This is a genomic window from Streptomyces sp. HUAS MS02, from assembly GCF_055702265.1.
Genome location: NZ_CM146747.1, coordinates 5571057 through 5686399 on the forward strand (window position 1 = coordinate 5571057; position 115343 = coordinate 5686399).

The 115343-nt window shown below is 69.5% G+C and carries 96 protein-coding genes, 1 tRNA gene and 2 pseudogenes (1 of these 99 only partly in view); 51 read left to right on the forward strand and 48 right to left on the reverse strand.

The features are described from left to right. Positions 1–572 precede the first annotated feature (572 nt). Positions 573–1361: an SDR family oxidoreductase gene (locus tag ACZ9QC_RS24085; protein ID WP_472915017.1), complete on the reverse strand. Its 789-nt coding sequence runs from the start codon at positions 1359–1361 to the stop codon at positions 573–575. 80 nt (positions 1362–1441) lie between these two features. On the opposite strand from ACZ9QC_RS24085, the gene ACZ9QC_RS24090 reads away from it, so the two are divergent. Beyond that, entirely contained in the window at positions 1442–2281 is an 840-nt protein-coding gene (locus ACZ9QC_RS24090; protein WP_472915018.1) for a hypothetical protein, read from the forward strand. 165 nt (positions 2282–2446) lie between these two features. On the opposite strand, the gene ACZ9QC_RS24095 is transcribed toward ACZ9QC_RS24090, so the two are convergent. From ACZ9QC_RS24095 to ACZ9QC_RS24105, 3 genes are all read right to left on the reverse strand, one after another. Next, positions 2447–2638, reverse strand: coding sequence for a DUF397 domain-containing protein (locus ACZ9QC_RS24095; RefSeq protein WP_045556149.1), 192 nt, complete (start codon positions 2636–2638; stop codon positions 2447–2449). A 322-nt stretch (positions 2639–2960) separates the two neighbouring features. After that, on the reverse strand, positions 2961–3818 hold the full coding sequence (locus ACZ9QC_RS24100; RefSeq protein ID WP_184892816.1) for a helix-turn-helix domain-containing protein: 858 nt from the start codon (positions 3816–3818) through the stop codon (positions 2961–2963). Positions 3819–4307: 489 nt separating this feature from the next. Continuing rightward, positions 4308–5066: a GOLPH3/VPS74 family protein gene (locus ACZ9QC_RS24105; RefSeq protein ID WP_086803729.1), complete on the reverse strand. Its 759-nt coding sequence runs from the start codon at positions 5064–5066 to the stop codon at positions 4308–4310. Between the two features lie 288 nt (positions 5067–5354). Between ACZ9QC_RS24105 and ACZ9QC_RS24110 the strand changes: the two genes are divergently transcribed. Then, entirely contained in the window at positions 5355–8198 is a 2844-nt protein-coding gene (locus tag ACZ9QC_RS24110) for a D-alanyl-D-alanine carboxypeptidase (RefSeq protein WP_472915019.1), read from the forward strand. Between the two features lie 247 nt (positions 8199–8445). Here ACZ9QC_RS24110 and ACZ9QC_RS24115 read toward each other — a convergent pair whose 3' ends face one another. The 4 genes from ACZ9QC_RS24115 to ACZ9QC_RS24130 form a co-directional block, all read right to left on the reverse strand. Continuing rightward, positions 8446–10128, reverse strand: coding sequence for a hypothetical protein (locus tag ACZ9QC_RS24115; RefSeq protein ID WP_472915020.1), 1683 nt, complete (start codon positions 10126–10128; stop codon positions 8446–8448). A gap of 340 nt (positions 10129–10468) precedes the next feature. Then, complete coding sequence (locus ACZ9QC_RS24120; protein WP_316731736.1) at positions 10469–11335, reverse strand: MerR family transcriptional regulator; 867 nt, start codon at positions 11333–11335, stop codon at positions 10469–10471. A gap of 136 nt (positions 11336–11471) precedes the next feature. Then, positions 11472–11978, reverse strand: coding sequence for a glutathione peroxidase (locus ACZ9QC_RS24125; protein ID WP_472915021.1), 507 nt, complete (start codon positions 11976–11978; stop codon positions 11472–11474). Positions 11979–12022: 44 nt separating this feature from the next. After that, positions 12023–13072, reverse strand: coding sequence for a helix-turn-helix domain-containing protein (locus ACZ9QC_RS24130; protein ID WP_472915022.1), 1050 nt, complete (start codon positions 13070–13072; stop codon positions 12023–12025). Between the two features lie 135 nt (positions 13073–13207). On the opposite strand from ACZ9QC_RS24130, the gene ACZ9QC_RS24135 reads away from it, so the two are divergent. Next, positions 13208–14398: an MFS transporter gene (locus ACZ9QC_RS24135; protein WP_472915023.1), complete on the forward strand. Its 1191-nt coding sequence runs from the start codon at positions 13208–13210 to the stop codon at positions 14396–14398. Positions 14399–14471: 73 nt separating this feature from the next. Here ACZ9QC_RS24135 and ACZ9QC_RS24140 read toward each other — a convergent pair whose 3' ends face one another. From ACZ9QC_RS24140 to ACZ9QC_RS24150, 3 genes are all read right to left on the reverse strand, one after another. Then, positions 14472–15422: a hypothetical protein gene (locus ACZ9QC_RS24140; protein WP_472915024.1), complete on the reverse strand. Its 951-nt coding sequence runs from the start codon at positions 15420–15422 to the stop codon at positions 14472–14474. A 310-nt stretch (positions 15423–15732) separates the two neighbouring features. Beyond that, positions 15733–16602, reverse strand: coding sequence for an alpha/beta hydrolase family protein (locus tag ACZ9QC_RS24145; protein ID WP_472915025.1), 870 nt, complete (start codon positions 16600–16602; stop codon positions 15733–15735). Between the two features lie 287 nt (positions 16603–16889). Continuing rightward, entirely contained in the window at positions 16890–17183 is a 294-nt protein-coding gene (locus ACZ9QC_RS24150; protein ID WP_472915026.1) for a zinc-ribbon domain-containing protein, read from the reverse strand. Between the two features lie 257 nt (positions 17184–17440). Between ACZ9QC_RS24150 and ACZ9QC_RS24155 the strand changes: the two genes are divergently transcribed. Continuing rightward, positions 17441–18586, forward strand: coding sequence for a Clp protease N-terminal domain-containing protein (locus ACZ9QC_RS24155; protein ID WP_472915027.1), 1146 nt, complete (start codon positions 17441–17443; stop codon positions 18584–18586). A gap of 971 nt (positions 18587–19557) precedes the next feature. On the opposite strand, the gene ACZ9QC_RS24160 is transcribed toward ACZ9QC_RS24155, so the two are convergent. The 13 genes from ACZ9QC_RS24160 to ACZ9QC_RS24220 all read right to left on the reverse strand — a co-directional run bounded on the left by ACZ9QC_RS24160 (position 19558) and on the right by ACZ9QC_RS24220 (position 31994). Beyond that, complete coding sequence (locus ACZ9QC_RS24160) at positions 19558–22137, reverse strand: GH32 C-terminal domain-containing protein (protein ID WP_472915028.1); 2580 nt, start codon at positions 22135–22137, stop codon at positions 19558–19560. A 452-nt stretch (positions 22138–22589) separates the two neighbouring features. After that, positions 22590–23036: a hypothetical protein gene (locus tag ACZ9QC_RS24165; RefSeq protein WP_472915029.1), complete on the reverse strand. Its 447-nt coding sequence runs from the start codon at positions 23034–23036 to the stop codon at positions 22590–22592. Further along, positions 23033–23299, reverse strand: coding sequence for a hypothetical protein (locus tag ACZ9QC_RS24170; RefSeq protein ID WP_472915030.1), 267 nt, complete (start codon positions 23297–23299; stop codon positions 23033–23035). Before ACZ9QC_RS24170 ends, ACZ9QC_RS24165 begins: the two co-directional genes overlap by 4 nt. Before the next feature lie 74 nt (positions 23300–23373). Beyond that, a complete protein-coding gene (locus ACZ9QC_RS24175; protein ID WP_472915031.1) occupies positions 23374–24048 on the reverse strand; it encodes a CoA transferase subunit B in 675 nt (224 codons plus the stop codon). Next, positions 24045–24800, reverse strand: a complete 756-nt coding sequence (locus ACZ9QC_RS24180; protein ID WP_472915032.1) for a CoA transferase subunit A — start codon at positions 24798–24800, stop codon at positions 24045–24047. Before ACZ9QC_RS24180 ends, ACZ9QC_RS24175 begins: the two co-directional genes overlap by 4 nt. Before the next feature lie 14 nt (positions 24801–24814). Beyond that, the gene (locus ACZ9QC_RS24185) at positions 24815–24985 is read right to left on the reverse strand and encodes an SDR family oxidoreductase (RefSeq protein ID WP_472915033.1); all 171 of its coding nucleotides are present in this window, start codon (positions 24983–24985) and stop codon (positions 24815–24817) included. Beyond that, a complete protein-coding gene (locus ACZ9QC_RS24190; RefSeq protein WP_472915034.1) occupies positions 24982–25734 on the reverse strand; it encodes an SDR family NAD(P)-dependent oxidoreductase in 753 nt (250 codons plus the stop codon). The genes ACZ9QC_RS24185 and ACZ9QC_RS24190 overlap by 4 nt, the downstream gene beginning before the upstream one ends. Continuing rightward, positions 25731–26702 carry a fumarylacetoacetate hydrolase family protein gene (locus ACZ9QC_RS24195; protein ID WP_472915035.1) on the reverse strand — a complete coding sequence of 324 codons (972 nt, stop codon included), beginning with the start codon at positions 26700–26702 and terminating at the stop codon, positions 25731–25733. Before ACZ9QC_RS24195 ends, ACZ9QC_RS24190 begins: the two co-directional genes overlap by 4 nt. 109 nt (positions 26703–26811) lie before the next feature. After that, positions 26812–27750, reverse strand: coding sequence for a VOC family protein (locus ACZ9QC_RS24200; protein ID WP_472915036.1), 939 nt, complete (start codon positions 27748–27750; stop codon positions 26812–26814). A 25-nt stretch (positions 27751–27775) separates the two neighbouring features. After that, positions 27776–28852, reverse strand: a complete 1077-nt coding sequence (locus tag ACZ9QC_RS24205; RefSeq protein WP_472915037.1) for an amidohydrolase family protein — start codon at positions 28850–28852, stop codon at positions 27776–27778. After that, entirely contained in the window at positions 28849–29979 is a 1131-nt protein-coding gene (locus ACZ9QC_RS24210) for an FAD-dependent oxidoreductase (RefSeq protein ID WP_472915038.1), read from the reverse strand. The genes ACZ9QC_RS24205 and ACZ9QC_RS24210 overlap by 4 nt, the downstream gene beginning before the upstream one ends. Positions 29980–30003: 24 nt before the next feature. After that, positions 30004–30975: a cyclase family protein gene (locus ACZ9QC_RS24215; protein ID WP_472915039.1), complete on the reverse strand. Its 972-nt coding sequence runs from the start codon at positions 30973–30975 to the stop codon at positions 30004–30006. Then, positions 30972–31994, reverse strand: coding sequence for a fumarylacetoacetate hydrolase family protein (locus ACZ9QC_RS24220; protein ID WP_472915040.1), 1023 nt, complete (start codon positions 31992–31994; stop codon positions 30972–30974). The genes ACZ9QC_RS24215 and ACZ9QC_RS24220 overlap by 4 nt, the downstream gene beginning before the upstream one ends. 130 nt (positions 31995–32124) lie before the next feature. Here ACZ9QC_RS24220 and ACZ9QC_RS24225 point away from each other — a divergent pair, with 130 nt between their 5' ends. From ACZ9QC_RS24225 to ACZ9QC_RS24235, 3 genes are all read left to right on the forward strand, one after another. Continuing rightward, positions 32125–33066: a LysR family transcriptional regulator gene (locus tag ACZ9QC_RS24225; RefSeq protein WP_472915041.1), complete on the forward strand. Its 942-nt coding sequence runs from the start codon at positions 32125–32127 to the stop codon at positions 33064–33066. Positions 33067–33387: 321 nt separating this feature from the next. Next, on the forward strand, positions 33388–34665 hold the full coding sequence (locus ACZ9QC_RS24230) for an MFS transporter (RefSeq protein ID WP_472915042.1): 1278 nt from the start codon (positions 33388–33390) through the stop codon (positions 34663–34665). Between the two features lie 249 nt (positions 34666–34914). Further along, a complete protein-coding gene (locus ACZ9QC_RS24235) occupies positions 34915–38661 on the forward strand; it encodes a WD40 repeat domain-containing protein (RefSeq protein ID WP_472915043.1) in 3747 nt (1248 codons plus the stop codon). A gap of 53 nt (positions 38662–38714) precedes the next feature. On the opposite strand, the gene ACZ9QC_RS24240 is transcribed toward ACZ9QC_RS24235, so the two are convergent. The 5 genes from ACZ9QC_RS24240 to ACZ9QC_RS24260 form a co-directional block, all read right to left on the reverse strand. Then, the gene (locus ACZ9QC_RS24240) at positions 38715–39365 is read right to left on the reverse strand and encodes a hypothetical protein (RefSeq protein ID WP_472915044.1); all 651 of its coding nucleotides are present in this window, start codon (positions 39363–39365) and stop codon (positions 38715–38717) included. 72 nt (positions 39366–39437) lie between these two features. After that, positions 39438–39851: a hypothetical protein gene (locus ACZ9QC_RS24245; RefSeq protein ID WP_472915045.1), complete on the reverse strand. Its 414-nt coding sequence runs from the start codon at positions 39849–39851 to the stop codon at positions 39438–39440. A gap of 225 nt (positions 39852–40076) precedes the next feature. After that, positions 40077–41570 carry an alginate lyase family protein gene (locus ACZ9QC_RS24250; RefSeq protein ID WP_472915046.1) on the reverse strand — a complete coding sequence of 498 codons (1494 nt, stop codon included), beginning with the start codon at positions 41568–41570 and terminating at the stop codon, positions 40077–40079. Positions 41571–41836: 266 nt separating this feature from the next. Continuing rightward, a complete protein-coding gene (locus ACZ9QC_RS24255; protein ID WP_472915047.1) occupies positions 41837–43888 on the reverse strand; it encodes a family 43 glycosylhydrolase in 2052 nt (683 codons plus the stop codon). Between the two features lie 355 nt (positions 43889–44243). Next, positions 44244–45041: a FadR/GntR family transcriptional regulator gene (locus tag ACZ9QC_RS24260; RefSeq protein WP_472915048.1), complete on the reverse strand. Its 798-nt coding sequence runs from the start codon at positions 45039–45041 to the stop codon at positions 44244–44246. 393 nt (positions 45042–45434) lie between these two features. On the opposite strand from ACZ9QC_RS24260, the gene ACZ9QC_RS24265 reads away from it, so the two are divergent. The 11 genes and pseudogenes from ACZ9QC_RS24265 to ACZ9QC_RS24315 form a co-directional block, all read left to right on the forward strand. Next, entirely contained in the window at positions 45435–46799 is a 1365-nt protein-coding gene (locus tag ACZ9QC_RS24265; protein ID WP_472915049.1) for an ABC transporter substrate-binding protein, read from the forward strand. Beyond that, entirely contained in the window at positions 46796–47710 is a 915-nt protein-coding gene (locus ACZ9QC_RS24270) for a carbohydrate ABC transporter permease (protein ID WP_472915050.1), read from the forward strand. The genes ACZ9QC_RS24265 and ACZ9QC_RS24270 overlap by 4 nt, the downstream gene beginning before the upstream one ends. Beyond that, on the forward strand, positions 47700–48578 hold the full coding sequence (locus tag ACZ9QC_RS24275; RefSeq protein ID WP_472915051.1) for a carbohydrate ABC transporter permease: 879 nt from the start codon (positions 47700–47702) through the stop codon (positions 48576–48578). Before ACZ9QC_RS24270 ends, ACZ9QC_RS24275 begins: the two co-directional genes overlap by 11 nt. 104 nt (positions 48579–48682) lie before the next feature. Then, a complete protein-coding gene (locus tag ACZ9QC_RS24280; RefSeq protein WP_472915052.1) occupies positions 48683–50731 on the forward strand; it encodes a DUF8034 domain-containing protein in 2049 nt (682 codons plus the stop codon). Further along, positions 50728–51075, forward strand: a complete 348-nt coding sequence (locus ACZ9QC_RS24285) for an L-rhamnose mutarotase (RefSeq protein ID WP_472915053.1) — start codon at positions 50728–50730, stop codon at positions 51073–51075. Before ACZ9QC_RS24280 ends, ACZ9QC_RS24285 begins: the two co-directional genes overlap by 4 nt. A gap of 37 nt (positions 51076–51112) precedes the next feature. Further along, the gene (locus ACZ9QC_RS24290) at positions 51113–52000 is read left to right on the forward strand and encodes an amidohydrolase family protein (RefSeq protein WP_472915054.1); all 888 of its coding nucleotides are present in this window, start codon (positions 51113–51115) and stop codon (positions 51998–52000) included. A 37-nt stretch (positions 52001–52037) separates the two neighbouring features. Then, on the forward strand, positions 52038–53117 hold the full coding sequence (locus tag ACZ9QC_RS24295; RefSeq protein WP_472915055.1) for a zinc-dependent alcohol dehydrogenase: 1080 nt from the start codon (positions 52038–52040) through the stop codon (positions 53115–53117). Further along, complete coding sequence (locus ACZ9QC_RS24300; protein ID WP_472915056.1) at positions 53114–53875, forward strand: SDR family oxidoreductase; 762 nt, start codon at positions 53114–53116, stop codon at positions 53873–53875. The genes ACZ9QC_RS24295 and ACZ9QC_RS24300 overlap by 4 nt, the downstream gene beginning before the upstream one ends. Then, positions 53872–54933 carry an aldo/keto reductase gene (locus ACZ9QC_RS24305; protein ID WP_472915057.1) on the forward strand — a complete coding sequence of 354 codons (1062 nt, stop codon included), beginning with the start codon at positions 53872–53874 and terminating at the stop codon, positions 54931–54933. Before ACZ9QC_RS24300 ends, ACZ9QC_RS24305 begins: the two co-directional genes overlap by 4 nt. 188 nt (positions 54934–55121) lie before the next feature. Continuing rightward, the gene (locus ACZ9QC_RS24310) at positions 55122–58256 is read left to right on the forward strand and encodes an RICIN domain-containing protein (protein WP_472915058.1); all 3135 of its coding nucleotides are present in this window, start codon (positions 55122–55124) and stop codon (positions 58254–58256) included. 87 nt (positions 58257–58343) lie between these two features. Then, positions 58344–58427 (forward strand): annotated as a pseudogene (locus tag ACZ9QC_RS24315) (tyrosine-type recombinase/integrase); the annotation flags it as partial. Positions 58428–58466: 39 nt separating this feature from the next. On the opposite strand, the gene ACZ9QC_RS24320 reads toward ACZ9QC_RS24315, so the two are convergent. From ACZ9QC_RS24320 to ACZ9QC_RS24330, 3 genes are read right to left on the reverse strand one after another with little or no spacing between them, the layout of a single operon-like run. Continuing rightward, entirely contained in the window at positions 58467–59276 is an 810-nt protein-coding gene (locus ACZ9QC_RS24320; protein WP_472915059.1) for an amino acid ABC transporter ATP-binding protein, read from the reverse strand. A gap of 1 nt (position 59277) precedes the next feature. Continuing rightward, positions 59278–60117, reverse strand: a complete 840-nt coding sequence (locus ACZ9QC_RS24325) for an amino acid ABC transporter permease (protein WP_472915060.1) — start codon at positions 60115–60117, stop codon at positions 59278–59280. 2 nt (positions 60118–60119) lie between these two features. After that, positions 60120–61001: an ABC transporter substrate-binding protein gene (locus ACZ9QC_RS24330; protein ID WP_472915061.1), complete on the reverse strand. Its 882-nt coding sequence runs from the start codon at positions 60999–61001 to the stop codon at positions 60120–60122. A gap of 196 nt (positions 61002–61197) precedes the next feature. On the opposite strand from ACZ9QC_RS24330, the gene ACZ9QC_RS24335 reads away from it, so the two are divergent. The 4 genes from ACZ9QC_RS24335 (at position 61198) to ACZ9QC_RS24350 (ending at position 65803) form a co-directional block, all read left to right on the forward strand. After that, on the forward strand, positions 61198–62814 hold the full coding sequence (locus ACZ9QC_RS24335) for a gamma-glutamyltransferase family protein (RefSeq protein ID WP_472915062.1): 1617 nt from the start codon (positions 61198–61200) through the stop codon (positions 62812–62814). A 70-nt stretch (positions 62815–62884) separates the two neighbouring features. Next, complete coding sequence (locus ACZ9QC_RS24340; RefSeq protein WP_472915063.1) at positions 62885–63601, forward strand: TetR/AcrR family transcriptional regulator; 717 nt, start codon at positions 62885–62887, stop codon at positions 63599–63601. 284 nt (positions 63602–63885) lie between these two features. Then, positions 63886–65304: a DUF2252 domain-containing protein gene (locus ACZ9QC_RS24345; protein ID WP_472915064.1), complete on the forward strand. Its 1419-nt coding sequence runs from the start codon at positions 63886–63888 to the stop codon at positions 65302–65304. Positions 65305–65479: 175 nt separating this feature from the next. Further along, positions 65480–65803: a hypothetical protein gene (locus ACZ9QC_RS24350; protein WP_472915065.1), complete on the forward strand. Its 324-nt coding sequence runs from the start codon at positions 65480–65482 to the stop codon at positions 65801–65803. Positions 65804–65834: 31 nt separating this feature from the next. Here ACZ9QC_RS24350 and ACZ9QC_RS24355 read toward each other — a convergent pair whose 3' ends face one another. Continuing rightward, entirely contained in the window at positions 65835–68186 is a 2352-nt protein-coding gene (locus ACZ9QC_RS24355) for an arylsulfatase (RefSeq protein ID WP_472915066.1), read from the reverse strand. A 585-nt stretch (positions 68187–68771) separates the two neighbouring features. Here ACZ9QC_RS24355 and ACZ9QC_RS24360 point away from each other — a divergent pair. Beyond that, positions 68772–68948: a hypothetical protein gene (locus ACZ9QC_RS24360; protein ID WP_472915067.1), complete on the forward strand. Its 177-nt coding sequence runs from the start codon at positions 68772–68774 to the stop codon at positions 68946–68948. A gap of 5 nt (positions 68949–68953) precedes the next feature. Here the strand turns inward: ACZ9QC_RS24360 and ACZ9QC_RS24365 are convergent, their stop codons facing one another. The 4 genes from ACZ9QC_RS24365 to ACZ9QC_RS24380 form a co-directional block, all read right to left on the reverse strand. Next, complete coding sequence (locus ACZ9QC_RS24365; RefSeq protein ID WP_472915068.1) at positions 68954–69445, reverse strand: SRPBCC family protein; 492 nt, start codon at positions 69443–69445, stop codon at positions 68954–68956. Positions 69446–69891: 446 nt separating this feature from the next. Next, positions 69892–71211: a cation:proton antiporter gene (locus ACZ9QC_RS24370; protein ID WP_472915069.1), complete on the reverse strand. Its 1320-nt coding sequence runs from the start codon at positions 71209–71211 to the stop codon at positions 69892–69894. 262 nt (positions 71212–71473) lie between these two features. After that, complete coding sequence (locus ACZ9QC_RS24375; protein WP_472915070.1) at positions 71474–71821, reverse strand: carboxymuconolactone decarboxylase family protein; 348 nt, start codon at positions 71819–71821, stop codon at positions 71474–71476. 39 nt (positions 71822–71860) lie between these two features. Further along, the gene (locus tag ACZ9QC_RS24380; protein WP_472915071.1) at positions 71861–73264 is read right to left on the reverse strand and encodes a hypothetical protein; all 1404 of its coding nucleotides are present in this window, start codon (positions 73262–73264) and stop codon (positions 71861–71863) included. Between the two features lie 1020 nt (positions 73265–74284). On the opposite strand from ACZ9QC_RS24380, the gene ACZ9QC_RS24385 reads away from it, so the two are divergent. The 4 genes from ACZ9QC_RS24385 (at position 74285) to ACZ9QC_RS24400 (ending at position 75999) form a co-directional block, all read left to right on the forward strand. Beyond that, on the forward strand, positions 74285–74722 hold the full coding sequence (locus tag ACZ9QC_RS24385; RefSeq protein ID WP_472915072.1) for a DUF6325 family protein: 438 nt from the start codon (positions 74285–74287) through the stop codon (positions 74720–74722). Positions 74723–74764: 42 nt separating this feature from the next. Beyond that, a complete protein-coding gene (locus ACZ9QC_RS24390) occupies positions 74765–75073 on the forward strand; it encodes an SHOCT domain-containing protein (protein ID WP_472915073.1) in 309 nt (102 codons plus the stop codon). Between the two features lie 74 nt (positions 75074–75147). Next, positions 75148–75558 (forward strand): DUF7144 family membrane protein, encoded by a 411-nt coding sequence (locus ACZ9QC_RS24395; RefSeq protein WP_472915074.1) that lies wholly within the window; start codon positions 75148–75150, stop codon positions 75556–75558. A 45-nt stretch (positions 75559–75603) separates the two neighbouring features. Continuing rightward, the gene (locus ACZ9QC_RS24400) at positions 75604–75999 is read left to right on the forward strand and encodes an amphi-Trp domain-containing protein (protein ID WP_472915075.1); all 396 of its coding nucleotides are present in this window, start codon (positions 75604–75606) and stop codon (positions 75997–75999) included. Positions 76000–76191: 192 nt separating this feature from the next. On the opposite strand, the gene ACZ9QC_RS24405 is transcribed toward ACZ9QC_RS24400, so the two are convergent. Continuing rightward, positions 76192–78198: a glycosyl hydrolase gene (locus ACZ9QC_RS24405; protein ID WP_472915076.1), complete on the reverse strand. Its 2007-nt coding sequence runs from the start codon at positions 78196–78198 to the stop codon at positions 76192–76194. 962 nt (positions 78199–79160) lie between these two features. Here ACZ9QC_RS24405 and ACZ9QC_RS24410 point away from each other — a divergent pair. The 7 genes and pseudogenes from ACZ9QC_RS24410 to ACZ9QC_RS24440 all read left to right on the forward strand — a co-directional run bounded on the left by ACZ9QC_RS24410 (position 79161) and on the right by ACZ9QC_RS24440 (position 85109). Next, positions 79161–79439, forward strand: a complete 279-nt coding sequence (locus ACZ9QC_RS24410) for a hypothetical protein (protein ID WP_472921787.1) — start codon at positions 79161–79163, stop codon at positions 79437–79439. 89 nt (positions 79440–79528) lie between these two features. Further along, positions 79529–79990: pseudogene (locus ACZ9QC_RS24415) on the forward strand (hypothetical protein); the annotation flags it as partial. Between the two features lie 1075 nt (positions 79991–81065). Continuing rightward, a complete protein-coding gene (locus ACZ9QC_RS24420; protein ID WP_472915077.1) occupies positions 81066–81524 on the forward strand; it encodes an SRPBCC family protein in 459 nt (152 codons plus the stop codon). Positions 81525–81998: 474 nt separating this feature from the next. Next, positions 81999–82619, forward strand: coding sequence for a DUF2975 domain-containing protein (locus tag ACZ9QC_RS24425; protein WP_472915078.1), 621 nt, complete (start codon positions 81999–82001; stop codon positions 82617–82619). Then, the gene (locus tag ACZ9QC_RS24430) at positions 82619–82843 is read left to right on the forward strand and encodes a helix-turn-helix domain-containing protein (protein WP_472915079.1); all 225 of its coding nucleotides are present in this window, start codon (positions 82619–82621) and stop codon (positions 82841–82843) included. The genes ACZ9QC_RS24425 and ACZ9QC_RS24430 overlap by 1 nt, the downstream gene beginning before the upstream one ends. A gap of 218 nt (positions 82844–83061) precedes the next feature. Continuing rightward, positions 83062–83535 (forward strand): YxiG-like protein, encoded by a 474-nt coding sequence (locus ACZ9QC_RS24435; protein ID WP_472915080.1) that lies wholly within the window; start codon positions 83062–83064, stop codon positions 83533–83535. Between the two features lie 926 nt (positions 83536–84461). Further along, the gene (locus ACZ9QC_RS24440; protein ID WP_472915081.1) at positions 84462–85109 is read left to right on the forward strand and encodes a hypothetical protein; all 648 of its coding nucleotides are present in this window, start codon (positions 84462–84464) and stop codon (positions 85107–85109) included. Positions 85110–85692: 583 nt separating this feature from the next. On the opposite strand, the gene ACZ9QC_RS24445 is transcribed toward ACZ9QC_RS24440, so the two are convergent. Both ACZ9QC_RS24445 and ACZ9QC_RS24450 read right to left on the reverse strand, forming a co-directional pair. Next, positions 85693–89007, reverse strand: coding sequence for an ATP-binding protein (locus tag ACZ9QC_RS24445; RefSeq protein WP_472915082.1), 3315 nt, complete (start codon positions 89005–89007; stop codon positions 85693–85695). Between the two features lie 567 nt (positions 89008–89574). Beyond that, entirely contained in the window at positions 89575–91158 is a 1584-nt protein-coding gene (locus ACZ9QC_RS24450) for an ORC-CDC6 family AAA ATPase (protein ID WP_472915083.1), read from the reverse strand. Between the two features lie 576 nt (positions 91159–91734). Here ACZ9QC_RS24450 and ACZ9QC_RS24455 point away from each other — a divergent pair. Beyond that, complete coding sequence (locus tag ACZ9QC_RS24455) at positions 91735–93534, forward strand: IS481 family transposase (protein ID WP_472921788.1); 1800 nt, start codon at positions 91735–91737, stop codon at positions 93532–93534. A gap of 40 nt (positions 93535–93574) precedes the next feature. Here ACZ9QC_RS24455 and ACZ9QC_RS24460 read toward each other — a convergent pair whose 3' ends face one another. Genes ACZ9QC_RS24460 through ACZ9QC_RS24470 form a run of 3 tightly spaced genes read right to left on the reverse strand, consistent with a single transcriptional unit; the run spans position 93575 to position 94855 of the window. Then, entirely contained in the window at positions 93575–93979 is a 405-nt protein-coding gene (locus ACZ9QC_RS24460; protein ID WP_472915084.1) for a hypothetical protein, read from the reverse strand. Further along, a complete protein-coding gene (locus ACZ9QC_RS24465; protein ID WP_472915085.1) occupies positions 93973–94401 on the reverse strand; it encodes an ATP-binding protein in 429 nt (142 codons plus the stop codon). The genes ACZ9QC_RS24460 and ACZ9QC_RS24465 overlap by 7 nt, the downstream gene beginning before the upstream one ends. Positions 94402–94447: 46 nt before the next feature. Beyond that, positions 94448–94855, reverse strand: a complete 408-nt coding sequence (locus ACZ9QC_RS24470) for an NUDIX hydrolase (RefSeq protein WP_099963725.1) — start codon at positions 94853–94855, stop codon at positions 94448–94450. A 107-nt stretch (positions 94856–94962) separates the two neighbouring features. Between ACZ9QC_RS24470 and ACZ9QC_RS24475 the strand changes: the two genes are divergently transcribed. From ACZ9QC_RS24475 to ACZ9QC_RS24520, 10 genes are all read left to right on the forward strand, one after another. Further along, positions 94963–95751 carry a GntR family transcriptional regulator gene (locus ACZ9QC_RS24475; protein WP_364713187.1) on the forward strand — a complete coding sequence of 263 codons (789 nt, stop codon included), beginning with the start codon at positions 94963–94965 and terminating at the stop codon, positions 95749–95751. A 167-nt stretch (positions 95752–95918) separates the two neighbouring features. Beyond that, on the forward strand, positions 95919–96275 hold the full coding sequence (locus ACZ9QC_RS24480) for an SCO3933 family regulatory protein (protein ID WP_466310176.1): 357 nt from the start codon (positions 95919–95921) through the stop codon (positions 96273–96275). Further along, positions 96275–97651 carry an FtsK/SpoIIIE domain-containing protein gene (locus ACZ9QC_RS24485; RefSeq protein ID WP_472915086.1) on the forward strand — a complete coding sequence of 459 codons (1377 nt, stop codon included), beginning with the start codon at positions 96275–96277 and terminating at the stop codon, positions 97649–97651. The genes ACZ9QC_RS24480 and ACZ9QC_RS24485 overlap by 1 nt, the downstream gene beginning before the upstream one ends. 84 nt (positions 97652–97735) lie before the next feature. Further along, entirely contained in the window at positions 97736–98389 is a 654-nt protein-coding gene (locus ACZ9QC_RS24490) for a DUF2637 domain-containing protein (protein WP_472915087.1), read from the forward strand. Between the two features lie 11 nt (positions 98390–98400). Further along, positions 98401–98592: a mobile element transfer protein gene (locus tag ACZ9QC_RS24495; RefSeq protein WP_031059711.1), complete on the forward strand. Its 192-nt coding sequence runs from the start codon at positions 98401–98403 to the stop codon at positions 98590–98592. 24 nt (positions 98593–98616) lie between these two features. Continuing rightward, entirely contained in the window at positions 98617–98811 is a 195-nt protein-coding gene (locus tag ACZ9QC_RS24500) for a hypothetical protein (RefSeq protein ID WP_099963512.1), read from the forward strand. 24 nt (positions 98812–98835) lie between these two features. Further along, complete coding sequence (locus ACZ9QC_RS24505) at positions 98836–99081, forward strand: SpdD protein (RefSeq protein WP_472921789.1); 246 nt, start codon at positions 98836–98838, stop codon at positions 99079–99081. A gap of 155 nt (positions 99082–99236) precedes the next feature. Next, the gene (locus ACZ9QC_RS24510; protein WP_472921790.1) at positions 99237–100523 is read left to right on the forward strand and encodes a replication initiator; all 1287 of its coding nucleotides are present in this window, start codon (positions 99237–99239) and stop codon (positions 100521–100523) included. After that, positions 100516–100698: a helix-turn-helix domain-containing protein gene (locus ACZ9QC_RS24515; RefSeq protein WP_141594888.1), complete on the forward strand. Its 183-nt coding sequence runs from the start codon at positions 100516–100518 to the stop codon at positions 100696–100698. Before ACZ9QC_RS24510 ends, ACZ9QC_RS24515 begins: the two co-directional genes overlap by 8 nt. After that, positions 100698–101861 (forward strand): tyrosine-type recombinase/integrase, encoded by a 1164-nt coding sequence (locus tag ACZ9QC_RS24520; RefSeq protein ID WP_472915088.1) that lies wholly within the window; start codon positions 100698–100700, stop codon positions 101859–101861. Before ACZ9QC_RS24515 ends, ACZ9QC_RS24520 begins: the two co-directional genes overlap by 1 nt. A 55-nt stretch (positions 101862–101916) precedes the next feature. On the opposite strand, the gene ACZ9QC_RS24525 is transcribed toward ACZ9QC_RS24520, so the two are convergent. Then, positions 101917–101992 (reverse strand) — tRNA-Arg (locus tag ACZ9QC_RS24525). A 392-nt stretch (positions 101993–102384) separates the two neighbouring features. Here ACZ9QC_RS24525 and ACZ9QC_RS24530 point away from each other — a divergent pair. The 3 genes from ACZ9QC_RS24530 to ACZ9QC_RS24540 all read left to right on the forward strand — a co-directional run bounded on the left by ACZ9QC_RS24530 (position 102385) and on the right by ACZ9QC_RS24540 (position 106548). Continuing rightward, on the forward strand, positions 102385–102915 hold the full coding sequence (locus ACZ9QC_RS24530; RefSeq protein ID WP_472915089.1) for a SigE family RNA polymerase sigma factor: 531 nt from the start codon (positions 102385–102387) through the stop codon (positions 102913–102915). Beyond that, on the forward strand, positions 102912–103715 hold the full coding sequence (locus ACZ9QC_RS24535; RefSeq protein WP_472915090.1) for a hypothetical protein: 804 nt from the start codon (positions 102912–102914) through the stop codon (positions 103713–103715). Before ACZ9QC_RS24530 ends, ACZ9QC_RS24535 begins: the two co-directional genes overlap by 4 nt. Before the next feature lie 337 nt (positions 103716–104052). After that, on the forward strand, positions 104053–106548 hold the full coding sequence (locus tag ACZ9QC_RS24540) for a non-reducing end alpha-L-arabinofuranosidase family hydrolase (protein WP_472915091.1): 2496 nt from the start codon (positions 104053–104055) through the stop codon (positions 106546–106548). Positions 106549–106966: 418 nt separating this feature from the next. Here the strand turns inward: ACZ9QC_RS24540 and ACZ9QC_RS24545 are convergent, their stop codons facing one another. The 4 genes from ACZ9QC_RS24545 to ACZ9QC_RS24560 form a co-directional block, all read right to left on the reverse strand. After that, entirely contained in the window at positions 106967–109618 is a 2652-nt protein-coding gene (locus tag ACZ9QC_RS24545) for an RICIN domain-containing protein (RefSeq protein WP_472915092.1), read from the reverse strand. A 527-nt stretch (positions 109619–110145) separates the two neighbouring features. After that, complete coding sequence (locus tag ACZ9QC_RS24550) at positions 110146–110535, reverse strand: PASTA domain-containing protein (RefSeq protein ID WP_472915093.1); 390 nt, start codon at positions 110533–110535, stop codon at positions 110146–110148. 21 nt (positions 110536–110556) lie between these two features. Further along, entirely contained in the window at positions 110557–112008 is a 1452-nt protein-coding gene (locus ACZ9QC_RS24555; RefSeq protein ID WP_472921791.1) for a protein kinase domain-containing protein, read from the reverse strand. 512 nt (positions 112009–112520) lie between these two features. Continuing rightward, on the reverse strand, positions 112521–113174 hold the full coding sequence (locus tag ACZ9QC_RS24560; RefSeq protein ID WP_472915094.1) for a TetR/AcrR family transcriptional regulator: 654 nt from the start codon (positions 113172–113174) through the stop codon (positions 112521–112523). A 63-nt stretch (positions 113175–113237) separates the two neighbouring features. Between ACZ9QC_RS24560 and ACZ9QC_RS24565 the strand changes: the two genes are divergently transcribed. The 3 genes in view from ACZ9QC_RS24565 to ACZ9QC_RS24575 are tightly spaced (at most 1 nt apart) and all read left to right on the forward strand, a layout consistent with a single transcriptional unit that may run on beyond the window. Beyond that, on the forward strand, positions 113238–113918 hold the full coding sequence (locus tag ACZ9QC_RS24565; protein ID WP_472915095.1) for a class II aldolase/adducin family protein: 681 nt from the start codon (positions 113238–113240) through the stop codon (positions 113916–113918). Further along, positions 113915–114856 carry a carbohydrate kinase family protein gene (locus ACZ9QC_RS24570; protein WP_472915096.1) on the forward strand — a complete coding sequence of 314 codons (942 nt, stop codon included), beginning with the start codon at positions 113915–113917 and terminating at the stop codon, positions 114854–114856. Before ACZ9QC_RS24565 ends, ACZ9QC_RS24570 begins: the two co-directional genes overlap by 4 nt. 1 nt (position 114857) lies before the next feature. Further along, positions 114858–115343: the 5' end (the start) of an aldehyde dehydrogenase family protein gene (locus ACZ9QC_RS24575; protein ID WP_472915097.1), read on the forward strand. The gene runs 918 nt beyond the window's last position; only the first 486 of its 1404 coding nucleotides appear in the window; the start codon lies at positions 114858–114860; its stop codon lies beyond the right edge, outside the window.

Genomic DNA, 115343 nt, shown 5'->3' on the forward strand with positions numbered 1-115343 from the left:
CATGTGAACTCTGGGTTCGGTGGCATGCCCACGGCAAGGAAGTGGAAGGTCAAGAGGGAGTAAAGAAGTTCCGAGCGGTGACCTGAGTTTACGTATATGAACTCCGCGTGGCCGAAAAAGATCACCCGCCGAGCCCGCCGAGACCCCGCTGAAGCCGCACCGCCGAGGCCGGGGCGGACGCCCGGCCGACGCGACGCTCGGGAGGCGGCGAACGCGACGATCGACGTGCCCGCCGACACGCCGGCCACGCGTTCACTCACGGGCCGGCAAGAGATCCGTCCACGGTCCGGCCGAAGCTGCCGCCCGCGCGCCGACCAAGCAATCTGCCCACGCTCCGGCCGACACACCCGCCCCCGCGACGTCCGGCAAATCCCGCCGACGCGTCCCACCAAGGGCTCCGCCGACGCATCCCGCCAGGGTGCCCGCCGACGCGTCCCGCCAAGGCGCCCGCAGACGTACGCCGCCAAGGCGCCTGCGGGCGCGTCCGCCAAGGGGCCCGCCGACCTACGCCCCCAAGGTGCCCGCAGGCCCAACAGGGCGTACGCCCCCCAAGGCGCCCGAGGCGACACCCCTCAGCGCATCAGTTCGCCCGCGTTGACGAGTAGTGACTGGCCGGTGATCGCTCGGGCGCGGTCGGAGGCCAGGAAGGTCGCCGCGTCCGCCACGTCCCCGTCCGTGGCCAGTTCCGGCAGTGCCATCCGCTCGGTCAGGCGCCCCAGCACCTCCGCCTCGGACACGCCCTCACCGTGCGCCGTGAACCGTACGTACGCCTCCACGGGCGGCCCCCACATCCAGCCCGGCAGCACGGTGTTGACCCGGATCCGATGCGGCCCCAACTCCCGCGCCAGCGAGTACATCGCACTCGTCAGCGCGCCCTTGGACGCCGCGTACGCAGCCTGCCGCACCTGCGTGGGCGCGGCCACCGACGACTGCGTGCCGATGATGACGACCGAGCCGCCGCCCGCCGCCTTCAGGGCGGGCAGACAGGCCCGGGTCATTCGCAGGGTGCCCAGCAGGTTCACGTCGAGCACCGCCTGCCAGGTGGCGAAGTCGGCGTCCTCCAGGCCCCCGAAGTAGCTGTCCCAGGCCGCCACGTGCACCACCGCGTGCACGCCCCCGAACCGCTCCCGCGCCAGCTCGGCGAGCGCCGCGCACTGCGCCTCGTCGGTGATGTCGGTCGCCCGGTACGCCGTGTGCGCCCCGTCCGGGTCCACAACCGCCGCGGCCTTGGCGAGATTCGCCTCCGTGCGAGCCCCCAGCACGGCGTTCCCGCCGTCCCGTACGACCGCCGCGGCGACCCGCTGGCCCAGTCCGGGACCGACTCCCGAGACGACGACGGTCCTTCCCGCGAGCAGTGACATCGGAGACCTCCCGGCTCTGGCACATTATCTGACGGAGCGTCAGAGTATGGGCGACCGCAGGTGGACGGAAGGGAAAGCGCATGAGCGAGGACACCCGCAGCTCCACGTACGCCGAACTGGCCGCCGTAGGCCCCTACGGCGTGCGCCCCGGCCACGCCCTGATCACGATGGTCGAGCCGCACCCGGGCCACGAGTACGCGTACAACCGCTGGTACGAGGACGACCACTACTACGCGGGCGCGATGGCCATGCCCTGGATGTTCGCCGGACGCCGCTGGGTCGCCACCCGCGACCTCCAACTCCTGCGCGTCCCGGAGAAGTCGGCGATCGCCCAGCCGGTCACCGCCGGCTGCTACCTCTCCACGTACTGGATCACCGACGGCCGCTACGACGACCACATGCGCTGGACCGTCGCCATCAACAAACGGCTGAATCGCGACGCACGCGTCTACCAGGACCGTACGCACGTCTTCACCGCGTTCCAGGACCACGAGGTCACCGTCTACCGCGACGGGGCCGCCGGGCCGCGTGACGTCCACGCCCTGGACCACCCGTACGCCGGCCTCGTGCTCCAGGTGATCGACGCCGAAGGGCCCGAGGAGCGAGCGGAGTTGCTGGAGTGGCTGCGGTCCCGCCATCTCCCGAAGCGGCTCGCCGGATCGCCGGCCGCGATGGTCACGGTCTTCCGGCCCACCCCGCTGCCCCTCGACCGGATGTCGTACGTCAAGCAGGTCGAGGGCGTCGACACCCGCCTCACCCTTCTCTGGTTCCTGGAGGCCGACCCACGGGACTGCTGGGAGGAGTCCTTCGGCGGACTGGGGGAGGCGGTCGCCGAAGGCGGTCTGGGAAGGCTGGAGTTGCTGGCCCCGTTCATCCCCACGGTGCCGGGGACGGACAGGTACGTGGACCGGCTGCGCTAGAGGGCCGGGCGGCCCGGGACGCGGGGGACAGGCACTGCGTGCGGGTGCGGCGTGGGGGCAAGGCCGAGCCCCCTCGGCCAGGACGGCGGGCCGGTCGAGAGGGCTCTGTCGGTGGTGCTTGTGGAGTTGTCGTTCAGGCGCTCGAACGAGGGCCGGAACCGTATCTCAGGCCTTGACCGAGGAGACGAAGGTGTTCCACGCGTCGGCGGGGAACGCCAGGGTGGGGCCGTCGGTGACCTTGGAGTCCCGGACCGCCATGGCGGACAGGACGGGGGACTTGATCTCGACGCACGCGCCGTTCCCCTGGGAGTAGGAGGACTTGACCCACCTGTCCGTGGCGCCTTGCTGAATTGCCATTTCTGCTCCGGTGCTGGTTCGTCGCTGAGTTGCTGTCGCCGCGCCGCGAGTTCCCTGCGGAACCCGCGGTTCGGTTTGCGCCAAGACTGCTGAGCTCTTGGCGTGATCGACGCTACTCGTCAGCATCGGCAGACGAAGCGACTATTCACTCGTGCGGGTGGCATATTCCAATATGGTCTTCCATTGGGGCATGTGGAGGGTGTATCTTCCGGCGCTTCCTCGTTCAGGAGTTTCCCAGAGCGTCTGGAATCGCTCTGAGGTCGCTCTGAGATCGCTCTGAGGGTCGCTCTGGTGGTCGAGAGGCGCGCCGCTGTCCGGGGGGTCAGCGCGCGTATTCCTTCGCGACGTTCTCGATGAACTGCCGTGACTGCTCCACGTTCAGCGCCTGCGCCCGGAGGTGCTCGTACATCACGGTGTACTTCTGCACGTCGTGCGGCTTCTCCAGGTAGAGGTCGCTGGTCACCCCTTCGATGTACACCACGCTCGAATCGGCCGCGTCGACGAACTCCAGGATGGCGTACTGGCCGTTGATGCCCGGATGGGCCCCGACCTCGAACGGCAGCACCTGCACCGTGACATGGGGGACCTGGGACAACTCGATGAGGTGCTCCAGCTGTTCGCGCATCACCGACCGGGAGCCCACCACCCGGCGCAGGGCCGCCTCGTCCAGCACCGTCCACAGCCGCAGCGGGTTGGTGTCGGTGGTGACACGGTCCTGGCGCCGTATGCGCACCTCGACGCGCTTCTCGATCTCGGTCGCCGACGTCTCGGGCAGCGCGCCCCTGATGATGGCCTCGGCGTACGGGCGGCTCTGCAGCAGTCCGGGGACGACCTGGGGGTCGTACACCCGCAGCGACTCCGCGTCGGTCTCCAGGCCGATGTAGACGCTGTACGGTACGTCCCCGAAGGCGTGCCACCAGCCCTGCTGGCGGGAGTCCTTGGCCATCTGCATCAGGGAGTCGACGACTCTCTGGTCCTCGACCTCGTAGACCCCGCAGAGGTCGCGTACGTCGCGCTGGCTGATGGAGCGGCGGCCGTTCTCCAGGCGGCTGATCTTCGACTGGGAGACCAGCAGCCGCTCGGCGACCTCTTCGGCGGTCATGCCCTTGAGCTCGCGGAGCCGACGCAGCTCCTGGCCCAACCGGCGTCGCCTGACGGTGGGATTGACATTGGACGCCACGGGACGTGCACCTCCGGCTGCGGGCCTCTACTTTGCGTATCTGCTGCTGAGCAGATTGCCACCAAGGTGCTGAGTACCGCTGGAAAACAGCGGATATGCGCTGTGCGCGCGCCGTTTGCGCCGGTGTTTTCCCGCCGTGGAGGGATCTCCGCCGGACGTCTGTCGGATCTCCCGGTGGCGGCACGCGAGTCGGGCACGAGGGTGCGACGCGAGACTGGGCGCGGACATGCGGTCGCGCGGAGCGTGTGCGGCCGTATGTGCGGTCGCACACGCCCCGCGCGAACCGGCGGCTCCCGAACGGGTTCTGGGGTCCTGCGAGCGGTCCGGTGCCGGCGATGCAAGTGTTGCGGGTGGTGCAAGTGCTGCGGGTGGTGCGTAGTGCGTGGTGCGTGCGTGGGGCACGTGGTGCGGTGGGAGACCGGGACCCGCGGCTCTGGGGTCCTGCTCCCACACGCACCTCGGTGCCTCAGCGCGTGGTTCGGTTGGAGCTCAGTGCGCCACCACGCGGGCCATCGAGCCTCGGCGCGGCTGCATCGGAAGGCCCCGCGCGGGCTCCGGTGCGGGCGGCCTGGCGCCGGGGGCGGCCTGACGGCCGGTCGGTGCCGGGCTGCGACGTGGCTGTGCGGCCACGCCGTTCTGCACGTCCATGACGGCGTGGGCCACCAGGCCACCCATGGGGTCGTGCCGGATCAGGTCCCGCAACCGGGAGCGGGACGAGCGTCCCTCGTTCCCCGGATACAGGTGCTTGCCGAGGCCGACCGCGTGCGCCAGGGCGGCGAGCGCCGCGGTCCGCGGGTCCGGCGGTACGCCGGTGCGGATCGCGGAGTCCAGTCGGGCACGGATCTCCCGGCTGATCTCGGTCTGGCTCGCCTGATAGCGAGTCGTCGGCAGCACTCCGCACATCTGGCCCGCCACGGCATGCACCATGCCGCACCGCTCCAGATGCGAGAGGTAGGTCTGGCGGAGCCCGAGACGCGGCCCGCCTATCCAGTGGACCGCCCGCACGGGAGCGCCACGCCTTCGCAGCAACTCCAACGCGCAGTCCAGCGTCGGATCTCCAGTCGGCCGTGGGGACACCACGGCGATACGATCCCCGTCCGGGGCTATCCGTCCGGCCAGCGCCAGCTCCACTAGCTGCGCTCCGGCCAGACCAAGGTCGAGCGACTGCGGCTGTGCGGTGGTACCCGTGGCCGGGTCCAGCGCCAGCAGTAGAAGCTCTTCCGGAATACTTCTGCGGCTCCTGCCCATCCATGCCTCCCCGCGTGGATGAATGACAGGGTGACCCCTCTCACATTGGTCTGTCGAGGGTGCGTGACCGAAATGTAGTGGAACCGGAAGGTATGTCGTTCTCGTCTACCGGAGGGGTTAAGCCCGCACACAGGACACTGGTACATGGTTCGGACAGCGGCGCGGCGCGGTCGTGCGGCGGTGACTAGTGTCCGGGCGGCGGATTCTTTCGCGGACTCACGGGTTCACGGTTCACGGTTCGGTTGGGCGCGCGCTCCTATGACGGGCGGCGCGCGGGAGGAGGCATCGGTGGCGGGCACGTCCCCCGACAGGTCGAAGCGGTACGAGTCGTCGACGGAGTCGACGCCGGGGAACGAGCCAGCGGTTCCGGACCCCGGAGGCTCGGCCCCGGACCGGTCCTCCGGCTCCGCCGCCCCCTCCCCGGACCCACGCCTCGCGATGTCCCGGCCCTCCGCGCCGAAGCCGGACCAGGCGACAGCGGTCTTCTCCCGCCGAGCGCTCCTGGAGACGGCGGAGGCGCAGGGGGTGTCGGATGCCGGCGGGGCCGAGACCGCCGGGGCGGATCGGGACGAGCCGAAGCCCGTCCGACCCGACGCGACGGACACCGAGGACCGGGGCGAGGCCCGGACACCTGCCGAGGCCCCGGACGCCGATTCGGACGCCGACTCGCGCGCCGACTCCGGCGACGCGGACATCCCGGCGCAGAGCGGCCCCACGGAACCGGCCACGCCCGCCTCTGGCTCCGCCTCGGAGGACGCGGCGGACGAGGCGGACGAGGCGGACGAGGACGAGGGTGGTGAAGGCAACTCGCGCGAGCGAGGCGCCGCCGCGCCCACCCGTGCCGCCACAGCGGCAGGACTGCCCGTGGTGGGGGCGGGGGAGACCGCAGGGGCAGAATCCGGCGCGGGGGACCCCGAGGACACCACGAAGGCTGCCGACGCCTCTCGGGAGACCGACGCGGAGGAGGCTGCGAGCCCCGGTGCCGGTGCCGGCGCCGGTGCCGTGGCCGTCGGCGACGGACGACACGTCGGCGCCGACGACGACGTACGGGAGGCCACCGGCGACGCGGAGGAGGCGACCGCAGGCGACGCGGTGGAGACCGCTGACGGCGTTCGTGGACCGTCCGACGACGAGCCGGAAGCCGCCAACGCCAACGCCGCCGCCGACGACGCTGCTGATGGCGGACGTGAGCTTTCCGGTGACGATCCGGCGGTCGCGGACGATGCGGACGACGCGGACGACGTGCGCGGAGGCTCCGGTGACGAGCCGGAGGCCGCCGACGACGTACATGAGCTCTCCGGTGACGAGCCCGGAGCCGCCCCCGGCGAACGCCGACGTGCCGGTGACCGGCCGGAAGCCGCCGACGGTGCGGTAGCCCCACAGGGACCACCCGCGGGTGACGGCGAAAGTCGCACGGGCGGTGCGGGTGCGAAAACGGGCGGCGATGGCGGAGCCGAGGCGTGGCCGGCGGTGGATCAGCCGACCGCCATCTTCCGGGCCCCGAAGCCACCCGCCGTGGACCACCCCACCACGATGCTCAAGCTGGGCGACGCCGTCCCCAAGGACGCCGGGCCCGCCAAGACCGACGCCGCCCCCGAGGACGCCGGGCCCGGCAAGGCCGACGGTCGCGACGAGGGCGCCCGCGCCGACGCCGGCGGCGACGAGCCCGCGACGCCCCCCGCCGAGCGCACCAGCAAATTCGTCGCGCTGAAGTCGCTGGACGAGACCACGACGCCCAGGCCGACCACGGCACCCAGGCCGGCCACGGCGCCGCCCACCGCCCCCGCGGAGGCGACGCGGACCCTCCCCCAGGTGGGCCCGGAGCGCACGACGCAGCAGCCGCTGCCCCCGAAGCCACCGCTGGACCTGCTGGCGGAGCTGACCAACACGCCTCCGCCGCGCCAGACCCCGGTGCGGACGATCATCCGTAGGGTCAAGATCTGGACCCCGCTGGTGATCCTGCTGGTGATCGTCTTTGCGGTCGTACAGGCTTTTCGCCCGCTCCCCACCCCCACCCTCGCCCTCACCACGGACGCGTCGTACGCCTTCGAGGGCGACAAGGTGTCCCTGCCGTGGCCCGGCGAGGGCCAGGGCTGGATGGACGTCGAGGGCATCGGCACGATGGACAGCTTCGGCGAGCAGAAGCCCGTCGCCATCGGCTCCGTCGCCAAGGCGATGACCGCGTACGTCATCCTCAAGGAACACCCGATGAAGCCGGGTTCCAAGGGCAAGACCATCCCCGTCGACGCCAAGGCGGAGACCGAGGGCGGTTACGACAAGGACGGCGAGTCCACGCTCAACACCGTCAAGGAGGGCGACCAGCTCTCCCAGTACGACGCGATCGCGGCCATCATGATTCCGTCCGCGAACAACATCGCCCGGCTGCTCGCGCGTTGGGACAGCAAGGGCTCCGAGGCGGAGTTCGTCAAGAAGATGAACGCCGCCGCCAAGGACCTCGGCATGAAGAACACGACGTACACCGACCCGTCCGGTCTGAAGGAGACGACCGTCTCCACCGCCGAGGACCAGGTCAAGCTGGGCAACGAGCTGGTGAGGATGAAGGCCCTCACCGACATCACCAAGCTGCCCTACTGGTACGACCCGACGGGCCAGCGCTGGGACAACTACAACCGTCTCGTCCCCTACAACAACGCGATCGGCATCAAGACCGGCTCCACCACGGCCGCCGGCGGCAACCTGCTCTTCGCGGGCACGCAGGAGGTCGGCGGTGAGACGGCGATCGTCGTCGGCGCGATCCTCGGCCAGCACACCGCGCCGATCATCGACACCGTCAACGCGGTCAGCAAGACGGCCATGATCGCCGCCCAGGACGCACTGACCTCCGACACGATCCTGAAGAAGGGTGATGTCGTCGGGTACGTGGACGACGGGCTCGGCGGTCGGACCCCGGTCGTCGCGACGAAGAACGTCTCGGCGGTCGGCTGGGCGGGCAAGACCGTCAAGCTGGAACTCGACGCGAGCGCGATCATCCCGCAGGCGGCGAAGTCGGGCACCGAGGTCGGCACCCTGATCGTCGGCGACGGCGCCGGAGAGGGCGTGGAGGTCCCCGTGGCCCTCCAGAAGCCCCTCACCGAGCCCGACTTCCTCACGAAGCTGACCCGCGTGAGCTGACGCTGACCACCCCGAAGCGAGCGCCTTGTCCGGGTGCGGGCCGGTCGGGGCTTCTCGCGCAGTTCCCCGCCCCCATCAGGGGCGCGGGGAACTGCGCGAGCAACCACGAACCACCCGCACCCGCCACAGACGCGGGACCGAGGGCACCCGGAGCGCGGCACCGGAAGCGCGGCACCGGAAGCGGGGCGCCGGGACCGAAGGCGCCGGGACCGAAGGCACCCGGAGCCGGGCGCGCCGGAAGCGGGGCCTACCGCTCCGCGTCCCCCACCCCCGCCTTCTCGTCCGCTTCCTTCTCGCACTCCAGCGTCGTGGCCCGGGACGGCCCCCCGTACTGGGAGCTGATGCGTACGTCGCCCGCCTCGTGGACCGTGAGGCGGGTGAACTCGGTGAGGTCGCCGTCGGACCCGCGGTCGGCGGTGAGGCAGCCGTTGTCGGCCCAGAGCCACGGCGAGTAGGCGACACGGACGGTGACCTCGCCCGCCCGCGGCATGTGCACCACGAGGTTGGCCCCGTCTGCGCTGACGACGGTGGCCGGCCTGTCGACGAGCGGCGTCGCGTTCTTCACCCGGTAGATCTTCCAGTTGGCGTCCTGCCAGACCGGCTCCAGATAGTCCGGCCCGCTGCTCACCAGCGCGTGTTCGAGCTCGGCGGGCCCGTCCGGCTCACCGTTGACGAGGACGACGAAACCGACGGCCCACTGCGACAGCCACGCCTTGTACGCGGCCGGGGTGAACGCCCCCTCGGGCACCTCGGTCCCGCCGTGACCCTCGTAGAAGAGGCGTCCGCGTTCGACGTCGGCCTGCCGGTTCCAGCCGCGCGCCATGTTGATGTACGGCGCGAGAATGGCGGCCTCGCGGTGGTCGCGGGCCGGTACGACCTCGACGCGGGTCTTCCAGGCGCCCAGCCGCTTCAGCTCCTTCACCACCCCGTCGGTCTTCACGGCCCACTCGGGCACCTTGGTGTTGGTGACGATGTCGGCGGTCGTCTTGCCGGTCAGCCAGGTCACGGAGAGGACCAGGGCCACCGCGCCCGCCACGACGCGCCGCCGGGGCGTGAACCAGGACAGGGGGAGGCGGCCGTCCCCGGCCGTACGGGCCTCGCCCCGGTGGAGGCAGATCGCGAGAGCCGCCGCCGGGCCCGCCAGTTCCAGCAGGCGTTCGACGTTGGTGCCGATGGGGGTGGGGATCAGGTAGCAGAGGACCACGCCGATCGCGTAGATCGCGGCGCTCAGGCGGAGCACCCGCCAGGCGCTCGGCGCGACCAGCACCACCGCCGCGCACAGCACGACCGGCGGCCATATCCGGCTGAAGGCCATGGGCTGCTCGCCCTCGAAGGGGAACAGCAGCGTGGTCACGGCGACGACGGTCACCGGCGGCACGAGCAGCGCCGCCGCCCGGCCCCACTCACGGCACAGCAGGTACGCGGCGCCGACCACGAGGAGGAACAGCCCGGAGACGGGGCTCCCCAGCGTGGACAGCGTCGCGCACACCGCCGCCACGGCGATGTGCCGCCCGGTACGCCCGCTCACCACCGCCAGCAGGGCGCCCATCGCGAAGGCCGTGCCCAGCATGAACGTGGAGCGCCCCGACACCACCTGGCACCACAGCGAGAACGTCGCCGCCAGCGCGACCGGTACCGGCGCCCGTACGCCCGTCCGGGTGACGACCGCCCCGGCCAGCCAGGACGCGGACAGCCCCGACAGCAGCGTGACCGGGACGACGCCGAGCGCCGCCATCAGATACGGCGAGAGCACGCTGTAGTTGGCCGCGTGCAGCCCCCCGTACCAGAACAGGTTGACCGCGGAGTCCGGGTACGTCTTCGCGAACTCCGCCCACGCCACCTGGGCCGCCAGATCGCCGCCGCCGGTCGCGAAGACCGCCCACCACACGAAGTACAGCGGCAGGGCGCACAGGGCGGCCGTGAGGGGCACGCGATGGCGTTGCCGCCATGGCTCGCGCGACGGTGACGGTGACGGCCCGTCGGCACGCGAGACGGGTCGTCGTGGGGTCAGCTCGGCAAAGGCCACTGCGGCTCGTCCGTTCCGTTTCGACTCGTGCGGGCGGGTGTCGTCCATGTGTTGCTGTATCCGTCTGTCGCTGTGTCCGTGTGTCGCTGTACGCGTGCGTTGCTGTATCCGTGTGCTGCTGCGTCCCTGTGTCGGGGTAGACGCTAATCACCCGCTGACAGTTGGCCGACAGGACCCGGGCGATCCGGTACGGCCGTAGGGCTTTCCCTACGGCCGCACCGGTACCGCACGGCTACTACACGGCTCAGAATGCGACCGGGAACGCCACGTCGCACACCGGGTCCTCGGGGCCCGCCGCGTCCCAGTCCGCGAAGTAGATCTCGCGGCACGGGCCGGTGACCCGCAGCCCCCGCGCGGCGATCCACCGCTCGACCGCCTCGAACGCCGCGAGGATCTGCGGATGGGCCACCTGGGCCTTGCTGATCCGGGTGTACGCGAGCCGCGCCGCCGGCTCCACGCGCACGCCGGTCTCCCAGGCCCGCCCGTGTTCGGCGGCCCAGGCCCGTGCGGCACCCTCGTCGGCCACCGGCACACACGACTCCGCGGGCCCGTCGCTCTCCATCGACACCTCGGAGTGATACACGACGAACGGCGCCCCGGTGACTCCGCCGCAGGCCGCCGCGCCCTCCTCCAACCGTCCGAGCGACGCCCCGATCCACGCGGGCAGTTCGTCCGCAAGGGTGTGCCGTGACTGCGTCAGCAGCACCTGGGGGGCGATGTCGACCGTTTCGACCGCAAACGTCCCGTACGTCTCTTCCATGCCTGACTCCGTTCCCGACAACCGTCCACGGAGGTAGGCGACAAGGGTCCGCTGGGACGCGAACCGCTCCTCGGCCCCGGCCCAGTACGCGGCCAGCCGGTCGGCCGCCCGCGTGCCGTCCCGCTCGACGAGCCCCACGATCTCGGCGATCCGCGCGAGCGGCATGTCGAGCTGCCGCAGCAGGGCCACGAGCCGGGCACGTTCGACCTGGTCGGCCCGGTAGTACCGGTAGCCGTTCACCTCGTCGACGTACGCCGGCGGCAGCAACCCCAGCCGGTCGTACAGCCGCAGCGCCTTCGCCGACAGGCGTGCGCGGGCGGCGAAGGCACCGATGGTGAGCAGGTCGTCCATGTCCGAGCGGGTCACAGGGGGCATCCTCCGTCACCGGGCGCCCACCGCCCGGCGAGAGCGACGGTGCCCCTTGCCCCAGGGACAAGGTCAACGACGGCCCCGTACGCGTCGGAGGCCGACGGTGGCCCCGTGGCCGTCAGCCGATGGCCTTCTCCACGGCGGCGACCAGTTCCGCCGACTCGGGCTCGGTCTGCGGCGAGAAGCGCGCGACGACCGAGCCGTCGCGGCCGATCAGGAACTTCTCGAAGTTCCAGCGGATGTCGCCGGAGTGGCCCTCGGCGTCCGCGTGGCCCACGAGCCGCTCGTACAGGGCGTGCCGGCCCTCTCCGTTGACCTCGACCTTCTCGGTCATCGGGAACGTGACGCCGTACGTCGCCGAGCAGAACTCCGCGATCTCCTCGGCCGAGCCGGGCTCCTGCCCGAGGAACTGGTTGCACGGCACACCGAGCACGGTGAAGCCCTGCGCGGCGTAGCGGGCCTGGAGCGCTTCGAGGCCCGTGTACTGGGGGGTGAGACCGCACTTGGAGGCCACGTTCACGACGAGGACGGCCTGACCGGCGTACTGCGCGAGGTCCGCGGGGCCGCCCTTGAGGGCGTCGATCTCCACGTCCAGGACGGAGGGGGTGGCGTTGTCAGTAGTCATAAGCGGATGCTATCTCCGGTACCGCGCGCCCCTTCCGGTCGGGTTCACGCCCCCCTGTGGCCGAATCCAACGCTCTCTGCGGCCGACCCGGCCGGCAGGCCTGCCCGGCCCGCCCGACCCGCCTGGAGGAGCACCTCTCCCTCCGCCGTCCGCGCGTACAGCACCGAACGGCCGGCCCGCCCGCGCCGTACGAGCCCGGCGTCCAGCAGCACCTTCAGATGACGGCCGACCGAGCCCAGACCCTGACCGGTGAGGGCGCAGAGCTGGGTGGTGCTCATGGGGGAGTCGAGGAGGACGAGGACCCGGGCGCGGCGCTCGCCGAGCAGGGCGCCGAGGGCGCCGAGGGTGCCGAGGGCGGCGGGCACGGCAGCGGTCCCGCCGTCGTCGGCGAGGACGCCCGAGCACGGGTAGACGACGGCGTACCGCTCGTGCTCCTCCCATGCCACCCAGCCCGTGCGCTGGGGCGTGACCGGCACGAAGACCAGCCGCGCCCCGGAGATCTCGCGCGGCGGGTACTCGTGCAGATTGACCTGGAGACGGTTCTCGCCGAGCCACCGCATCCCCGGCCGCATCGCGTCCAGTACGGCCGCCCAGCCGCCCTGCCCCAACCGCGCGGTCCGGGCGAGCACATCGGCCTCCAGCACGCGCCGCCGCCGCTCCCAGTACGGCCGTACGGTCTCCTCCCACACGTGGGTGAGGAGGTCGGCCGCGCGGCCGGGCAGGTCGTCCCGGTGCAGGGTGGCGGGCAGGGGGCCGCGCAGGGAGAGGGTGAGGTGGGCGCGGGCGGCGGCCGGGTCGGCGCCCCGGACCCGGCCGACCTCGGTGGCGAAGGTCTCGCCCTCGCGCGGGGCGGGCGTGAGGAAGTCGGCGATCCACTCCTGGCCGAGCCCGGCACGGACGAGCAGGGCGGTGAGCGGGTCCCCGGCCAACGCGGCCCGGTACGCCGGGAGATGGGCCCGCAGCCAGGCCCGCTCCCCGGGATGCGTGCCCGTCCCGGCGTGCAGCATCTTCAGGCTCGCGAACGTCTCCGCGAGCGGCGAGACGACGAACCGGCTGCCGGCGAGGGTGTCGGCGTTGACCTGCCACCACCCCATGCGGACACCTCCTTTCTGCCCTGCCTTGTTCTGCCCTGTTCTGTTCTGTTCCGTTGTGCTCCCGGCTCCGGCGGAGCTTTCGCGTGTGCGCGAAACATTACGGCGGACCGTGGGCCGGACCGGAGGGTCCTGTCCATGCGCAGCTACCAAGCCCTGTTCCGCACAAGGGAGTTCACCCCTCTCTTCCTCTCCTCCGCCCTCCAGGTCGCCGCCTCCACGATCGGCGGTCTGGCCCTCGGCACCTCCGTCTACGCGGCGACCGGCTCCCCCCTCCTGTCCGCCCTCAGCATGTTCGGCCCGTCCCTCGTCCAGGTGATCGGCGCGACGACCCTGCTCTCGGCGGCGGACCGTCTGCCGCCGAGGGCGACGCTGACGGGTCTGGCCGTACTCTTCGCGGCGAGCACGGCGGCACTGGCCCTCCCCGCCCTGCCCCTGTGGACGGTCTTCGCGGTGATCGCGGCGCAGGGCCTGGTCGCCTCCCTGGGCGGCGGGGCCCGCTGGGGCCTGCTGAACGAGATCCTCCCGAAGGACGGCTATCTGCTCGGCCGTTCGGTGTTCAACATGCTGCACGGGCTCACCCAGATCGCCGGGTACGCGACCGGCGGCGCCCTGGTGGTGTGGCTGTCCCCGGAGGTCACGCTGCTGGTGGCGGCGGCCCTGTACGCGGCGGCGGCCCTCTGTACGGCCCTGGGCCTGACACACCACACCCCGCGCGCCGCCGGCCGCCCGTCCGTGACCGATACCTGGCGCACGAACGCCCTCCTGTGGTCGTCGGCCCCACGCCGCCGCCTCTACCTCGGCCTGTGGATCCCCAACGGCCTGGTCGTCGGCTGCGAGTCCCTGTTCGTGGCGTACGCCCCCGACCGAGCGGGCCTCCTCTTCGCCTGCGCGGCGCTGGGCATGCTGATCGGCGACGTGACGGTCGGCCGCCTGCTCCCGTCCCGGGTGCGCGACCGCCTGGCCACCCCGCTCCTCCTGCTCCTGGCGGCCCCGTACCTCCTCTTCGCTCTCCACCCCCCGACCCCGGTCGCGGCGGCCTGCGCCATCGTCGCCTCCGTCGGCTTCGGTGCGAGCCTGGTCCAGCAACAGCACCTCCTGACCCTGACCCCACCCGAACTCACCGGCCACGCCCTGGGCCTGCACTCGGCGGGCATGCTCACCCTGCAGGGCCTGAGCGCGGCCCTGGCAGGCACAGCGGCCCAACTGACGTCACCGGGCACGGCGATGACAGCGATGGCGGCGGCGTCGGTGGCGGTGACACTGGGGTTGTGGGCAGCGGGACGAAACGAGCAACCGAGGCTGGCGCCAACGGCGCACGCGTCCTGATCCCGCGCCCACGGGCGATCCGTACCGGACAGCGCTTCCCACCTGCGGGTGGACCGCACACCCGGCCACCGGCTCAGCCGGTTGCGGGGAGTTGGTTCCGGGTCCGGCAGTCCCGGCAGTGGCTGTGTCCTGCGGAGCGGAAGCCTCGGTCGCAGCCGTCGCAGTTGCGCATGTCCAGGATCACCGGGCGTTCTGGGGTTTCGGGACTTCCGATTGCCGGTGCCGGTGCGGTCAGGGGTGTCTCCTTCAGCCGGTAGGCGAGGATGCCGACCGGGCGGACGAGGAGGTCTGCTGGGAGTCGTGCGGTGAGGTGGTCGGTGATCTGTGTGGGCAGGAGGCCTGTTGCGAGCCACTGGGTGACGGCTGGGGCGAGGCGGGCGGCTTCCCGTTCGGACAGGACGAGGCGGGGGTCGACCCGGCGCAGGCCCGCGAGCAGGGCGATGGCTCGGGGGTCGGCGTCGGTGAGTGGGGCCGGTGCCTCAGCCGCGGTCTCGGTCTGTGTTTCCGGCTCCGCTGCCTGGTCCGTCTTCTCCTCCGCCTGTACGGGCGTCTCCGCCGTGTCCGGCACGGCCCCGGGCGCGGGTGCGGGTGTGGCAGTGGCGGGTTGCTTTCGGGGGCGACGGGGCCTGGGGGGCTTGGGAGGCCCGCTCGGGTCCGGGTCCGGGTCTGGTTGGCCGCCGGGGACGTCGTAGAAGTACGTCCGGGTGCGGACCTGTCCGGTGGGCGTTCGCTCGCGGCGGCGTTCTAGATATCCGGCCGCTTCCAGCTCTCTCAGTGCTCGCGAGATGAGGATCTCGCCCTCGTCGAAGTGCGCGCACAGGGCGGTGATGCTCACGGAGGTGCCGGTGGGCAGGGAGGAGATGTAGGTCGCGACGCCGATCGTGACCGCGCTGCCGCGCCGCTGTGCGAGGGCGTTGGAGATCACCGTGAAGTCGGCCGTCAGCCGGGTGCGTACGTGGATCACACCGGAGGTTGGTACTCCGGCGTCGGCGCGCAGGCGCGCGTTAGACTGCGAATCAGCCATTGGGAAGGTCGGTACTTCCTGGTTGGTCAGGCCCTCGATCGGGATGCCAGTCCCGGCCGGGGGCCGAAGTCTTTGTGCGGTTGTCGCGGCGAACGTAACCGCCCGCCTCCCGCGCCTGCAAGCCGGTCACCCGGACGGGTGAAGCGGCCCCTCGCGGCCAGGGAGGGTGGGTGGGCGGGTAGTTCTTTCCCCCGGTTCTTTGGGGAGGTCAGCGGCCCACCGGACCCTCGCGGACAAGGCCCCGGCACCCCGGCACGAGGCCGATGACCAGGGCCCGGCATGGACCGGCCCGGCTGTGACATCGCCGTGGTCAGCGGAGGTGGGTGGCGAAGAAGGACACGGTGCGTTGCATGGACGTGGGCCACTGCGGGCCGAACGTGTGTCCCTCGCCGGGGTACTTGATCAGGCGTACGTCCTTGCCGGCCGCCTCGAACTCCGCCGTGGTCCGCTCCGACCAGGCGAGCGGGCAGGTGTCGTCGGCCGTGCCGTGGTGGATGAGGAGCGGCTCGGTGACGCGGTCGACGTACGTGAGGGGCGAGACCTCTCGCCAGAAGACGGGGTTCGACGCCGGGGTGCCGTGCGCGGCCTCGATCTCCGCAACGATCGGGTCGCCGCCGGGGCGCTGGAAATGGTCGATGTTCTCGGCGGGCCGGGAGCTCACCGGGGCGAAGACCACGGCCGCGTCGAACAGACCCGGGGCGACCACCAGCGTGTTGTAGACGACTCCGCCTCCCATCGACCGCCCCAGCAGACCGATCCGGTCACCGTCGATCTCCGGACGTCCGGAGTCGCGCAGTGCCAGGGCCGCGCCGATCACGTCCTCGGTGTAGCCGAGGCGGAGGTTCACGTCGTTGTCGGGGTCGTCGTCGGAGCCCGCGTGGTTGCGGTAGTCGGTGTGCAGGACGACGTAGCCCTCGCGGGCCAGCAGATCCTGTTCCCGGGCCAGCCCGCGCCCGGTGGTGTACACGGCGGGGTCGATGTACCCGTGCGCCAGCACCAGCGCCGGGAAGGGGCCCTCGCCCTCGGGGATGTTCATGATCCCCGAGATGGTCAGACCGTCGGCCTCGTACGTCACCGCGTGACTGGTGTACGCGGCGGTACGGGCCAGTACGGCGCCCAGACGCAGGTCGGAGCCGGTGTGCGGGCGGGCGATCAGACCGGGGATCGAGACGGGGTTCACGGGGTGCGGAGTGGGGGATGCCTTCGGAGCCTCCGCTGCCTCCGACGACTCTGACGTCTGCGACGGTGCCGTGGGAGGCGGGCCACCCTCGCGGTCCCCACCCGCACAGCCGGGCAGGGCCACCAGTGCCGACACCAGCCCGGCGACGACACAGCCCCGGCCTCGCAACCGCATGGGGCCAGTATCCCGCGCCGAGGGCGGGAAGGGCGGGCCACCGGAAGGCACGGCGCTGCCGTACAGGCCGGGTTCCTATGGGTTCCTTCGGGTCGATGCCCTCCCGCTCGTGCTCAGGACTGGTACGGCTGCTGCTGCGGCTGGCCGTACGACTGGCCGCCGTGCGCGCCGGTGCTCTGCTCCTGGAGCCGCTCGGCCTGCTCGGCGCTGACCTTCTGCTCGGCGCCGCAGAACGTGCACTGCGTCTGGTACTTCGTCGAGATCGGGATGAGCGGCACGAAGAACAGCGTGAACTTCGTGACCCGCTTCCTGAGCGTGTGCGCGGCGGGGTTGCCGCACTGTCCGCACACCAGCGTCAGTATCGCGAGCTGGTACAGGTATCCCTTGGTGCCGAAGATGATGAACATCTGATCCTTCCCGGGGGTGCCCAACGACGCACCGCGCGTGCTGCACGCACCGTACGCACTGCCTTCCAGTGTGCCCGTCCCTCACTTTTGGAGAGGGGGTGGCTGGATTATGACTGCGGGGTGCAGGCCGGGTCGCCCCAGCCGCCAGAGGTTTACCTCCGGCCGCGTCGCATGCAACCAGAGAGGCATGCCGAGGCTCGCCGAGGTCCCTCTCGGGGGCGATGCGGCCGACATCCCCGCTCGGGGAGGCTGTGCCCATGACCAGCGAGAAGAGGGACGGCGGCATGGGGGAGACCGGCGACACGGGAGCGACCGGTGGCACGGCGGCGGTGAAGGAGCCCGACTGGAACACCGTGGGCATCCTGGGGGCGGCCCGTGGTGCCCAGGCGGGCGCCAGGGACCCTCTCGGCACCGAGCACCTGCTCGCCGGCATCACCACGTCCAAGGGAGCCGCGCGCGAGGCACTCGCGAGCGAGGGGGCGACGAAGACGGCCCTGCTGGCGGTGTTACGGCAGCGAATGGATCGGGATGCCGTGCGGACGGACCGGAACGCCGGGTGGCTGACCTCCGACGACGCGGAGGCGTCCGTCGACGCGCGGGAGGTGCTGGGCGAGAACAGCAACCGGAGCGATCGTCTTACGGGCGCCGCGGCCAGGGCTCTGACGGCGGCGATGGCCCACGCCGAGCGGGAGGGCGCGGCGAAGTTCGGCGCGTCGCATCTGCTGCGGGCCCTGCTGGCCGAGGAGAACCGCGCGGTGGAACTGCTGGGCGTCTGCGGTATCACCCCCCAAGCCGTACAGGCCCGCCTCGACGGCACGGCCGTCGACACGACGGACACCCTGACCCCCCTCCTGCACGCCACCCGCGACCGGCTCCTCGGCCGTGACCACTACCGCCACCTGCCCTTCTGGAAGCGGTGGCTGGCCAAGCGATCCGGGATCAACTGGGCGGCGCGACCCGCCCGTTGGGTCGGCCTGGAGACCTACGAGCAGGCACACCGGCTGGGCGCCGACACGGTCGGCACGGAACACGTCCTCCTGGCGATCCTGGCCACACACGAGGTCGCCCTCCGCCACCCGCACCTCGCGGGCGAGCACGCCCCCACGCCCGACCTCCGCTACACGGGCGGCGACCGCCTGACCCGGCTGGGCCTGGACTACACGAAGGTCCACAGGGCTCTCACCGACAACAGCGTCCCCCTGCTCCCGGACCCCCACCCCCTCAGCCACTACCTGACGCCGACCACGTCCCCCACCGCGACCGCACCGGGCCCGACCGCGCGCAGGGACGGCTCCGCACCGGATCCGGACCCGGGCACGGGCCCCCTGACCGAGTCCCTCCTGCTCGAACGAACCCGGGCTCACCAACTGATCACCGCCTTGACCAGCCCTCCCACCACCTGACCCACTCGGCCGCGCGGTACGGGCAGGACCGAGGTGGGGTTGACCGCGACCGGTCAGGGAAAGATCTCTGATGCATCTCATCGAGTCGGAGGGGGCTGCTCATGAGCGGTACGGCACGGTCGAGTCAAGGCGCGAGAGAGCCGGGGCCATCGCCCCAGCGCGGCTCCGCCCGTTTCAGTGACGGTCCTCCTGATCCCCTCGCCTCGCTGCTTGCCAAGGTCAACAGGGGGGAACGCATCGCGACTCCCGGAGACAACGCGGACGGCGAGGACCGCGACCCCCATGACGAGGAATGGCGGGAGCACGATCGCCACGGCCCCTATGCGCAGGGGCGCCGCCGGAAAAACTGACGCAGGGGCGAAGCCTCGCGTCCGCCGTCGGTTCAGAAGCATGCACCGGGTGTTCGGAACCGTGAACCGAACGTTCGGAACAACGCACTGGGCAATCGGAACCATGCACCAGGTGTTCCGTGTCGTGGCATGTCGTGGACACAGTCAAGTCGTCATCCAGCTCCTGTCTTCCCGGGGCGGTCTCCGCGCTCTTCGGAGCCGCCATGGGCGGCGTCGCCTGGTCGCTGACTGTCTGGGCGCGTGCTTATTGCGACGCGGGCTACGACGCCAGCGGACGCTTCGAGCTCAACTTCCTGTTCCCTGTGGTCATAACCGTCGGAACGATCACGGGACTCGTGGCGCAGGCCGTCGGCAGGCACCTGGTGCTTCGCGCGCAGACGGCGGTCCGCGTCGCAACTCCGACACTGCTGGTGATCGTCGCGACAGTGGGGCCGGCATGGTGGTTCTTCGCGGTCAGAGGGACGCTGGACGGCTATCCCGGCGACTCCGGTCTCTGCCCGGTGAGCAACGTCCCGCCGCAGTGGCCCGACTGGATCCCCGTCCGATCAGCCCAGCCGCAGCCCGCCCGCGGTCCTGCCCGCCGCACAGGACCGCGGCCCTGTGCGGTGAACTGGGCCCCCGTCACCTCCAGATGGACCCCAGCTGCCACGCCCGTACCTGGTCGAGGGTGGCGGTGCCGCCCTCGGCGAAGAACTCGACGCCGGTGCTGGACGGGTCGGGGAAGATCTGGTCGGTGATCACGGCCTCGCCGCTGCCGCCGAAGACTTCGACGGAGGACCGGTCGACCAAGACGCGCAGCTTGACCTTGCCGTTCCTGGGCTTCAGGGGCGCGGTCTGCACGCCGGTCGAGAACAGGTCGTGGAAGTCGACTGCGCCGGAGCGGGAGCGGTCGACGTACAGCTCCTGGGTCGTGGTGTCGTAGCCGATGACGGTCTCCTCGCCGCCCGTTCCGGTGCGGACCTTCAGACCGAAGCGGTCGGCGTCCTTGAGGGAGAAGGTCGCCTCGACGTCGAGTGCCTGGCCGTCGGCCGTACGACCGAGCAGGGGCCTGGAGGCGTTCTTGACGGTGACACCGGACGCCGCCACCAGGCGCCTGTCCCGCAGGGACTCCAGGCTGCCCACCGGCTTGCTGGTCAGTCGGATCCTGCCGTCGACCGTGCGCAGGGCCATCTCCCGGGGGACGCTCTGCGCGCCGCGCCAGGGGGTGGTGGGGACGGAGCCGGCGTAGTCCCAGTTGTCCATCCAGCCGATCATGTACCGCTTGCCGCCCGGCGCGTGCTCCCAGGACACGGCCGCGTAGTAGTCCTGGCCGTGGTCGGTCCAGTCGGCTCGTTGCAGGACGGACTTGGCGGGCTTGTCCGCGGTGGTGAACCGGTCGGCAAGGATGTGGCCCCAGCCGCCGGTGTTCATGTCGACGACCTGGATGCGCGCCTCCTTCCCGGCGTAGGGACGCAGGTCGAAGGAGGCCCAGTCGAGGGTCTCGCTGTCGGTGCCGGTGGCGCTGCGGACGACCTCGCCGTCGACGATCAGGTTGACGGACGTCTCGGCGGAGACGCGCGGCGCCACGGAGTCGGAGAGCACGATGTGGTCGACGTTGATGTGGCCCCAGCCGCCGGTGTTGTCGTCGACGATCCTGATCCGTGCCTTCTTCCCGGCGAGGTCGCCGACGTCCCAGGAGGCCCAGTTGAGTGCTTCGGCGTCCTTTCCGGTGGCGCTGCGGACGACCTGGCCGTCCACGAGGAGTTCGACGGCGGTGGGGTGGTCGGAGCCGGTCGGGTGATTGCCGCCGCCGACAAGGAGGTTGACGTACTTCCTGTCGAGGGTGAACTCGGGCGAGGTGAGGGTTCCGGTGGTGGAGTCGCCGTTCAGGAAGGTGTTGACCAGGCCGTCTCCCAGGAAGCCGGAGACCTGGTGCTGGCCGGGGAGGGTGCCGGCGGCCGGTGCGGTGCCGAAGGCCTCCCCGGTCGCCGTCCAGCCGCCGTACGTGCCGCCCTCGAAGTCGGCCAGGACCGTGCCCTCGGGCGGGGTCCGCTCCAGGACCGTGCCGTCCTTGTGCGGATGCCGCCCCCCGCCGATCTTGAAGTTCAGGTAGGGGCTGTCGACGGTGAAGGAGGGCGAGGTGAGGGTGCCGGTGGCGCCGTCTCCGCCGTGGAAACTGTTGGCGAGGCCCGTGCCGTCGAAGCCGGTGACCGGCTGCTGCCCGTTCACCGCCCCGGCTGCCGGCGCCTGGCCGAACGCGTTGCCGGTGGTGGTCCACGCACCGAAGTCGGTGCCCTCGAAGTCCTGCACCACCGTGCCCGTGGGCGGGGTGTAGGTGCCCTTGTCCTCGGCGGTGAACTTCTTGCCGTCGAAGTCGCCGATGAAGTACTGCGAGCCCGAACCGCCTGCGATTCCGCCCGGGTTGAGGTTCACGACCAGGACCCACTTGATGTTCTTCCTGTCGCCGTCCACCGCGAGGGGGAACAGGTCGGGGCACTCCCACACGCCGCCCGTCGCGCCGGCCGGCCCGAACTCGCTGAGCAGGCTCCAGTCCTTGAGGTTCTTCGACGAGTAGAACTGCACCTTGTGCTCTTCGGACAGCGAGACCGTCATGAGCCAGCTCTTGGTCGGCGCGTACCACTGGACCTTCGGGTCGCGGAAGTTCCTGGAACCGATGTCGATGACGGGATTTCCCTGGTACTTGGTCCAGGTGCGGCCGCGATCGGTGCTGTAGGCGAGCGACTGGGCCTGCTTGCCGCCGTCCTTGTAGGCGCTGGTGTAGATCGCCACCATGGGCGGGTTCTGCTTCGTGCCGAAGCCGGTGGTGTTGTCCCGGTCGACGACCGCGCCGCCGGAGAACACCATCTCCTCGTCGTCGTGCGACAGGGCGAGCGGCAACTCCTCCCAGTGCACGAGGTCCTTGCTCACCGCGTGCCCCCAGGACATGTCGCCCCAGGAGTTGCCGTTCGGGTTGTACTGGTAGAAGAGGTGGTACTCGCCCTTGTAATACACCAGGCCGTTGGGGTCGTTCATCCAGTTCTTCTCCGGCGTGAAGTGGAACTGGGGTCTGTGGGGCTCGGTGTACGGCGGGGTGTCGGCCGCGACCGCCGCGGCCGCTGCGGGCGCCGCCGGCGCGAGTGGGGCCGCCGACAGGGCGCAGACGGTCGCCATCGCCGCCATCAGGCGCATACGGGCGTGCCGGGCTACGCGTGCAGAGTTCATGGTGACTCCTTGTCCCGCGGCCGTCCGCGCGCCGGTGTGCACGGCCCTGGCGCGGGCGGATCGAAAGTGGCAACTGGCGACGATGGAAGGCGACAACTGGCCGACGGCGACGTCCACGCAGCCGACGAGATGTCATCGTTGACTTATGTCATCGATGACAGCGAGTGCCCGATTATGGGGCGCGAGCCGGTCGGTGCGTCAACGGTTCGGACGCGATTGCTCCGAGATCGCCGGCAGGTTCGTCAGGCCCGGGGCGGCGGGGCTGTTCGGCTTCCGCCCCGGACCACGAACCGGCGCACAGGCCCTGTAGGCGATGAGTCGAGTCGTCGCAGCCGTCGAAATCCGGGGTCCCGGACGAGGCCGAGGAGGCCGAGGGCACGGACGACGGCCACAGTCGCTGAGGCTGGTGCGCGGTGTGGTCGGCGTGCCGGGAGCCCTGCGGGGTCGTCTCGTCAGACTTTCTCGACTCGCACGGGGTGTCCCGCGAGGAGTTGATTCATGTCGTCGGTGTCGGAGGTGAAGACGGTTGCCTCAGCTCCCTGCTCGGCTTCCCGCCCGGCCACAGCCGCCAGAACGGCATCGATGGCGTACTGGTGACCGTGGAGGCCGGCTGCTTTCAGCATGTTGCGCGCCATGGCGATGACCTGTTCGTCCGTGTGAACGATGCGGATTCGCGACAGCGTCCGGTTCCACAGCGCCTGCCTCGACGATTCGCGAGGGTCCCACGCCTCCAAAGTCGTGAGCGCCGAGGTGACGATCGGGATGTCCAGTCGTGGAGCCGTCTTGATCAGCGCAGCCATCTCCCGATCACCCTGAACCGCCTTGGAGAGAGCCTCGCAATCGAACACGAAGACGCGCTGTCGCGGCCGGTGCAGCTTCGCTCGGACGGTACGGCTCACGCGGCCTCGTCCGTGTGAGATCGCCGCTCGTCATGCCAGCCGTCCATCGCTGCGATGCGGTCCAGCGCCGCCTGTTGCTCCTCGTCCGTCACGGCGCCGTGCTCTTCTTCGAGACGTTCGGCCAACTCCCGCAGTCGGTCCATGGCGTCCTGATGCGCGGCGGCGGCCGCGATGTAGCCGGACACTCCGCGCGCGTCGACGCGCTCCTTGATCGATTCCACCAGCTCTTCCGGCACGGTGATGGTGATCTTCCGGGTTGCCATACTTGAAGTATGGCAGAGTCTCTCGGGGGTGCGCTTGCTGAATGGGGCGACGAGACCGGTCGTGGACGACCCCGTCAGCAGGTCGCGGTGGTGGCGTCGGTCCGCAGGGGCGCGGCCGTTCTCGCCGTGATCTCGTCGAGGGTGATGCCGGGTGCGGTCTCGACGAGGGCGAGGCCGTCGGGGGTGACGTCGAGGACGCCGAGGTCGGTGATGACGCGGTGGACGCACCGTTCGCCGGTGAGTGGCAGGGTGCACTCGGGCAGGATCTTCGGGGTGCCGTCCTTGGCGGTGTGGTCCATGAGGACGATGACGCGGCGGGCTCCGTGGACCAGGTCCATCGCCCCGCCCATGCCCTTGACCATCTTTCCGGGGATCATCCAGTTGGCCAGGTCACCGCGTTCCGACACCTGCATGGCGCCCAGCACCGCGGTGTCGATGTGACCGCCGCGGATCATGCCGAAGGACAGGGCCGAGTCGAAGAAGGACGCACCGGGGAGGACGGTGACCGTCTCCTTGCCCGCGTTGATGAGGTCCGGGTCGATCTCGTCGGCGGTCGGGTAGGGGCCGGTGCCCAGGATGCCGTTCTCGGAGTGCAGGACGACGTGCACGCCGGGCGGGAGGTGGCCGGGGATGAGGGTGGGCAGGCCGATGCCGAGGTTGACGTAGGAGCCGTCGGTGAGTTCGGCGGCGGCGCGGGCCGCCATCTGGTCGCGGGTCCAGCCCCGGGGCGTGTCCGTCGTCGCGCTCATGCTCGTACCGTCCTCTTCTCGATCTGCTTGTCGGCGGCCTGAGCGGGGGTGAGCTCCACGATCCGCTGGACGAAGACGCCGGGGACGTGGACGGCGTCGGGGCTCAGCTCGCCCGGTTCCACGAGCTCTTCGACCTCGGCGATCGTGATCCGGCCGGCCATCGCCGCGAGCGGGTTGAAGTTGGCCGCGGCGCGGCGGAAGACCAGGTTGCCGTGCCGGTCCCCCCGCCAGGCCCGGACGAGGGCGAAGTCGGTGGTGACGGCGTGCTCCAGGACGTGCGGCCTGCCGTGGAAGTCGCGGGTCTCCTTGGGCGGGGAGGCCACGGCGACCGAGCCGTCCGCCGCGTACCTCCACGGCAGACCGCCGTTCGCGACCTGGGTGCCCACCCCGGCCGGGGTGAAGAAGGCGGGGATGCCCGCGCCGCCGGCCCGCAGCCGTTCGGCCAGTGTGCCCTGCGGCACCAGTTCCACCTCCAGCTCGCCCGACAGGTACTGGCGGGCGAACTCCTTGTTCTCGCCGACGTAACTGCCCGTCACGCGGGCGATCCGGCCGGCGGCGAGCAGCACGCCCAGCCCCCGGCCGTCCACGCCGCAGTTGTTCGATACGACCCGCAGGCCGGTGGCGCCCTGCTCGTGCAGGGCCCGGATCACCACTTCGGGGACGCCGCTGAGGCCGAAGCCGCCGACGGCCAGTGACGCGCCGTCGGGAATGTCGGCGACCGCCTCGTCGGCGTTCGCGCTCACCTTGTTCACGGAAGTGGTCCCTTTCAGCTGGGGAGTACGGACGACCGACCGCCGTCGACGACGAGGTTGGCGCCGGTGATGTACGAGGCGTCGTCGGAGGTGAGGAAGACGGCGGCGCCCGCGACCTCGTCGGGGAGGCTGATGCCACGGGCGGTGCCCGAGATCAGGGCCAGCTTGCCTTCGAGGCGTCTCATGACGCCTCCGGGCGCAACGCGTCGGCGATGGACTTCACGCCGCCGTGCGCGGTGAGTCCGCCGTCGACCGGGATCTCGGCGCCGGTGATGAAGGACGACTCGTCGGACAGGAGGAAGACCACGAGCGGGGCGATCTCGTCCACCGTGCCGGTGCGGCCGAGAGGGGTCTCGCGGATGTTCGCCTCGCGGAAGGCGGGGGCGGCGGAGGCGGTCATCTCGGTCTCGATGAAGCCGGGGTGGATCGTGTTGACGCGGATGCCGCGCGGGCCGAGCTCCGTGGCCGCGGTCTTCGACAGGCCGCGCAGTGCCCATTTGCTGGTCGTGTAGGCGACCGGGTAGTGGCCGGTGAGCGCGGCGGTGGAGCCGACGTTGACGATGGACGAGCCGGGCGGCATCAGTGGCGTCAGGTGCTGGATGCCCAACAGCGGGCCGGTGACGTTGACGGCGTGGACGCGGGCGAAGTCGTCGGGGGTCACCTCGTCGAGGCGGGCGCGCCAGGTGATGCCCGCGTTGTTGACCAGGCCGTGCACCTGCCCGTACGACTCCCGCAGTTCGGCGGCCAGCTCCGCCCAGTGCTCCTGGTCGGTGACGTCGAGGCGGCGGCAGCCGGGGGCCTCGGTCACGTCGGTGGCGATGACGCGGGCGCCCTCGCGGGCCAGAGCCTCGGCCTCGGCGGCGCCCTGGCCGCGCGCGGCGCCGGTGACGACGACGACCTTGCCGAGGAGCCTCTTGGGGTGCGGGTCGTTCACGGCCGCTCCCGGCGGCGGCGCCGGGCGGTCGGCAGCGGCACCGGATCCTTGCCCGCGACCACGGTGTTGGAGACGGTGCCGATGCCCTCCACGGTGAGGGTGACGGTGTCGCCCGGCTTCAGCGGGGGCGGGGACTGCTCGCCCCGGACGCCCCACAGCTCGGCGAGGCAGCCGCCGTTGCCGCAGGTGCCGGAGCCGAGCACGTCACCGGGGCGGACGACGGTGCCCCGCGAGGCGTAGGCGACCATCTCCTCGAAGGTCCAGCTCATGTTGGACAGCAGGTCCTTGCCGACGACCTCGCCGTTCACCGAGGCGGTCAGCGCCAGGCGCAGAAAGCCGTCGGTGTCGCGGTACGGCTCCAGTTCGTCGGCGGTGACCAGGTACGGGCCGAGGGTGGCGGCGGTGTCCTTGCCCTTGCACGGGCCGAGGCGGACCTGCATCTCGCGGGACTGCAGGTCACGGGCCGACCAGTCGTTGAAGACCGTGTAGCCGATGATGTGGTCCCGTGCCTGGTCGGGAGTCAGGTCGCGCCCCTCCCTGCCGATGACGGCGGCGACCTCCAGCTCGAAGTCGAGGACCTCGCTGCCCGGCGGCACCGGGACGTCGTCGTGGGCGCCGATGACGGCGTACGGGTTGGTGAAGTAGAAGGTCGGGGCGTCGTACCAGGCTTCGGGCACCCCGCCGACGCCGTCGACGGATCGCCGTACCCCTTCGACGTGTTCCTCGAAGGTGACGAAGTCCCGCACGGTGGGCGGCTGGAGCGGTGGCAGCAGCCGCACCTCGGACACGTGGGGGCCTGGCGGGACGTCGAGCGTGGCGGCTCCGGCGCGCAGGAGCGCGTCGAGTCCGTCGCCGCGGCTGATCAGCTCCGTGAGCGAGCGCGCCCCGGGAACCGGGTGGAGGGTGCCGTCCTCCTCGACGACGGCGACCCGGCGCTGGTGTCGGTGTTCATAGGTGGCGAAACGCATGCACGGCTCCAGGCAGCGGCGGTCATCGACAGCGGTGGGACCGGGGACGCGGCAAGGGCGTCAGGGCGGTGACAGGGCCACCGCGTCCCCGGGGTTCGAGGGGTGCCGGTCAGACCGGCGGGGCGACGAAGACGCCGCGGTCGACGTCGTTGAACGACTCCTTGGCGATCAGCTCGTTCATGGGGTTCGCCGTGCCCCACTGGTCGGCGACCTCGGGCTGGGAGAAGTCGTAGACGTGGGGGTGCCAGGTGTCCTCGTCCAGCAGCTCCAACTCCGTCGTGTACTCGACGGTGTTGCCGTGCGGGTCCAGGAAGTACGTGAACGTGTTGTCGCCCGCCATGTGCCGACCCGGACCCCAGACCTTCTTGAAGCCGGCCCGGATCACGCGCCCGGAGCCGCGCATGTACTCGTCGATGCCGCGCATCTCGAAGGAGACGTGGTGCAGGGAGGTGTGCGGGCCCTTGGCGATGGCCATGGAGTGGTGCTGGTTGGAGATCCGCATGAAGTGCATGACGTCACCGACGTGCGGCGAGCTGAGCGTGTCGGAGTGGCGGAAGCCGAGGTGGGTCTCGTACCACTCACGGGTCCTGTCCAGGTCCGGCGAGTTCAGCACGACGTGCGACAGCTTGACCGGGATCGACTCCTTCTCCTCGATCCTGCGGTGCTGCCGTACGTCCACGTCGGCGGAGACTTCGATGGTGCGGCCGTCGACGTCGAAGAAGCGGAAGCCGTAGCCGCCTCCGGGTGTGTCGATCTTGCCCGGCTGGGAGATCAACTGCACGCCGCCCGCGAGGAGTTGTTCGGCGAGGGTGTCGACGTCCGCCGTGCTCGCGGCGCCGTAGGAGATGAGGTCGAGGCGCTTCTCCTCGGCCTTGCGCAGCCGTACCACGTACTGTTCGGGGCTGCCCTCGGCGGCGAGGAAGGAGATGCCGGAGTCCTCGGCGACCTTGGTCAGGCCCCAGACGCCGGCGTAGAAGTCGAGCTGCTTGTCGTAGTCGGGCACGGCGAGGTCGACGTGCCGCAGATGGGTGAGCAGGCGTGCGCTCATGGTGGGCTTTCCTCCTGTGTGGGGGTCAGTTCAGGCACAGCAGCGTGGTCGCGTTGCCACCGCGCACGGCGTGGAAGTCGTCGTCGGGCAGGTGTGCGGCGCGCAGTGCGCCGACGGGGTTCTCGGTGCCCATGTCGAAGGGGAAGTCGGAGCCGAGCAGCACCCGGTCCGGACCGGCGGCCCGGATCAACTCCCGCAGCACGTACGGGTCATGGACGAGAGAGTCGAAGTACAGGCGCTTGAGGTAGCTGCTGGGCAGGTGGGCGCAGCCCGCACCCGCGTCGGAGCGGGCCGACCAGGCGTGGTCGGAGCGGCCGATGTGGGTGGGCAGGTAGCCGCCGCCGTGTGCGGCGATCAGTTTCAGGTCCGGGTGGCGGTCCAGTACGCCGGAGAAGATGAGGTGGGACAGCGCGACGGCGTTCTCGGTGGGCTGGCCGACGGTGTTGGACAGGTACCACTGGTCCAGGCGCTCGTCGAGCGTGCAGCCGAAGGGGTGCAGGAAGAGGATCGCGCCCGTCTCCTCGGCCCGGGTCCAGAAGGGTTCGTACGCCGGGTCCGACAGCTCCCGGCCCGGCGCGTGCGAGGAGATCTCGACGCCCAGCAGGCCCGTACCCATGGCGTGTTCGAGCGCGCGCACCGCCGATTCCGGGTGCTGGAGGGGGACGAGGCCCAGACCGTGCAGCCGGCCGGGCGCCTGGGCGCAGTGGGCGGCCGTCGCCTCGTTGGCCAGGCGGTACACCTTCTCCGCCGTGTCCTCGTCCGCCCAGTAGTGGTAGTGCGAGGGCGACGGGCTGACCAGCTGGACGTCCACACCCTGCGCGTCCATCGCGGCCAGTCGTACGGCGACGTCCGTCAGCCTCGGGATGCGCTCGCCGACCATGGGACCGCTGACGGCCAGGGCCGCGGGCCCGTTGCGGCGGGCGTCGAGGGCTTTGGCCTCCGCAAGGCCCGGCAGGCCGGCCACCAGGGCATCGACCTCGGGGATCAGGACGTGCGCGTGGACGTCGACCGTCGGGGAGGTGTGCGCGTCCGTGCCCGACGAGGGGCGGGGGTCGGGCTGGGGGCGGCTTCCGGCGGTGGCCGGGGGAGGGTGGGCCGTCACGGCAGCTCCTTGAGGGCGGTCATGGTGCGGCCGATCAGTCCGGGCACATCTGCGTCGTGCACCTGGTCCAGCTGCCACTGGCAGAGCTGGACGGACGCCTCGACGACGGTCCGGACGCGCGGGACGCGTCGGTCGTAGTACGCCTGGAAGAGGGCGTCGTCCCATGCGCGCCCGCTCGTGAGCAGTTCCGTCAGGACGGAGGCGTCCTCCAGGGACATCGCCGCGCCCTGGGCGAAGGTGGGCGGGCAGCAGTGAGCGGCGTCCCCGACGAGGACGACCCGGCCGCGGTGCCAGGAGCCCTCGACCAGATGCCGGTCGAACCACGTGTAGTTGACCTTCGCCGGGTCCGTGATGTGCTTGGTGATCTCGGGCCAGTCACCGCCGTACTGCTCGGCCAGCCGGCGCATCTCGTCCGCGTAGGTGGCCGGGTCGATGGAGTTGCGGTCCCGGTTGGCCTCGACGACGTAGGCGTAGAGGGTGTTCTCGCCGGTGGGGGTGTAGCCCGCGATGTAGGCGGGGCCACCGAAGGTGAGGTCCGAGCGGGTGACGCTCTCGGGGCGCGGGGCGGGGGCGCGCCAGATGGCCATGCCGACGGGCTCGGGACGGTCGCTGATGCCGATCGCGGCGCGGGTCGCGGAGTTCAGGCCGTCGGCGGCGATCACCAGGTCGTAGCGGCCCTCGGTGCCGTCGCTGAACCGGACGGAGACACCGTCGGCGTCCTGCTCCAGGGTCTCGGCGGTGGTGCCCAGGCGTACGGAGGCACCTGTCGCGCGGACGGCGTCGATGAGAATCTGCTGAAGTTGCGGCCGCCGCATGCCGAGGGTGGCGGGCAGGTCGTCACCGCCGGTCTTGATGTCCTCCTTGACGAACAGCAGGGTGCCGTCGGGGGCGGTCACCCCCAGCGAGCCGTAGGCGAACCCCGATGCTTCCACCTGCTCCCACACGCCCAGCTCGCGCAGGACACGCAGGGCGTTGCCCTGGAGGGTGATGCCGGAGCCGGTGGTGGCGTTCCAGTCGGGTCTGGCCTCGATCAGGTCGACGTCGATGCCGGCCCGGCGCAGCAGGATGGTGATGGCGTTGCCGGAGGCGCCGCCGCCTATGACGAGGACCGTGCGGGGTGTGGTCATGGGGGAACTCCCTTGTTCCGCTGCTTACTTGACGGCAATCGGATTGACGGGGGAGCCGACGGCTCCGGTGATGGGCAGGGGCGCGGCGGTGAGCCAGAACTCGTACACGCCGTCGCGGGCGCAGTCGTCCGCGAGGGTGTCGGGGTCCCACATCTCGCCGATCAGCAGGCCCATGTTGGGGATGACGACCTGGTGCAGCGGCTGGAAGGCGCCGTCGAACTCGTTCGGCCGTACCTCGAAGCCCCAGGTGTCGGTGGCGATCGCGGCGATCTCGCTCGTGTGCAGCCAGCCGGCGGTGGTGAAGGACAGGCCGGGAGAGTCTCCGCCCGCGTAGTCGCCCCAGCCCTCGCGGCGGGTGCGCGTCAGCCGCCCGGTACGGACGACGACGATGTCCCCGCGGCCGACGGCCACGCCGTGCGCCTCGGCCGTCGCGGTCAGGTGCTCCTCGGTGATCGCGAAACCGTCCGGCAGTTCGCCGAGTTCGTCGCCGATCACCCGGCCGACGTCGAGGAGGACTCCGCGCCCGGCGACGTACGGCGCCATGTGCTCGATGCCGGTGACCAGATCGCCGTCGGAGGTGACGACCTTCTCGGCCGCCCGCCCGTTCCACGCCTTGCCGTGGTCGAAGATGTGCCCGAGCCCGTCCCACTGGGTGGAGCACTGCAGCGGCATCGCGATCACGTCGTCGGCGCCGCCGATGCCGTGCGGGAAGCCCTGGTTGCCGAGCGCCGCGTCCGTGCCCGTGTCCAGCATGGTGTGGACGGGGTTGGTGCGGCGGCGCCAGCCCTTCTGCGGCCCGTTCATGTCGAACCGCTGCGACAGCGAGAAGCTCACGCCCCGCCGCACCAGCGCGGCACCCTCGCGGCGCTTGGCCTCGTCGAGGAAGTTCAGTGTGCCGAGGACGTCGTCCTCGCCCCAACGCCCCCAGTTGGAACACCGCTTGGCGGCCTCGGCGATCGCGCCCTCGGCGTCCGTGGGGTCGAGCGAGGTCCTCACGACGCGGTCCCCTCGGCGACGCAGCGGGTGCGCTGCGTGCCCAGACCCGTGATGGAGCCCTCCATGACGTCGCCGTCGCGCAGCAGGCGTCCCCAGTGCATGCCGTTGCCGGCCGGGCTGCCGGTGAGCACCAGGTCGCCGGGCAGGAGCCGGGAGGTCTGGGAGATGTACGACACCAGCCGCGCGATGCCGAAGAGCATGTCCTTGGTGGACTCGTCCTGCATGGTGTCGCCGTTGAGCTTCAGCGTGACCCGCAGGTCACCCGGGTCGGCGATCGACCCGGCGGGCACGATCCACGGGCCGAGCGGGGTGAAACCGGGGGCGTTCTTGCACCGCAGCCAGTCGGTGCCGATGGCCTTCATGTCCCGGCGGAAGACGGTCGCCCGGTCGGTGAGGTCGTTGGCGATGGTGTAGCCGGCCACGTACTCCAGGGCCTCCTCGACCGTCACCCGGTAGGCGGGCCTGGCGATGACGGCCGCCAACTCCAGCTCCCAGTCGGGCTGTTCGGCCCAGTCCGGGAGGACGACGTCGTCGAAGGGGCCGGTGATCGCGCTCGGCAGGCCGATGAACACGTACGGCAGGTCCTCGGCCGCCCGCCGGTCCATGATCGCGGCGATCTCCGCGCGCGCCTCCTCGACCGTGCGGGGGTCGTCGGGGGAGCGGTGGGCGACCTCCAGGTCGATCACGTGCTGCCGGTAGTTGGCGCCGGACTGGAAGACCTGGCGGGGCTCGACCGGCGCGTGCGCCCGCAGGTGCTCCAACGGTCGCCAGTCGGCCGTCGCGTCAGCTGTTTCGTCGGCTGTCGCGTCGGCCGCGAGTTCGTGCAGGCGAGGGAGCATCTCGTCCCAGCGCTCGAAGATCTCCCGGGTCGTCAGAGCCGGTTCTCCGAGGGCCGTACGAAGATCCAGCACGCGCCCCCCGGGGATCACGAGACCAGGGAAAGACGCCTGGTCAGGCGCGGAGAGGACGCCAAGGGCGAAGGGTCCGGAGAAGGACGGGAAAGCGGCTGCGGGTTTCACGGGTATGTCCTCCAGATTGCGGTGGCACCAATGTGGCCCTCACCGAGTAATCTGGGAAATCGATTCTTTAGATGTTGATCATCCGTGGTGCAAATGCTGCCGCCTTGAGCGGCCTCGCTCTGGAGGCGCCGTGTCCCTCTCCGGCCTCGATCTCAACCTCGTCCTGTCCCTGCGGGCCCTGCTGGAGGAGCGCAACGTCACCCGCGCCGGACAGCGCGTCGGGCTCAGTCAGCCGGCGATGAGCGCGGCCCTGGCCCGCCTGCGCCGCCACTTCGACGACGACCTGCTCTCGCGCGTCGGCAAGCAGTACGAACTGACCGCCCTCGGCCGCGCTCTGCTGGACCGCACCTCGACCGCCTGCGACCTGCTGGAACGGGTCTTCAGCAGCAGGGCCGACTTCGCCCCGGGCAGCGAGGAGCACGAGTTCACCCTGCTCACCTCCGACTACGCCCTCGCCGTGTTCGGCGCCGAGCTCGCCCGGACCGTGCACGCCGAGGCCCCGGGGGTACGGCTGCGCTTCCAGCGGACGCCCATCGACGTCACGGAGGACACCGCACCGCTGCTCAGCACGGCCGACGGGCTGCTGATGCCGCGCGGCATCATCAGCGGATTCCCCGCCGTCGACCTGTACACCGACCGCTGGGCCTTCCTGGTGGCCGAGACGAACGACGAGGTCGGCGACCGGCTGACCATGGACGACCTGGCCCGGCTGCCCTGGGTCGTCTACCAGCGAGCCTACGACGCTCCGGCCGCCCGGCAACTGAGCATGCTCGGCGTCGATCCCCACGTGGAGATCTCCGTCGACAGCTTCCAGTCGCTGCCCTTCCTGGTCGCCGGCACCCGCCGGATCGCCCTGGTCCAGCAGCGCCTGGCCGAGCTGCTGCGCGGTGTGGCCGCCGTACGCCTCATGGAACCGCCCTACGGGGCGGTCCCCCTCCAGGAGGCGCTGTGGTGGCACCCGGTGCACACCCACGACGCGGCCCACATCTGGCTGCGCGAGACCGCGGCCCGCGTGGGAGCGGAGCTGGCCGCTTCCGAGCCCAGTCGTATCGCCACGGTCGCACCGAGATAGCGGGCTCCTCCGGGGGCCAGGCTCCTACAAGGGCCAAGCATCCACACCTCGGATGATCCACATCTTCGATATCGATCGGGCGAGGGCTAGGCAGGACCTGCCCGTTGGCCCATAGTCGTCTCAACCCGGCGCCGGAGCCGAACCGTCACCCGCCAGCCGGGACCGCTCAGGCGCCCGGCGCGCCTGCCCGCCGCGACGCCCGGCAGCCATCGGCACCCCGCTCCGAGCCTGCCACGGGTGTACCGGACACCCGACCACGACGGCCGCCCCACCCCGTCGCTCCGCCCCGTCCCCTCCCGACCCGCCACGTGGAGTTCCCGCATGCCTGCATCCGTGCCCTCGCTCCCTTCCCCGCCGTCCGAAGCCGTCGCGGACGACCGACCCGAGCAGACCGTCTCCGGCCCCGGTCACCGGCTTCGCCTCACGCTGCTGATGGCCGGTGCCTGTCTGCCCATCCTGGGCGCCGTGCTCATCGCCCCCGTCCTGCCGCAGATGCAGGACCACTTCGCCGACGTGCCGGGCGTCGACGCGCTCGTCCCCATGGCGCTGACCATCCCCGCCCTCTCCCTGGCGCTGCTGGCCCCCTTCGCCGGCGTCCTCGTCGACCGGCTCGGCCGCAAGCGTCTCCTCATCGTCTCGACCGTGCTGTACGCGATCCTCGGCACCGCCCCCCTGTGGCTGGACTCCCTCGGCGCCATCGTCGCCAGCCGCGCCCTCGTCGGTGTCGCGGAAGCCGCCATCATGACCTGCTGCACCACGCTGATCGGCGACTACTACTCCGGCCGGCAACGCGACCGCTACCTCGCGATGCAGACGATGTGCGCCGCGATCTCCGCGACGGCCTTCTTCGTGCTGGGCGGCGCGGCCGGATCGGCCGGCTGGCGCGCACCGTTCTGGGCCTACGCCGTGAGCCTGCTGCTCGCCCCGGCCATGGCCGCCTTCCTGCCCCGGCCCCGGCCGGCCGACCGCGCGAACGAGTCCTCCACCGCCTCCGAACCGACGGTCAAGCGGCCCTTCCCGTGGCGTCCGCTGGCCGGCACCTGCGCCCTGACCGTCTTCGGCGCCATCCTCTTCTACGCCGTCCAGGTCGAGATGGCGTTCCTCCTGGACGACATGGGCGTGAGCAACCCCGCTGTGATCGGACTGGCCACGGCCGCCTCCAGTGCCGCGGTCGTGATCGGCGCCGTCGTCTTCGCCAAGGTGGACCGCGGCCCGCAGGCCTGGCTGCCCATCGCCTTCGGCCTGAGCGCCCTCGGCTTCGCGGTGATCTGGCTCGCCCCGAACCCCGTCGTGCTGACCGCCGGCGCGGTGATCAACTGCCTCGGCAGCGGCATCATGCTGCCGAGCCTGCTCACCCTCGCCATGTCCAAGCTCCATTACGCCGACCGCGGCCGCGGCACCGGCCTGTGGACGGGCTCCTTCTTCCTCGGCCAGTTCGTCTGCCCGCTCGTGGTCCTCGCGCTCACCCCCGCCGTCGGCACCCTGGCGAACGCCCTGGGCGTATTCGCCCTCGCCGGGGCCGTCGCCACGGCCGCACTCGGCCTCGCCGCCCGGAGCCGGCGGACGGCCACCCCGCCGATCCAGCAGACGGCGGGCTGACCCGCCACGGCGCCGATCCACCAGGGAAACGGCGGGCATCGCGAAGGATCCGGGAATCAGCCGGGAGAGGCTGCGCAACCCATGCCGGGGCCAGGACACGGCGGCGAGTCGGATCGCCGCTTCCTGGCCCCGTCCTCCTGTTCCAGCGTCTCCGGTTTCCCTGAGAGGACCCGGTCGGCATCCGGCCATCCGTAGGGTCGTCCTTCGAATGCCAGGATGTCTCGCACCACGCCTACGGAGGTACGCATCATGGGGCGGCCCGAGAGACCTGTGGACCCGCAGGCCGGTCCCGTGCAGCGGCTCGCGCACGAGTTGCGGGAGCTGCGGAAGACCGCCGGGAGTCCCTCGTACCGGACGATGGCGAAGGCGGCGGGTTTCTCGGCGACCGCTCTGTCACTGGCCGCCGCCGGTGAACGGCTTCCCTCTCTCGCCGTGGTCCAGGGCTATGTGCGCGCCTGCGGGGGCGATCCCGCCGGGTGGGAGGTGCGCTGGAAGGCCGCCGAGGCGGAGGCGAACCGGGCTCCGGCGGAGGACGTCGAGGACGCTCCGTCGCCGTATCGCGGTCTCGCCCGGTTCGAGCCGGACGACCGGCACCTGTTCTTCGGCCGGGACCGCATGATCGACGAGGTCGGCCACCTGGTGTGCGATCACCGGTTCGCGGTGCTGTTCGGCGCCTCGGGGAGCGGGAAGTCGTCCTTGCTGCGGGCGGGGCTGATCCCGCGCCTGCGGCAGGAGATCGCGGCGCGCGGCTGCCCGGCCACGCTGCGGATCCTCACCCCGGGAGCCACCCCGGCGACGACATACGGACATCTGCTGAACCCCGCCGCGGACGAGCCGGAGGGATGGGTGGTGGTGGACCAGTTCGAGGAGGTCTTCACTCTCTGCCGTGACCCGCAGGAACGTTCCCGCTTCGTCGATCTGCTGCTCGCCGCCCGCGACCCGGACAGCCGGCTGCGCGTGCTGGCCGCCGTACGCGCCGACTTCTACGCCCGCTGCGGCGAGCACCGCGGCCTCGCGGACGCGCTGCGCGGCGCCGGGCTGCTGCTCGGCCCGATGACGGCGGACGAGCTGCGGGAGGCGGTGACCGGACCGGCGAAGGAGGCCGGATGCCGTGTGGAGCGGACGCTGACCGCCCGTCTGGTGGAGGAGGTGCAGGGCGAGCCCGGCGGGCTGCCGATGCTCTCGCACGTCCTGCTGGAGACCTGGCGCCGCCGCAAGGGCCGGATGCTCACCCTCGCCGGGTACGAGGCCGCCGGCGGGGTGCGGGGCGCGATCGCGGCGAGCGCGGAGGAGGTGTACGGCGGCTTGTCCCCGGCCCAGGCGGGTGCCGTCCGGCGTCTGCTGCTGCGGATGGTCGAGCCGGGTCAGGGCACCCCCGACACCCGCCGCCCGCTCGCCCGGGCCGAGCTGGAGGAGTGGGCCGATGCCGATGTGCGGGTGGTGGTGGAGCGGCTGACCCGGGCCCGGCTGCTGACCGCCGACGAGGACGGGGCCCAGCTCGCCCACGAGGCGCTGATCACCTGCTGGCCCCGGCTGCACGGCTGGATCGAGGAGGACCGGGAGCGGCTGCGGCACCACCGGATGCTCGCGGACGCGGCCCGGACCTGGCTGGAGCACGACCGCGACCCCGGCGTCCTGTACCGGGGCACCCGGCTGGCCCGCGCCGAGGAACTGTTCCCCGACCACGCGGCGGACCTCGCGCTGACGCTGCCGGAGCGGGACTTCCTGACCACCGCGCTGGACGCCCGGGCGGCGGAGCGGCGGGCCGCGGCCCGGACCAGCCGCAGGCACCGCATCCTGACCGTGTCGCTCTCCGCCGTCCTGGTGGTGGCACTGCTGACGGCCCTCGCCGTCTGGCAGGCCTACGCCGACAACGCGCGCCGGCGCACCCAGGAAGCGGCCCGCCAGGTCGCCGACGTGGCGGACGCACTGCGCACCACCGACCCCCGCGCGGCGCTGCTGCTGGGCGCGGCCGCCTGGCGGGTCGCCGAGTTGCCCGACACCCGCCGCGCCCTGCTCGGTTCCCTCGCCCAGCAGGAGACGGACACCTTCACCGACCCCGTGCCCGGCGACGACGCCTGGCGTTCCCTCTCCGCCTCCGGCCGCACCCTGCTGAGCCCGGTCGACCGAACCTGGCGGACCTGGGACGTGCGAACGGGCCGACGCACCGGCTCGGGCCGGCTGCCGGGCGGCATGGTGGTCGGGGCGAGCCCGGACGTGCGGGTCCTGGTGGTCAGCGGCAAGGACGGGACACGGCTGTGGGACACGGCCACCGGGCGCTGGACCGGCGGTCCCGACCCGCTGCCGCAGTTCACCGATGTCCGCTTCACCGCCGACGGCCGCGCCTTCCTGGTCACCGAGGGCGACCGGATGCGGCTGCGCTCGGTCGTGGAGGGCCGCGTGCTGTTCGAGGCCCCGGCACCGGGGCTGACGGTCACGGCGCTCAGCGCGGACGGACGGCGCGCCGCCGTCTGCTCCGGCGGGCGGTCCCCGCAGGTGTGGGACATACCCGGTCGCCGTGCCCTGTCCGGGGACTGGCAGCAGGACCGTCTCTGCGAGGAGGACGCGAACACGACTGTCCTCGCGCTCGACGGGGACCGGCTGGCCGCCGCCACCGGCACCGGGCTGCGGGTCTGGGACACCGGGACCGGCAAGCGGATCGCCGACCTCGCCGACGACGGCGTGAACCACGCCTCCTTCAGCCCGGACGGCGCCTTCCTGGCGACGGCCGACCACGAGGAGATCCGGGTTCGGCGGCTGGCGGCCCCCGAAGTGCCCGTCTTCCGGCACTCCCTGAACAACCAGCGCCCTTACCGAAGCCCGGCCTGGGACCCGGACGGCCGCACCCTGCGCTACCTCGAGGGCTCCACCGTCCACACCCTCGACCTCGGCCCGGCGGTCACCCCGGCCTGGCACGGCACCCCCTTGGACGCCGTCGGCCTCAGCCCCGACGGCCGTACGTACGCCACGGCCGAGCGAACCGGTGACCGCTACCTCTTCCGGCTGCGCGCCACCGCCGACGACCGGCTGACCAGCACCCTGCCCCCGGTCGACGTGCCCGTCCTGCGCGATCCCACCCCGGCGCTCCCCGTCGCCCCTCTGCCCCTGCTGGCGTTCAGCCCGGACGGCACGACGCTCGCGTACGGTGTCTCGGCGCCCGGGCGTGAGGTCGTCTCACAGTCCTTCACGGTGTGGGACATCGCCCGTCAGCGCGTCCGCTCCTCCATGGTTCTGCCCGGCGACACGGTGGTGAAGACCGCTCTCGGACCCGGTGGACGCACCCTGTACGCCGCCCGCTCCTCCCTCCGGCCCGGCGACGACCTGTACGGCGAGGCGTGGGACACCGCGGCTCGCCGCAGGACGGCGGTGCTGCCGGAACTGGCCGGCGTCCACCTGGCCGTCCGCCCCGACGGCGGGCTGCTGGTCGGTGACGGACGGCTCGCCCGGCTGCCGTCGGCCAAGGTCACCAGCCGCGACCTGGTGCAGGGCGAGCACGTGGGCGCGGTGGGATTCTCGGCCGACGGCTCCGTGCTCGCGGTCGGCGACGACCTGGGGCGGGTCGCCCTGTGGGACGGGACGGCACACCGGCGTGCCGGTGTGCTGCGCGATGTCTTCCCGGCGCCGCTCAGTGTCCGCCCGGAGGCGGTGAACGCGCTGGCGTTCAGCCCTGACGGCCGGACGCTGGCGGTGGGCGGTGACGCCGGGAGCCTGCAACTGTGGGACGTGGCGACCCGCCAGCCCCTCGGCACCCCGCTGACCACGCCCGGCGACGCCATCGCGTCCCTGGCCTTCTCCCCCGACGGCACGACCCTGTACGCGGGCGGTGTGCACGTCCCGCTCCAGCGGTACGTCGTCGATCCCGGACGGGCGATCGCGCGGGTCTGCGCCCGGGCGGGTACCGACCTGACGCGGGAACAGTGGCGGACGTACGTACCGGATGTGCCCTATCGGCGGGCGTGCGGGGTCAGTGCGGGTCGGAGGTCGAACGGGGAGTAGGCCCGGCCCCGGTGAAGGTGCAGGAACACCGGGGCCGGGCCGGCTCGGGGGCGTCAGCTCCAGATGTGGTACGTGCCGTAGTCGTTGACCTTGAGGTTGGCCTGCCACGAGCCCCACTCGTAATTGCCGTCCCACCAGTACCGCTCCTGGCCGCCGCCGCAGCTGGAGTGGTCGGTGCGGAAGGCGCCGACGAAGGTGCCCTTCGTCCAGCGGCGCTCCACGACCTGGATCGGCTGGGCGTACTGCCCCGGGTTCAGGTTCGTGCTGAAGCTGAAAGTGGTGGACGTGGAGCCGTTGCGGCCGTAGGAGGGGGTGATGCTGGCCAGCACCTGGTTGAGCCACGGGACGGGGTTGCTGACGCTGACGCCGACCGACCACTGCCAGCCCGTCGTCTTCGACTCGTCCCAGCGGTAGGAGCAGCTGGGTGCGTTGGGCGGGCAGCGGAAGGTGGGCCCGCGCCACACCCAGTCCTGGAAGGTGTTGGCGGCCTGGGTCTGGGGCTTCGCCCAGGTGGTGTCGCCCTTGCGGATGTCGTAGCCGTCCGGCTTCCAGCACCAGGTCTGCGCCGAGGCGGAGCCGGGCGAGGCCAGCAGGATGAGCGGGGCGAGAGCCAGGCTCAGCAACGGCGCCAGCCGGCGGCGGTTCCTGAGCTTCTTGTTCACTGTGGGCTTTGCTGCGGGGGTCGTCAGAGCGTGGGGACGCACTTGGGTGGCTCCTTGCGGGGAACGACGTGGGGAGAGGGTCCGGTGGTGCGAGCGGTGTACGACGTACGACGGTCAGTGCCTGTTGACGACGATCAGGTGGTACTGGTCCTGTGTCGTGCGCCAGTCGCCCCACCAGTCGTCGTTCCGGCTCCATCCCTCGCAGTTGCCGGCGCGGTAGGCCGTCAGCGAGACCTGGTCGCTGTTGGAGAACCACACGCTCGGCCAGTAGCTCGTGTCGTGGGGCTCGCTGCCCGTGAGGCAGCGGTTCCACCGGTGGCCGTTGGGCTCGGTGACGCTGATACGCCAACTGTGCGCGTCCACGCTGTGGTTGGAGATCGCGACGCAGGCGGTGAAGACGGGGGAGTTGCAGGGAGGGCCGGAGACGGGGACGGCACTGGCCTCACCGGCGGCCAGGGTCAGCGACCCTGCCGCGAGTGCGGCCACGGCCAGGGCGCCGGTGATTCTCTTACGGAGTGAACGGGACATGACCCCGCTCCCTTCTGTCCGGTCGGGTTCAGGCACAACCGAATCTCGGGGACGCGCGGTTGATCAGACAGTCGGATCCAGGGAGTAATCAATCCAGCGCCCCGGGAGCGGCGGGGGGCGACCGTCCCGGGAGAGACCCGAACCCGAACCGCGTGCGGCGGCGCACAGTGCGTGCGGGGAGCCCGAGTGTGGTCAGTCACCGGATCCTTCGTGGCACCGCGGGTGTCACTCCGCGTCGCGGCGCGCCTGGCCGCGGCGGCGGAGCAGCAGCAGGCCGCCGGCGACCGCGGTGACGCCGGTCGCGGCCGTCCACAGAGGGAGGTCCGAGGCGCCGGTGGCGGCCAGGTCCTCGTCGCTCTTTCCGCCCTGGGCGCTGACGTCCCCGGAGGACTGCCCGGCCGGGGACTTGGACGCACCGGACGACCTGGAGGTGCCGGACTCGGCGGCCGTCGACTTCGACGGGGACGGTGAGGCCGCCGCCTCGGCCGCGGTGGCCTTGTCCCGGGTGTACGCCAGTGTGCCGAAGCCGAGTTCGTCGAATCCGCCGCTGTTCGGGCCGTAGTGGCCGCCGCCTCCTTCGGGCCCGCTGCGGGCCAGCATCTCGCGGGTGTTCGGCATGGCCATGCGGCGCCTGTTGGCGTAGTGGTTGTAGGCCCGCGCCCAGACCGGGCGCACTTGGCCACGGCCGTGTTCGGAGATGACGGTCTGCGCCGTTTCCACGCAGTGCACGCCGTTTCTCCAGGTGTACGTGGTGTACGGCACGTCATGGCCCAGGTTGTACCGGGCGACGTACTCGCACGCCTTGCGGAACCTGGAGTCGTCCGCGCCGTAGAGGTCGACGCCCTGGTTCCAGGCCATCTCGCAGATGGTGCCCATCAGGCCGATGCCCATCAGGCTGTGGGCCTGGTCGCGCCCGCTCTCCTGCCACTGGGCCAGGTCCACGTCGTCGTAGACGTAGGGGATCGCCTTGGCCAGCGAGCCGTTGCCTTCGCCGTGGTGGAAGTAGTCCACCGTCTCGTCGAACTTGGCCCGGTCGTCGCAGAGAATCCCGATGGCCATGATCGAGGCCATGGTGCACAGGTCCCAGTTGGCCCAGTAGTGGCCGATGCAATTGGTCTCGCGGTACATCATGTGGCGGTTCGCCGGATAGAAGTGCTTGACCAACATGTCCTGGAAACGGGCCAGGTCGAAGCCGGGGTAGCCGCGCATGAGCTCGCCGACGTTGGCGAACTGGTACCCGTAGATGCCCGCCAGGAGCGTGACTTCGGAGCCTCCGCCGATGCCCTTCAGCGTCCCCGACCAGGCGTTGCAGATGTCCCGCGCGGTGTCTGCGTACGCGGTGTCGCCGGTGATCTTCCAGCGCAGCGCCCTCTGGTAGGCGGCGTGGATGTCGCGGTAGAGGGCCCCGTAGTTCTGGACGCCGCCCCCTCCCCGGGTCGGGGTCACCTGCGGGTTGGGCCGCCATGCGGCCTGCGAGTGGCGGCCGGTGGTGAGGGTGAGCTTGGCGAAACCCTCCGTGTAGGGGGCGGCGCCCGCCTTCACCTTGGCGGCCATGCGCTCGAGATCGGCCCGGGTGTGGAGCATCCCGGGATGCACGAAGGACGCGCGTGCCGCCGTCGCGGGGGAGGCGGCCACGCCCGTGCCGATACCGATACCGACCGCGCCGGTCGTCGCTGCCGCGGCCTTGAGCATGGTGCGTCGGCTGATCTGTCGTGTCACCGTGTCGTTCCTTGGGCTCTTGTGGGGACAGTGCCTGCGTAGGGAGACGTGATACGGAGCGGGCGATAACACAAAAGCGGGCACCACGATGAAAGGCAGCTGTTCGTCCGACACCCTCCGACACCAGGGCCGCCCATGTGCAACTGCGTGTATCCCCATGCGTGACGACCCGGCCCCACGGCGAAGGAGCCGTCGGGCCGGGCCGGGCCGGGCGGGGCCGTGGCCGCGCCGGCTCGTATCAGCCGACGGGCGGGACCGATGTGCGTCTAGCCGGTGACCCTGCGGAACGTCCACTGCTGGTTGGTGCTGCCCCTGTTGGTGTACTGGATCAGCGCGGCGCCGTCGGCCGTGCTGCCGGAGCTGACGTCGAGCACCTTGCCGCTGTTGCGGTTGACCACCTGGAACACGCCACCGGACAGCGGGCGCAGCTGCCACTGCTGGCTGGTCCTGCCGTCAGGGGTCGCCTGTACGACGCGCGCGCCGTCCGCCGTGGAGGATCCGGCCACGTCGAGCACTTTGCCGCTGCGCACGCAGGTGATGGTGTGGTAGCCGTCGGCCGTGGACTGGAAGGCCCACTGCTGGTTCGTCGCGCCGTTGCCGGTCCACTGGATCACGGCGGCGCCGTCCGCGCCGGACCCACCGGAGACCTCGGCCACCTTGCCGCTGCGCACGCTGACGCATGTGTACGTCCGCGCGGGGGCGATGGTGTACTGCACCGAGTCGAAGTCGACGTAGCCGGTGCCGCCCGGGTTGTAGGTGTACAGGCCGATCCGGTCACCGCGGTAACCGCCCCAGTTGAGCTGGTACGTGCCGCCGACCTGGGTGAACGTGCTCCCGTCGAGGCTGTAGGAGAAGCGGCTGAGCCCGTCCACGTCCCAAGTGGAGCGCAGCCACACGGCGTTCTGCGTGATGGCCGCCCCGCTGGTCAGGGTGCCACCGGCGTTGTGCTCGATCGTGGTGGTGGTCCCGGTGCGGCGGACACCCAGTCCGGCGTACCTGGCGCCGTAGTGGCACAGCCCGGCGTGCTGACCGTCGGTGAGGCCGGCGAGTTCGAGGCGGACGGTCAGCGTGGCGCCGCCCGCGGTGCGCAGCACTCGTTGGGTGAGGGTGTTGCCCACCTTCATCAGGTTGTCCCCGGCCAGCGGTGCGAACGCCTTCAGCCGCAGATAGCCGGGGCGTTCGGTCAATGACCAGTAGCCCGCGCGGGGTTTGTAGTACCACTCCCACTGCGGCTTGAGGCGGGTGTCGGTGAACGAGTCGCTGGTCACGACGGCGGGCAGTGCGTCGACGGGGAGGCCGGGGGTGCCGGTCGCGGGCAACTGACCCGTCCACGCCATGGTGCCGATGCCGTCCGAGCCCACCGTGCCGATGATCGGCCAGCCGTCCACCCAGGTCACCGGCAGCAGGGACAGCACGCGCCCCTCCCAGCCGTGGCTGCCGTGGTGGGTCACGAAGTACCAGTCGCCGCCAGGGGTCTGCACCAGCCCGCCCTGGTTGGGCTCGCGGTCGACCGAGGTGTTGACGTGCAGCAGCTGCCGGGTCTCGAAGGGGCCGAAGAGGCTGGAGCCGCGGTTCATCATGAGGACCCGGCCCTCGGGCTTCACCTCGCTGAACAGGTGGTAGTAGACACCGTCGATCTTGTACAGCTTGCTGGCCTCGCTGCGGTTCGACTGGTGGATCACCGGGGCCGGGCCGATCAGCGACTTGCCGTCCTCGGACAGCTTGTACAGGTGGATCTTGTAGCCGTCCGAGTAGTGCGTGGTGACCAGGTAGCCCTGGCCGTCGTCGTCCCAGAACGGGCACACGTCGTTCCAGCCGGAGGTCCGCCACATCGAGTGCAACGGCTCCCAGGGCCCCTCCGGCGACGGGGCCGACGTCATGAAGAAGCCCTCGTCGGGGGTGTTGAAGTACACCCAGTACCGCCCCGCGTGGTGGCGGATGGCCCCGGCCCACACACCGCGGCCGTAGCGGTTCATCCGGTCCCAGTTCAGCTCCGGTCCGATGCGGGTGACGTCGTCGACCGCGCCGCCGATCGGGCGCCAGTTGACCAGGTCCTTCGAGTGCAGGACGGCCATGCCGGGCGAGTACCCCATCGTGCTGGTGATGCCGTAGTAGTCGTCGCCGACCCGGATGCAGTCCCAGTCACTGAGGTCGGTCGGGACGATCGGGTTGGCGTAGGTGCCGTCGCCCTGGTCACCCCACTTTGCGGAAAGAAACGAGTCTGCCGCCGCCGCGCTCGACGGGAGCAGGCCCGGTAGGAGGAGGGCGCCGGTACCGACCGCGGCGAGCCGGCCGAGTTGTCTTCTGGTGAGGTCCACGATGCAGTCCTTGGCTGGAGGTCATCACGTGCGGGAGTGATGGGTGGAGACCGGGAGGAGAACGCGGGAGGGGGAATGGTGGAAGGGGTACGGCCTTCGCGTCGTGCGCGCCGCGTCCCAGCGTGCTGACGCCCCTCGCCCACGCTGTGCGGGGGGTGGCGGCGTTCACGAAGGCACACCCTCGGACGCCTGGGCAAAGAATCACGATCGTTCGATATGTCGAACGGCTATCGGCTTGTCGAACCGACCGACGCCGAAGTTAGAGTCCCGGCTGCACAGAAGTCAACGGATCGTCCGCGTTTTTCCGGGACGCGCGGTGGTCGGGACAGGGCGCACGGTGCGCCGACGGGCGGCGTCAGCCGAACAGACGGCGCTGGATCTCGCGCCGGTAGTCCTCCAGGGTCCGGTCGAGGTGTGCCGCGGCGGCCTGCGCGGCTTCCTCGGGGTGGCCGTCACGGATGGCCCGGTAGATCGCCTCGTGTTCCTCGACGGCCGCCTCGCTGTTCTCCCCGAACGAGTCATGGATTCCGATGGCGCTGGACTGGCGCTGCAGGCGTCGCGCGTCCCGCACGGCGCTGAGGAGGAACGTGTTGTGCGAGGCCGCCGACACGGCCATGTGGAAGTCCTCGTCCGCCTGGTTGAACACGTCGATCTGGCCGTGGACGAACCCGTGCCGGCACTGCTGCATGGCGACTTCGATGGTGCGCAGCTCAGAGGGGGTGGCGCGGGTGGCCGCCAGGCTGCTGGCGGCCATCTCCTGAACCCTGCGGAACTCGAACAGCATCAGTACGTGGTCGATGTCGACGGGGCGGAAGAAGCCTCCCCACCGGCTGGTGATGAGCATGCCTTCGTCGTCCGCGACGAACAGGCCCCGCCCCTTGTGCGCCCGTACCCGACCCAGCGCCGAAAGGATCTTGACGGCTTCCCGCACCACCGCCCTGCTGGTGTCCAGCGTCCGGGCGAGGTCGATCTCCGTGGGCAGCCGGTCGCCCGGTACCAGCCGCTCCTCGGCGATGTACGCGAGGATCCGCTCCGCCGCGATCTCGTACCCGGGGCGGTAGTCGCTCCGCCCGTCCGAGCCGGCCGTCCCCGCGGTTATGGCAGCAGGGACTTGAGCCGGCAAGGCCGCTTCGATCGCTGGCGTGTCGTCCATCTGTGCTGCCTCCCGGGTGACTTCTGCTCACGCGACTGGTCGCGGTGGAGCCGCATCATCGTAGCGCACGGGAGGTATAAGTCGTACTCATTCTGACCAAGATCCATAGCAAGAGCCATGAACACCCGGGCGTGTAAGTGGTACTTATCGGGCATAAGGTGAGCAACTGCTCGCGCAGTGAGGGAAATTTGGCAAAGGAACGCTGCGCGAACCCTTGACGTGCCACTCGATAAGGCGGCTAATTTCTTCCACGTTGGTTGCAGAACACCGCCTCTTCCGTTTCCGCCGGATTTCCGGGACGCCAAGCGTCGCCCCGGCTCGTGCCACTCGCCCACCTGCTCGCGCCGCCTGCCCCCTCTGCTCGGGGCACCCGCACACCCAGTGGAGTCACTCATGACCGTCAACCAGTCCTCGTCCAGCCCGAAGAGAGCTCTCGGCAGGAAGCGGGCGGCATCGCTGGCCGGATGCGCGGCCACGGTGCTGCTGACCGTGACGGCCTGTGGCGGCGGCGGCACCGCCGGCAAGACCACCAAGGACGGCTTCGCCCAGGCGCCGCAGAAGGACGGGGCGTTGACCGTCTGGGTGGACGCGACCCGGATGGACGCCGCGAAGCTGTACCAGGAGCTGCACCCCGAGGTGAAGCTGGACATCGTCAGCTATGACGGCAACGCCAACGGGTCCAACTACCTGCAGACGAAGGTCCAGTTGTTCAACCGCACCGGCAAGGGCTGGCCGGACGTCGTGTTCAGCTCCCAGACCAACGAGGCCTCCTGGGCGGTCGACGCGGGCTTCGCCGCTCCGCTCAACAAGGGTCTGATCCCCGAGTCGACCCTGGGCAAGTTCGCCAAGGGCGCCAACGACGTCTGCACGGTCGACGGCACCGTCTACTGTCTGCGCAACGACCTCTCCCAGGCGGTGCTCTGGTACAACGCCCCGCTGATGAAGAAGTTCGGCTACACGGTGCCGACGACGTGGGAGGAGTACCAGAAGCTCGGCGAGAAGGTGGCCAAGGAGCACCCCGGCTACCTCGTCGGTGACGCGGGTGACGCCTTCACCCCCGAGATCTATCTGTGGGCGAGCAAGTGCGGCGCCAACCACATCACCGGCCCCAAGTCCGTGTCGGTGAACACCACCAGCGAGGCCTGCACCAAGATGGCCAAGCTCCTGGACGTACTGATCAAGAACAAGTCCATGTCCATCAGCGGCGTGTTCAGCACCGACTTCGGCAAGAACCAGGCCGACAAGGTCCTGCTCATGCCGGGCCCGGCCTGGTACGGCGGCGCGGTCTTCAAGGACACCCTCAAGGTCCCCGGCAAGCAGATCGGGGTGGCGCCCATGCCGCAGTGGCAGGGCGACACCTCGCCCTCCACCGGCAACGTCGGCGGCGGCACCTGGCTGCTGTCCCAGCACTCCACCCACCTCAAGGCGGCCACCGACTTCCTGAAGTGGGTCACCACCGACAACGCCTACCAGGCGGAGAAGTCGCCCGGCTTCCCGGCCTACGCGCCGGCGGCCGAGGCATGGCTGAAGCAGCAGGACGCCTCCGGCTACTTCGCCAGCGACCTGAGCGCGCTCACCGCCGCCGCCTCCCAGGTGTGGCCGGAGTGGGGCTCGGGCAAGTTCAGCCAGGAGGCGATCTGGGCGGCCACCGTCAAGCCGGGCCTGACCCAGGGCAAGACCATCGAATCGCTGCTGCCCGCCTGGCAGGACTCCATCGTCAAGCACGCCGAGTCCAACGGATACAAGGTCGAGCAGTGACCCTCAGCCCCTCCCCGTCCCGCTCCGCCGGTCGGCGCCCCAGCGGCACCGACCGGCAGAGCCGGGCCGGCATCGCCTTCGTAGCGGCCTACGTACTGCTCCTGATCGCGTTCGGCATCCTGCCCACCGGGTACGCCGTCTACTTCGCGTTCACCGACGCCGGGGGCACGTTCACCGGCTTCAGCAACTTCGTCACCACCGCACAGGACTTCCGCTTCCTGGACGCCGTCGGCCATGTCGCGCTGTACCTGCTGTTCTGGCTGGTCTCCCTGGTGGTGTTCGTGGTGAGCCTGGCGCTGCTCCTGCACCGCCTCGCCTCCAGCAGCGTCAGCAAGTCCCTGCGCTTCCTCTTCTACATCCCCGGAGCGCTCGCCGGCGCCGCGAGTGTGCTGGTGTGGCTGTTCATGCTCGACCCGACGGTGAGCCCGGTCAGTTCGCTGCTGGGCATGCTGGGGTACGGCACCTTCGGCGAGGTGATCGCGCCCGGCAACCTGCCCCTGCTGTTCACGGTCATCGCGTTCTGGACCGGCGCGGGCGGCTGGATCGTCGTCATCTACGGCGCGCTCAACAACATCCCCACCGACGTCATGGAAGCCGCGCGCATCGACGGCGCGGGCGCCTGGCAGACCGCCTGGCACATCCAGATCCCCATGCTCCGCAAGTGGATCGTGTACATGGTGATCCTGGCCTTCGCGGGCGGTGCGCAGCTCTTCGTGGAGCCGCAGCTGCTCTCCCTCGCCAGCGTGGGCGTGGCCGGACGCGACTACTCGCTGAACCAGCTGACGTACGACTTCGCCTTCCAGATGAACAACATCAACGGCGCCGCCGCGGTCTCGGTGGAGCTCCTGGTCGTCAGTGTGTCGGCCGCCGCCGTCTTCGTCGCGCGATCGGGGTTCTTCGATGCCGACTAGTTCCCCGCGCCGCCTCGTGCCCCGGCTGCTGACCGGTTCCGTCCTGCTCGTCTTCCTGGTGTTCTTCGTGCTGCCGGTGCTGTGGCTCCTCCTCGCGGCGACCAAGACCGACCAGCAGCTCGTCCACGGCAGCCCGCTCTCCTTCGGCTCCTGGCACACCCTCAAGGCCAACTGGGACGCTCTCACCGCGTTCCAGGACAACGCCGTCCTGCAGTGGCTCGGCAACTCGACGGTGTACGCGCTGATCTCGCTGGTCATCACGCTCTGTGTGGCCATCCCGGCGGGCTACGCGCTGGCCATGACCGAGTTCCCCGGCCGGCACGCCCTGCTCGTCTCGACCCTGGTCGTGATGCTCATGCCGACCGCCACGCTGGTGGTGCCACTGTTCCTGGAGATCAACGCGGTCGGTCTGATCGGCACGATGTGGTCGATCATCCTGCCGTACTCGTTCTACCCGTTCGGCGTGTATCTGACGTACATCTACTTCACCACCGCGGTACCGAAGGACCTGCTGGCGGCGGCACGGATGGACGGCTGCTCGGAGTTCGGCGTCTTCCGGCACATCGCGCTGCCGCTGGCGACACCGGTCGTCGCGCTCGTCGGGTTCTTCAGCTTCGTCGCCAACTGGACCAACTACTTCCTGCCCTACGTGATGCTGCCCGAGAGCGGCCAGATGCCCATCCAGGTGGGGGTCGGCACCCTGCTCAGCAATGTGCCGTCCTTCAATCCCGCCGTCGGCACCCTCGCGATCGAGCGGCCGCAGCTGGCCCTGGCGACGCTCGTGGCCATCACACCCGTACTGGTCGTCTTCCTCTTCGCCCAGCGATTCCTGGTCAGCGGGATGCTCGCCGGCGCCACCAAGGAGTAGGCCCCCGGCCTGCCGCCCCGAGCCTGATACCCGATCCGGCGTCGTTTGCCCGACCGTCGTCCCCGGCGCACGCACCCCGCCACCCCCGAACGGAGCCCCGTCCCATGCCCTTCACCTCTTCCGGCCCCACCTCGAACGGGGACACCCCGGCCTTCGGGCAGCCCGCTCCGCGACTCGAGATCGAGGCGGGGGTGCCGCTGCTCGAACCACCCGGCTGGGCCGTGGCCCAGCGGTCCCTGTTCGACCTGCTCGACCACGCCTGGCGGCGCTTCGCCCGCGACTTCACCGGCCCGGACGGACGGCTGAACTACACCGGGGAGCTGACCACTCGCGACGGTGCGGACGACTTCTACGAGGTGTTCTTCAACTGGCCCCAGCTCTACCTCCTCGGCGGCGCCGACGACCTGCTGCCCGCGAGCGAGAAGCACTGGGAGGGCGTGACCAAGCAGCTCACCGAACTGGGCATGCTGCACGACGAGTTCGAGCGCGGCTACGACTGGTTCCACCAGGGCGAGAGCCTGCTGCTGCTCTTCTTCCTGTGCATGGCCGACCCCCAGCGCTGGTCGGAACGCGCCCTGCGCTTCGCGGAGTTGTACGTCGACCCGGCCAAGGGCAACTACGACCCCGAGCACCGCATCATCACCCGCCCGCACAACGGCAGCGACCCCGACCGCACGGGCCTGTTCGACGGCGACGTCTACCCCTGGCTCCAGAAGGAGGCCGACACCTACGGGTACCCGCTCGAGTGGATCCCCGAGGCGCAGGACGGCGGCCCGTTCCCGCTCGACTCTGACCCGCGTCTCGGCGCGCAGATGCGCGACCGGATGGGCGTCGGTGACACCGCGCTCAACCTCGGCGCCACCGGTCTGGTCCTCAACGCCTGGATCCTGACCGGCGACGAGCGCTACCGCGACTGGATCGTCAGTTACGTCGGCGCGTGGCGGGAGCGCACCGAGGCGAACGACGGTGTCATCCCCGACAACGTCAGCCCGGACGGAGTCGTCGGCGGCCTCCACGAAGGCCGCTGGTACGGCGGCCACTACGGCTGGTCATGGCCCCACGGCTGGCACAGCATCGGGGCCGCGGCCTGCGTGGCGGCGCTCGCGGCGGCGACGGTCACCGGGGACGACGACTTCCTGTCCATGGTCCGCACCACGCTCGACTCGCTCATCGCCCGCGGCAAGGTGATGCCCCACACCGAGGCGGACTCCAGCCTGCCCTCCAAGTGGGCCGTGGAACTCGGCCCGGACGCCGACATCCCCACGCTCCACGTGCCGTTCCGGCACAACGACACCGGCTGGTTCGACTACAACCCGACCACCCCGCCCGTACCGGTCGCCCTGTGGCACCACTCGGCCTCGGACGCCGACCGCGAGCGGCTGGAAAACCTGCGCGAGGCCGAGGCGATCGACTGGCGCACCCTGCGGCCGTTCCGTGCCAAGGAGGAGTCCGGGCACGAGAAGGCGTGGTTCGCCTTCCTCGCCGGTGACGACCCCGACTACCCCGAGCGCATCCTCGCCACCGCCCAGGCCCAGATCCGCCACCGGCTGCGCCGCGTCGACCGCTACCGCGACCTGGACGTCCCCGAGGCCGACATCCACGTGTGGCAGCAGTCGAACCCCGTCGCCACCGAGGCCCTCGTCCAGCTGACCTGGGGCGGCCCCCAGGTGCTCTACAACGGCGGCCTGCAGCAGGCCCGGCTGCGCTACCACGACGCCGAGGCCCGCCGCGCCGGTCTGCCGCAGGACGTGGCCGCGCTGGTCAGCTCCATCGACCCCGAGGCAACCACCGTCGAACTGGTCAACCTCGCCCCCGAGACGGACCGCACCGTGATCGTCCAGGCCGGCGCCTTCGCCGAGCACACCATCACCGCCGTCCGGTACACCACCTGCGAGGACGACGGCTGGATCGGCGACATGTACGACTACGGCCACACCGAGCCCGTCGTCACCGAGGCGGAGCAGGACTGCGACAGCCCCTTCCTGACCGTCCGGCTGCCCGCGTCCACCCGGATCAAGCTCGTCCTGCGACTGGACCTGCGCGCCAACACCCCCAGCTACCGCACCCCGTTCGACACCGACGCGGGCGATACCGACGCGGGCGACACCGACGCGGGCGAGCCCGCCCCCGGCACGGAAGAGAGCACGGCGTGAAGCGCATCGCCCAGACCATCAGGCTCCGGCCCGAGCACCGGGAGAGGTACCTCGAACTGCACTCCGCCGTCTGGCCCGGGGTGGAGGCGGCCCTGCACCGGGCGAACATCCGCAACTTCGGCATCTTCCTCCACGGTGACGTGCTGTTCGGCTACCTCGAGTACCACGGTGACGACTTCGAGGCCGACATGGCTGTCCTCGAAGCCGACCCCGAGACCCAGGAGTGGTGGAAGCTCACCGACCCCTGCCAGGAGCCCTGGCCCGACCGGGGCGACTCCCGCCAATGGACGGAGCTGACCGAGATCTGGCACCTAGGCCCACCCGGCGAGAACGCCACCGCCTGACCCGGACCGCGACGGACCGACCCGACTGGGAACCGCCATGACCTCCGCCATGACCTCCGCCCCCGTTCTCATCGACGCGCACCACCACCTGTGGGACCTCGACCAGCGTCCGCAGCCCTGGCTCGACGACCCCGACCTGACGTCGATCCGCCGCACCTTCACCCCCGACGACCTGCGCTCCGCGACCCGCCCCGTCGCGGGCCGTCACCTTCACGCCACGGTGGCCGTGCAGTGCGTGCCGGAGGTGCCCGAGACGGAGGACCTGCTCGCCCTCGCGGAGCGGGAGCCGCTGATCGAGGCGGTGGTCGGCTGGGCGGACCTCACCTCGCCGGCGATCGGCGACACGCTCGACCGACTGCTCGCCGGACCGGGCGGCACCCATCTGCGTTCCCTGCGCCACCTCGTCCAGGGCGAGACGGAACCGGCCTGGCTGCAACGCCCCGATGTCGAACGGGGGTTGGCGGCGGCGAGGGATCGCGGGCTCTCCTACGACGTCCTGGTCCGCAGCCACCAGCTCGACCAGGCGATCCGGCTGGCCGAACGCTTCCCCGACCTGCCCCAGGTACTGAACCACGCGGGCAAGCCGGACATCGCCGGGCACGAACTCGCGACGTGGCGAGAGCAGGTGCGACGGCTGGCCGCGCACGAGCACGTGGTCTGCAAGCTGTCGGGACTCATCACCGAGGCCGACCACGACAGCTGGACCACCTCCGACATCCGCCCGGTCTGGGACGAGCTGCTCACGTCCTTCGGCCCGGACCGGCTGATGTTCGGTTCCGACTGGCCGGTCGCCAACCTCGCGGGCGGCTGGAACCGCTGGGCCGCCACCGTGGACGAACTGCTCACCGGCTGTGCGGAGAGCGAGATCGACGCACTCCTCGCCGGCACCGCGACCGCCTTCTACCGCCTCCCCGCCCGCGGCTGAGTACAGCGCCCGTGCGGAGAGGAACTTGGAGAACACGATGACATTCGCCGTCCACTACACGGCTGCCCGCACCCTGGACACGGCTCCCGCGCCCAGCGTGGAGCCGGGCCCCGGCGAGGTGGAACTCGCCCCCGCCTACGTCGGTATCTGCGGCACCGACCTGCACATCTTCCACGGCGACATGGACGCCCGGGTCGCCACGCCCGCCGTTCTGGGGCACGAGATGTCCGGCCGGATCCTCCGGGTCGGTCCGGGCGTGGAGCACTGGGCGCCCGGCGACGCGGTGACCGTGATGCCGCTGCGCTGGGACGACACCTGCCCCGCCTGCCGGGCCGGTCACCGACACGTCTGCCAGCATCTCGACTTCATCGGCATCGACTCCCCGGGCGCCATGCAGCAGCGCTGGACGGTGCCCGCCTCCACTCTGATCCGCCTGCCGGAATCACTCGCACTGGACCGGGCGGCGCTCGTGGAACCCACCGCGGTGGCCGTCCACGACGTCGGCCGGGCGCAGGTCCGCGACGGCGAGAAGGTCGTGGTCGTCGGCGGCGGGCCGGTCGGGGTGCTGATCGCACTGGTCGCGCAGGCCGCAGGGGCCGAGGTGCGGGTGGTGGAGCTGAGCGCCCACCGGCGTTCGTTGGCCGAGGAGTTGGGGCTGGCCACGTGGGATCCGGCCGCGGACGACATCGGCGCCCTGGTCGGCGCGTGGACGGCCGACGCGGGCGCGGATGTGGCGTTCGAGGTGTCCGGTGCGGCCGGCGGTGTGCACACCGCCGTGGAAGTCCTCGGGGTGCGGGGGCGGCTGTGCCTGGTCGCCATCCACCCCCGGCCCCGCGAGGTGAACCTGCACCGCTTCTTCTGGCGCGAACTCACCCTCGTGGGCGCCCGGTTGTACGACCGCTCCGACTTCGAGCGGGCGGTCGCCCTGGTCGCCGACGGCACCGTCCCCGCCGACCGGCTGATCAGCAAGGTCGTCCCCCTCGCGCAGGCGTCCGCCGCCTTCGAGGCGCTGGAGAGCGGCGGAGATGTGATGAAGATCCTCCTCGACTGCACCGACGGCACCACCACCCGCGACCAGAGCGACGAAACCCACGACGCCCAGGGAGCCGCCGTATGAGCGCCTTCGACCTCACCGGGAAACTCGCCGTCGTCACCGGAGCCCGGCGCGGTATCGGCCGGGCCATGGCCCGAGCCCTCGCCGAAGCCGGAGCCGACATCATCGGAGTGAGCGCCAGCCTGGAGGAGTCCGGCAGCGACGTCGAGAAGGACGTGACCGCCACAGGCCGTACCTTCGAAGCCGTCCGCACCGACTTCGCCGACCCCGACGCCGTCCGCGCCCTCGGCGCCGACCTCGCCGGACGCGAACGCCCCGTGGACATCCTCGTCAACAACGCGGGCACCATCCGCCGCGCCCCGGCCGCCGAACACAGCGACGCCGACTGGGAGTTGGTGCTCCAGGTCAACCTCAACGCGCAGTTCGCGCTGACCCGGGCCGTCGGCGCCGGCATGGTCGCCCGCGGCCACGGCAAGGTCATCTTCACCGCCTCGCTGCTCAGCTACCAGGGCGGCATCACCGTCCCCGGCTACACCGCCGCCAAGCACGGCATCGCCGGTCTGACCAAGGCGCTGGCCAACGAGTGGGCGCCGCACGGCGTCAACGTCAACGCCATCGCCCCCGGCTACATCGCCACCGACAACACCCAGGCCCTCCAGGACGACCCCGTCCGCAGCAGGGCGATCCTGGACCGCATCCCCGCCGGACGCTGGGGCAGCGCCGACGACCTGGCCGGCGCCACCGTCTTCCTCGCCTCCGACGCCGCCGCCTACATCCACGGCACCACCCTGCCCGTCGACGGCGGATGGCTCGGCCGATGAGCGGCGTCCCCGACTCCGTACCGGTCCACGTCGACGCCCGCGTCCCCGAGGAGGACGTCATACGACGCCGGAGCGTCGCCCGCACGTCCGTCGCACTCACCGCCCTCGGGTTCGGCGCGGCGGTGATCGGCAACCTGTACCGCACCACCCCGGCGGCCGACGCGTCGGCCGCCGTCGACGCGGCCTGGGACGCGGGCATCCGATACTTCGACACCGCGCCGCACTACGGCCTCGGGCTCTCCGAACAGCGCCTCGGGGCGGCCCTGCGGCAGCGCCCTCGGGACGCGTACGTCGTCTCCTCCAAGGTGGGCCGGCTCCTCGTCCCCAACGAGCGTCCCCAGGGCGTAGACAGTGAGGGCTTCGTCGTCCGGGACGACCTGCGCCGGCAGTGGGACTTCAGCCGCGACGGTGTGCTCCGCTCCATCGAGGACTCCCTGCGCCGCACCGGCCTCGACCGGCTCGACATCGTCTACGTGCACGACCCCGACGACCACTGGCGGCAGGCCGCCGACGAGGCCCTGCCCGCTCTGGCGGAGCTGCGCGACCAAGGGGTCGTCGGGGCCATCGGCGCCGGCATGAACCAGTCGGCCATGCTCGCCCGTTTCCTGCGGGAGACCGCTGCCGACGTGGTCATGCTCGCCGGGCGCTACACCCTCCTCGACCAGTCGGCGCTGGACGACGTGCTGCCCGCCGCGCGGGACGCGGGCAAGAGCGTCGTCGCGGCCGGTGTCTTCAACTCCGGGCTGCTCTCGCGTCCACGGCCCGCCGAAGGCATGAAGTACGACTACCAGGCCGCTCCCCCGGAGCTGGTCGCCCGCGCACGGGCGATCGCGGAGGTCTGCGAGGAGCACGGCACCAGCCTTCCCGCCGCCGCCATCGCCTTCCCGGCCACCCACCCCAGCACCGTCAACGTCACGCTGGGCATGCGTGACCGCGCACAGGTGACGCAGAACGTGACACTCCAGCGGAGCGCCGTACCCCGGTCGCTCTGGGACGACCTCCGCGACCGAGGGCTGATCAGGCAGGACGTCCCCATCACCGTCGGCGGCGTCCCTTGATGCCGCCGAAGGGCGAGGGCGCACCACGTCCGGTCGCCCTCCCTCGACGCGACCGATTACCCGGGCCACTCCGCGTCCGTCGCCAGGGAAACCCGTACCGCTTCTGCCACTGAGGAAGCACTGAGGAAGCGCTGAGGAATTCGCCCCCGTCCGCAAAGCCGCACCGACCGCACCCCCGGAGCCGCCGCATGAACATATTCCCGATCGACCGATCCAGCAGGAGGAGCAGACGCTCGACCGTCCGCAGACTCTCGGCCGTGCTGGCCACGGCCCTCTGCGCGACGTCGCTGACCTCCCTCACCCTGTCGACCCCGGCCGCGGCCGCGGTCCAGGCCACCTACTACGTCGCCCCCAACGGCAGCGACACCAACGCCGGAACGATCTCCGCGCCGTTCAAGACCCTGCGGCACGCGCGGGACGTCGTACGCACGGTCAACGACGACATGACCGGCGACATCAACGTCTTTCTGCGGGGCGGCAACTACCCCGTGAGCAGCACCATCGACTTCACGTCGGCCGACTCGGGGACGAACGGCCACCGTGTCGTGTACGCCGCGTACCAGAACGAGAAGCCGGTGCTGAACGGTGGCGTCCCGGTGACCGGCTGGACCCAGCACAGCGGGAACATCTGGAAGGCGTCGCTGGACCGCGACGACAAGCTCCGCGCGCTCTACGTCGACGGCAAGCGTGCCCAGATGGCCTCGAAGACGATCGACTCGGCCGGATGCCAGGGGACCTACTCCGTCACGGCCGGCCAGGCCCCCTGGGCCTGGGAGTCGGGTTCGCACTGCGACGGGGCCAAGTACAGCCTCTCCGACCTGCCCGCCGTCGCCGCCAACCAGGACGACGTCGAGATCAAGTCGGCCACGACCTGGACCACGGCCATCGTGGGCGTCCGTCAGATCACCACGAGCTCGGACGGCGCCAACCGCGTGGCCCTGTTCCAGCAGCCGGGTGCGGCCATCGCCCAGGCACCGCCGTTCGGCCCGTTCAAAGCCGGCGGCAGTCATACGTTCATGAACGCGTTCGAGTTCCTGGACAAGCCGGGCGAGTTCTACTTCAACAAGACCACCCACACGGTGTACTACTACAAGTCCGGCTCCGAGGACATGACCACGGCGGAGGTCTTCGCGCCGAACAACGTGTCCACCCTCCTCAAGATCGCCGGCACGTCGAGGACCGACCACGCGCGGAACATCACGTTCTCCGGGCTCACGGTCGAGCACTCCGACTGGAACCTGGTCAATGTCGCGGGCTCCGTCTTCCGGCAGTCGACGCAGGGCAACACCGTCTCGACCGTGTACGCGAAGAAGAACTTCCACGCGTACACCTACCGCAACGTCGACCTGCCTCCCGCAGCCGTCCAGATCGAGAACGCCGACGGGATCGTCCTGCGGGGCAACACGGTGCAGCACACCGGGGCCGACGGGATCACCCTGGCCAACGACGTGACGGACTCGCAGCTGACCGGCAATGTCACGAATGACATAGGCGGCTCCGCGATCACCGTGGGGCACCCCCAGCACGTGTACATCGGGGACTACACCTCGACCAACAACGAGAAGTACCCGGTGAACGTCGAGGGGCTCTGCAAGAACATCTCGATCAGGAACAACTACCTCTACGACAGCGCGGTGTTGTTCGAGGCCTCCAGCCCCGTGTCGGCGTACTTCGTGGACTCCCTGTCCGTGGAGCACAACCGGATCGAGAAGTCCCCGTGGGCGGGCATCACCCTCGGCTGGGGCTGGTGGAACTTCGACGGTTCGACGAACTCCATCAATCCCGGGAACCCGACCACCACGGCGAAGAACAACACGATCAAGTACAACGAGATCTTCGACACGATGCAGGTGCTCGGCGACTCCGCTCCCATCTACACGCTGGGCAGCCAGCCGGGAACGGAGATCAGCAACAACTACATCCAGGGCGTTCCGGCCGGCCACAAGTACGGCCTGCACCCCGATGAAGGCTCCGCCTTCATCACCTACCACGACAACGTGTTCGACGTCGACCCGGGCCTGGCGTACACCGTCAACTCCGGCACCTGGGGCCGGCAGCACGACCTGAGCATCACCGACAACTACGGCACCCTTAACAAGATCGCCAGCAAGAGCGTCCCGAACAGCACGATCACGGACGTGAAGGGCTACGGGGACAACGTGTGGCCGTCGCAGGCGTACAGCATCGCCCTGAACGCCGGTCTGGAGGAGTCCTACAAGGACCTCCTGCCCTCGGCCGTCACGGCTGCGCAGGACTACGCGCTGCCCGCGAGCACGTTCGCCGGCACGGGCGTGATGACCATTCCGGTGCGCAGCCCGAAGGACGCGACCAAGACGCTGTGGCTGGCTCCCGCCGGTACGACGACGTTCGCCGCCGGTCCCACCATGACCAGCGCGAGCGGTACCGCGACGAGCATCCGCGTCCCGCAGACGGCGGGTGACTACCGGCTCTACGTCGTGAACGCCCAGGGCAGCGCGTCCGCCGCGTCGAAGGCCCTGGTGCGGCAGCGGTGGAACCACGTCGACGACAAGGCCGCTGGCGTGACCTACTCCGGGACCTGGTCGAACTGGAACGACACCAGGGACATGAACGGGTCCGAGAAGGTCACGAGCACCGCGGGCAACTACGCCGAGTTCTCCTTCACCGGCACGGGCGTGCGGTACCTCAGCATGACGCAGCCGAACATGGGCAAGGTGGACGTCTACATCGACGGCACCCTGACCCAGGCGGGCATCGACGCCTACGCCTCGACGGTGACGAAGCAGGTGCCGCTGTTCGAGAAGACGAACCTGGTCGCGGGCCCGCACACGATCAAGGTGGTGTGCACCGGGACGAAGAACGCCTCCTCGTCCAACACCGTCTGCGCACTGGACGCGTTCGCCCCCATCCAGTTCCCCGCGAAGAACGCCAACTACAAGATGGTCAACAAGAGCAGCAACAAGACCATCGACGTGTCAGGCGGATCGCTGAGCGCCGGAGCCAACGTCATCCAGTGGAACGACACCGGAGCCGGGAACCAGAACTGGCGCTTCGCCCCGGTGGGTGACGGCAGTTACGAGATCGTCAGCCGGAACAGTGGCCTGCTCATGGACGTCAGCGGTGCTTCCACCGCGGACGGTGCGACCGTCATCCAGTCGTCCGACACCAACGCGGCGAACCAGCGCTGGACACTGGTCGCCACCGGAAACGGCTACTACAAGATCAAGAACGTGAACAGCGGCAAGCTGCTCTCGGTGCCCAACTCGACGGCGGGCACGCAGCTCGCGCAGACGACGGACACGAACGCCGACAGCCAGCTGTGGCGGGCGGTGAGCGTGGACTGACCCTTCAGCCACCGCGACCCGCGGCGCGCGATGCGCCGCGGGTCGCGGTGCCGTCGGCGGACGCCGTCCGCATGTCTACCGCTCCTCACCCGCGTCGCCGAGTCCGCCGGCCTTCGCGTGATCCGCTCGCACGACGCCCGGCACGGCACGGCGACTCTCCTCACGGCTGCCGAGACAAGAACGACGGTTCCCCCGTACGCACAACGGCTGTCAGCCGTGCTCGTTGATCCGGCGCAGAAAGGCCCGTGTGCGCGCGTGGTCGGGGTCGGTCATGAGTTTCTCCGGAGGCCCTTCCTCCAGGATGACGCCCTGGTCGAACATGACGACGCGGTCGGCCGCGGAGCGGGCGAAGCCCATCTCGTGGGTGACGACGATCATCGTCGTGCCGTCCTCGGCCAGCTCCTTCATCACCTCGACGACCTCCCCGACCATCTCCGGGTCCAGGGCGCTGGTCGGCTCGTCGAAGAGCATCAGGGCCGGCCTCATGGCGAGGGCCCGGGCAATGGCGACGCGTTGCTGCTGACCTCCGGACAGGGCGGACGGCCGCGCCGAAGCCTTGTGGGCGAGGCCGACCCTCGCCAGCAGGGCGTGCGCCCGTTCGCGTGCCTCGGCCTTCGGCACGCCGAGGACCTTCGCCGGGGCCACGGCCACGTTCTCCAGGGCCGTGAGGTGCGGGAAGAGGTTGAAGCGCTGGAAGACGAAGCCGATGTCGCGGCGGCGCTCGGCGACGACCCTCGGCCGTTCCTCGACCAGCCGCCCGGAGCCGGGCCGGTATCCCACCGGGCGGCCGTGCACGAGGACCTCGCCCTCGTCCATGGTCTCCAGATGGTTGAGGCACCGCAGGAACGTGGTCTTGCCGGAGCCCGACGGGCCCACGACGACCACCACTTCACGGGCCATGACATCCGTGGACACGCCGTCCAGGACGCGTACGCCGCCGAAGTGCTTCACCACTCCCCGGGCCGACATCACCGCCGTCGCCGTCCCCGTCGTCGACGCCGTCCCCGTCGTCGTTTTCATGTCAGTGCGCTCCCTTGCTGACGAGCGAGTCCTCCTTGCGGCCGGCGTAGCGGCCCCCGCCGACGAACCGCTCGCGCAGGGACGGTCTGGCAACCGTCAGGCCGGGGTCGGCGAACTTGCGCTCGATGAAGCGTTGGACGAAAGACCAGAGGGTGGTCAGGGCGAGGTAGTAGCAGGCGACGACGAGGAAGATCTCGAAGGTCTTGAACGTCGCCGAGTTGATCGACTGCGCCGTCAGGAACATCTCCTGCAGGCCGATGACCGACAGCAGGGACGTCGACTTCATCATCAGGTTGAACTCGTTGCCCAGCGGCGGTACGACGATCCGCAGCGCCTGGGGCAGCAGTACGACCCGCATGGTCAGCGCCGGAGTCATCCCCAGCGCCTGGGCCGCTTCCGTCTGCCCGGGGTCGATGGCGTCCAGCGCCGCGCGGAAGATCTCCGCCATGTACGCCGCCTCGTTCGCGGCGAGCGTGATGACGGCCGCCTGGACGACGCCGAGCAGGACGAAGCCGCCGAGGTCGAGGTCCGTGAACCGGTAGATGCCCGTCGCGGCGAGGCCGTTGTAGACGAGGACGAGCTGGACGAGCAGCGGTGTGCCGCGCACCAGCCAGACGTAGGTCCGGCCCACCCGGCGCAGGACGCCGAAGCGGCTGCGCTGGGCGAGGGCGATGGCAAGTCCCAGCACCACGCCGAGGAGTTGGGCGACGACCGAGATGTAGACGGTGCGCCAGAGTCCTTCGAGGAACGCACCGGAGGGCGAGATCAGTTGGTGCCAGAAGAAGGACCAGTCGAAGCCGGCTCCCGATGCCGAGTCGGCGAGCAGCGAGACGTCGGCCACGCCTACTTCCCCTCGATGTCGTCGCCGGTCAGGTTCCACTTCTTGAGGATCGAGGTGTACGTACCACTCTTCTGCACCGCTGCCAGGGCCTTGGTCAGCGCATCGTGCAGAGCCGGGTTGTCCTTGCGGGTGGCTGCGCCGACCTTGATGCGGTTGAACGGTTCACCGACGAACGCGAAGGTGTCCGGCTGCTGCTTGGTGACATAGGCGGCGGTTTCGAGGGTCGTGCCGTAGGAGTCGACGAGACCGAGCCGCAGTTGCTGGAGGGCGTCGCTGTCCTTGGTGAACTGGCGGATGTCGATCTTCGGCTTGCCTGCCGCCTCGCACTGCTTCGACCGGTCCGTGAGGTACTGGACGACGGTCGTGCCGGTCTGCCCGGCTGCCTTCCTGCCGCAGAGGTCGTCCGCGCTCTTGATGTCCCCGGCCCTCTTCTCCGCCACGAGCAGGGTGTTGGAGGCGTACATGTACGGCACGAAGTCCACGACCTTCTCCCGCTCCGGCTTGATGTAGAGCTGGCTGACGATCGCGTCGCACTGCTTGGCCTGCAACGCCGGGATGATGCCGTTGAAGCTGGTGTTGGCCCACTCCGCGCGGACGCCGAGCTGGGCGGCGAGCGCGTCTCCGAGCTCGATCTCGGCGCCCACCGGCTTCTGCGACGCGTCGTAGAAGGTCAGCGGGGGGGCGCTGATGTCGGAGCAGTAGGTGATCTGCCCGTCCTTCACCAGGGTGCCGGCGGCCACCTTGACGGCCGCCGGGGCGGTGGGGCCGGAGGTGCCGGCGGCATCGGTGGAACCTCCACAGCCGGTGAGCGTCACCGCAGCCGTGACAGTGGCTCCGACCAGCGCCAACGCCGACCGGGGAGAACAGGGGAGCGACCTGGCCATACCGAACTCCTTTGCGAATTCGCACGTTGCGCGGCGAGTAAGTCAATGCCATAGTCATCGCAATTGACTATGGAGTTCCGTAGAACGGGAAGCTAGGGCGGACGGTCCAGGACTGTCAAGGACTCGCTGTTACGAGGCAGTTAAGAGAAGCAGAGGTTCGGTTCAAAGGTTCCGAGGTCCATCGCGAAAGGGAACGATGTCCGCATTCATCGAACGCCGGCTGGCCGCGCAGGGTCCGGACTGGGCCGTCGCCACCCCGCACGCGGCCGCGAGCGATGCGGCGGCCGACGTGCTGCGTGGCGGCGGCAACGCGGTCGACGCGGCACTCGCGGCCGCCGCCCTCCTGACGGTCGTGTATCCCAACCAGTGCTCGGTCGGGGGCGACCTGCTCGCCCTGGTCGGCACCGCCGACGGCGAGATCCGCTGCGTCAACTCCAGCGGCCGGTCGCCGCGGGCCGTCGACGTCGAGTCCCTGACGGCGGCGTACGACGTGATGCCCGTACTCGGCGCCCTGCCCGTGACGGTTCCCGGCGTGGTCGCCGGCTGGGCCGAACTCGCCGCACGCTGGGGAAGCCGCCCGCTCGCGGCGGCGCTCGCCCCCGCCGAGACCGCCGCCCGGGACGGCGTGGCCGTCGCCCCCGGACTGGCCCAGGATCTGAGGCGGGAGTGCGCGAGCCTGGCTCTTGATCCCGGTATGCGCGGGGTGTTCTTCGCGGGGGGCGACGTCCTGGCCGCCGGGCAGACGCTCCGCCAGCCCCACCTCGCCCGCACGCTCGCGATGATCGCGGACCAGGGCCCCTCCGCCGTCTACGGCGGTGAAGTGGGCGCGAGCCTGGTGAAGCTGCTGGCCGAACGGGGTTCGGCCATGACGGAAGGGGACCTCGCCGAGCACACCGTACGGCTCTCGCGACCGCACAGCGCGTCGTACGACGGCCTGGAGTACCTGTCGAGCGGCGACAACTCCCAAGGGCAGTACTTCCTCCAGGCCCTCAAGGCACTCGATCTCGTCCGCGCGGCCCGCGGCCCCCTCGACCCGACGGGCCGCGACGCCGGCACGGTCGCGCGCGTGCTCGCCCGGGCCGCCACCGACCGCGACCGCCACTGCGCCGACCCCGACTGGTCCACCGTCCCCGCCGAAGAGCTCCTGTCCGATGCCTACGTCCGAGCCGTCGCCGAGGACGCGATGTCGGACGCGCCCGTCCGACCGGCGGGGCAGCGCAAAGAGTCGGGCGACACCGTCGCCGTCGTCGTCGCGGACGCGGACGGCACCTGGGTCTCCCTGATCCAGAGCGTCTTCCACGCCTTCGGCGCCGCCCTCCTCGACCCCGAGACCGGCATCGTCCTGCACAACCGGGGCGCGTCCTTCTCCCTCGACCCCACCTCGCCGAACCGCCTCGCCGGCGGCAAACTCCCCCTGCACACCCTGATGCCGGTCCTCACCCGCCAAGGAGGCCGGATCAGCGCCGCACACGGCGCCATGGGCGGACGTGCCCAACCGCAGGTGCACACCCACCTGGCACTGCGCCTCGCCGCCGGTGCCCCGCCCCGGCACGCCACATCCGCGCCGCGCTGGGTACTGGGAGCCATGGAGGCGGGCGTGACGGAGAGGGCGGGCGTCGTCAAGGCGGAGCGGGACGTACCCCTCGCCGGGGTCCACGCCATCGAGCGCGCCGGCTTCACCGTCGAGCGGATCGAGCCCTACGACGACGGAGTGGGCCACGGGCAACTGGTGCGCCGGGTTACGGTCGCCGGGCGGCCGTGGCTGGCGGCGGCCACCGATCCGCGTGCGGACGGCTCCGCTCTGGCGGGCTGACAACCGCACCGGATACCGGTGCGCAGGCAGGGGAGAGATCCACGTCGGGGAAGGAAACGGGGAAGGAAACATGACAACGAGCAGGGCCGCCAAGAGCGTGAGCCGAAGCAGACTGCCACGGGGCACCCTGAGCCAGCAGCTGATCATCAAGGCGGCGTTCCGGGTCGCCGACTCGGAGGGCATGGACAAGCTGACCTTCCAGGCACTCGGGCGTGAACTGTCGGCCCACCCGACGGCGATCTACCGGCACTTCCGCAACAAGGACGAACTGTTGCTCGCCCTCATCGACGCGTTGCACGAAGAGGCGCTCGCGCACACGCCACCGCCCACGGACGACTGGGCGCACGACCTGATGCAGATCGCGCTCCACACGCACGACGCCTTCCTCCGGCACCCTAACGTCGGGGCCATGGCCGCCGCGCGTACCGCACGCCGGGAGAACGAGTTCCGATCCGTCGAGCGGAAGCTCGACTGCATGCGCCGGGCCGGTCTCGACGACACGGACGCCGCCCGCTACTACCGGGTCTTCGCCGACCTCGTGCTCGCCTACAGCGCCATGGACGCCAGCCTCGCCGCGCTGCCACCGGAACTCCGGGACGCGGACCTGCGTGCGTGGACGACGGACTACCTCACACTGCCGCCCGACAAGTACCCCAACATCGCCCGTGTGTCGCCCCGGTTCTACGCGCTCGACGACCCCCAGAACTTCGTCACGGCCGTCCAGTCGGTGATCGAACAGGTCCGGAGAACGGCACGGGCCGGAGACCGGTCAGAGGGCAGTCCGTGAGACTCACCGAGCCCGGCGACCTCCTCGAAGGAGGAACGGGAAGGCATGACCAGGGGCCGCTGGGCCTGGCTCCCCGGGCGGCGGCCGGCAGGCTGGTCCAAGTCGTCCGGAGCACCGTCCGGAGTTAGGTTGTACATGGACGCGCCCACCTCATTCGACGGGTCCGGAACAGCACAGTCGGCAGTGACCCGGGTCGGCGGCGTTCCGCGCACCGGGACAGCCGGCCTGTTCTGACGGCCATGGCTGATGCCCGTGCGTCGGCCAGCACACTCGGAGCGTCCGCAATGAACGACAACCATCTCTCCGGCGACGAGACACGGCACCTCACCCCGAAGGAGCGGGCCGCCCGTGGCAAGGCCGCGCGGGCTGCCGTACCCCGGTCCAGCCATGCCGAGTTCACGCCCCCGCCGAAGCGGACCGACCCGGTGGAGATCATCGAGAAGCAGTCCGCGACACGTGTGCCGGAACTCGTGCCGATCCGCTACGGCAGGATGAGCGAGGCGCCGTTCCGTTTCTACCGCGGGGCCGCCGCCATCATGGCCGCGGACCTCGCGGAGACGCCGCGCAGCGGGTTCAGGGTGCAGTGCTGCGGCGACGCGCACATGCTCAACTTCCGGCTGCTGGCCTCGCCGGAGCGCCGGCTGATGTTCGACATCAACGACTTCGACGAGACCCTGCCCGGACCGTGGGAATGGGACGTCAAGCGGCTGTCCGCCAGCTTCGTCATCGCGGGCCGCGCGAACGGGTTCAGCTCCAAGGAGCGGGCGTCGGTGGTGCGGGAGGCCGTACGGTCGTACCGCGAGCGCATGCGGGGCTTCGCGCGACTGGGCAATCTCGACGTCTGGTACACCCGATTCGACGCGGACGAGCTGCAGGAGCAGTTCGCCCCGCTGCTGAGCGCCGGGGTGCGCGATCGCTGGGAGAAGACCCGGAAGCGGGCACGCGCGCATGACACGCTGCAGGTCTTCGACAAGCTCACGCACGTCGTCGACGGACGGCGTCAGATCGCTCCCGATCCGCCGCTGCTGATGCGGCTCCATGACCTGCTGCCGGACACCGAGCGCGGCGAGCTGGAGAAGACCCTGAGCCGACTGATCGAGCGCTACGGCCAGACCCTGTCGACGGACCGCCGGTTCCTGCTGGAGAGCTATCGCTTCGCCGATGTCGCCCGCAAGGTGGTCGGTGTGGGCAGTGTGGGAACCCGCTGCTGGATCATCCTGCTGCTCGGCAAGGACGACAAGGATCCCCTCTTCCTCCAGGCCAAGGAGGCCGACGAATCGGTTCTGGCGCCTTACGCCGGCGGCAGTACGTTCACCGCCCAGGGCGAGCGCGTCGTCGCCGGCCAGCGGCTCATGCAGGCCACCAGCGACATCTTCCTGGGATGGGAACGCCTCACCGGCATGGACGGCAAACAGCGGGACTTCTACATACGCCAGCTGCGGGACTGGAAGGGAATCGCCGTGGCCGAGGACATGTCGCCGAAGAGGATGGCTCTGTTCGGCCGGCTGTGCGGTGCCACGCTCGCCCGCGCCCACGCCAGGTCCGGGGACCGTATCGCGATCGCCTCGTACCTGGGTGGCGGCGACGCCTTCGACCGCGCGCTGGTCACCTTCGCCGAGCTCTACGCGGACCAGAACGAGAGGGACCACCAGGCCCTGGTCGATGCGATCCGGGCCGGGCGGGTCCCGGCCGAAGCGGCCTGACGGCTGCGGGATCACACACGAGCCACGAGTCCGGCGGTATGCCGGACTCGTGGCTCGTGTGTGATCCCGCACCCTCGTTGCGCGGCACCGGTGAGCCGACGGTGGTCAAGGCGTACGGTGACCGAACACGTTTCCGACCCGCTGCTGCGGAAGGCTTCCCCGGATGATTGCTCGGATGATGGGACTCGTTGGCCCCGGCGACACTCGGGTCGTCGCCGTGACCGAGGCGCTCGCGCCGTATGCGTGGCGGACACTCACGTCCGAGGCTCTCAGCCGCCGGGTCCTGGCCGCCGTCGACCCCCACCGGATCAACGGTGCGGTGGGGGTGGCCCGCGAGGACGAGCGGATCGCGGTGCTGAGCGACTTCCTGGCGGGCTGTCCGTGGCGGTCCCTGACCGCGGCCGGACTGAGCCGACGGCTGGTGTCGGTGCTGGATGCCTGGCAGCAGGAGAGCCAGTGGCTGGAGATCCGGTTGCACTGGTCCCAGGACGGTGTCTGACCGCCAACGACCCGCTGACCTGCGCCTTCCTCTATTGGCGGGCCATGTGCATACGGATCTCGCTGTCGGCGTCGGTGATCAACTCACCCGACAGATCGACGGTCACGGTGTGCAGGGTGCCGTTGAAGCGGAAGGGCGGACGGTAGTCGGGCGTGACGGCCGAGCCCGGGTTGGCGCCGCAGGTCATACCGCCGGGGTTGAACATGAGCGGAGTGGTGACCGGTATCTGGGTCTCGCCGACCAGGCGGCGGTCGATGTAGAGCTGCGCGCGGCCGGGCACGCCCTTGCCGTGGGGGATGTCCGGTTCTCCGGTGGGTTCGAATTCGAAGCGCAGCTCGTGGCGGCCCTCGGGCACGTCCTCGGTCGAGGAGACGCTGAACAGGTCACGTCGGAGGTAGTTGTGGGCGTAGTGCAGCCTGCCGTCCTTCAGGTAGAAGGACCAGCCGCCGACGTTGGTGCCCTGGCAGAGCAGCACGCCCTCGGCGCCGCCGGAGGGGATCTCGGTGTCGGCGGTGACGCTGAACGGGCGGTTGAGCACCCGGGGCACGACCGCCATGGGCAGGGTCTGCGTGCCGGGCCGGAAGACGTAATTGGTCCGCGGCGCGGAGACCTGCGGCCGCTCCACGACGGCCCGCTGCACGCCGCTGCTGTCGATGGGCAGGACGTCGTACTTTCCGGCCTGCACGTACCACATCGAGATCATCTCGATGAGCTTGCCGCGGTTGTCGGCCGCGAGGTCCCGGGTCTCGGCGAAGTCCTCGGTGATGTGGTACAGCTCCCAGTGCTGGGCGTCCAGCTTTCCCAGTTCCTCCGCGGTGATGGGGGTGCCGAAGGGCCTGTCCGCCTCGCTGAAGGAGGGACCGGGCCAGGGGCACACCGCACGCCAGCCGTCGTGGTCGATGGCGCGGTGACCGAGCATCTCGAAGTACTGCGTGCGGTGCGCGGTCGGCGCGGTCGCGTCGTCGAAGGTGTGGGCGAAGCTGACACCGTGGAGGGGCGACTGGGGCACGCCCTTGATGGTGGCCGGGGGCTCGAAACCGAGTACGTCGAGCACCGTGGGCACCATGTCGATGAGGTGCGCGTACTGGCCGCGTACCTCGCCGCGGGCCTTGATGCCCCGGGGCCAGTGGACGACGAACGGGTCGCTGGCACCGCCGCGGTACGTCTCGCGCTTCCACCGCCTGAAGGGCGTGTTGCCGGCCCAGGTCCAGCCCCACGGGTAGTGGTTGAACGTGTTCGGTCCGCCGAGCTCGTCGATCGACCTGATGCTGTCCTCGATCGGCTCGGGCGCGTTGTTGAAGAACTGTCCCTCGTTCGTGGTTCCGGTGACGCCGCCCTCGGCACTGGCCCCGTTGTCGGAGACGAGCATGATGAGGGTGTTGTCGAACTCGCCGGTGTCCTTCAGGAACTGCAGGAGCCGCCCGATGTGGTGGTCGGTGTGGCTGAGGAACCCGGCGTACACCTCCATCATCCGCGTGGCGAGACGGCGGGCGTCGGGGGACAGGGAGTCCCACTCCGGGACGTCCGGGTCGTGCCGGGACAGCCGCGCGTCCGCGGGGACGACACCCAGTCGCTTCTGGCGGTCGAAGGTGGCCTCACGGTAGGCGTCCCAGCCCTCGTCGAACTTCCCCCGGTAGCGGTCCGCCCACTCCCTGGGCACGTGGTGCGGTGCGTGGGTGGCTCCGGTGCAGAAGTTCAGGAAGAACGGTTTGTCGGGGGCGACCTGCTTGGCGTCGGCGATGAAGGAGATGGCCTTGTCCACCAGGTCCGGAGTGAGGTGGTAGCCCTCCTCCGGTGTGGCGGGCGGTTCCACCTGGTGGTTGTCGTGGACCAGGTCCGGGTACCACTGGCTGGTGTCGCCGCCCAGGAAGCCGTAGAACCGGTCGAAGCCCCGGCCGAGCGGCCAGCGGTCGTACGGGCCGGCGGCGGACTCGTCCTCCGAGGGCATCAGGTGCCACTTTCCGACCATGTAGGTGTTGTAGCCCTGCTCCACCAGCATCTCGGAGATGAAGCCGTTCTCGAACGGGATCCGGCCGTGGTACCCCGGATAACCCGTGGCGAATTCCGTGACGCACGCCATCGCGTTGGCGTGGTGGTTCCGCCCGGTGACGATGCACGAACGCGACGGCGAACACAGCGCCGTCGTATGCATGTTGTTGTACAGCAGACCGTTCGCGGCGAGCCCGTCCATGTGGGGCGTTTCGATCGGACCGCCGTAACAGCCGAGTTGGCCGAATCCGGTGTCGTCGAGTGCGATGAAAAGAACGTTCGGTGTGCCCGGAACGGCCCGCGTCGGCTGCGGCCACGCGGGCGTCGATTCCTCCGCCGTGCGGCCGATCACTCCGGGAAACGCGGCCCCCTGCTTGTACTCGTTCGTCGCCATGGTCTGCTCCTCCGACCGTGCCAGCCGTCACGATGCCGACGACTGGAACGCCGTATCGCTGTCTGCGGAGAAAGATGTCCGAGGTTCTGTGGTCATCTGCCGGGCCGGTCGTCGCAAGGAGCCGGCGCGTCCAACGGCCTGGGGGAATACGGCTGAGGCAGACCGTGCGGAGGCCGAGCGGCCGGGGTTGGGGCAGGTGGTGCCGGGTCTGCTGGTACGCGTGGTGCCAGACCGCTCCGTTCTTCATGCTAGCCAGTGAGCAGTGCGTGGGCCATTGGGGGGATTTCTGTTCGTGGCCGCCGACCTCCCCGGGCGCGCGGCGGCCGAAGTCACCCTTTCGGCGGGCCAACGGGATCGAGAGGGCGTCGTTGGGGACGGTACGACACCGCAGCACGGTGGTCGGCCGCCGACGGCAGAGCGGGCACGCCCTGTCGTCCGCTTCCCCGCCTCACGGGCGAACACCGCTGCTGTGATGGGGTGTTGTGCGATGTGCGGACCTACTGGTGGAGAGACCGTGCTGGTCGCGGACGGGTCGGCGCACCGGGCGGACGACGTACAGGGCGGAGTCGCCCGGCGGAGGTGTGTATGAGTGGTTCGGACGGACCGGCCTGGGCTCCGGAGGGGCGGGCCTGGCTCTGCCGGTTGCTGCGGGAGCAACTCGTCGAGACGATCGACGTCATCCGCCGGCAGGCGACCGTCGTACTGTCGGCCCCCGGCACCGAACCGGTGGGCGAGAGGCCGGCCCAGGTGCCCCGGAGCTGAGGGCGTCAGGGACGGCGGCACAGGCTCTCCAGCCGCTTCATCGCGTCCTGGAAGATCTTGTCCACGTGGTGTCGGCTCACCCGGAGCAGCAGGTGCGCCAGGGGCGCGCAGTCGACGGCCATCGTCCAGCTGACCTCGGTCCGCTCGTCCGCCGAGGGAACGAGTGTCCACAGTTCCATCATGGCCGTGACGCCGCGTGCGTTGGTTTCGTGGACCCGGTAGGCGAAGCGCTCGCCGGGGTCCCAGACGAGCACCGTCTCGCGGGCCCGGATCAGCCGGTATATGCGCAGGCGGCGGATGGTTCCCACGCCGTGCGGGGATGGTCCTTCATAGCGGCATTCGTCGGCCGGCCCGAACCAGCGGGGCCAGTTCTCGGGGTGGACCGCCAACTGGTCGAAGACGACGTCCGGGGGTGCGTGGAGGTTCTGGGTCCGTGTGTGCCGGACGCGTGCGTGTTCGAGGAAGTCGAGGTCCTCGGAGCGCAGTCGGTGGGGCATGGCGTTTCGGCCTTTCGGCTGGGCGTCGGGTCGGTGGCGCGGGTACCGCTGACGGGCGGACCGTGGTCGGGAGCGGGACGGTCCCGCGTGGCCGGGGACGACCGGCGCGCCTCCCGGCTCCGGCGGGCGAATCCCGCTGCGAGCAGGAGGGCCCGGCGAAGACGCCGGCAGCCGAGTGGGGCGGTCCCATCCGCGTGCCGGGGCACGCGTGCCGGGCACGTGGCCTCCGCGCCCGGAGGAGGCCGACCGGGGATCCTCGAAAAGGCCGGGCAGGCCAACTGCCGTCGGACGACCGGAAATCTGCCCGCACGACGACCGTCAGGGCCCGCGCGCGGTGATCGACACGCGGACCACCCTCGCCTGGGCCAGGGCTTCTGTCTCCGCCGACGTCGCACTCATGAATCCTCCGTCGCCGTCGCCCCGTCGCCCCGTCGCCCGTCGTCGTCCTACCGCGCGGTGGAGGAGTGCCCGGCCTCTCCGTCCTCCGGCGCGCCCTCGCGCAGCCCCGGTCGCCGTTCGGCGGCCCGCCGGTGCCAGGCGCCGTACCGCTTCGCGAGGACGACGGCCGACATGCCGTGCAGGAGGATGCTGAGCGCGACGGTGACCGCGATCACCCGGCCGAGCAGCTGAACACCCGGGACATGCTCCTCCACCAGGAGAAGCCCGAAGACGACGGAGGCGAGTCCCCGGGGCCCGAACCACCCGATGTAGGCGACCGTGGGAAGAGCCAGGCCGCTCCTGACCAGGGAGAGTGCGACAGGCAGCATCCGGATCACGGTGAGGCTCAGCACGGCATAGACGATGATCCGCCAGTCGAGGTCTTCCAGCGCCGGCCCGAGCAGGACGGCGCCGAAGACCAGGAAGCTCAAGGAGGCGAGGAGTTCGGCGAGATGCCCGGCGAGGTCGGCGGTGTCGTCGGCGGTGTCTTCGGCGGCGGACGGTGCGTCCGCCGACGTGTCCGCCCGCGCGCTCCGCCGCAGGGCGACGCCGAAGACGAAGCCGGCCACCCAGGCCGCGATGAAACCGCTCCCCTCGGTGACGACGGCCAGCGTGTACGCGCCCGCGGCCACGGCCAGGACGAACGTCTGCCGCCAGTCACCGGTGATCCAGCCCTTCTCGCGGGACTTGTGCAACAGCCATCCGCCGAGCCCTCCCACGGCCAGCCCCCATACGGTGCTGAGGACGAGCGCGCGCCAGAAGACTCCGTCGGCTCCTTCCTCCGAGGCCATGGTTCCGGGCAGAGCCGCGAGGAAGAGCACGAAGAAGGGCAGCGCCATACCGTCGTTGAGGCCGGATTCCACATTCAGGCCCCCGCGCACCACCGGCGGGACACGCGGATCGGAGACCGCTGTCTTGCCGAGAGCGGCATCGGTCGGCGCGAGAACGGTACCGAGCAGAGCCAGTTCCCACAGGGTCAGCCCGGGCAGCAGGGGCCACGCGAGGAGCCAGCCCGCGCCGATCGTCAGCGGCAGGCCGATCCCCAGCAGACGGCCGGGAAGAAAGCCGCCGACGCGGAGATCCCGTCGGCGTACGGACATCGCGTCGGTGAAGAGGACCAGCGTCAGGGTGGCCTCGACCAGCGTGAGCACGGGGCCCGCGTCGTGCTCCAGGGTGAGCAGGTCGAGCCCGACCGGGCCGATGGCCACCCCGACTCCGGTGAACACCATGGGCGCCGAAACGGCGGTCGTGGCCAGCCTCCGGGAGAAGAGGGCGTAACCCGCCGTCACCGCGGCCACGGCCACCCCCGTCCACGCACTGTCACTCATGGCGCTCCAGCCACATTGACCACCTGCCAGGAAGAAACGCGAAGGCCCTCGTGATCGGCGACGCGTGGTCAACCACCCGCACGTCCGCGTCCGTCACCGTCGTGGTGTGCCAGCCAGGACCTCGGTGGGCTCGGTGGGCTCGGTGGGCTCGGCGGCCGGTGTGCCTCGCCGGCGGGGCCGGTGGCGCCGACGGTCGTAAGCCGGTTCACCTTGCTGTCCGCCCGTGCCCGGCCGGAGCTCACCGCCCCGGCCGGGCCGGGCGTCACTGCTCCTCTTCCGAAGGGAGTTCCAGCCCGAAGGCGTCGCCGATGGCGCGGGCGGCGGACACGACGCGGGCGCTGCCCACCACGGGGGCGATGGCCACGAGCGTTCCCTGGATCTTCTCCAGCGGCACGCCGACTTCCACGGCGGTGCCGACATTGAGGAGGTACGAGGGGGCGGAGGCATCCATGGCCACCAGGGCCGCGATGCGTGCCAGCAGGTAGGTCTCCTGGTCCAGCCCGGACCGCTCGAAGGTGTCGAGCGTCATCTGGACGAGCGTCTCGAACACGGGCGCGTTCGCTTCGGCGAGGGCGGCGACGCCTCCCGCCCCTGTCTGTTGCTCAGCCATGTCGGACTCCTTTTCCGGTGGTTGGGGTGGCGTACGTCTTCAGGAGAGCCCCGGCGCCTGCCGGCCCGCATCACCCGTGGCGGATGACGGCGGGTTGCCTGCGGCCGGGGGCGGGTGTCCGGCTGTGCCAGAGGCCGCGGCGAGGATTCCCAGAAGGACCAGCACGAGGACGACGATGCCGAGGACGAGCGCCACGGCCCCGGGGGTGGGGTAGTTCCACAGCACCAGGGCGAGCGCGCCGCCGGCGATGGCGATGCCGGTGGTCCACTTGCTGTGCGTGTCCAGCCAGCGGCCGGTGGCGCCGGTGCGCAGACCGTGTCGCGCCATGGTCCGGCCCGTCGCTCCGGTTCCGCTCGACGCGGTCCGTCTGACCCAGCGGGCGCCACGTCCGGGCCCGTACAGATAGGCGGCCATCGTGGTGATCACCGCGATGACCAGGACCGTGACCGTGCTGTTCTTCAGGAAACGGAGGAAGGTGTCGTAGATGTCGGCCGCGGTGTCCTGCGGCAGGGCTGTGGTGGGGACCGAGTCCAGATAGACCCGGCGCAGCACGGCGAGGCCGACGAGCAGCACGATCATCATGATCCCGATGCCGATGGCCGCGCTCATCAGGGCTACGCGATGCGCGGGCGCGGTCCAGACGGCCAGGGCGGCCAGGACGATGACCAGGACCGGGAGCCAGGTGCCGACCACGTTCAGCAGACGCATGGCGTCCTGGGCCTCGTTCAGCTTGTCGGTCTGGAAAAGGGGGATCGTCTTGTCGACGTCGGGGATCTTCGCTGCCTGATCGAACCCCGCGTCCACCAGTCGTTGCTTGACGTCGTCGACGACGGTGCCGATGTTGAGGTCGATGCTGTCGCCGTCGGCCTGGACGGCGCTGCTGCCCTCCCCGGTGAGGACCTTGACCACTGCGGCGTGGGCACGTCGGTTGGCGTCGTCCCACACTTCGGCGAACTGGTCGCTGGTCACCACCTTGTGCACGATGTCGTGGACGGCCGAGTCGAGCGCGCTCTTCAGCGGGCCCGTCAGCGCCTCGGCGCCCTGGACCACCGGAGGGGGTGCCCCTTCTCGCTGCAGCGTCCGGGCGAGAGCCGCGGTGAAGGCGGCGACATCGACGCTGTCGACCACGCGTTTGGTGATCCGGTCGGTCACGGTGTTCTGCACGGAGGGCTTTGTGGCGATCGGGGCGACGGTCTGGACGTACCGGTCGGTGTCGGAGACCTCCGAGTCGACCCAGGCCGCGACCACGGCGAGCGGCGCCAGGAGAAAGGACAGCAGCAGGAGGACCGAGGCGGCCGCGTAGCGCAGGCGTCGGTGACGAACGGACGCCGCCTTGCGCAGCCGCTCGTACTCGCCCCGTTCCGCGACGCTCAGAGGAGAGCCGCCGGAGTCCGGACGGTCAGGACCTGCGGAAGCTGACGACGAACCACCAGAGGAATCCATGGGACCTTCCTTCGGCTTGGGGAGACGCTGTGCGCAGCGGACCGACGTGGGGCCGACGTGGGGCCGACGTGGGGTCGAACACCACCGCGGGCGGCCGGCTCCGGCTGCATGCGCGTCACTCGTCGGGGCGGGGCGTGAGTTCGTGCCGTGAGCTCGTGCCGTGAGCTCGTGGCGTGCTCACAGAGCCGTCCGCGGTCTTACAGCCCGTCCGCGGTCCGGATGTCATGGGGGCAGCACACGGTGGGGATGACGCGGTGCCACACCTGTCCCACCCGTCCAAGCCATTCACCGAACTCGCGGAACGCGGAGCGCCTGGCTGCCGCGGCTGAAGGTGTGCCGGTGTGTGCCCACCGAGGCCGGTGCCACCGGATGTTGGAAGACCTTCTACGGGTTCGGCCCGCCAACACCGACGCGGCAGTCGGCAGTTGGGGAGAGCAGCTGGGCGAGCAGCGGTCCACCATGCCGTCGCCGACTGCCTCGGCATCCGAACCAGAGGTTCCGCACGGCGCGGGGTGGTTGACGCGGTCAGGGTTGCGCCGGCCGCTCCCTCACCGACCACGGGCCCGTCAGAGATGCGTTCTTGTGTTCTCGTCCCCTGTCCACCATAACCAGGGGGTTGGGGCGGCGCACTGCCGAGCGGTGGGCCGTCCTGGCTGTCGCCCATCCACCGCGAGCAGTCTCCGAGCGCCGGCTCCGGTCCGGCTTCGCGGCGGCGTGTTCTGCCCGGATCTCGCGGTGGTCACCGCTCGCCTTCCTCCCCGCCCGATCCGTGGTGCTGCGGAGCCTGCGAGTGCCCCTGGCCCGTGGCGGCCCCGGCACGGGGAGAAGCGTGGGCCGGACCGACATGCGCCACTCCCGGCCGGGTGGTCCACTGGATGAGGGGGCGGTTCTCGTCCCCTCATCCTCGTGGCCACAGCAGCCGAACGCCCGGCTGGGGCCGGGTGCCGAGTTCTCGCATCAGGAGGAGGCGCCGTGACAAACGAAAGCGACAAAGTCGATCAATTCGGCGAATTCGACGACGTGGGCCCTATCGATTACCTGGTCGTCGAATACCCGGGCAAGAGTCCCACCGGCGAAGCCCTTCCGTACCTCGTCGACCTGGTCGACCGGGGCCTGATCCGCATCCTGGACCTCGTCTTCGTCCGCAAGGACCCCGACGGCTCCGTCGCGGCGATCGACATGGCGGATCTCACCCGCGACGGACGTACGGACCTCGCGGTGTTCGAAGGCGCCACCTCCGGTCTGCTGGGTCAGGACGACATCGATGAGGCGGGCAGGGCGATCGGCCCCGGCAGTACGGCTGCCATCGCGATGTACGAGAACCGCTGGGCCGCCCCCTTCGCCCGAGCCCTGAGGCGCAGCGGCGCCCGGCTGGTGGCTGCCGGAAGGATCCCCGTGCAGGACGTCATCGCGGCACTCGACTCCGCGGAGGCCGAGGCGGCCGGCTCGCGGCGGTGACACGCGGCGGTGAAGAGTGCTCAGATCACAGGAGGTGGCGACATGCCAGGTCTCATTCGCGGCGTCGCCCGCACAGCGGTTGTGGCCGGTACGGCGACTGCCGTGTCGAACCGCGTGTCCCGGCGACAGGCGGGCCGGTGGGCCCAGCAGGACGACGCACAGAGGTACGCCCAGCAGACCGCGTCCGCGCAGTCTGCGCCCGCGCAGGCTCCGTCCGCGCAAGCTCCGTCCCCGTCAGGTTCCACCGAGGACAAGATCGCTCTGCTCAAGGAGTTGGGCGAACTGAAGGCACAGGGCGTGCTGACGGAGACGGAGTTCGAGGATCAGAAGCGTCAGATCCTCGGCGGGTGACCACCCGCCATCCCCCCCTCAGCGATCTTCGAGTGACTCGTGGATGGCCCCACACACAAGGGACAGGAGATGTCATGGCTCAGGCAGTGCACCAACGTCGACAGCGATCCGCGGCATGGGCCGGCGGTCTGGTCGCGTTCGGCGCGGTCATGCTGATCATCGGAGGCACTCTCGACGTGCTACGCGGCATCATGGCCATCGCCGATGACGACATCATCGTCAGCACACCGAACTACGTGTTCAAGTTCGACACGACCGGCTGGGGATGGATACACCTGGCGCTGGGTGCCCTGGCCGTCCTGGTCGGCGTCAGCCTCTTCAGCGGCCGGACCTGGGCTCGCCTCGTCGGGGTGCTGTTGGCAGGACTGCTCCTGATCACCAGCTTTCTGACCCTCCCGTACTACCCGGTCTGGTCGGTTGTGCTGATCGCGGTCTACGGCTTCATCATCTGGGCCCTGTGCGTCGTCCAGCCACGGGACATATGAAGGAGGAACGCTGATCACCGCGTTTATGGCCGATCGGAGACACCTGTGAAGGACCTCAAGTTCGAACAGAAGCGTTCGTTGTCACGCCTTGAGGCGGCTGACCAGCTCACGGCACTCGCAGCCGCGCTGAGGGAAGGTGGGGATGCCGAACTGGAACTCGGCCTCGGAACGCTGAGCCTGAGGATCCCCGACGACCTTCGCGGCGAGCTGGAGGTCGAGGTCGGCGATGGGGAGATCGAGCTGGAGATCGAGTTCAAGTGGCTGACGGCGCCGCCCCGGACAGCGCCGTCGCAGGCGGACACAACGCCCGAGAAGGCCCCGACGGCCCCGACGGCCCCGACGCGGAAGAGCGTGCCCGCCAAACCCGGTCGGAGCGGCACGGGTACCGACAGGAGCAGGAGCAGGAGCGGCACGAAGCGGGCAGCCACGAAAACGTCCTGAGCGGTGAACCAGCCAGGGGAGACAGCACCTCCAGCAACGGTATGCGGCCTACCTGGGGCATCCGGCGCGGTCCCCGCACAGGAGCGTGATCTCGGCGCAGGGGCCCGGGCGGGGTAACCCCGCGCCGGGTGTGTCATCCGGCAAGGGATTACCGCGTGGGGTTAACACGTGGGGTTAACGCGTGCCGGTGTGTCACTCGGCCCTGATGTTGTCCACGTACACGGTGCCCTTGGCCGCCGCGCCGCTCCCATGGACGAGGTACAGATTGAACGCCTTCACCTCGGCGAGGTGAGCCGCGTCGAGCACGGCTCCGGCGTTTGCGGTGTCCCAGGGAGCGGGCGCGAACTCGCTGAAGGGTGCCCTGAGTTCCTGCCCGCTCGTGTCGGACAGCGGAACCTGGTACCAGAAATCGACTCCGCCGGCGACGATCTGGAGCGCCCCGCCGTTTGCGGAACCGTCGCCCTGCAGCCACAGCGCAAGGGACGTGAAGGCGGACCAGTCCGCGTCGACCGGCTTGCCCGTGCCGGTGTACTCGGCGCCGGTGAAGTCGTACGCGTAGGCCAGTCCGTAGGAGCCCGAGGACTTGTGGTCGGCCGACAGGGTGAGGGTGTGGGAGTTGACATGGGTGTACGCCTCGCTCAGGGCGACATCGTCTCCGGCGTATCCCTCGAAGTCGTCGACCCAGCCGGCAGGCAGCGGTTGGGCCTCGGCGAGAAGGACCACGGCCGAGTCGGTGAGCGTCTTGCCGTCCACCCGCGCGCTCACGGTGAGGGTCACCGAGCGGTTGTTCCGCGTGGCCGGGTCGATCGACCAGTCGCCCGAGTAGAAGCCGTCGGCGTCGAGGCGCAGCCGTCTGGCGCGTCCGCCGTTCACGCGGTAGGTGACCCGGCTCGCCCTCGCGGGTGTGACACGCACCCGGACGGTGGTCTTGGAGGCCGCTACGCGCTGCCGGTCCGTAGGGGTCACGAGGTGCAGGAACGGGGCGTTCCTGACAGCGGTGGTGCGAGCGGAGTACACCCCCCGGAGATCGGCGGCGAACCGGGTGTAAGGGTCGCGGTGGTAGGCGGCGAAGTCCGGCAGCAGGACGTGGCCCGGGTACGGGACATAAGCACGCTTGGTGCCTCCGAAGTTGGCCCAGGTGAGCATGTACGTCATCTGACGGGCCAGCGGGTCCGTCTGGATGGCCTGCGACAGTTGGGTGAACCACTGCGGGTTGCGGACCTCGGTGCCGCCCTCCCCGAACTCGGTGAAGGCCGGAGCCTTGCCTCGCTCGTTCGCCAGCCGGACCACCATCGCCAGATCCTGCACCACACCGTCCAGCCAGGGAGTCGGCCCGGCGTTCTCGTCGTAGGAGTCGTAGCCGAGGATGTCGACGAAACGGTCGCCGGGGTAGGTCTTCAGGTAGCCGGTCGGGTCGCCTCCGAAGCTCGAGTTGGGGGAGTAGGCGTAGAGCAGGTTGTGGACGCCCCTGGTGTCGCGCAGGTACTCGACGGTGTAGCGGAACAGCTCGATGAACTCGGCCGAGGTGGTGTGGCCGGCGCCCCACCAGAACCAGGCTCCGTTGTTCTCGTGGAAGGGGCGGAAGACGACCGGGATCGTGGTGCCGTCCGGCCGCCGTGCGCCCTTGACCGCCTTCGCGATGCGGTCGAGGAAGGCGTTGAAGTCCGCGTGTTTCGCGCCTCCGGGCAGGATCTGGCTGACCACTCGGCCCGTTGTGTCGTAGAAGTTCTTGCCGGTGACGAAGTTCGGCATGTGAGCGCTGAGGGTGTTGATCCCGCCGCGTGCGTCCCCCTGCCGGATGCACCGGCTGAGCGCGGCGATGTTCTCGGCTTCGGTTCCGCCCTCGACGCCGGGGCGTTCGTCGCCGTCGAGGATGAGGGTGTCCCAGCCGAAGACCGCGGGGTAGTCGCCCACCGCCGCCCTGGTGTCGGACGCCTTGCCGTCGGGGGTGGTGAAGGTGAAGCCATAGGTGAGGTCGTGCTGGTGACCGAACAGGATGCCTTTGCCCTGCTGCCGCTTCAGGTACGCGAACAGCGCGCGGGTGGCGGGGGTCGCCTTGTCATCGACGATCCGCACCGGAGTCGGCGTGCCGGTGAGCGCGGTGGGGGAGGCGGCCGCCGATGTCCGGGCGCCGGCTGCCGCGGCGACCGCGGCACCGAGGAGGATGAACGTGCGACGGTTCAGGGGAGAGCTGGGCATGTATGTCTCCGTTTGACGTGGCGATCTCTCGCCAGGGGGAGGGGAGCGCTGGGGGGCCGGGGGCCGGGGTGCCGGGGTGCACCGCCCCGAGGGGTGTCGTGGGCCGCGCCCCGTCGACGGCGCCAGTCGTCGACGGGCACGGAGCGGCTGGTCGCCGTAGCCGTAGCCGTAGTCGTATGCCGGGCCGGGGACGCTCGGGTAGCTGTGGACAGGCGGGTGCTCGGCCTGCTCAGTCGGCCGAAAGGGTGTGGCCTTTCGTGGCTTTCCCGGTCGGAGTGCGTACTTCACTGCGGGGCCAACCTTGAGCAAGCTCGTGGAGCCGCCCCTGGAGTCCTAGACGATTTCGATCTTGGTGTAGGCGCCAAGTCATGGCCATGGTCATGGTCATAATCGTGATCGTGATCGTGCCAGGCGTGGTCCATCGGACCGTGCCGGTCCACGGCCGTGGTCGGTGCACCCTCGTGGCCTGCGCCACAGCGAAGGCCGAGAACGTGGCTGCCGCCGCTGCCCTGAGCATCCAGGGTCTGTAGGTCACTTGTGGGGTCCTTCCCGTGACGCGGTCGGCTGCAGGTAGATGGAGTCCTGGTCAGGGACATCCGCGCAACGCACGACACGCGTGTGCTTCAAGTGGCCCTATTCGACTAGAGGTTGAGAAAGAAAGAAAGAGTCTGGCTTGCCTTGCCCAAGTCGCCTCATGCGGAGAGTCATTGGGCCCTTCCCAACCTCACGCTGACGCGTGGTGAAGGACGAGGACGGCCTCTACCAGGTCGGTGATGCTTACGATTTGGTGCTGCAGCGGAGATTCCGCGGGAGCCACCAGGCTTTGAGGGTGGTCCGCTTACGTTCGCGGGTGTGGCCAAGCATGACGCATGCCCCACTCTCGTCCCAAGGTTGTGAGCGGGCAGGCGGAAACCCGCAGCCTGGCATCAGCAGCAGTACGCAGCCCGATGCATGCGGAGGGGATGCCGGTGACCACAACTCCGAGCGGTGGGCCTCACCCGCCGCGCCCGCCGTCGCATCCACTGCGGACGATCCGTGGCATCCGGGAGTCCCTGCCGGAGGACCAGCGTCGGCACTTCGACACGGAGCTCGCAGATACGGAGATCGAGGCTCTGCCCGAAATGCTGCACCGCTTGGTAACGCTGAGTAATGACGGCTTCGAGGAATTCCTGCTCTCCCGGCCCTTCGAAGGGCTGGTGTTCGGCGCTCGCTCCTACGATGCGTATACGGACGCCGAGTGATCTACCTGTTCGACACCACCTCCGCGACCAGCGGCACGTGCTCAGGGCGGGTGATTCGGGGCGTGCAGGCGTACTTCAAGGCGCACGCGTTCGGCAACACGCGCCGGGTCCTGAACGGCAAGGCCACCCGCCTGGTGAAGGTCTCCGGCACCTGGGAGAGCACCTGGCGGCTGGAGAACGACGACGCCTCGACCGTGACCCGCTCCACCGACGCCGACAACGGCGACAACAACGGCGAGCACTGGACGGTCATCACCGGCGACGGCACCAAGTACGTCTTCGGTCTGAACAAGCTTGCCGGCGCCGGCGACCAGCGCACCAACTCCACTTGGACCGTGCCCGTCTTCGGCGACGACTCCGGCGAACCCGGCTACGGCATCGGCGACTCCTTCGGCGGCCGGGCGGTCACCCAGGCGTGGCGGTGGAACCTGGACTACGTCGAGGACACCCACGGCAACGCCTCGACGTACTGGTACGCCAAGGAGACCAACCACTACAAGAAGAACAAGGCCACCACCTTGAAGGCGGCGGCGATGAACCGGCGCGGTGGACTCGTGCTTCGCGGGACAGCGGGGGAGTTGACCGGCGGGTGCAGCAAGCCCCGGGAGGGCTGGAGCGGCTCCGGGCGCCAGTGGGCCGGTGTGGACCTGGGCATGCTGCCGGATTCCTCATGCGGGCATGTCCAGTCGGGGAGGCGGCAGGTAGTGGCCTGTGGTCGGATGGAGCTGCCCGATGATCAAAGTCATTGTTGCGGCCCCCGTGGCAAGCATGCTGGTGATCGCGTGCATTGCCCGTCGATCCTTCTTCAGCAAGTCGTCGTACTCGCGCTTCGACACTTCAACGCGCTCGCGCGTCGGGCTGTCGACCTGGATCGCGTAGTACCGACCACCCTTGGCTTCCCCTGCCTGCTGTGACGTCCAGGCGAGCATGCTGCTGGCGGTGAGTGCGACCCCCGTGGAGAAGATCACTACGAGGACGCACCGCACGGCGATGGGCAGGCAGCGCAGGGCACGCCACGGCAGCTCGTTCCGTAGCCGCACGCCGCCGGCTTCCAGGGCTATTCCGCGTACGAGTGTGGCGAGAAAGAGCGGAAAAAGCAGGGCGAACTCGATCGCCAGCAGCAGTCCACCACCCTTGAGTACCGACTCCCCGGGCAGAAGCGGGGAGAAACCCCAGGTCAGAGTGGTAACGCGTTGCCTTGCGGGGCGGGTCCGGGCGCGGTCCGGGCCGTCCGAAGGGGCAGGAAGGCGTCACGCTGGCCCAGGTCGCCGACCCGGACCACGAGATGGAACACCGGCCGCAGGGTCCGTGTACGGGCCGCGGCTGGCTGCCGCCGGGGTGTATCTGATGCACGGCCAGTTCCTGTCCAAGGACCGCACCGCCACCGCCCTGGCCGAGTTGTTCGACGCCCCGGTCGCTACGGACACCGTGGGCTCCTGCGGACCCTGCAAGGCGCCCAGGACTTCGCCGCGATCCGCACCTACCTCGCCACCGCGGCCCGCCAGGACCAGCCCATGCTCGACGTCCTCGTGCAAGCCATGCGAGGCAGCCCCTGGATGCCCGCCACCCCTTGACCACGCCGGCCCCACCGACCGGCGATCAAGCACGCTTTTCTAGGATGGCCCGGTGCCGCACTTCGAGATCGTGACAGCCGTCGCCGCACCCCCGGACCGGGTGTTCGAGGCATGCCTCGACGTGGAAGCACACACGCGGTCGATGGCCGATTCGTCGGAGCGGGCGGTCGGCGGCAGGACCCGAGGCGGACTCTCACTCGGCGACACGGTGACCTTCCAGGCCCGCCACTTCGGCCTGACCTGGCGACTCACCGCCCGCATTACGGCGTATGACCCGCCCCAATGCTTCGTGGACGAGCAGGACGCTGGCCCCTTCAAGCGATGGCATCACAGTCATCACTTCGAGCCGGACGGCACTGGCGGCACCGTCATGAGGGACGTCATCGACTTTGCCTCGCCGTTCGGATTCCTCGGACGTGTCGCCGACCGCACTGTCCTGAGCTGGTACATGCCCCGCCTCATCAGAACCCGCAACGCTTACCTCGCCAGCGCCTTGCGCTGCCCAGATTGACGATCACCACGCCCTCAGGGGGCGGTACAGGGTCCCGGCTGAAGCTTCTTACGCAGCAGCTCGGCCGGCTCAGTCAGTCGCATCCGCCGCTCGATCGTCCACGTCAGCACGTCCACCATGCCGCTTCCCTCCCGTTGTGGAACCTACGAGACGCCTCGGCCGGACCACCCCAGAACCCGCGAACCGGCTCGTGACAGGCCATCACCTGCTGACGATTACGTCTGCGAGTAGCACGAGCGTGTCAATCGCCACGCCCGGCACGGTGACCATGCTCCTGCGGGCCCTGCTCGTCCTCGCGAACCTTGAGATCGCCCGCTGACGGATGCTCTACAGCCCGAGTGGACCTTCGCTCCAGCCACGGACGGCATTTTCAGGTGAACAGGCTCGCTGTGCCGGTACCTCTCCTTGACAGGCGGCGTATCGTTTATCGATAGTATCGATAAACGATACGCATGGAGTGGGTGAGGGGAAAATATGGGTGCCAAGTCCTGGTGGAGCCAGACCGACAGCCGGCTGCTGGAGGCAGCTCTGGGCCTGGCTGCTCTGTTGGTCGGCGCCTTCGGGGTGCTGTTTCCGGCCCTCGGAGTGGCGGGTCTGATGGATCCGACGGACACCCGCGAGGTTGAGGCCGCGACAGCGACCCGGGTACCGGGAATCGTGACTGATGCGGTGGCGGGGCACGGTATGACTCTCACCGGCACCCACCGGGCGGATCTCGTCCTCGCCGACCCCAACCTGGGTCAGCGCCTGCTGCTGGCCTTGCCGGAAATCGTCGGCAGCCTGCTCCTGTTCCTCATCCTGGCTCTCCTCTTCAGGATGGCCCGGACCCTGCGCGGCGGCGACGTCTTCGTGCCGGTGAACGCGCGACGCCTGAGCGTCATAGGACTCGCGGTGCTGGTGCACGCCCTCCTTGCCCCGGTACTGCCGACCCTCACCACAGAAATACTAGTGAGTGGTACCCCCATGGCCGAGCAGGTTCCGTTCTCGGTCACCTTCACCGGCGAGTACGTGCTGCTGGCGTTCCTCATCCTGGCGCTGGGAGAAGTCTTCCGACGCGGAACGAAGCTGCGTGCCGATACAGAGGGGTTGGTCTGATGCCTCCAGAAGAGGAACACCGGGTCCAGGTCCACCTGGACCGACTGCTGGCCGAGCGCGGCATGACCCTGTCCGAACTGGCGGCCAGGGTCGGGGTGACAGTGGTCAACCTCTCCATCCTCAAGAACGACAGGGCGAAGGCGATCCGCTTCTCCACCCTCACCGCGATCTGCCGCGAACTGAACTGCCAACCCGGCGACCTGCTCAGCATCCGCAATGACTGACCCCGTCCCGCAAGACCTGAACAGCGGGGTATCGATCCGTCGCGCACGTCGCCAGCCCCGCACCATCGCTGATCGGCTCGGGGCCGTGATCCGCGAAAGCGGGGGAGAGGAAGCTTCCGGCCAAGACTCGTTTCAGCGACCCTTGTGGAGTCCTCAGCCCCTGGCACCTGTAGATATCAGGCTGTCAGGGGCTGATCGTGTGGGATAGAAACGGTCGCATGGACGCCGCAGTGCTTGAACAGATGCTGGACGAGATCTTCGATCACGCCGTCGTCCACCACGGATACACCAGCTACATGCGCGACTACGAGGTCATCGTCTATGTGACGGCGGATCCCCGCACAGACGTCGAGCCGGCGTATCTGCGGTACCTCTTCCGGTACTGCGTTGAGGCCCGGTGCGAATCGTCCGTGCTGCCGGAGACCTGGCGTGTCTCCTTGGACGACCGCCTCATCGACCATGAGACGGGCGTCGACCTCGACGGCTACGTCTGGGGCGTGAAGTGGCACTCCCTGTACCCAGGTGCGAAGGTCCTCCTGGAGTCGGAAGCGACCCGTCGTTGGGCGCAAGCCTTGGGGATCGACTTCCATGAGGTTCGCATCGAGACCAACGCGCACCGCCTCACCCTGCTCTTTTCGGACCTGCAGGTCAGCGAGGTGACGGACGGGTACGCGCCCTTTTCCACGGAGTAGCGGGTATCCCTTCCGCCTGACGAGCTGCCGAGTGGACGTAGTGGCTCGCGTGTGGCACGCCCCCGAACACGACCAAGGGCCAGCCTGGGAGGAAACCCTCCTGAGCTGGCCCTTTGCTGTGCCCCCGGCAGGATTCGAACCTGCGACACCCGCTTTAGGAGTTCGATCCGGGTTCGCCGTCGTGGGGACTCGCTTCGCGCACTGGCGCCGTACATGACCGCTGGTTGTCGCCGCCGTCCGTGCTCGTTGATGTCAACGCTGGATGTCAGCGGAACAGTTGCGGGACCGGGCAGACCTCCAATGGTTCGTCCGGCCGGTCTGCCCAGCTCCACCAGATGTGCCGATCGGTACACCGCCACAGTGCCCGGCAGGTCCGGCGGCCATCGTCCTCCCGTTTGACGAGGACAAGGCCGCCGGCCTTCATGGGCTGGCTGCACTCAGGACAGGTCGGGGCCTCGTCGGTCATGCGGGGCACCCTAACGGAGCGACCGCTTCGTCCCGAAGCAACTTGGGTAGGGGTGCTGCCTTGGGCTGGTGCGCCTCTCACCTGCGCTGACGTCCGCGGGCGTCAGCCGTTGTTCGTCGGCCTTGTCACGCAGTTAGACACTCATGTGGGGTCCGCGTAGGGATCTGCGGGGCGGTTGTCGCGAAGGGCGCGTCGGTGCGGTGACAGAGGCGCCTTGGTGCATGACGGCCGCAGGTTTGGCTCCCAGCGGACGCCGCAGCTTCTCGTACGACCGGAACGAGTCTGGCACGTGGCCCACCTGTCTGTCGGGGCTGTCCTCGACGACCCGGGCTTGGCTATCCATTTGCGCTCATATCGGTCCGCGATGAACATCCAGCGATGAGCGTAGTTTTGCCGAAATCAGATTGACTTTGGCCGAGCTTGGGGAGCCTGCTCAAGTAGCCGAGGAGGGGACCGGAACATGAACGAATTCTGGGCAGGTGTTGTCAGTTCCGTAGTAGTCAGCGCTGCATTTGCCTTCCTGGGTTGGATCGCCTCACCTTCCGCTCGACTAAGAGTCAGGCACACGCTCCTGAAAAGCATGAATGCGGAAATTGTAGAGAGGTTTGCGACTCAGCGCAGCGCTGCCGCAGAAATCTCTACTCGCTTGGCTGGAGCGCAAGAAGTCAGGATCTTGGCTGGTCGAGGAAATGAGTTGCAGAGAGATACCTTCCGCGCATTGTGGGCAGAGGCTGATCGCAAGGAAATCAAGATCTTACTGCCCGACCCGGAGAGGTCAGGGCCGGGAACCTGGATCGACGACCATCAGCAGGAGGCTCTTTCTTACGATGGTGGCCAAGGTGATCGAATGATCGAGGAGAGCATACGCAGCAATGTGCAATATGTGCGGAACAGGATAGCCCGCCTCGAACGTGCCGAAATGCGCCTTTATGATCTGCCGATCGTTGCGCGTCTCGTCATAACGGAGAAGTGGGCATTCATTACCCCTTACTCGGAAAGGCGCCATGGCGCGGACTCCCCATGCGTCATGGTGATGTCCGGTAACCCGATTTATGAGCTGGCTGAGCGCATGTTCGCGCAGTTTCAAAAGGCGAGCCGAATTCCGTGATTGGCCGAAGCTCTAATCTCCACGGAGCTTCAGACGTGCGTAGGAGGACTGCAACGCCTTCGAGGTAGGCCACTTCTTCTTGCCCTGGGTCTTGCCGGGGATCTTTGTGAGCTGGGTTTTTGCTGGTCAAGGGCGGTGGGCTCGTGCGCCTGGTGGTCGTCGTTGGTCGTCATCGGACTGTTGAGCACCCGCGGACGGCCCAGGGACGGCCCAGCGTCGCCGCACCCGACTGGACGCCGGCGCTCTCGATGCGCCCGTCCGAACCTCAGCCGATGACAGTCAGCCACGACGGCGGGTGCGCCGACCGACCACGCACGCGTGTGCCTCGCTGCACCCCCACCGGCCTCAGCCAAGCTGCCAATGCCGTCGACCAGAGGAGCCACGACGGCCAGGCCGCTATGACGGTGCTGAGCCATCAGCTTGGGAAGCTAAGGGCATCTGGGGTCTGCTCAGCGTCTGACCTGCGGTGGAGCGGTGTCGGTGGCTGGTTTGCGGTCGATTGGCTCTCCGGTATTCCCCGTGGTTCCCCGCACGATCTGGCACGGGTCTGGCACGAACCGTACGGCGAGCGAGGAAAGTTCAACTACAGGGCCGTCGGTCCCCCTGCAGCAGTGCGTACTGATCGACGACAGTCACCGCGGAGCATGTTTTGTAGGTCGGCATGGCTCTTGTCGTGGGGAAGGCTCTTAGCAAGGGCGTAGCGCACCCACGGACTTGGATCTGTTGCCAGGCCGGGACCCAGTTGTTCCGGTGTGCAACCCGTGACGCACCACAGGTGGGCTGCCAAAGCACGAACGCGCTCTGAAGAGTGGCCGGCCAAGACGGTCGGAGGTAGCAAGCTATGCGCTGGCGAGAGCTTGCCAAGGGCTTCCACCGTGAGGCGTTCGGCATTGCCTTCTACTTGGGCGAGACATGGAAGCGCGAGATCGATGATCTGTTGGGCATCAGCCGAGGTGTCAGCCAGGTGGGCCGCTGTTGACATGCCGTGGTAGCGCAAGGTGGTCAGTCCCATGTTCAACTGGAAACGGTCGTAGGCGTTCGCAATGGCGAGATCATCTTGGGCGCTGCCGTCGAGGACGCCTTCAGCCGCTTCCAGGGCTGCATTGAATGAGCGGGCGCGTTGTTCCGTGCTCAAGTAGGGAGCAAGGATCGCGAGTGCATCAAGTGCATCTTGGCGTACGTGAGCTGTGTGCTGCTGGCTGCGAACACGGGCTGTCATGGCCTCTGCGAAGGACTGCTGCTCGGTCGACTGTAGAAGATGCCCGATCAGGAGAGCCGCTTGTGCCCGCGTTGCGGTGAGGGCCGGGTCAGGGCTGTCGCATTGGCCGAGGGCTCGATCAAGGAATTTCCGTGCCAATGGTCGAGCTGCGTGAGCCGGCGCTCCTGCCAAGATCAAGGCGAGGGCGGCGTCTGCGTTATTAGTCGTAGCTGCCGTGGTGCAGCGCTCATGGACCACTGACGGCTGGAGACGGAGCGCTGCCTCACCTTGCCCGAGCACTGTGTTGGCTATGAATGCGTCGATCAATAGGCCATGACAGACGCGGTCGATGGCCTCCACTTGGAGTGGGCCGGAGTGCCGCAGAGCAATATCGATGAGTGCGTGCGCGTACGCTTCGTCGCGGGTGCGATCGCGGCGTGCCGTACTCTCCAGGACCCTGGAGGTGGCATCGAGGAAGTGCAGGGCCTGCGCGGTGGTCGATGCGTTAGCCAACCGACCGAAGGCACCGAAGGCTGCCCTCCGTGGGTCGCGGGTTCCGAAAGGAACGGGCTGTTCGTTGGCGATCTCCGTCAAAGCCGCGTCGGCCCAGTTGCGGGCGTCGTCATCAGGTATCAGGTCAGCAGCCACTTGCACAGCGACGAAAGTGCTGTGCCGTCTCCACGGTGGGTGGTCAGGCAGGTCTTCAGGAACCGGTAGAGAGAACGGTGCCTCGGGCAAACGACCGCTGAGCCGTTCGAGAGCCTTGTCAGCACCAGCCGTGATGAAATGGCTGACGGCTGATGCAGGCTCTCCGTTGTCGAGATGAGTGCGGCCGAGTATTTCGTGGGCTTCGCGTTCCTCGAGCCAGGCGGCGGAGGCCACAGCCTGTCGCAGGTACTGGGTGAAACTCTGCAATATCTCAGCTGGACTGGCCTGGTTTGCTAGTCGACCCAGGGCCCGTTCGCGGGCGGAGAACGGCTGTGGCATGGCGCTGCCATTCCCGGCAGAACGTAGGACAGTCGCCGTGGGGTACGCCTCGCCGATCCTGTGGCCCTGTAGGTCGTAACGGATACGGACAAGGTTGTGGGCCTCGGTCCATACCGCAGCGTCCAGGTGATTGCCGCACTGGACAGCGCGCTCGATCGCCTCGTCATAGCGGTCGAGGGCCTCTTGGGCCTGGCCGCGGTTGGCCAAGTATCTGCCATGGCGAGCCAACAGAAGCGCGGTGATTGGCCGGGGGAAGTCGGCTCGGGCGGATCGGGCAAGTGCGATCCACGCAGTTCCGGTGAGGTCGACATCAGCCATGCATGCTCGCAGCCGCGCAAGCAACAGCTCATCGCCCTGATTGGTAGTGGCGGCGAAGCTGGACAAGGCGGCTTCTCGCGGTCTCAATAGGTCCAGTCGACCAGCTGCAATGGCATGCTCTGCGAACCAGGTAGCGGACAATAAGCCATATGGATCGCTGGCATTAAGATCGTCGATGCTGGCCGAAACCTCATCTAGGGTGACCGGGTGAAAGTGCTCGTAAGCTGCGAGATCACCGAGAGCGTTCGCCGCGCGGATCAGCTCGCCCGGCGCCTCGACCTGATCACTTGCGAGTCGCTGACTAATTGCCACACCACGCCACACCTCGCCTGAAGATAATGCTCTGGCCAGTACTGCCAAGCCAGCGACAACGCTGGCTGTGTGCTCTCCGGCCTGATGGTGAGCGTCGGACTGCCGTTGACGCACTGCCAGCGCAAATGGGGCCCATGTCGAATCCTCAAGGGCGGCGGCGACGCGCTCGTAATGAACTGCCGCGGCGCTGGGGGCCCGCCCCTCGAGAGCATGGGCTTCCTTGAGCTCCTCGGCCAGTCCAAGATGGGCAATCGGTCCTCGCAGCAGAGCGTCAGGCTCGACTTCCGCCGGGCGCTGCCTGTCCCCCAGTGAGAGAAAGCGGGGCTTTAGGCGTGGAGCCAGGTACTGGCGCAGCATGGCCTCGGTGACATGAGCGGCGGCAGGGGCCCAGTCACCCACCAGATGCTCGATCCGACTGAGTACCTCCTCCGCTGCTCTTGGGGAATCTTCAGAGGCCACGTTGCGTAGCCGGTTGACCGCCTCAGTCCGATCGCGTTCGTCACCGCTTTCCAAGCGGATGTGCTTGACCCGCAGAGCAGACAAAAGACGCCAAGTCAGTTCTTCGGGGGATACGATGGCGGTATCGATTCCACGGGCTGCTGCTGCCGTAGCCACCACCTTGTCGAGCTCGCGGAGGCGGGCTCGCACCTTCTCATTCGTAGGGCCCGAACAGGCAGCTTCGATTCGAAATTGATCCGGCCCTCTTCCGGCCGCGATCAGGGTCAAGCTGGCGACCTCATGCCCGTGGACGTTACGGTCTGCAACCGCGAGAACCAGCCGGTAACGGCCTTGCTGAATCTCTTGCCAGTGTTCGGAGATCTCCATCAGGAAGCTGCCGATCAGGGCCACGGTTGATCCGTTCGACGGCACGAACTCAGGATCTCGGCGGACACCGATACCTACACGGAACTCCTCATCACCATTTTGTGGCCTGCCGATGATCAGGATGTCGTCGACCTTGCTGAACTGACTCGCCTGCAGCTTGATCTCAACCGGTATAAGCACCGGGTCGCCGAGCTCCTCTAGCGGACCGCGTGTCAGCAGGGAAGAGAGAAGGACTGCGGCATAGCGGTGTTCCAACACCGTGCCTCCGCCGCCCGTCGAGTACGGCGAGACACCCATCAGCGAGCTCCTGTCTCGTTGGCCGAGGACACGAAGCAAGCCTAACTCGCGGCACACCTCGGCATTGCGGGCTCGGCCGATGCGGTCGAGTAACCCCGGTGTGCACAAGGAGGGTGGGCCATGATCTCGGGGAGCCGAGCCCTCCACGGCCCGACGGGGCCCTGGCCTTGTCGAAGAGGCCCAAGACGCTGACGAGGGGTCAGAGGGCCGCACCCAAGCGTCACCGCACTGCATACCAGGGGTTGGCCACCATGCCCAAGGGGTGTCCGAAGTCGGTGTACACCTTGCCGTCCCGGATTTCGAACCAGGGCGCCGTACCCGTGGCGTCAGGATGCCCGAAGTCCGGATACAGCCTCCCATCGCGGACTTGGAACCACGGTGCGGCACTTATTCCGTGGGGGTGTCCGAAGGCCGTGTACACCTTGCCGTCACGGACTTCGAACCAGGGTGCCGCCCCCACACCTTCCGGATGCCCAAAATCGGGGTAAAGCCTCATGAGAAGCATTCTGCGAAAGAAGTCAGGCTCTATTATGCGGACCGGCGAGCGTGTTGATCGCTTTTGTGGATTCTGATCACTTTACTTGCGTCGAAATCCTCCGAAAGGTAATAATCCTTTTCTGAATACCGCCAGGGAGAATTTCGGACGTCCCATGCGGCATCTATTTCGGCCTCATCGAGCAAATTGACATACGACCCGTAATCGACACAATACCCGTCGTACAACTCGCCCCGCTGCCTCTTGGTGGTAAGTGCTGGCCGAATGAGGTGAATCAGGCGCGCGTCATGAAGATCCAAAAGTGAGGTAGGAGGGTCGCTTCTTCTCTTCACTAGGAAGGTTCGGGATCTACCCTCGATCACGACAGCCCTCTCTATCCTTTTCCACAGCGACCAAGCGGATTTGTTTTGTGTGACCGTAACCTCCTTATCCATGGTGAAATGCTTCATTGCCGCTTTACGGACGTGGGACCGCTGGATCTTGTTTTGTCCGGCGCAGAGTGCTGCCTTACCTAGCAGCTGAATTGCGTCTCGTGGAATGCCTTCCGCGGCCCTCACGAGTTCCTCGAAAGCCCCCGGCCCGCATAGGTCGTGAATGAGAGCGTTGCGATCCGGGTAGGGGATTCCCCTGTTGTACTCCTTTAGCAGCACCTCTAGGTGGCGGTAGATGAGCTCGGCGAAGAATATTCGCGCTTCTCGTCCCGCTTCTCCTTCCTGGAGATGCTCGTCCAGATTCAAGGAGGCTCCGGTGTCAGCACTGGGCTCGAATCCCAAGGAGTCGGAGGTCTGTCGTGCAGGTTGATAGAAGCGGGATCGCCGTTCGATTGCCCCAATCTTGACGACCCATCCACGCAGGGGAAAGATGGTTCTACGCAACATATCTGCCAGGATTGGTTGGAGCGGCAGAGGGATGCTAGTCCACTCGTCCAGGAGTATCCAAATCCGATGAGGATGCACCTCGTTCGCTATCTTCTCTGCCGCAGACCTCAGTTGTCCGAAAACCACCCTCGGAATTTCTGTTCCCCATCGTTGGCGCGACCTCTTGCTTGCGCTCTTTGCAGACCTCTTGCTGCTGGACTCAATGCCAGCCTCTATCCCCTTCGAGGATACTTTTACATTCCCCCGACTCCCGGATTCTTGGATATCGTCTCTCGCTATCTCTTCTGTCTCTGAAACGTCCCCTTTGACTTTTACCTGAGTGCTTGCGTCAACAAATTCATCCAGCACGTGCAGCATGCATTCAAATTCGTTCTCTTCTATCGCGCTCGCCAGAAGAGCGCTGTGAATTCCCTCAAGGATGTCAACGAGCAGGGTTGTTCCTCTTAGGCTTATAGGCTCGCTGTCATCCGCATACAGGCCCGTATTGGATCCGATATGGCGCAGATCTAGGTATATTGGAAGGTCCCCAGATTCCCGCACTGTGGCGGCCAAGTGGTAAAGGGTGTGGGTCTTTCCTGTGCCTCGTCGACCGTAGAGGATCTGGTTATCTGGTCCACGCAGGGCGTCCGTGAGGGGCTGTACCTTCACGAAAGTTCGAACGAGAGTTTCTGGCTCATTCTTTTCTGCCCTCGTGGCAATTTGAGAAGCCAGAATGTTGAGGGATCGTGAATGCTCCATGACCGCTCCCCCTGTCAAGCTGTCGAGCGAACGAAACCCTTAACACCAGACCACCACAAGTGGCCGTGCACTGCCACTGGAGGTGAGGACGAGGTCGGTGGAGCGGCTTTGGGGTGGCGCTGCTTTGGCGCGAGTGATCATGGCTCCGTAAGCTTCCGGCGCGTCGGGCGGTCTGTGGACCTGCCCGTTAAAGCACGACGTTGGGGCCATGATCTTCGAGGCTCGCGCCAAAGTGGCTCCGTAAAGCCGCGGAGCCGACCGCCCCAGCCACGACGTAGCCCTTCTCTGACATCAGGCGGCTGATCGCTGTGCGCGCGGCACGGACACCGGCCGGGCTGGAGCGGGACGGAGGCAGGAGCGCAGGCCCGGCCGGGGGCCGGGCCGCGGGCGGGGAGCGGAGCGAGCCGCCTTGAATCGGTAAAGAAGGTTGTAACTCAGTTGGTCTGCTGGTCCTGTCCGGTCCCGGTAGATGCTTGACACTTCGGTCCCAGCTGATGGTTGACAGTGGCCGTGTTCGGCTTTTCTGTGCGCGTCGTTGCGGCGTGTGTGGGGAGGCCGGGATTGGCGCTGGTGGAGTTGTCGGTTGTCGAGCAGAGATACCGGGCTGTGCTTGCGGTGCTGGCGGGTTCGACGGTGACGGAGGTTGCCGCGCAGCTGGGTGTGTCGCGGCAGACGGTGAGCGGGTGGAAGTCTCGGTATGAGGCCGCGGGGCTGGCCGGGCTGGCGGACCGGTCGCGCAGGCCAGCGTCGTGTCCGCATCAGGCGTCTGCCGACGTGGAGGCGGCTGTGTGCGAACTGCGGCGCAAACATCCGAAGTGGGGGCCGCGGCGGGTCGCTCATGTGCTGGAGAAGTCCGGGACGGTGGATCCGGTGCCGTCACGGATGACCGTGTATCGGATCCTGGTCCGCCATGGGCTGGTGGAGCCGGGAGTGCGGCGCCGGAAGCGGTCCGATTACAAGCGCTGGCAGCGCGACCGTGCGATGCAGTTGTGGCAGATGGACATCGTCGGCGGGGTCATGCTGGTCAACCAGGTCACCGGCGAACTGTCCGAGGCGAAGGTCGTGACCGGTGTGGATGACCATTCCCGGTATTGCGTGATCGCGTCGGTGGTCGAGCGGGCGACCGGGCGGGCGGTCTGTGCGGCGTTCGCCCGGGCCTTGCAGAGGTTCGGGGTGCCGGAAGAGGTGCTGACCGACAACGGCAAGCAGTTCACCGACCGGTTCGGGCCCGGGGGTGAGGTGCTGTTCGACCGGATCTGCCGGGAGAACGGGATCGCGCACCGGTTGACCCAGCCGGCGTCTCCGACCACGACGGGCAAGGTGGAGCGGTTCCATCAGACGCTGCGGCGTGAACTCCTCGACGACTGCGGGGCGTTCGAGAGCATCGGGGCGGCTCAGGCGGCGCTGGATGCGTGGGTGGAGGAATACAACTCCGTGCGGCCGCATCAGGCCCTGGACATGCAGTCTCCGTCGGACCAGTTCACCCCGGTTCCCGAGCAGGAACGGGATGTGCTGGGCCTGCGGGTGCCCGGAGTGCTCGGGCTGGTGCCGCAGCAGAGGCCTGCCCCCGCCGAGCAGGAACCGGCTGAGGCGATGCCGGTCAGTCCGCTTGAGGAGATCGCGCCATCGGCGCAGGTGCAGGACGGCGGACCGGTGGAGTTCGAGCGGGTGGTGCCTGTGAGTGGGAATCTGCAGGTCGCGGGCAAGCAGTTCTGGCTGGGCCCGGCCCGCTCGGGCCTGACGGTGACGTTCTGGGCCGACACGCAGGTGATCCACCTGCTGATCGCCGGGTCGCGGATCAAGTCGGTGCGGTCCCACCTGTCGGTGGCGGACCTGGCCCAGCTGGCAGCCCGGGGTGGGCGTGCGGCGGGGCCGTCGCCGCTGCCGACGGGTGACGGCACTGCGTTCGAGGTGGACCGGACAGTGAACAACCACGGACTGGTGGGCCTGGGCGGGCGCCAGGTGCTGGCGGCGGAGATCCTCGGCGGGCGGCGGGTGAGCATCCGTATCGAGGAGGCCACGCTGTCGTTCTTCGACCTGACCTCGAGGGAGCTGCTGCGAGTGCGGCCCAACCCGCTCACCAGCGAGGAGGTGCAGCGGTTGCACGGCCTGCGGCCCGCGGGCCCGCCGCCCCGGCCCCGGATGGAGCCGGTGCGGGTCCAGCGGCGGGTCAGCGCGGTCGGCACGGTCATGGTCTGCCGCCAGGTCGTCCACCTCGGCCGGCCCTACGCGGGGCAGACGGTGATCATGCACGTGTCGGAGTCGACGATCACCGTCGAGCTGGACGGTCAGGCCCGGGTCATCCAGCGCACCACCGACATGCCCGTCCGCAACGTGAAAGCGAACAAGCCCTACAAGGTGTCCGATGTTGTCTAGGCCCACCGTCAAGCATCAGCTGGGACCAGAACGTCAAACATCACCTGGGACTAGACATGGTCTGCTGGTCCGGTCGGGGCTTGAAGTCGTATGCACATGACGGCAGTTGCCTGCCTTCGCGGTGCGCGAGCGGTAGGAAGACCACTGGTCGGATTGTCCAGGTGATGCGGGTCTTGTTGTGGGTGACTGACACAGTGCAGGGCTCGCAGCGCAAGAGGGCTCGACGGGTCTCTATGCGGCCGTCGTACAGCCACTCCCACGCCTGGGCGGATGCGTCCGGGTCGAACGCCGGTGAGATCGTGCGGAGCGCGACGGCAACCCATCTGTCGGCCTGCGGCGCCGAGTAGGCGTCGAACGACCCCTGGAGCTCTAACCCGCCTTCTCGGTCAAGGTTTTCGGTCCAGCACTCACACCAGTAGCCGCGGCGGGTCTCGTCCTTCAGCACAGACGGTCTCCCGGTCGGGTGCCGGTGAAGAGTTCCGCGGTGACGGTGTAGCCGGCCTTGCTGCCGTGGATGGCGACTCGGTGGGCGAGTGCGGTGACCATGCCCAGGCCCCGGCCGTGTTCGGCCTCGGCGTCCTGGTGCTCGGCCTTCGGGGCCGTACCGGTGCCTCCTCCGTCCGTCACTGACAAGGCGATCACGTTCCGGGTCACCGCTAGGGCCAGGTGGAAGCTGCCCGTCTCCAGGCCGCTGGCCGTGTGGAGGATCGCGTTCGCGCTCAGTTCGCTCACGATCAGTTCGGCGTCGTCGGCAAGGGGTGATCCGCGCAGGATGTCGCGGGTCCAGCGGCGGGCCCGGCTCACCTCTTCGGGAAAACCTGGGCAAGTGAGTCCCCAGACCCGGGCGGTGCTCGTATACTCGTGCATACAAGTTCCTTCGTGCTGGTAGGCCGCCATGTGCAGCGGGTTCGGGCTAGACGAGTTTCACGCCGTCATGGGCGCGGATGGCCGGCGGGGACGCTGCGTCCAATGCGTCGGTGACGCGGATCGCGTACGCCTCGTCGGCAAGCTCGGTGACTTCTTCACGGGTGGCCCAGCGCAGGGCGCGGGTCTCGTCGCCGGTGGTCGGTGTGCCGTCGGCCGCCTCGCACCGGAAGACCAGCGAGACGATCAGGCCCGTCATGTTCTTGTAGACGCCGGTCAGGGTCGCGGGGAGCGCGATCTTGATGCCGGTCTCTTCGAGCACTTCGCGCTGGAGGGCCTCCGGGATGGTTTCCTCGCGTTCGAGGACTCCGCCCGGCGGTTCCCAGTGGCCGTTGTCGCGGCGCTTGATCAAGAGGGCGCGGCCCTGGTCGTCGACGATGACTCCGGCGACGCTCACGGAGTGCGGACGGTCGGTGCTCACGTTCCTCGGCCCTCTCGGCTGGCTAGGCTCTCCACCGTAGCAACAACAAATGCCCACTCGTCTAGATATCTAAAGGAGTACACGTGCCCTCTCTTCCTTCCGGCCTCCTCGGCGATCTCGACCCCACGAGCGATCGTGCGGTCTTTCGGCAGATCGCCGACCAGCTGCGCGAGGCCATCGACCGTGGGCGGTTCAAGGAGGGCGAGAAGCTGCCCTCGGAAGCGGAACTTGTCGATCACTACGGGGTATCCCGGATGACGGTCCGAAACTCCTTCTCCGTCCTCCAGGGCGAAGGACTCGTGCACGCCGAGCACGGCAAGGGCGTCTTCGTGCGACCACGGCCGCCCGTGCGGCGTCTCGCCTCCGACCGGTTCGCCCGGCGCCACCGCGAGCAGGGCAAGTCCGCCTTCATCGTCGAAGCGAACGCCGCCGGCAGTCACCCCCAGGTCGACAGTCTTGAGGTGAAGGAAGAGAAGGCCAGTCAGGACGTCTCGACCCGGCTTGGGTCCGTGCGGCGGGTGCTGGCTCGTCGGCGCCGGTATCTCCTCGACGGTCGTCCGGTCGAGTTCGCCACGTCCTATCTCCCCCTCGACATCGCGCGCGGTACGCCGATCGCCGAACCCAACCCCGGCCCCGGCGGCATCTACGCCCGGCTGGAGGAGCTGGGCCATCGCCTCGACCACTTCGAGGAGGAGATCCGCGCCCGGATGCCCTCGCCCGCCGAGGTGAAGACGCTGCGGCTGGCCTCCGGTGTGCCGGTCATTCACCTGATCCGCACCGCCTTCGACGCCGAAGGGCGGGCCGTGGAGGTCTGCGACACGGTCATGGCGGCGGACGCGTACGTGCTGTCGTATCAGCTCCCGGCGACGTGATGAGGTGATTTGCGGTGGTGCGCGGGGGTGCTTCTCCGGCTCGTACACCCCAACAGGCATACTCGTATAGACGAGTGGGCAAGTGGTGTGGCAGGGTGGTCCGCGTGAGCCCGGAGATCGGGTTCACAGACCGCATCATGTATAGACGAGTAGATGGGTGAACTGCCTTGCGCACCATTCGTGTTGAGACCTCGGCCGCCACGATCCTGCTGACCGAGGCCCCTGAGCCCAAGGTCCGGGACCGGCAGACGGGCGAGATCGCCAAGGACGCCGTCAGCGGGGAAGCGCTGATGACGATCGGCGTCGTCTACATCGAGGACGGGGAGTCGTCGCTGTTCAAGGTCACCGTGCCGGAAGGCGGTGTGGCCGAAGGGCTGACGCTGGGGGCGCCGGTCGCGCTGCCGGGGCTGGTCGCCCGGCCGTGGGAGTCGGTGTTCAACGGACAGCAGCGTCACGGCATCGCCTTCCGCGCCGCCGCGGTGACTCCGGCCGCCTTCCCGGCCGCCATGGGGGCCACCGCCTGATGTCCGATCTGGTGACACTTCTGGAGGTGGGTGGTCCTGTCGCCGCACTCGGTGGCGGGGCCGCCTACGCCCGGGGCAAGCACCCCCGCGTGTACTGGCCCACGGTCGGCCTGCCGATATCCACCGCCCGGCTCCTCGGCTCCTACGGCTCGGTCATGGAGGCGTGCGGGCTGACCGTGGCGCCGTCCCGGCTGCGGGTCCTCGCCGTCAAGGCCACCACTCGGCGGGAGGTCCGGCCGGTACCGCCTCGGCGGGGCATCATCCGGCCCACCTCGACCGGGCTGCGGCTCCGCCTCCGGCTCGCCCCTGGACAGGAACCCGCCGACGTCGCAGCCTCGGCCGAACGGCTGCGGCATGCCTGGGGCGTGCACGCCGTGTACGTGACGACGGTCAAGCCGGGCGTGGTCGAACTGCGGCTCGTCGGCTTCGATGTGCTGCGGAACGTGCGGATGCCGCGCAAAACCACCGCCGAAATCCTCAAGGTGCCCGTGGCGCTGCGAGAGGACGCGACCCCGTTCGTGCGCGACTACCGGACCATCCCTCACCAACTAACCCTCGGCGCCACGCTGTCGGGCAAGTCCATGTACCTGCGCCACCTGATCACTGGGCTCGCCCGGCAGGCCGTCGCCCTGGTCGGCATCGACTGCAAGCGCGGTGTGGAGCTGGCGCCGTTCGCCTCCCGGCTCTCCGCTCTCGCCACCGACCCCGACGAAGCCGCCGAGCTGCTGCCCGTACTCATCAAGGAAATGGAGGATCGCTACGACCTGATCAAGGCCCGGCAGGGAATCGCCCCCGGCACTCCCGACGAGGAGATCACCTCCGACATCTGGGGCCTGCCCGACAGCGAACGCCCGGTACCGATCGTGCTGTTCGTCGACGAGGTGGCCGAACTCTTCCTCGTCGCCACGAAGAAGGACGAGGAACGCCGGGACGAGATGGTCACCCAGCTCATCCGGCTCGCCCAGCTCGGCCGCGCCGCCGGGATCTACCTGGAGGTATGCGGGCAGAGGTTCGGCGCCGAGCTGGGCAAGGGCGCCACCATGCTCCGGGCCCAGCTCACCGGCCGGGTCTGCCACCGCGTCAACGACGAAGCCTCCGCGAAGATGGCCCTCGGCGACATCGCCCCCGAGGCGGTCTTCGCCGCCTGCGCCATCGCTCCCGAGCTGCCTGGCCTGGCCGTGGCCGGTGACACCTCCGGCGGCTGGTCCCGCATCCGCACCCCGTACCTCTCCCTCGGCGCCGCCGCCGAGATCTGCCGGGATGCGGCCCACCTGGTGCCCGACCTGCCCGCGCTCAAGCCGTTCCAGCCCTACGTGCCCGTACGGCCCGTCGAGTCCACCGCCCCGGTAGTACAGCCGCGCCCGGTGACCGACTGAGCCTCACTCCCAATCCGGTCGGCGTGACCGTCTCGCGCCACGTCCCTACCCCTGCCACGCCTGAACCCGAAAAGGAGCCGCATCATGCGCGCCCAACTGGCCCGTGTCGACGCGGTGCTCGTCCAGGCGCTCATCGCCGCCGCGTTGTCCTTTGCCCACCTGCACGACATCGCCCTGGCGGCCGGACAGGACGGGTGGAAAGCGTGGGCCTATCCCGTCTCGGTCGACCTGCTGCTCGTCGCCGCCTGGCGCCGACTGCGCTCGGGTGAGGCGAAAGCCGCCGGGTGGTGCTGGTTCGTCATCGCCCTCGCCGCCTCCCTCGGCGCAAACGTCGCCACCGCCGGCCTCCTCGACATGAACGACGTCCCGGCCTGGCTGCGCATCCTCGTCGCAGGCTGGCCCGCCGTCGCCTTCCTCGGCGGAACCCTCCTCGCCCACACCACACCGACAACGACCGACGAGAACACCGAGCACAAGGACGACCCCGTGGACCAGGAGACCGCCCCCGAACCGGCCAGCAAATTCGCCCTGGAGGAACCGTCACCGACTCCGTCGGCCATGGAGCCACCGCCGCCCGAGCGGCCTGCCGTTGCCGTCCCGGCCGCTCTCGTCGAACACGCCCGCAAGGTCGCTGCCGAGCACCACACCCGCACCGGAACACCCATCGACACCCCCACCCTTCGCGCCCGCCTCGGCGTCCCCGTACCCATGGCCGAAGCCATCGCCGCCCACCTCTGAAAGGAACCCCGATGTCCGCCAACCGCCGCTTCCGCAACGTCACCCGCATCGGCCCTGTCCAGGTCGCCACGTCCTACGACGGCCGGGGCCGTGAGAAGCACACCGCCGCATGCACGGCTCCGCGCTGCGGCTTCTCCGCCGACTACGACAGCCGCGCCGCAGCCGAGCTGGCCGCCCGCACCCACCGTTGCCCCGTCCGCTGATCCTCCGAAGGGACCCCGCACACCGTGACCGTCAGCCTGCCGCTCGTCGTCGTCCTCGGCCTCTTCGCCTGGGGCGCGGTCAAGTTCCTCGGCGTCCGCACCTGGGTCGTCGTACTGATCGCCCTCTTCGGCTTCTGGCTCTCGCAGACCTTCCTCGCCCCCGCCATCGAGTCCGGCACGCGTACCGGCGTGGACGTCATAAACGGCTCACATGCCTAGACGAGTAGATGAGGAGATGTAACCGTGTTCCTGCCCAAGTACCCCGACAACCCCACCCCGCCGCCCGCACACGCCCACACCCCGGCCGACCCGGCGCCCGTCCGGCGCACGCTCCCGGCGGTCCACATCAGCCCCGCCGTGGTGGCGGCCGTGGTCATGGGTGGTGTCGTCCTCACCGCGCTCCTGGCCGCCGTCGCCGTCTCGGCCATCTCCGTTGCCGTCGCGGCCGTGGTCCTGCGCTCCCTGCTGCGCGAACAGAACCGGCGCTGAACCGCGCCAAGCACCTGGGGCGGCACACACGACCAAGCATCTGCCGCCCCGGGGCCACAACTCCTGACCGAGCCAGTCAGAAGGAGACCGCCATCTTCGCCCGCACCACTCCGCCCCCGCTTCCGGAACTCGCGAAGCTCGCCGAGCACGGCACTCTGCCCGGTATCCTCCGCCAGCTCTCCGGCCTCGGCGGCTGCACCCACCCGATCCGCCTGGACGGCCACCGCACCGAGTACGACATCGACACCACGACCGGCGAGATCGGCCGCGTCCTCCAGCACCTCGACTCCACCGACCTCCCGGCCGGGAACCTCCTCGTCCGCTGCAACAACCGCCGCACCACCCGCTGCGCGGCCTGCGCTGAGGTCTACCGCCGTGACACCTTCCACCTGATCACCTCGGGCCTGCGCGGCGGCAAGGGCGTCCCCGAACACGTCGGCACCCACCCCCGCGTCTTCGCCACCTTCACCGCCCCGAGCTTCGGCCCGGTCCACAACCGTCCTTCCAGCGGGCGCCCCTGCCGCTGCGGCACCCGCCACGACCAGGACGACGCCGTACTCGGTACCGCGCTCGACCCGGACACCTACGACTACGAAGCGGCCGTTCTCTGGAACGCTCACGCCGGGCCGCTCTGGCGGCGCTTCTCCACCTACCTCCGCCGGGAAGTCGCCAAGCGCGCCGGCCTGTCACAACGCCGCTTCCGTGAACACGCACGCGTGTCATTCGCCAAGGTCGCCGAGTACCAAAAGCGCGGCGCTGTCCACTTCCACGCCGTGATCCGCATTGACGGCCCTACCGGGGGAGACGCCCTACCTCCGGCCTGGGCCACGGCCGAATTGCTCACCGACGCCATCGAGGCAGCGGCGACCAAGGTCCGCGTGGACGGCCCGGTCATCGACGGCCGCGCCCACACCTTCACCTTCGGCCGCCAACTCGACGTCCGCACCATCCGCTCCGCGGACTTCAACGACGGCCAGGAACTGACCGAGCGGGCCGTGGCCGCGTACATCGCCAAGTACGCCACCAAGGGCGCCGAGACCGCCACGGGAGCTCTCGACCGGCCGCTGAAGTTCGCCGCCGAACTCGCACAGCTCGACATCAGCGACCACGCCCGCCGCCTCATCCGAACCGCCTGGACCCTCGGCGCCCGCAAAGACCTCGAACACCTCCGCCTGCGCGCCTGGGCCCACATGCTCGGCTTCCGCGGCCACTTCTCCACCAAATCCCGCCGCTACTCCACCACCCTCGGCGCCCTCCGCGACGCCCGCACCCAATGGCGCCGCGCCCAAGCCGCTGCAGCCCTGCCCGAGCGCGAGAACGCCACGACGTACGTCCTCGCCCACTGGATCTTCGCCGGAACCGGCCTGACCGACACCGAAGCCTGGCTCGCCACATCCCTCGAACCCGCCCCCGGAACGGAAGGAGAACCCACCCATGCATGACGACGAACTGCTGACGGTGCCTGACGTGATGGCGCGGCTCAAGCTCGGGCGCTCCACGGTCTATGACCTCATCCGCTCCCGTCGTCTGCCCTCGATCACCATCGGCCGGTGCCGTCGCATCCCCGCACGGGCTGTCCGCGAGTACATCACCAGCGAAATGGAGGCGGCTGCCTGATGGCCGGCCAGCGCAAGCGCAACCCCAACGGGGCGGGCACGATCACCAAGCGCAAGGACGGCCGCTATCAGTGCGCCGTCTATGTGCTCCAGCCGGACGGCACCCGCGCCCGTAAGTTCGCCTACGGCAAGACCTGGCAGGAGTGCGACACCAAGCGCCGGGAGCTGCTCGCCAAGGCCGACCAGGGCGTGCCCGTGCCGACCCGCTCGGCCAAGCTCTCCGAGTGGCTGCCGTACTGGCTGGACAATGTGATCAAGCCTCGCCGGAAGCTCAGCACGTACGACAAGTACGAGTCACACGTCCGGCTCTACCTGGTGCCGCTGCTCGGCTCCAAGCGGCTCGAATCCCTGGCCGTCGCCGACGTGCGCCGCTTTCTCGTCCGTCTGGAGAAGGAGACCACTGCGGCAACGGCCAAGGAATCGCACCGCGTTCTGCGTTCCGCCCTGTCCTCCGCCTGCCGCGAGGAGCTGATCACACGCAACGTCGCCAAGCTCGTCGAGCCGCCCCGCACGGACAACCGGGAGCTGAAGCCCTGGAGCCTGGATGAGACGCTCGCCTTTCTCGCCGCGTCCCGCAGAGACCCGCTCTACGCGGCCTTCGTGCTCGCCATCGCCATGGGCCTGCGCCGGGGGGAGATCATCGGTCTTCGCTGGTCCGACCTCGACCTCGAAAACCGCGTTCTCTACGTCCGCCAGCAGACCCAGCGGCGCCGTGGTGTCCTGTACGACGACGACCCCAAGAGCCGCCGCCGACGCGTCGTCCCCCTGCCCGCGCTCTGCATCGCCCCGCTGCGCTGGCACCGCATGCGGCAGTCCGCTGCACGCGCCAAGGCGGGGGAGCAGTGGCACGAGTCGGGCTACGTCTTCACCACCCGCACCGGTCGCCAGGTCGAGCCCCGGAACGTCTACCGTTCTTTCACCCGCGTCGCCGAGTCCGCCGGCCTCCGCGTCATCCGGCTCCATGACGCTCGCCACGGCACGGCCACCCTCCTCACGGCGGCCGGAGTCGCGCCCCGAGTCGTGATGGAGATCCTCGGGCACAGTCAGATCAGCATCACCATGGACGTGTACACGCACGTCGTGCAGGACACGCAGCGCGAGGCGATCAGCCACATGGATCGGCTGCTCAAGCGGCGGCCGGTTGCGCGTGATCGCCCTCGTTGATGTCAAAAGTGGATGTCAAAGGCCCCGGACCATGATCGGTCCGGGGCCTTTTGGCTGGTGCCCCCGGCAGGATTCGAACCTGCGACACCCGCTTTAGGAGAGCGGTGCTCTATCCCCTGAGCTACGAAGGCAGAGGCTTGTGGGAAACCTTGTTGAAAATCCAGCCTGTGGATCTTCGACGAGGAATACAAACCTGCTGGTCAGACGTAGTGCACGCTCTCCGCAGTACCACATCAGCGGACAAAGCGACGCGTCAACGGCCGACCAGGGACAGCGTAGCGGATGCGCGCCAACGAGCGTCGTCGGGACAAGAAACAGGTGAGAGGAGTGGCAAGAGCGAGGGCACCCGCAGTTCGGCCCTGGCGGCCCTGGCGGCCCTGGCGGCCCTGGCGGCCCTGGCGGCCTCGGCGGCCCCGGCGACCGTCGGCGACGTGGCGGGTCGGCTGTTGTTAGGCTGCGCCACCGGTTGTTGTTAAACGCGCAACCAGCGCGCACATCATGGCTAGGAGAGGGCGACCGAGGGATGGTCCTCGATGACGCGTCCGCGGAGTTCCACGAATTCTTCGAGCGCCACTATGCCGAGCTCGCCCGTCTGGCGCACCTCCTGACCGGCGAGACCGACGCGGCGGACGACCTCGCGGCCGATGCCCTGCTCGCCCTGTGGCAGCGTTGGGACCGGTTGCGGCAGGCCGACCACCCGGTTGCCTACGCCCGCGGTGTGGTGGCCAACCTTGCGCGGGGACGGATCCGCAGCAAGGTGCGGGAGCGACGCCGGATCACACTGTTCTGGTCCCGCAGCCCCGAGAAGGTGGAGGGGCCGGACGTGGCGGCCGTGCAGGACGTCCGCGCGGCGCTCGCCCGGCTGCCGTTCCGCAAGCGCGCCTGCGTGGTGCTGCGGCACGCCTTCGACCTGTCGGAGAAGGACACGGCGGCGGCGCTCGGCGTATCGGTCGGAACGGTGAAGAGCCAGACCTCGAAGGGAATGGCCGAGCTGGAAAGGATACTGGGCGCACGAGCGGCCGGGGATCTGGTGCCAGGAAGGAGGAACCGGTGAACGAGGAGATCGACCGTCGGCTGCGCGAGGCCGCCGAGGCCCACCGGCCCGACCGCGCGCGGATGCTGGCCCGGGTGGAACGCGGCATGGCCGGCCCCACCGTCCGTCACCGCGCACGGCCGTTCGCGAGGTCCGGGACCAGGGTCGCCCTCGCCGGGCTCGCCGCCACCGGCATCCTGGCGACCGGCGGCCTCGCCGTCGCCGCCATCGTCGCCACCTCATCGCCGTCCCCGTCTCCGTCGCCCTCGCCCACCGTGACCACGCCTGCCTCCCCGTCCCCGACCGTCAGCTCCCCGCAGCCGACATCGGCCCGCCCCACCCCTGCCGCGCCGGCCCCGGTCACCACCCCGGGCAGCGAGCGCCCGACTCCGTCGGCCACCAGTCCATCGCCGGCCGCCGACGAGAGCCAGAACGGGCCGCTGCGGTCGGCCGGCTCGGTGGATCCGAAGAGCACCGTCTACTGGACGCAGAGCAACCTCGCCCTCAAGACGACCGAGCCGCTCACCTCGCTCACGGTCGAGATCCGGATCGTGCAGACCGGCAAGGCGAAGAACACCGGTACCTGGCAGACCCTGCCGAGCGGTGACTTCACCGTCACCGTCCAGGAGGCCGGCGGCACGCTGGTCTACCGCTGGGTCCTCAAGCTGGGCCTGACCGTGCCGGCCGGGAGCCATGAGTTCGCCGCGCAGTTCAACAACGGCACCGACGACCGCAGTCCCGCGGGCGACGGCTACCGCGTCGACGCGCAGGGTTCGGGCGGCTCCGCGTCGGTCCGGGGAGGGTTCGTCCCAACCCGGTGAACGCCGCTGTGCGGCAGGGGACGAGTTCCCCTGCCGCACAGCCCCTTGCCGCACAGCTCGACGGTCGAGCAGATCGCGACAGCTCGACGGTCGAGCAGATCGCGGTGAAGCGCCTTCGGTCGGGTACCAGTCCTCCGGCTCCCAAGGGGACCAGACGGACTTCCCGACCCCGGATGACAGTGAATTCGCCTCCGCTGCGAGGCCGACGTCTTCCTCCACTGGGTGGGGATGGTGGCGACGGCCGTGAAGATTCTTCGCCCGATCGCGGCAACCTGTGTGTGCGTGGCGGCGACTGGGAGGTATCCGGGGCCGGATCAAGGCCCGCTGCCAGAAGGACATGTCGTTGTCAGATCAGAACCGCTCTCATCGCCGCCGTCCGGCGACCCGCCGCGTGATCGCCGCCTCCGTGGTCCTCGCCGCCGCGGGTGCCGCCGTACCCCTGGTCGCCCTGGCCGCACTCTCGCCGGAGGCCTCCGCACCGGCCACGGCCGCCGACGCGGCGGCCGGCAGCGGCCGTTACTTCGGCACGGCGGTGGCCGCGGGCAGGCTCGGCGACTCCACGTACTCCGCCATTCTCGACCGGGAATTCAAGATGATCACCCCGGAGAACGAGATGAAGTGGGACGCCATCGAACCGTCCCGCGGGAAGTTCACCTTCGCCGCCGCCGACTCGATCGTCAGCCACGCCTCCGCGCACGGGCAGCGCCTGCGCGGCCACACCCTGGTCTGGCACTCCCAACTGCCCAACTGGGTCAAGTCCATCACCGACGCAGGCACCCTGCGCACGGTGATGAAGAACCACATCACCCAGACGATGACCCAGTACAAGGGCAAGATCTACGCCTGGGACGTGGTCAACGAGGCCTTCGCCGACGGCGGCAGCGGCCAGCACCGCAGCTCCGTGTTCCAGGACGTACTGGGCAACGGCTTCATCGAGGAGGCCTTCCGCACCGCCCGGAACGCCGACCCCTCCGCCAAGCTCTGCTACAACGACTACAACATCGAGAACTGGTCCGACGCCAAGACCCAGGGCGTCTACAAGATGGTCAAGGACTTCAAGTCCCGCGGTGTGCCCATCGACTGCGTCGGCCTCCAGAGCCACTTCGGCGCAGGCGGCCCGCCGGCCAGCTTCCAGACCACCCTGTCCAACTTCTCCGCGCTCGGCGTGGACGTCCAGATCACCGAGCTCGACATCGCCCAGGCGTCCGCCACCGCGTACGGCAACGCCGTCCAGGCGTGCGTGAACGTCGCCCGCTGCACGGGCATCACGGTGTGGGGCATCCGTGACAGCGACTCCTGGCGCACCGGTGAGAACGCCCTGCTGTTCGACGCGGGCGGCAACAAGAAGCCCGCCTACAGCGCCGTGCTCACCGCCCTGGGCGGCACCGGCAGCGGCGGCAGCACCAGCAGCGGCGGCAGCGGCGGTACGCAGGCCGGGGGCATCACCTCCGGCACTGTCTACACGCTCTCCAACGCTGCCTCGGGACGCGTTCTCGACGAGCCCGCGGGACAGAACGACAACGGCACCCCGCTCCAGGTGTGGGACGCCAGCGGCGCCTCCAACCAGCAGTGGCGGGCGGGCCGGAACAGCGACGGCTCCTACACCCTGACCAACATCGCCAGCGGCCGGGTACTGGACGAGCCGGCGGGCCGGACGGCCAACGGGACGAGGATGACGGTCTGGGACGCCAACGGCGGCGCCCACCAGCACTGGAAGGCTCGCCAGAACAGCGACGGCTCCTACACGCTCACCAACGTCGCCAGCGGCCGGGCGCTGGAGACCCCCGGCGGTCGGACCGCCAACGGCACTCCCGTCCAGATCTGGGACACCAACGGCGGCGGCAACCAACGCTGGAACTTCCAGCCGACCACGGCGCCGAAGAGCGACACGACCACGGCGCCGAAGAGCGACACGTGTGCTCTTCCGTCGACGTACCGGTGGACCTCGACGGGCGCGCTGGCGCAGCCGGCGAACGGGTGGGCCTCGCTGAAGGACTTCACCACCACGACGTACAACGGCAAGCACCTGGTCTACGGGTCGAACTACTCGGGATCGGCCTACGGCTCGATGGCGTTCAGCCCCTTCACGGACTGGTCGGACATGGCGTCGGCCCGCCAGACCGGCATGAGCCAGAAGACGGTGGCGCCCACGCTGTTCTACTTCGCGCCCAAGAAGATCTGGGTGCTGGCGTACCAGTGGGGTGCGTCGCCCTTCAGCTACCGCACCTCCAGCGACCCCACCGACCCCGACGGCTGGTCCGCGCCGCAGCCGCTGTTCACCGGCAGCATCCCCCGCGCCGACTCCCCGACCGGGCCGATCGACCAGACCCTGATCGCCGACGACAAGAACATCCACCTGTTCTTCGCCGGTGACAACGGCAAGATCTACAAGTCGAGCATGCCGATCGGGAACTTCCCCGGCAGCTTCGGCTCCTCGTACACGACGGTCATGAGCGACACGGTGAAGAACCTGTTCGAGGCCCCGCAGGTCTACAAGGTCAAGGGGCAGAACCAGTACCTCATGATCGTCGAGGCCCGCGGTGCGAGCGAGCAGCGCTACTTCCGCTCCTTCACCGCCACCAGCCTGAACGGTCCGTGGACCCCGCAGGCCGCCACCGAGTCCAACCCCTTCGCCGGCAAGGCCAACAGCGGCGCCACCTGGACCAACGACATCAGCCACGGCGACCTGGTCCGCACCAACCCCGACCAGACCATGACCATCGACCCCTGCAACCTGCAGTTCCTCTACCAGGGCAAGTCGCCCAACACGCCGCCGAACACCTCGTACGACAACCTGCCGTACCGGCCCGGCATCCTCACCCTGAAGCGCTGACCCGCCTGATCGACACTCACCACCGAGAGGAACCCCAGCCGTGCATCGGCTGGGGTTCCTCTCTTTTGTGGGACCCGACGACAAGGTCGACCGTCGCCGTCGCCGTCGCCGACGCGGGCGTCAGCTGACGGCTGGCGATCGAGTATCGAGTGCCGAGTGTCGAGTGTCGAGTACGGAGGCAGCGTCTCTGTGGCTGCCGTCCCCCGAAGCTGCGGCCGGAGCCGAGGGGCGCCGCGTGCAGATGGCCGGCTGGGGTGCGCCGGTCGGCATCGTTCACGACGTATCGGTGAAGCGGACTGGCGGCCCATGTCCGTGTGAGGTCCCTCAACACAATGCAGGGGCCGCAGGCGCACGGCCCCAACACAATGCAGGGGTCGCAGGCGCACGGCCTGCGACCCCTGCATGGGTGCTTGGGGGGTTAGGACGGGTCGCCGTACTGGAGGCCGCGTCCGTTGGTGCCGATGTAGACGCGGCCGTAGGTGTCGGGGTCGCCGGTGATGACGCCGAGGCTGCCGATGGCGCCCCACTGGTGGGCGTCGTCGTTGATGCGGAGCCAGGTGGCGCCCTTGTCGGTGGAGCGGAAGACTCCGGTGACGTTGTCGACGGTGCCGAGCAGGTAGAGGGCCTGGTAGTCGGTGCCCGTCTTGGCCTTGCCGAAGCCGAGGGCGGAGGCGGACTTCACCGTGGTGAGTGTGGTGAAGGTGCGGCCGCCGTCGGTGGAGTGCAGCAGTCCCTTGTCACTGCCGGCGATCCACAGGTCTCCGGCGATGCCGGGGACGGCGGCGAGCCGGCCGGAGGGCAGGCTGGTGGCGCGGGCGGTGAAGGTCGCGCCGCCGTCGGTGCTGGCGAAGAGCTTGCCGCCGGACAGGGAGTAGAAGGTGCTGGCCGTGGAGCGGTCGGCGACGACCACGGCGTCGGTGCCCAGGCCGCTGACCTTGGACCAGCTCGCTCCGTTGTCGGTGGAGCGGTAGGGGGCCTGGCCGGCCTGGGTCCAGACGATGGTGGAGCCGTCCGCGGCGAGCGCGATGCGGCCGCTGCTCGCGCCGGCGACCGGTTCTGCCTTGAAGGCGGTCCAGGTGCTGCCGCCGTCGGTGGAGTAGCCACCGTCGCCTGTGTCGCCCGTGCCGACGCGGACCATCACCGAGGGCTTGGACTGGGCGAAGTCGATGTCGGTGCTGTTGTTCATCAGCGGGCTCTTCAGCCGCCCGGAGGGCACCTCGGTCAGGGAGTCGTGGCGGAAGCCGCCCTGGTCGCCCATGGAGGTGATGACGGTGGCGCCGCCCGGCGGGGCGATCGCGTCCAGCAGTGAGGTCTCCTCCAGCCCGCGGGCCCCGGAGGCCCAGTGGCTGGTGCCGCCGCTGTCGGAGGCGTTCGCGTCCTTGCTGCGCCAGATGGCGTTGCCGGTGCCGTACAGCACGTGCCCGGAGTCGAAGGGGTCGATGGCCAGGGCGGTCATCCAGTGCCCGGTGTGGGTGCCGACGTAGGGAGCGCCGGAGGCGTTCCGCTGCGACTTGTCGGCCAGCGCCTTCCAGGTCGAGCCGCCGTCGGTGGTGCGGTAGATCTCGTCCTCGGGCCACCAGCGGTCGAGGGTGGTGACCATCACCGTGGAGGGCTTTTGCGGGTCGACGGACAGACCGGAGAACCCGTAACCGCCCTGCGACGGCGTGATGTTCTTCCACGCGCCGCCGGACGGCGTGTACTTCCACACCGAGCCCGCCGTCGCGTCCATGGGACCGATGCTGTTGCTGTAGGACAGGTACAGCGAGCCGTCACCGGAGATCACACCGTGGTGCGGCAACTGGCCGGTGGGCTGCCCGGCGACGGCCTGCCAGCTGCTGCCGCCGTCGGTGGAGCGGTACAGGGAGGTGGACTTGTCGTGGACGCCGACGTAGACCGTGTTGCTGCCGGCCTTGCCGTACGTCACGAACGAGATGCCCGCGCCGCTGCTCGCTCCGTCCTTGACGGGGAACGAGGAGACCTGCTTCCAGGTCGCGCCGTGGTCGGTGCTGCGCCACAGGCCGTTCTTGCGGGTGCCGAGCAGCAGGGTGCTGTTGTCCGCGGGGTTGACCACGAGCCGTTCGCCCGTGCCGCGGCCGGGCTCGTTGGCGCCCAGCTTGAACGGCAGATCGGTGCGCTGGAAGGTGCGGCCCTGGTCGGTGGAGCGCAGGATCGCGCCGTTGCCCGCCCACTCGTTGGTGTAGGTGCCCGTCCCGAGGTAGAGCCGCTTGGGGTCGACGGGGTCGGTGGCCAGCGAGTCGATGCCCAGCAGGTTCCAGTCCTTCTCACCGAGGAAGTCGGTCAGCGGGATCCACTGCTCGGCCCCGGTGTCCCAGCGGTAGGCGCCGCCCATGTCGGTACGCGCGTACAGCAGACCCTTCTCCTTCGGGTTGAACACCAACCCCGTGACATAACCCCCGCCCACCACCTGGGCGTTCTTCCACACATACGGCCCCGCCGCGGCCGTCGCCTGCTCCCCGCCGGCCCCCGACGCCTGGGCCTCGGCCACCTTCACCAGCTTCCACTGCTGATTGGTGCCGCCGTGGCCCGGATACTGGATGACCGCCGCGCCCTGGGCCGTGGAACCCCCGGAGACATCCAGGGCCTGGCCACTCCTGCGGGAGGTGAGGGTGACGGCCTCGGAACCGCTCACCTCGTCGACCTTCCACTCCTGGGAGGTGGCGGAGCTGTCGGTCTGCTGCTCGGCGGCGGCCGCCCGATCGGTGGAATTGCCCGCTATGCCCAGCACCTTGCCGCTGTTGCGGTTCACCAGCTCGAAGTAGCCGTCCCCAGCGGGCTTCAGCTTCCACTGCTGGTTGGCGCTGTTCTGGTCGGTCCACTGCTGGATACGGGTGCCGTCGGCAGTGGAGAAACCGTTGACGTCCAGCACCTTGCCACTGCGCACCGAGACCAGCCGGTAATAGGCGCCTGAGTCGATCGTCGCCGCCTGCGAGTCCTCCTGCGCGAACAGGAGATACGGCACGACGAGAGCGGGCGCGCCGAGCAGCAGACCGGTCGCGGTCCAGCGACGGCGATGACGCCCGCGGCGCCCGCCGTTCGTGGGGTTGTCCATGAGGGGGAGGTTCTCCTTGCACGCTGTACACCAGAGGAAATCCGGATCCGGCCACCGGAACTGACCGGATCCGCTCCCTTGTTGCCACAGGCCCCGCAAAGGGTTGCCTCGAACTGGAGAAACTTTCCGGGCACTTCGTTGGTGCGGCGGCCGTGGATCAGCGTCTGGGCAGGCGGATGCCGCGCACGAGAACCTCGATGCGCGTCGCGACGGCCCGGTCGATCGCGAGGGGAAGGGGGTAAGGAGAGCCACCGTGACAAGGGCGGCTGCGATGGTGAGGGGGCGAGGCCGGCTTCGGCGGGGTTTCTGCGGTTCCCGCTGGTCATGCAGCGCCTGCCCGGTTCCGTGCGGGCGACGGACCGTGGCGGCCGCGGTGGCGCCGTCCACTCCGGCGGCGATCAGGGCAGCGGTGGCCCCGCCGGTGCCGTTTCGGCCCAGAACCCGGCGTTGACGGTCCCGCATCTCATCGGGGCCAGGAAGCCGGTGTGTGCCGAGCGACCGCGAGCAGAGATCGGCCCTGCCGAGCGTCACACCGGGACCGGGAGGGCCGGCGGCAACGGAGGTGTCGGAGTCTCTGCGTCACCACTCGTGTCATCACCACCCGTCCCCGTCCTCGTGTCCTCGTCCGACTGGTCGGCGCCGGCGTCCTCGGTGACGACGACCACGGTGCTTCCCGCCTTCACCTCGCTTCCCGCCGCGGGGGTGCTCGACGTCACCACCGCGTCGGACGCCCGGGAGTAACCGGTGGCGACACTGACCTGGAGGCCGAGCGCACTCAGTTCGTCCTGGACCTCGGCAAGGGTCCCGCCGACGATGCCGGCGGGGATCCGCACGGTCTGCACGGCCTTGGCGACCTTGATGTCGATCGCCGTACCCGGCTCGACCTCCTCGCCGGAGGCGGCGCTCTGCCCGACCACGGTTCCGGACGCGGCGCTGCTCTAGACCTCGGTCGTGCTCCCCAGCTTCAGGCTCTGCTCGGCCAACAGCTTCCGTGCCTCGCTCACCGTGCTGCCGGTGAGGTCGGGGACGCTGGACTTCGCCGCCTCCTTGGCCACCGTGAGGGTGATCTCGGTCCCCTTCTCCACCTTCTCGCCGCCGTCCGGGTCCTGCTCGAGGACGGTGCCGGGGTCGTCCTCGGACTCGACATGCCGCAGCTTCACCTCGAAACCCTTGTCCTCCAAGATCCGGGACGCGTCGTCCTGGTCCTTGGCCGTCACGTCCGGAACCGCGACCTCGGGTGCGCCGGTGGAAACGGTGACGGAGACCGCCTCGCCCTTGGCGATGCTCCCTTCCCGCGGGCTCTGTTCGCAGACGTGGCCCTTCGGCTGGTCGGCGCAAGGCTCCCGCTTGCCGACGGTGACGGTGAGGTCGACGTTCTCCGCCGCACTCCGGGCCTCCTCCAGGGTCTGGCCCACAAGGTCGGGTACCTCGACCTCGCCGTTGTCGGCCGTACCACGCCCGAACATGAACCAGCCCAGCACCAACGCCAGGACCACGACCGCCACGCCAGCCGTGATCAGCAGAGCGCTTCCTCGACGATGGCCGCTCTCCTCCTGCTCGGCATCGTCGTACGGGAGGTCGGTCTGTCCCGGGGGAAGTTCGGCGCCCGAGACCAGGAGCCCCGTACCGAGGTACGCCTCGATGTCGGCGAGCATGTGCTCCGCGGACTCGTAGCGGCAGGCGGGGTCCTTCTCCAGGGCCCGCAGGACGATCGCGTCCACCTGCGGGCTGACCTCGGGGTTGAAGAGGCTCGGTGGGCGCGGGGTCTCCTGGGTGTGCTGGTAGATCACCGCCATCGGGGTCTCACCGGTGAACGGCGTGCGGAAGGTCAGCAGTTCGTACAGCAGGCAGCCGGTGGAGTACAGGTCGGAACGGGCGTCGATCTCCTGCCCCATCGCCTGTTCCGGTGAGAGGTACTGGGCGGTCCCGATCACGGCGGACGTCTGCGTCATGCCGGCGTCCCGCGCGTCCCGGGCGATCCCGAAGTCCATGACCTTGACCTCTCCGGCCCAGGTCAGCATGACGTTGGCCGGCTTGATGTCCCGGTGCACGATGCCATGTCGGTGGGAATGAGCGAGGGCGCGCAGGACGCCGGCCGTCACTTCCAGGGCCCGCTCGACGGTCAGCGGCGTCCCGGGGTGCAGGGAGTCCCGCAGCGTCATGCCGTCGACGTACTCCATCACGAGGTACGGGAGTCGGGACCCGTACCTCGTGTCCTCGCCCGTGTCGTACACCGCCGCGATGGCGGGGTGGTTGAGCGACGCGGTGGACTGTGCCTCCCGCCGGAACCGTTGCTGGAGCGCCGGTTCGTGCGCGAGGTCGCCGCGCAGGGTCTTCACGGCCACGCCGCGGTCCAGCCGGAGGTCGTGCGCGAGGTGCACCTCGGCCATGCCGCCGGAGCCGAGCAGGAGGCGTAGTTCGTACCGGCCGCCAAGGCGGGCCACCGGGTGCCCCTGGTGGGCAAGGGACAGATCGTCTGGTCCGCCGAGATTCACTGCGCTTCTCCACACAGGGTCGGAAGTCGGGGCCGGAGGCATGGCGCCGCAGCGCACCGCCCACGAAGCCAGGAGTCAGGAGTCAGGAGTCAGGAAAGATAATTGCACATTGGCGGGTAAATATGTTGCCGGCAGGAGGAGCTGACATGAGAGGCCCGTCACGGTTCACGCACCGGGTCGACGGTGTGGGCGCCGCCGAGACGGCATGACGGCAGCGGGCGACTCGCTCCGCACGGACCGCTGGGGCGGGCGACATCGCTCAGTGCCGGGGGCGGAATCCCTCAGGCCGGGGACGACGGCTCGGCCGCCGACCGCGGGCTCCACGGCCACGGTCGGCGGGCAACCCGCTCTGTGCCAAGATCGCGCTTGGCCGGCGCCAGGGGCGGACCCGGTCGTCGGCCTCGCGCCTACCGGGTCAAGTGGCCGAGATAGGCGCGCAGCATGCTCTTGAGCTGGCCGAGCAGTTCGGCGTCTCCGGTGGCGTCCGTGCGGAAGGCGTCCTGGGTCACCGCGTCGGCGGCGAGGAAGGCGGTGTAGCAGGCCGTCGCCGCCTCCCTGTCGTCGGGCAACAGGCGCTGTGCGACCAGGATGCGGTGCACCCCCGCCGCCATGACGCGCTTGTGCCTGCTGTCGGCCTGCCTGGTCCATTCGGTGAGGTGGCGTCCGAACCACAGGGCCCGGAAGCCGGGTTCGGAACGGTAGATGTCCGCGAAGGCGTCGACGAGCACGGTCACCGGATCGCTCCATGTCTCCGTGTGCGCGCGTTCGACGAACGACTCCATGGCCGCTTCCAGGCGGGTCAGGTACAGATCGGCCAGGGCTTCGACGATGGCCTCCCGGTCGGGCAGGTACTGGTACAGCGCACCCACGGAAACCCCCGACTCGGCGGCGACGCGGGTCGTGGTCAGCACGTCCGCGCCTTCCGCGACGAGCAGCCGTTCGGCGGCCTGCAGCACACGGGCGACCTTCTCCCTCGCCCGGGCCTGGCGTGGCATCCGTCGCAGCCGCAGCGCCGTGACCTGCACCGTGTCGCTCTCGTCGGGTCCGTCCGTCGTGGGCATCCGCCGCGTCCCTTCCATAAAACCAAACGTGACTTTGTTTCATGTTCAGGGTACCTTCGCGGCATGGCTGACGCGAACGAGTTGCTTCCGGAACCGCGGCGCGCCGTGGCGGAGGCGTGCCACCGCCTCGCGGGCGAGGGACTGCTGATCGGCACGGCAGGCAATGTGAGCGTGCGCGACGGCGACCGGATCGCGGTCACCGCCACCGGCGCCGTCCTCGGACAGTGCACGCCCGAGCAGGTGACGGTGGTGGGCCCCGACGGCGGGACACTCGCCGGGAACCTGGAACCGACCTCCGAACTGGAACTGCACCTCGGGATCTACCAGCGGTACGACGCCGGCGCCGTGGTGCACACCCACTCCCCCCAGGCCACCGCGCTGTCCCTGGTGCTCGACGAACTTCCGTGCGTCCACTACCAGCAGCTGCTGCTCGGCGGGTCCGTGCGCGTGGCGCCGTTCGCCGTCTTCGGCACCCCGGAGCTGGCCCGGCACGTCCTCACGGCACTCGACGGCAGGTCGGCGGCGCTGATGGCCCACCACGGCGCCGTGACATTCGGGCCGACGCTCGCCAAGGCCGTGGAGAACGCGCTGCTCCTGGAGTGGCTGTGCGGCGTGTACCTGCGAGCCGCCCACATCGGCGAGCCGCGGGTCCTAGACGACGGCCAGCAGACCTCCGTGATCACCTCCGCCCTGCGGCGCGGCTACGGCACCACCCACCCCACAGGAGAGGACAGCACCCGATGAGCCAGACAGTCATAGCCCTCGGCGCCCACGTGTTCGACGTGCAGGTCCGGCCCGTCGAGGCCATCCCGGACGGGCAGGGCGCGACCCTGGTGGACCAGATCCGGTTCAGCCCGGCGGGCACGGCCGCCGGTACCGCGCTGACCCTCGCCAAGCTGGGAGCGGCGGTGCGCACCGCCGGCGCGGTGGGCACGGACCCGATCGGTGACCTGCTGCTGAGCATGCTGGCCGGCCACGGCGTGGACACCTCTCTCGTCCTGCGCCGCGACGACACCCAGACCTCGGCCTCGGTGCTGCCCATCCGCCCCGACGGCAGCCGCCCCGCCTTCCACGTCCTGGGCGCGAACATCAGCTACGGACCGGACGACGCCCCGCACCCGGAGATCGCCGAAGCCACCCATCTGCACATGGGCGCACCCGAGTTGATGGGCGGCGAGGCCGCGGCGAAGATACTCGCTCCCGCACGGGCCGCGGGCGTGGTCACCTCCGCCGACCTGCTCGTCGCCGGCGACAGCGGCTTGTTCGACTGGATCGCGCCCGCACTCCCGTATCTGGACCACCTGCTGCCCAACGAGGAGCAGGTGCTCGGACTCACCGGTGCCGCGACGCTGGAGGACGGTGCGCGCAGGTTCCTCGCGGAAGGGGTCGGGTGCGTCGCCGTCACCCGGGGCGCACGCGGTGCGCTGGTGGTCACGGAGGACGAGGTGATCGAGATTCCGGCCTTCGCGGTCGACGTGGTGGACACCACCGGCTGCGGCGACGCCTTCTCGGCCGGCTTCCTGCGCGGACTCGGCCTGGGCCGCGGACTGCGGGAGTGCGGCGTGCTCGGTTGCACCGCCGCCGCGCTGGTGGCACAGGGCCTCGGCAGCGACCACGGCGACTTCGACCTCGCCACCGCCGACGCCTTCGCCACCACGGCCGCGATCCTGGAGAGCTGCTGACATGGACACCATCGACACCACCCGGGCGCCCGGTACCGAAGCCGCGGCCACCGTTGCCCGACTGCGTACCGTCTTCGCATCCGGCCGCACCAGGCCCGGGGCCTGGCGCCGCGCCCAACTGCGGGCCCTGCGCACCCTGTTGACGAACCACGCCCAGGAGCTGGGCGAGGCTCTGAGAGCCGATCTCGGGAAGAGTCCGACGGAGGCGTTCACCACCGAGATCGGGTTCACCGTCAACGAGATCGACCACACGCTCGCCCACCTGAAAGCATGGCTGCGCCCGCGTCGGACCGGTGTACCGCTCGCGCTCGCGCCCGCCCGCGCCCGGCTGGTCCGGGAACCCCTGGGCACCGTCCTGATCATCAGCCCGTGGAACTACCCGGTGCAGTTGGCGCTGGCCCCCCTGGTCGGCGCGCTGGCCGCGGGCAACTGCGCCGTCGTCAAACCCAGCGAACTCGCCCCCGCCACCTCCGCTGCCCTCGCCCGG

Bases quoted from the DNA above. Each gene is read 5' to 3' on its own strand.
- ACZ9QC_RS24260 (WP_472915048.1), bottom strand. From the start codon at position 45,041: ATGGACGACACGCCAGCGATCGAAGCGGCCTTGCCGGCTCAAGTCCCT.
- ACZ9QC_RS24175 (WP_472915031.1), bottom strand. From the start codon at position 24,048: ATGAGCGCGACGACGGACACGCCCCGGGGCTGGACCCGCGACCAGATG.
- ACZ9QC_RS24435 (WP_472915080.1), top strand. From the start codon at position 83,062: ATGGACGCCGCAGTGCTTGAACAGATGCTGGACGAGATCTTCGATCAC.
- ACZ9QC_RS24150 (WP_472915026.1), bottom strand. From the start codon at position 17,183: ATGTTCATCATCTTCGGCACCAAGGGATACCTGTACCAGCTCGCGATA.
- ACZ9QC_RS24160 (WP_472915028.1), bottom strand. From the start codon at position 22,137: ATGAACTCTGCACGCGTAGCCCGGCACGCCCGTATGCGCCTGATGGCG.
- ACZ9QC_RS24530 (WP_472915089.1), top strand. From the start codon at position 102,385: ATGGTCCTCGATGACGCGTCCGCGGAGTTCCACGAATTCTTCGAGCGC.
- ACZ9QC_RS24495 (WP_031059711.1), top strand. From the start codon at position 98,401: ATGTCCGCCAACCGCCGCTTCCGCAACGTCACCCGCATCGGCCCTGTC.
- ACZ9QC_RS24120 (WP_316731736.1), bottom strand. From the start codon at position 11,335: ATGGACGACCTGCTCACCATCGGTGCCTTCGCCGCCCGCGCACGCCTG.
- ACZ9QC_RS24425 (WP_472915078.1), top strand. From the start codon at position 81,999: ATGGGTGCCAAGTCCTGGTGGAGCCAGACCGACAGCCGGCTGCTGGAG.
- ACZ9QC_RS24560 (WP_472915094.1), bottom strand. From the start codon at position 113,174: ATGCCCACGACGGACGGACCCGACGAGAGCGACACGGTGCAGGTCACG.
- ACZ9QC_RS24555 (WP_472921791.1), bottom strand. From the start codon at position 112,008: ATGGCCGAGGTGCACCTCGCGCACGACCTCCGGCTGGACCGCGGCGTG.
- ACZ9QC_RS24155 (WP_472915027.1), top strand. From the start codon at position 17,441: ATGACCAGCGAGAAGAGGGACGGCGGCATGGGGGAGACCGGCGACACG.
- ACZ9QC_RS24105 (WP_086803729.1), bottom strand. From the start codon at position 5,066: ATGGGCAGGAGCCGCAGAAGTATTCCGGAAGAGCTTCTACTGCTGGCG.
- ACZ9QC_RS24405 (WP_472915076.1), bottom strand. From the start codon at position 78,198: ATGCCCAGCTCTCCCCTGAACCGTCGCACGTTCATCCTCCTCGGTGCC.
- ACZ9QC_RS24320 (WP_472915059.1), bottom strand. From the start codon at position 59,276: ATGAAAACGACGACGGGGACGGCGTCGACGACGGGGACGGCGACGGCG.
- ACZ9QC_RS24135 (WP_472915023.1), top strand. From the start codon at position 13,208: ATGCGCAGCTACCAAGCCCTGTTCCGCACAAGGGAGTTCACCCCTCTC.
- ACZ9QC_RS24410 (WP_472921787.1), top strand. From the start codon at position 79,161: ATGCCGGTGACCACAACTCCGAGCGGTGGGCCTCACCCGCCGCGCCCG.
- ACZ9QC_RS24290 (WP_472915054.1), top strand. From the start codon at position 51,113: ATGACCTCCGCCATGACCTCCGCCCCCGTTCTCATCGACGCGCACCAC.
- ACZ9QC_RS24295 (WP_472915055.1), top strand. From the start codon at position 52,038: ATGACATTCGCCGTCCACTACACGGCTGCCCGCACCCTGGACACGGCT.
- ACZ9QC_RS24185 (WP_472915033.1), bottom strand. From the start codon at position 24,985: ATGAGACGCCTCGAAGGCAAGCTGGCCCTGATCTCGGGCACCGCCCGT.
- ACZ9QC_RS24130 (WP_472915022.1), bottom strand. From the start codon at position 13,072: ATGGGGTGGTGGCAGGTCAACGCCGACACCCTCGCCGGCAGCCGGTTC.
- ACZ9QC_RS24485 (WP_472915086.1), top strand. From the start codon at position 96,275: ATGTCCGATCTGGTGACACTTCTGGAGGTGGGTGGTCCTGTCGCCGCA.
- ACZ9QC_RS24140 (WP_472915024.1), bottom strand. From the start codon at position 15,422: ATGGCTGATTCGCAGTCTAACGCGCGCCTGCGCGCCGACGCCGGAGTA.
- ACZ9QC_RS24095 (WP_045556149.1), bottom strand. From the start codon at position 2,638: ATGGCAATTCAGCAAGGCGCCACGGACAGGTGGGTCAAGTCCTCCTAC.
- ACZ9QC_RS24515 (WP_141594888.1), top strand. From the start codon at position 100,516: ATGCATGACGACGAACTGCTGACGGTGCCTGACGTGATGGCGCGGCTC.
- ACZ9QC_RS24375 (WP_472915070.1), bottom strand. From the start codon at position 71,821: ATGGCTGAGCAACAGACAGGGGCGGGAGGCGTCGCCGCCCTCGCCGAA.
- ACZ9QC_RS24350 (WP_472915065.1), top strand. From the start codon at position 65,480: ATGATGGGACTCGTTGGCCCCGGCGACACTCGGGTCGTCGCCGTGACC.
- ACZ9QC_RS24200 (WP_472915036.1), bottom strand. From the start codon at position 27,750: ATGAGCGCACGCCTGCTCACCCATCTGCGGCACGTCGACCTCGCCGTG.
- ACZ9QC_RS24125 (WP_472915021.1), bottom strand. From the start codon at position 11,978: ATGACTACTGACAACGCCACCCCCTCCGTCCTGGACGTGGAGATCGAC.
- ACZ9QC_RS24370 (WP_472915069.1), bottom strand. From the start codon at position 71,211: ATGAGTGACAGTGCGTGGACGGGGGTGGCCGTGGCCGCGGTGACGGCG.
- ACZ9QC_RS24395 (WP_472915074.1), top strand. From the start codon at position 75,148: ATGGCTCAGGCAGTGCACCAACGTCGACAGCGATCCGCGGCATGGGCC.
- ACZ9QC_RS24540 (WP_472915091.1), top strand. From the start codon at position 104,053: ATGTCGTTGTCAGATCAGAACCGCTCTCATCGCCGCCGTCCGGCGACC.
- ACZ9QC_RS24345 (WP_472915064.1), top strand. From the start codon at position 63,886: ATGAACGACAACCATCTCTCCGGCGACGAGACACGGCACCTCACCCCG.
- ACZ9QC_RS24380 (WP_472915071.1), bottom strand. From the start codon at position 73,264: ATGGATTCCTCTGGTGGTTCGTCGTCAGCTTCCGCAGGTCCTGACCGT.
- ACZ9QC_RS24265 (WP_472915049.1), top strand. From the start codon at position 45,435: ATGACCGTCAACCAGTCCTCGTCCAGCCCGAAGAGAGCTCTCGGCAGG.
- ACZ9QC_RS24360 (WP_472915067.1), top strand. From the start codon at position 68,772: ATGAGTGGTTCGGACGGACCGGCCTGGGCTCCGGAGGGGCGGGCCTGG.
- ACZ9QC_RS24545 (WP_472915092.1), bottom strand. From the start codon at position 109,618: ATGGACAACCCCACGAACGGCGGGCGCCGCGGGCGTCATCGCCGTCGC.
- ACZ9QC_RS24565 (WP_472915095.1), top strand. From the start codon at position 113,238: ATGGCTGACGCGAACGAGTTGCTTCCGGAACCGCGGCGCGCCGTGGCG.
- ACZ9QC_RS24230 (WP_472915042.1), top strand. From the start codon at position 33,388: ATGCCTGCATCCGTGCCCTCGCTCCCTTCCCCGCCGTCCGAAGCCGTC.
- ACZ9QC_RS24275 (WP_472915051.1), top strand. From the start codon at position 47,700: ATGCCGACTAGTTCCCCGCGCCGCCTCGTGCCCCGGCTGCTGACCGGT.
- ACZ9QC_RS24195 (WP_472915035.1), bottom strand. From the start codon at position 26,702: ATGCGTTTCGCCACCTATGAACACCGACACCAGCGCCGGGTCGCCGTC.
- ACZ9QC_RS24340 (WP_472915063.1), top strand. From the start codon at position 62,885: ATGACAACGAGCAGGGCCGCCAAGAGCGTGAGCCGAAGCAGACTGCCA.
- ACZ9QC_RS24170 (WP_472915030.1), bottom strand. From the start codon at position 23,299: ATGGCAACCCGGAAGATCACCATCACCGTGCCGGAAGAGCTGGTGGAA.
- ACZ9QC_RS24280 (WP_472915052.1), top strand. From the start codon at position 48,683: ATGCCCTTCACCTCTTCCGGCCCCACCTCGAACGGGGACACCCCGGCC.
- ACZ9QC_RS24450 (WP_472915083.1), bottom strand. From the start codon at position 91,158: ATGGAGCATTCACGATCCCTCAACATTCTGGCTTCTCAAATTGCCACG.
- ACZ9QC_RS24390 (WP_472915073.1), top strand. From the start codon at position 74,765: ATGCCAGGTCTCATTCGCGGCGTCGCCCGCACAGCGGTTGTGGCCGGT.
- ACZ9QC_RS24490 (WP_472915087.1), top strand. From the start codon at position 97,736: ATGCGCGCCCAACTGGCCCGTGTCGACGCGGTGCTCGTCCAGGCGCTC.
- ACZ9QC_RS24335 (WP_472915062.1), top strand. From the start codon at position 61,198: ATGTCCGCATTCATCGAACGCCGGCTGGCCGCGCAGGGTCCGGACTGG.
- ACZ9QC_RS24365 (WP_472915068.1), bottom strand. From the start codon at position 69,445: ATGCCCCACCGACTGCGCTCCGAGGACCTCGACTTCCTCGAACACGCA.
- ACZ9QC_RS24210 (WP_472915038.1), bottom strand. From the start codon at position 29,979: ATGACCACACCCCGCACGGTCCTCGTCATAGGCGGCGGCGCCTCCGGC.
- ACZ9QC_RS24305 (WP_472915057.1), top strand. From the start codon at position 53,872: ATGAGCGGCGTCCCCGACTCCGTACCGGTCCACGTCGACGCCCGCGTC.
- ACZ9QC_RS24245 (WP_472915045.1), bottom strand. From the start codon at position 39,851: ATGTCCCGTTCACTCCGTAAGAGAATCACCGGCGCCCTGGCCGTGGCC.
- ACZ9QC_RS24300 (WP_472915056.1), top strand. From the start codon at position 53,114: ATGAGCGCCTTCGACCTCACCGGGAAACTCGCCGTCGTCACCGGAGCC.
- ACZ9QC_RS24520 (WP_472915088.1), top strand. From the start codon at position 100,698: ATGGCCGGCCAGCGCAAGCGCAACCCCAACGGGGCGGGCACGATCACC.
- ACZ9QC_RS24235 (WP_472915043.1), top strand. From the start codon at position 34,915: ATGGGGCGGCCCGAGAGACCTGTGGACCCGCAGGCCGGTCCCGTGCAG.
- ACZ9QC_RS24330 (WP_472915061.1), bottom strand. From the start codon at position 61,001: ATGGCCAGGTCGCTCCCCTGTTCTCCCCGGTCGGCGTTGGCGCTGGTC.
- ACZ9QC_RS24085 (WP_472915017.1), bottom strand. From the start codon at position 1,361: ATGTCACTGCTCGCGGGAAGGACCGTCGTCGTCTCGGGAGTCGGTCCC.
- ACZ9QC_RS24430 (WP_472915079.1), top strand. From the start codon at position 82,619: ATGCCTCCAGAAGAGGAACACCGGGTCCAGGTCCACCTGGACCGACTG.
- ACZ9QC_RS24465 (WP_472915085.1), bottom strand. From the start codon at position 94,401: ATGCACGAGTATACGAGCACCGCCCGGGTCTGGGGACTCACTTGCCCA.
- ACZ9QC_RS24440 (WP_472915081.1), top strand. From the start codon at position 84,462: ATGAACGAATTCTGGGCAGGTGTTGTCAGTTCCGTAGTAGTCAGCGCT.
- ACZ9QC_RS24310 (WP_472915058.1), top strand. From the start codon at position 55,122: ATGAACATATTCCCGATCGACCGATCCAGCAGGAGGAGCAGACGCTCG.
- ACZ9QC_RS24570 (WP_472915096.1), top strand. From the start codon at position 113,915: ATGAGCCAGACAGTCATAGCCCTCGGCGCCCACGTGTTCGACGTGCAG.
- ACZ9QC_RS24090 (WP_472915018.1), top strand. From the start codon at position 1,442: ATGAGCGAGGACACCCGCAGCTCCACGTACGCCGAACTGGCCGCCGTA.
- ACZ9QC_RS24355 (WP_472915066.1), bottom strand. From the start codon at position 68,186: ATGGCGACGAACGAGTACAAGCAGGGGGCCGCGTTTCCCGGAGTGATC.